This window comes from Methanosarcina sp. (assembly GCF_028693135.1).
Taxonomy (GTDB): Archaea; Halobacteriota; Methanosarcinia; order Methanosarcinales; family Methanosarcinaceae; genus Methanosarcina.
In genome coordinates this window covers 1-115343 of sequence record NZ_JAQUVZ010000002.1, presented here as the reverse complement: position 1 = coordinate 115343, position 115343 = coordinate 1, and the positions used below count along the sequence as shown (strand labels likewise).

Below are 115343 nucleotides of genomic sequence, written 5' to 3'. Positions count from 1 at the left end.
TAGGTTATTGATGTGTAGTTTAAAAAGCTATTTGTAAAGTCCAGATGCAGTTCCAAGCAGGTACTGACTATTTTTGGTGGATTCGGCTGCGGAGATAAAAGTGGTTTTTACAGTTGATTTTATATTTTGGGTATTTTTTACTTCATGGCACTTTCTCTCCTGGACCGGATGATATCCCACCTTAAACCTAAATACCTGACAGGCTCATATTCTAATCAGGTGCAATCTTATGACCTGGAGAGAACGTATCATTATTGACCCTGCAGTTCTTGCGGGCAAACCTGTAATCAAAGGCACACGCCTGGCAGTTGAGTTCGTTATCGACTTACTGGCTAAGGACTGGCCTGAATCTGAGATCCTGCGGAATTATCCAGGCCTTACACATGAAGATATTCAGGCTTGCCTTGGCTATGCAAGTGATTTGCTTAGAATAGATTAAATGCCTTTTGTGCTTGATAAAGCCCTCTTATAACTGCACAACCTCTTCAAGAATTCTTTCTCCAATTGTTGGCTTCAGTGAACTTTTCATGACAAGGTCTACTTTCACTCCCAGCATATCCGAAAGGTCCTGTTTGAGCCCTATGAATTCAAAGAGATCAGGTGTTTTAGAAAATTCTACCAGAACATCAAGGTCGCTATCTTCTTTCTGTTCCCCGCGGGCGTAAGATCCGAAGATTCCCAGATAGCTGATGCTATATTTTTTTGAAAGCTCCGGAAGGTATTGCCGTAGAATTTTTGTGAAATATGCTGCATCTTTCGTTTTTTCGCCCGTTGGTACTGGAGTGGTTTTGACTGTCATGTGGCCTCTCAGGTTCTGGCTTTTAATTGTTATTAGCAAAAATATTCCTAATATACTTTTATGTTCAGTACTTATAAGTAAGTCTTGATCATATCCTTAATTACTCATTTATCAAGAACATGCGCCTTGCAGTTAATTAATGTGCGAAAAAAAGGTTATCCCTGAAAGGAAGATAAATGCGTATAAAAACAGATTTTGGTTTTTTCCTGAAAAAGGTGGTTATGTGACCGATGCGAATAGACAATACGTGGTTAATGAAAATGGGGAAAAAGTGGCGATTATTCTTCCTATAGAGGAATATGAAAAAATGAAAGAGGATCTCCACGATCTGGCTATCGTTGCAGAAAGACGTAACGAGAAGACTATTATTTTTGAAGACATGAAAGAAAATTGTAAAATAGTTTTTACTCAGTCTCTTTCTTCTCAGTATACTCCAGCACATACCCCGCAAATTCCTCAAAATCCCCCAGTTTCTCGGTCAGGTATTCTTTCAGAACTTCCAGATCCACTTCATCATACATGTGGACAAGCACATTCCTGAACCCGGCGGAAGGTGCGAATTTTTCTGCAAAACCTTTCGGGAGGATCGAATGTTTTCCCAGGATAAGGAAGACACTTTTGTAGTCTTGAGGTCTTTCGAATCCTTCTTCTGAGATGATGATTTCCCCGATATCTATGGCACTTTCTATGGCAAGCTGAAAGTTTCTCTCGACTGCACTTCGTTTCTCGTAGTCGTATTCCATGTCAAGGGTTTCGGGGTCCAGGGATTTGAGGTAATCCACGCACCTTTTCATGGAACTTAATTTTCTGAGAATCGTGTCTGAGCATTTCATTTCAGGCAAATCCCTTTTCTTTAAATCGCTTTACAAATTCCCTGTTCAAAAAGTCTTCATGGTACTTCCGGTCGCAGTACCCTGACATAATATACGGCTCAACTTTGAGCTTGATTGAGTGATCCTTTTCAAAAACAAGGCAGTTAGGTTCAATGATTTCAAAATTAAGGACTGGTGAGGCGTCGTTCATGACCACCAGGTCCACTTTATTGGTCTGCAGCAGGGTACAAAGAGAAGCAATCAGTTCGAGCCTTTTTTCGAAACGTTCTTTTTTGCTGAGATTTCCGGAGAGATATACTCCGATATCTATATCACTGAGTGGGCCCTGTTTTCCTTTTGCGTGGGAACCGAAAAGGTATGCAAGCTCCACATAGTCTACTTTTTGGAAAAACTCATTTAGCTTTGTGGTCAGTTCTCTTCCTTCCAGTTCCAGAATTTCAGTTCCCATTTTCATTCTTTTCTACGCGGTATTCTTTCAAATAGATTTGTGCACTCATCTCTGGAGATCTGAGCAATTCGTTTTCTTCTCGGTCGGAAAATCTCACTATTGGCAGCCGGTTTTTTCGTGTAAAAACAAAGTAACAGTTGATATATATAGTAATGAATTTGATAGTATTATTAATAAATAATCGTTATTATGCACGGGAAGTGTCGGTTCAAAATTTATCCTATCCTGAGCCGGCGAGGCTGTGTAAAGTATCTGGGAGGGGGTAGTTCTGAAGATCACAGTTATCGGAGATTGTTTTACCAGGCTAATGAGTGCAACGCTGGTTATTGCTTTGCTTCTGGTTTCTGCAGGCGTTGGGAGTGCGGAGGTCATTTATGTGGAGCCTGGAGCTTCAATTCAGGCTGCGGTAAATAACTCAACGACCGGGGATTTTGTTATTGTGAAAGCCGGGGACTATGAGGAAAATATCATTGTCAATGTTTCGGGGATAACGGTCACTTCGGAACCTGAGAACCCTGACGGCGTACTTATTAGGTCAAAGGATGAGAATTCCAGCGTGTTTCAGGTTAAAGCAGATAACGTAACAATCAGCGGCTTTAACATAACCGGGTCAGGAGAGATTTTCAGTACCTACGAAGCTGCAGGCATCACTAATTCTTTCAGTTATGGAAGCTCAAGCAAGTTGAATGGGACTTCGGGGGCGGTAACAAGACAGGCTTATGGTTCCGGATCAGGAGACATCTTTGTCTCCAGATGGAATGAATTTAGCTGTCCTCCGGCAGGGATTTGCCTTGATCAGGTTGAAAACTGTACGATAGAAGGAAACAATATTTTTGATAACCGGTATGGAGTTTATCTGCAGGGTTCCATGAACAATACAGTCTCGGAGAATACATTTTCCCGAAACGGCATCTGGATTGATGAAAGTTGCAGCCGGAACATGCTGATGAACAATACCATTGATAAGGGTTACATCATTATTGGTGCGCACTGCCGGGATAATATAATGTTCCAGAACAGGCTCTCAAATGGTGGAGGGATAGGCATTGCTTGCTGTGGAGGGGGCAATCTCGTTTCAAAGAATGATATAATAAATTGCCGTACCGGAATTGATATGTATGACACCCAGGCAAGGACTGTCCTTCGTGACAACCGGATTACGGACTGCGAGAAAGGGATCTACCTGATTTTTGTCTTTGACTCCAGAGTGTATAATAACACAATTTCAAACAGCAGCACAGGCATCTTTCTGAGAGAGGACTGCCACAGCAACGAACTGTTCAACAATACGGTAAATTCCAGTAACGAATCAGGTATCCTGCTGGACTGCAGTGCGGACAACCGTATCTATAACAACTACTTTAACAACACTGTAAATGTGAAGGCTGAGAACAGCGACGGAAACGCCTGGAACACTACAAAAATGAAGGGAGCAAACATTATGGGAGGCCCATACCTGGGCGGCAATTTCTGGGCTGACCTTAACGGAACCGGGTTTTCGCAGACCGCTGAGGATTCGGATTCTGATGGGATCTGCGATCTGCCTTACAACGTCAACGGAAGTGATTTTGACTATCTCCCGCTTGCCGTACCTCCTTATGTGCCCGGGGTGGACCTTACAGTAATAATCGGCACATCTGAAGTAAATAAGACATCTGATGTTTCCATAGAGATTGACCGAAGCAGCCTTGATTTCGGGCCCCTGCTCCCCGGACAGGCAAGCAACCCGCAGGTTTTGAACATAAGAAACACAGGAAAAAGTGATGTGAAGGTTACGGCTGAGATTGGGGGCTCTTCGGATTCGGTTTTTTCCGAAGGGGTCTATCTGTCCTCTCTTTTCTGGCCTGATTTCTCTGAAGTAATTGCAAACAGTACCGGTAAAGATGTTGAAATCGTACTTAATGTTCCGGCAAATTATTCCGAAACCGGGATGAAAAAAGGGTCCCTTGTTTTCTGGGTTGAGAAGGTTTGAGAGATTTACACTTTTTCGTTCTCTATTTTCTTATTTCGAAACTATTACTTCATGTGAATTACTCCTCCCTAAATTCTTAGCCTTTCGGCTTAGTTTTGAGGAAGTGGTTTCCTACGAGTACATTCTATCATCTGGCTTCGGTTCTCAGAGAACCTTAATTCCTCAAGAAGCCTGTTTATCTTATATTTCCAGTATCGCTACTGAAAGCCCGTACAAAAGGCATTTTGTGATAGAGAAACAAAACAGTTTCTCGTCAAATCACAGAATTTGTCGGTCTACCTTATCTTTGTAACCTCCGGAGTGTAAGGGAGATAATTGACAATAATGATAATTGACAATAATAATAGAACATGTAAGCATTATAAGGTTAGAGATACAGGATATGAATCAGGTTGGAAAGTTGACGGCTTTCATCCCCCACCTGCCAGATCGGATAAACCCGACCTGTTGAGGAAGGGGACTTCCCGCCTTATTTTTAATTCAATTTCTTCACCTTTCTCTTCAGGGTATCTTTTTTCTCAGGGCTATACTCAGGCAGAACCCCAGCCCTCCGTAAAGGATTGTGAACCCGAAAACAGCCATCAGAAAGCTGCCTGTTGAGAGCACCATTTTACTCCACCTCCTTATTGATAAAAGGCGTAAGGAAAGAGATGAGAATTCCAAGGACAATTACTCCGGCTCCGATCATCAGGGCTGCAGGATCATAACCTTCATAGGGTGTAGCCAGGTTTGACCGGGTCTCTATGTAAACAATATACAGAAGGATAACCGGAATTACCACTTTTATGCAGGCATTCCACCAGGTTCCGGCCATTATATCCGAATAATTATTTATCCATTCCCTTATCTTATCTGCGCCATAGATCCAGCCGATTGCAACGGTTTCGAGGATTCCCACTATAATTAGTCCATAGGTATTGATAAAGTGGTCTATGATATCAAGCCAGTAAATCCCTGCCCTGGTGGCATATATCAGGCTGAAGAGCAGTCCAAAACCGATAGTGAGGTCAACTGCCCTTCCCCTTTTCATCTCAAACTTGTCCATTATTGATGAGGCAAATGCTTCTACAAGGGAGACGAGGGAAGAAAGGGCTGCAATAACGATGCACAGGAAAAAAGCAACTGCAGTAAGGGCTTTTAATCCGGGGAGCATGTTGAGGGCTTCTGGCAGTACCACAAAGGCAAGACCTATGCTCTGGGCTACTACTTCTTCAATTCCTACCCCTTTGGCGTATGCCATGTAACCGAGAGTCCCGAAAATCGCAAAGCCCATTGTGAAACTGAAAGCTCCGTCTGCAAGGCTGACAATGAAAGCGTTATTTACGATATCGCTCTTTTTTGGAAGATAGCTTGAATAAGTAATCATTATTGCCATGCCAAGACTCAGGCTGTAAAACGCCTGTCCATAGGCTGCCTGCCAGACCTTTATGTCCGTAAGTTTGCTGAAGTCCGGCTTCAGGTACCACTCTATTCCATTGATTGAGCCTTCAAGGGTTATTGCTCTGAGCACGAGTACGATTAAAAGAACCCAGAGAAGAGGAATAAAGATTTTACTTGACCTCTCAATTCCCGCCTGCACACCTTTTTTTTCGATAACCCAGATAATCAACCAGGTAGCCAGCAGCCCTATAAGGACTGGATAGGAAAAGTTCCCCAAATTCCAGGGAGAATCGGAAACATGTAACAGTTCGTTATTGAAAAATGCTCCCGTGTCCGCACCCCAGCCGAGAGTAAACGCTTTTAAAAGATAGACAAGACTCCAGCCCACTATTACGGAGTAATAAGTCGTAATTATAAAGCTGGCAATTACACCCCACCAACCTATCCATTCGAAACTTTTATTTGCTCTTTTAAGTGAAAGTGGAGCTGAGCCGAGAAATTTGCTTCCAATTCCGAACTCAAGTATCATAAGAGGGATGCCTGCAGTCAGAAGGGCGACAAAATACGGGATCAGAAAAGCTCCTCCTCCGTTTTCATATGCTACGTAGCTGAACCGCCAGATGTTTCCAAGGCCGACTGAAGAACCTATTGCTGCAAGAATAAATCCAACTCTGTTGTTCCATACTTCTCTCGCCACTAAAAAACACATCCCATTAGCCAATTCAAGAGGTAGCAGGGCTTCAATACCTCTTTCTCAAAAAATCTTTATCCAATTTGGCATAGTTTTTATATCGATTGAATAGTATTCTGCAACTTATTTATTTAAGTTAACCTTTGTGGAGCATTTTGAATGCTTGAATTCGTTTGTAGAGTTTTTTTATCATGAACTGTTTTTTAGATAAAATACAAATAAAATTAAAATGGGGTATTACTCAATTGTAGAATTCAAAATGGTTTTGAAACAGTTTGGGGGAATAAGGTTAGCTAAAAGAGAATTGATAAAGGCAAATTTCGTGAACGAAATCAGCTCTGAAAAGTGAGCCTGGGAGAAAATCACTACATGAAATTTCAGCTTTTCAGCTTTTACTATTTTTTAGTTTTTTTTTCTCCAGTTTTTCTATTTTTTTCTATTTTTTTTTCATTTTTGCTCCGATTGAACACTTCCAGGATAGATCTCTCAGAAGTCGGGAAGAATACTGCAATTTTATGTGGCTCTTCAGCATAATTGTTTGATTTGCGCCAAAGTGAGAATATAAACATTTCTAAATTATCCTTGACGTTTTATTGTCAGGTAATCCCCCTAAAATTTTGTTGTTCAGTACAATTATAATATTTTTGTTGTGATTCCCGCAGGTTTTTATCTGGATAATGGGATTATTATGCCTCTTATGTTTGATTATTTTTTTAGATCTGCTAATGTCAGGTGTGATTGAAAGTTTTTCAATTCCCTTTTAATATATACAACTTTAAATAGTATGAGTACATTATTAATTGTTGGAGATGAATAACCTTCTAATTATATACGTATACAGGTTTAATTGCTGAACCAATACGTCTCTTCCCATCAAGTTCACAAAACGATTCTCTAGTGATCGGTTATTAAAATATATTATGTTTGTTTTTGATAATCGATTGTTGGGTTTAAAACGTAAACAATCCGCTAGATTGTGAAAAAACGCTTTTTATTGAATTTAATATTTTAAAACGGGATAGGGCACCATATAAATATACATGTGGTGTAATACTTTGGAAGTTGGTGTCAGTTTTAACAGGTGGTTATGAAAGCTACCTTTTAAGGTCTGAATAATAATCATCGTGATATATTCTTTAGCTGACAGATTTAATTATAAAAATTACTGACAGATTTAATTTATAAAAATTGGAATATGAAGGGGTTATCATGAAAGATTTTGAAGTAAAAGTGCTGGACGAAAATGACCACATTTTTATTGAAACGTTAAGGAACCTCGGGATGTCAAGGAATGTTGCCACTACTATGGCATATCTTATGAATGTTGACGAAGCTTCATCCCGCGAAATTGAAATCAGTACCGGACTACGGCAGCCTGAAGTCAGCCTTGCAATGAGGCTAATGAAGAATCAGTCTTGGGTCAACGTACGTTCGGAAAAGAAACCTGGTAAAGGGCGCCCGATAAAAATCTATTCTCTTGCGGCTCCTGTTGATGAGATCATAAGCTATTATGAAGATAAAATCTATAAGGAATCTCAGGCAACGATCTCAGCAATTAAAAAACTGAAGGTTATGAGCAAAAAGGTGCCTCTTACTCCTTCGAAGTAAAGGATCTAAAAAGGGTTAGCTCCATAATGGCTGACAGTCCTTCCTGGAAATCACCATTATGGAAATCAAATCCTTCCTGATTAATTCATCTAATTTTAGATCTTTCAGGTTCTTTTCCTCTTTTTGTGGTTCTTCTGTTTTTCTCCCTTCATTTTCCAGGTTTTCCTTTCTGTTTCCCCTCCTTTCTGGCTTTTCTTCAACGTTTTTCTGGGTTTTCAGGCAACTTCGTTATTTGGTGCATGACTCATCTTCAGCCTCTTTGCTGATTTTTACCATTTTACTTCTTTGCTCTGTCTTTTGTTCAAACCTTCAGGTCGTTTAAAATGTATATGAACAGGAATATTTGAATGAGAAAAGCTCTGGGTAAGAAGTCTGAATAAGAAAAGCTCCGGATAAGAAGTCTGAATGAGAAAAGCTCCGGATAAGAAGTCTGAATGAGAAAAAGCCCTTATAAGATGTCCTGGTTATTAAAGAATGATATGAATGATATAATAGAAAAATGATCTATATAATAGAAAAATGATCTTTAAAAATTAGCTAAAAAGTGGGACAAAACTAAATAAATTGTAATAAAGAAGGGACCCTGCCCTTTAAGGGCAGGTCAGCCACCTGTAACAACTTTCAGGATTGTTAGTCTGTCGAAACTTATCGCTCCGTCAAGAGGAACAGCATTACCTCCATTTAATACAAGTACTGTTTCCTGATTTATTTCCAGTGTATCAAGCAGGTCTTCGTAGGTAGCATTCTCAGCTACTTCTACGGTTTGCTCGGAAATCTTTCCGGCTTGAATTGTTATGTGCACCTTTTTACTCACTCTAATGGTCCACCGCCGCTTACCTGAATTTCGTCTACGATTCCCTTTATTAATTTCTGCTCCAGTTCATATTCTTTTCTGACGCCTTTTTGTTCTGCATTTCTTTTCTGGAACTTTCCTGTCATGTTCAAAATCTCCTTACGATTTTTCAGGTTTGAAATTACGATTTTTCAGGTTTGCAACATACTGGGTATAATCTCTACAAGCAAATTCTGTTGTCTTTTCGAGATTTATATCCAATAAGTATAATGATTTTCTGTTTTAATTAACTTTTTGGTTAACGATCCTTTGGTTAACATTTTTTATTTTCTGGCGTTGGAGCAGCAGTTCATTATTATTATTTTTGAAACGTAGGTGTTAACATTGAAACTGATGTCGTTTGAAAAGTTTACTTAATAAGCTCCATTCTTCGATTTTAAACTAGATTTTATGAATATTTGATCAGGAACTATTGATCTTATGAAAAGGGCTCACATTTATGCTGATATTTTCAAATGATGTAAGCTAGTTGATTCTAATTAAAGGTTTGAAAAGATAAGCCTGATACAGAGCACATTAATCAAGAAAAAAGTTAAATAATAAGTCGAAAATGAGCTGAAAAACTAATTAAATATACACCAGTCGGGACTCGAACCCGAGTTCGAGCGTTGGCAACGCCCGGTGATAACCGCTACACTACTGATGTTCTCTGTTTTTATGGTGCCCAGACCCGGATTCGAACCGGGGACAACTGCCTCTTCAGGGCAGCGCTCTCCCACTGAGCTACCTGGGCAGGTAGATCTTATTTACTACTGAATTTCTTTTTAAGAATATATCTTTAAAAGGGATTCAGTGCTTTTTATTTTTTACCTTTCAGGAAATATCTCCTGAAATTTTTGATTATCTTTTAGTGGGCCCGCTGAGATTCGAACTCAGGACCTCCGCCATGTCAAGGCGACGTCATAACCGGCTAGACCACGAGCCCTCTAAGATGCGTGTTGTTTTTATTCCTTATAACAAATGTGCTTGAAACAAGGACTCTAAAATAGTTATACACCAGTCGGGACTCGAACCCGAGTTCGAGCGTTGGCAACGCCCGGTGATAACCGCTACACTACTGATGTTCTCTGTTTTTATGGTGCCCAGACCCGGATTCGAACCGGGGACAACTGCCTCTTCAGGGCAGCGCTCTCCCACTGAGCTACCTGGGCAGGTAGATCTTATTTACTACTGAATTTCTTTTTAAGAATATATCTTTAAAAGGGATTCAGTGCTTTTTATTTTTTACCTTTCAGGAAATATCTCCTGAAATTTTTGATTATCTTTTAGTGGGCCCGCTGAGATTCGAACTCAGGACCTCCGCCATGTCAAGGCGACGTCATAACCGGCTAGACCACGAGCCCTCTAAGATGCGTATTGCTTCTGTTTCTTGTACCGAAGTGCAACACCATAGTACGCACCATCATTTATATAAGTTTTGGGTGGTTCGGGCATTTTCTATTCGAATCAGCCTCATAAAAACAAAAATTTTACAGATTTTGTAAAAAATTTGTAGTCTTAACTCCAATTTACCATTTACCAACTCAGAGCTCCTGTTTTCCATCCCGAGCATCTCAAAATATTCCTTTTTCGTCCTCAATTTATTGCTTCCACGAAATTTCCATAAGTTTTTATGATATTTTTTTGTGATATTGGCTCTGGAGAACCTGCCTTCTTAAATAGACTGAATACGCCTCTAAAATAGAATGAACCTGCCTTCTAAAATAGAATGAATACAATATTTCCGCTGAGGGTAACATGAACGGAGCATCGGACAACACAGAAAAATGTAGGACAATCCTCGAGATCCAGGCAAAAATCGACTCTGGAGAAGCTGTGGTCCTTACGGCTGAGGAAATTAGTGCAAGGGTCAGGGCAGGGGAAGAAATCAGGCTAGAAGATATTGATGTCGTAACTACCGCAACCCGCGGCATTATGAGCGGAACGTATGCAATTCTCTCTTTCAAAGTTTCCGATCCCGATTCTTTTGTAAAAGCTTCTAAAGTTCTGCTGAATGGAGTGCCGGCAGTCGTTGGTCCCTGCCCGAACGAAAGGCTTGGAGTCCTGGACCTCATCGTACTTGGGACAGCTCACAGTGAATCAGATCCCCGCTACGGAGGCGGACATCTTTTCAGGGAAATGGTGGAAGGAAAGAGTATTACTGTGGATGTAACCACAATTGGGGGAGACCTTTTTTCAGTAGAAACCAGCCTTTCCAAGATACCTTTTGCGCGGCTTCATGCGACAAGGAATGCCTTTAAAAACTACCGGGCATTCGTAAACCCGGGAAAAGAGGCTATTAAAACCATTTTCCATGCCCTGCCCTTTGAAGGCGAGTTCAGGGAAATTACCTTCTGCGGCTGCGGCGAGTTAAACCCAATTCAAAACGACCCCAAACTCGAGACAATAGGAATCGGGACAAGAGTACTTATAAATGGAGCCGAAGGGTTCGTTACGGGTCAGGGTACCCGCAGTGCTCCGGATAATCCCAACCTGACGGGTTTTGCAGATCTTCATGACATGACCCCTGAATATATGGGAGGGTTTGTAACCTCAGCAGGCCCCGAAATCATCAACACATGGGCAGTTCCCATCCCTGTCCTTTCCCGGGAAATGCTCGAAAATATCCTTAAGCCGGACAGCCAGATCCCACTCAAGCTTGTAGATCTTGCAGGAAGAATCCCTCTCTGTGAGATAACCTATGGGGATGTCTGGGATAACACAGACCTGAGTGTAAAATACAATCCCGAAAAATGTATTGACTGCAAGGTGTGCTGTGTGGCTGAAGCATGCCCTATGGGGGCAGTTAGCAAGGGAGAAACTGGAGCTGTACACGACCCCAAACTTTGCTTTAACTGCGGGCTCTGTATCTCAAGGTGCAAAGGAGAAGCTTTCAGCGCAAACCTCGGTACTGTCAGCTGTACAACCGGAGGCTGCCTCAGAGATATCAAAGTAACCCTGCGCCAGTCGGACCGCGCAAGAGCGGTAAAAGCCGCAGAAGAACTTAAAGAGCAGGTCCTTTCAGGAAAATTCAGGATCAAGGAACCTGTGGAGAAAATAAGCTGGAGAGAATAAGGCTTAATAAAATAACACTTGAGAAAATAAGCTGGAGAAAATAAAACTTGAGGAAATAAAACTTGAGAAAATAAAACTTGAGGAAATAAATCAAAATTAATGCTTAAAAGTGGAGAGTGTTGGGTCCGGATTAATTTTAGGCTCTATTCCGGAATCCCAGGAGAAAATCTTTAGTTCTTTCTCCCCGTGCCACGCGGGGCTGAGGCAAGCCGCCAGTCGGATAAAAGCGACATATAAAGTGGCACCGCAATTGAGTGAGACAAAATATATTTAAGAAATATCCTCCGGTTCAAGAGGATATTTTCCTTAACCTCGAAAACCGATTTTCAATTCACAGGTACATATAAATGCCCCCGCCAGCTTGTCTGGCAGCTCGTCAAAAAATAAATGAAAAAGAAACCCGAATGAAAAATATACTCAAAAAAAGTATTTTTCAGGTCGATTTTTAAAGCTTTTTTGTATCCAGCGCTTCTTTGAAGCGTTTCGTGGTTTCTTCCGGACTCATGGGGATATTGGGGGCATTTGTGTTTCCTGGCTTCAGGATCACATGGATAAAGGATGTTTGCCTGGCATAAAGGGAATCCTTGTACACGTATACGAGTTCCTCTTCCGTGTTGACCTTATACGTGTTCTGGATCCCGCAGGAGTTTGCCAGGATTTCCAGGTCAATGTAGCGCAGCGCACAGGTCTCCTGAGAGCCTGTAGAGCCATAGGCGCCGTTGTCCAAGGCTACGATAACCAGGTTTTTCGGGGCTTCCTTTCCGACTTCCAGGAGGGTGTTAGGGTTCATGAGGAGGCTTCCGTCCCCGTCGAAGACCACAACCTGCCTGTCCGTGTGCAGGGCAAGACCAAGCCCAATGGAGGAGACAAGCCCCATGGACCCGAACATGTAAAAGTTAAGGTCCCGGTCTCTGGCAGCGTAGAGTTCCTTGCAGGGGACGCCGAGGTTTGTTACGGTGATTTCTTCATCCAGTTCGGCTGCTACGGCGGAGATTGCATCGTTCCGGATCATCCGGGGTTCGAGAACCTTCTGTGTCAGGCGGAATTTGCAGATCTTTTCTTTCTTCGGTAGCTCCGGGGCCTTCTGAGTTTCCCAGGCACAGCAGTCCGAACCTTCCCACACTTTAGGAGAAACCAGAGCTATGTGGGGCCTGGAATTTTCAAAGGCGTCGTTGATCACATTTTCAAGGAGAGGGAGCTTTTCAGCTTCGTCAATTATTGTATACGCGAGCCCGGCTCCTTCCAGAATGGCAGGGAGATGGACTCCCAGGGGGACCTGTGCTTCTATGGCTTCTTTGTAAACACCGCGCCAGCTTGCCAGCACAGGCAGGGGGATTTTGCATGTTACGTTCAGGGACTCAAGGACATTGATCATATTCCCGAGCCCCGTGCTCTGAATAAGCATCATGGGTTTTCCACCTGCAAGGTAGGCCCCGGCACAGATCCCAACCCCACTTTCTTCCCTGGTCAATTTGATCTCGGGAAAGTTTTCCGAAACGAGGGGGAGCAGGTTCTTGATCCTGTCACAGGGAAGCGTTGCAGCAAGGTCAATACCTGTTTTTTTCATAATTGTTATTACTTTTTCTTCCGGGTTTACCACGTACATACCTCTTACCATGAATATATCTTGAGCTTATTTTCTCTTTCTTGAGCTTATTCTCTCTTTCTTGAGCTTATTTTCTCTTTTTTCTTACAGGTTTTCAGAACTTCGATAAAAGCCCGGAGGGACTCAGATCTTCAGATCTTCAGATCTTCAAGCGGAACGTCAGAGTCCCGGACAGTAACTTCAGGTTCAACCTGGAAAAGTGTGATGTCTTCCTTCAGCCGCTTGAAACCTCCGCCTGCAATATTCAGGAGAATGGTGTCGTCTTTTCCGACATTTCCGGCTTCTACGGCTTTCAACAGGGAGGCAACTGCAACTGCAGATGGGGGCAGGATATCTATTCCTTCAAGGGACTCAAAAAGCGCTTTTGCTTCAAGGGCTTCCTCTTTAGTAACTGCATACATTATCCCGTCCGTATCGACAAGTGCGTCATAGAGCCCACCGATTACGGAATAGGGAGGTGCCCGGTTGGTAAGCACAGTAGCGTATGTCTCTTCTATCTGTTTCTTTGCATCTTTCATGTCAATTTCGGGAATGATCTCTCTTCTTCCTGCCTGCCATGCACTGTACATGGGGACGAAAGGCAGGTTCTGGGCAAGTTGGAGCTTTGGAAGCCCGGAGCCAAAACGTCCGTCATCCCTGAGTCTCAGCGCAGCTTCCCAGGCTGAAATCCCTCCTGTACCGCTTCCTACAGCCTGGAAGTAGTGGTCAGGCATCTTTCCTATGGTTACGGCTGCGTCCAGCATTACAGTGCCCATTCCTTCCCTTCTGGCAACATTTCTGGCTCCCCCTTCAGGGACCATACCTGGGAGTTTTGCAATTCTTCCTGCAAGGTTGATAGCATCGGTATAATCGTTCCCCGGAGTCATACTGATAAGGTGAATGGAATCAGTCGGTTCTTCAGGCAGCCAGAGCTTTGGAATGCCCGAATCAGGAACCACTATATAAACATCTATTCCTGTAAGAGCCGATGTGTGTGCAAATGCCCTCCCCGTATTCCCTGCAGAGGCTAGGACAATGGCTTTTCCCCTGGATTCCTTGAGAAGCTGCATCGTAGGATGGGCTTCGAGTTCTTTGAAACTGCAGGTTTTGATAAAAGCCCCTTTCTCAGGCCAGTATCCGCTGAATCCTATGTAAAGGTTCGAAAGCCCGAGTTCCTTTGCAAGAGCTTCACTTTTATACGTGATGGGCCCGGCTTCGGTGGTAAGCTCCTCCTGAACCGGAAGCCAGGAATGAAATCTTCCTATTCCAGGCTGGTCTCTGAGCTCAAGCCTTTTTTCAAAGTATTCCGCCCGCAAAAGAGAGTTGTCATCCTCACAGGTTAACCTGTATTCCTGACCGTATTCTCTTCCGCATTTCAGACATTTTAATATAAATCTTCCCATTGCTATCAAAGAAAATTGGGCTTCTTTTGCTAAATATATGTTCCTGAAACCCGATCATAATTTCCCATGTGTGTCATTGCTTTTAATAAATAGTCCAATCTGGACACTGAGTTGTAAAAAATGGAAGAAGACCCTGGTAAATAGACTAAAGGGATAAATTAGATAATGCAATTAGATGACGCTATTAGATGGCGAGAAGTGGGTGCAGAAGAACATGCAGGACAGTAGTTAATAAAGTCGTTGAAAATTTGGAAAGCCGCTGAAAGTTTGTGATCAAACTCTTCAGCTATAAAAAAGATATGGTGTGGCTTTGGCACGTTCGATATTTTGCCTGGTCTTGTCAGGGTAAACAAGGGTAAGTACATCAGGCTGCATCCCTAACATTCTGGAGTCGTGCAGATAATATTCATCATTTTGCCTGGAAATATCCTTTATGTGGATTACGGCACTGGTTCTCCCTATCTTCTGGATCTCTATGTTGTCAAAATCAAAAAAGATCTCCTCTATTTTAGGCTCAAGATGCTTACTCCCGAACAGGAACATGTAAACCTGGGCGAAGGGACTGAGGTTATATTGTATCTGGACATCAGCATCCATCTTATTAAATTCGATCACCATGCTGTCAATATGGATATATTTCCCTTCCCTGAACTGCTCCGTATTAACTCCTGGCGATACTTTTGCAGCCATTAAAGCAGCCGAGATGATCAGGGCGATTGTAATTATAGCTTTTATTTTCATGTGTCTAATGCTGTATAGGTATTCTTTTCTAATATATTTATTTCCTGCAAAGATTTGCTCCCTTCAGGAAAAAATCCGGTTGATCTGCCGTATGTCCGGTCAATTTTTTATCTGAATATATAATAATCATCTCTCTCATTCTTACATCTTCTTTGTTTTTCCCGGATATGGTCTTATCCGAAAATCTTTTCTTTTCTATCTCCCCGGCACAACCAATAGGTTTTTTCTTTTCGATCCCAATTTCTGCAATAATATTAAATAGTGCAAGAATAAAGCTATTCCATCCTTCAGACTACTGAAATACAGAGAGGCCAAAAAATGAGCAAAAATATTAATTTCGTCTGCCCTAAATGCGGGAACACCACTTATGATCTCGGCGAGATCCGTACAACCGGCGGCTTCATCAGCAAAGTCCTCGACATCCAGAACAAAAAATTCACTCATGTCACCTGCAAACGCTGCAAATACACCGAATTATATCAGGCCGACAGCAGCATGCTCGGGAACATCTTCGACCTTTTCACGTAAAATCTGAGAATCAGGGAATTTTCTGCGGAATCTTTTCCGCTACCTTTTTTTAATTTGTTTGAAGGCTAATTAGCCGGGGCTGGGCAGTAGCTGTCTTTAACGGAGATTTTTCACGCTCGACGAAGGAGAGCGGCCTTCCCATGAAAATGAAATAAAAGAAGCATCAGTTTCAACGTCTTTAGCGTTTCCAGCCAGTTATGTGATTTTTCCAGCCCGATTTTTCTTTGTACTGATATAGATTTATTCTGCAGGAATCAGGATACAACAGCACTTTTTCTTCATTTCGTCGAGAGTAAGCTCTTTCAAATCCTGAATGTGTTTGTGCATGAGAGGCGAGAATGTCTTTATTGTTGCTTTGTTTTCCTCGCGATTGAGTATTTCTCTGAGCTCTTCCTTGTTTTTGCAGTTTTCTATAGTCTCAAGCAATTGAATGAATCTTCTTCCTTCATTTTCTGAACTGCTGAGAATTTCATTTTCCTCAAAGATGTGGACAATTTTTGTTTTTAACGGGACCTGCCCCAATTGTGTATCTCTTGCAGAACTGAAACCTGTATTTATTGACGTCATCAGGATAAACTGCTCCATTACTTTGTCAACGGGTGTTATAATCCCCTCGTCCTGTCTTTTATAGGAGTATTTGTCAAGTGTTGAAACAATCCCTGTAGAACCTCCAAGAATTTTTTTATCATCTCCAAGGGTGAAAATTCCGTTTGCCATTACGTATGCTTTGTTGCCAGAGCATAGAGGGTTGTTAAGGTCTCCTTTTGCCGTTTCATAGAACCTTTCTGGCTTCGGGTTTGTCTGCGGTACAAGCATTATATCGCAGGCGGGGATCAAGCGCTGCCTCAGATCGGAATTCAGATACTCATAGCAGATCATGACCCCGACATTGAGGTTGTCCCGAAGCCTGAAGATGTGGTTCACCTTGCCAGCTTTCATGCCTTCATCGAAATAGAGTTCCCTTTCTTCCTTGGCTCCCAGCAGTTTCTCATTATGTACAATCTTTGAAGATTGAATGACAACAGGAGAGATATTCTTCCTTAAATCCCCCTCCTCAAATTCCCGGCAGAACTGTTTTCCATACTCTCCAAGCTTCCCTTCAGTTACATAATGGCTGCCTGCAACCACAATAATCCCGTTTTCATCCGCATATTCCTGAATTTCTCCCAGGTAATCAAAAGGAATAGAAAACTCCGGGAAAACCACAATATCCTCTTCACCCTTCACAGCATCCAGAACTGCCATAACTTTCCGATGATAGGCGTCATCAACCGTGAGTTTCACAACAGAGTTTTCGCCGTAAACATGATACTTCAACTGGACAGCCGCAATTTGCAAATCCCGATCAACGCAAACGCCATTGCAGCAGTCATACTGGAATATTCTGGTTTTGTTGTCTCTTCCAACACTTTCAAAATAGTCACTTGACCTTATAACCGGCTTCTTCTGTCCCAGAGTTGTGAAATAGATTTCATCCTCACCCTGTGGGAAGTAGCCAATCTTTAGGTAATCGATTTCTAGCAGGTTGTTTTTTACTTCTTCAGGAGTCAAAGTTCTATTCAGGAGAGTTTTATCTCCAACTTTGATAGTAAGTTTCCCTTTCACTTTCTCAGGGTCATCAAATATGACCTTCAGCTTCCAGTTTTCGTAAATTAAGTTTGGGCTGAAAGGCTCTTCAAAATAATCCTTTATCTTCGCATTAACATGCCCGAAGAAATTTTCCAGCGCCTTGTACTCTATTGCACTGACCCTGTCATCAAGTTCCTTCAGTAGCTCTTTGCGCGTCATTTTGTCTTTTTCTTCAAAAATCTGCGGGATATTCTCAAAAGAAACCCTTATACTTGGGTTAACATCCTCGGGGAGATTTTCAACAACCTTCTGAATCAGTTCTTTCAGTTTCGGAACATCCACTTCTTCAAGTTCCTCAATACCTTCCAGAATCTTAAGCAGTCCGGTATATACGCAGAAGCACACATTTGCTTTGTCATAGGTCTCTTTTGCGCTCTTGAACTGCTCCACAGCCTGCCTGAGAAGTTCTAGTTCAGGTTGTCTGGAAGCAAGCGCTTCATTTACAAGTTTTCTTCCCCGAAGATAGCAGGCGGCAGAAGAACACAATTTTAAAACCGTTTCATCATCTTCTATTTCCTCCAGCTTTTCAACCGCCTGAAGGGCTTTTTCATATTCTTTCGCCCTCTTCTCGAAATTACCTTCAAGACTCACATTCTTCATCAAAAAATCGATATATGCACTCAGCCCTGCTTCAGTAACCAGCTTTCTTTCGTGCTTTAGTTCATATTTGATAAAAAATTCCTGATGTTCTTTGCATATTTGAAATGCTTCTCTCAGGTAATTCATCTGATTAAAGGGGTTCGTTTCCTTATCCGCCTGTTCTGAATTCAGTTGGATAAGCCTGATTATTGACTCTGACTTTCTACCTATGGTCAGGTACTGCATAGGTTCAGTATAGATTTCGAGTGCCTTTTCGTATTTTGCTTTCGCGTCTTCGATGCGCCCCATATTTTTAAGCAAGTTTCCTAGATTGTTGAGTGTCCCTCCTACGTATGATTGGTATGCTACGTTTTCGGGGTCATTTTGTAGTAGTTTTTCGTAAATTTCTAGGGCTTTTTCGTATTTTGCTTTCGCATCTTCGATGCGACCCATATCAGAAAGCAAGGAAGCTAGATTGTTGAGAGTCATTGCTACAGATGATTGGTACGTTACATTTTCGTTGTCGGTTTCAAGTAGTTTTTGAGAGATTAAGAGGTGTAGCTCATAGCAATTTTTTGCTTGAAGAAAACGTCCCATTTTATAGAAACGGTTTCCAATCTTGAAAATTTCGTCAAGGTTCATCTGAAGACTTGACTGGTAAGGCTTGTTATCAGGATCTTTTGAGAGGAGTTCTTCAGTAGTTTTTAGGGCAAGAGAATGGATCTCCAGGGCTTCTTCATATGCCCCTATTGTCTGCATTATAAGTCCTTTTAAGGTCTGAACATTGAGTGAAATGTCGTTTGTTTTCGCCCTCTTTGCGGCTTCTTCTGTCTTTTCAAGCTCTTTTAATGCTTCCTCATGTTTGCCTTTTTGCATTAGGGATAAGACCTTTTGAAAATGTCTTTCCGCTAAATCTCTCAAACTCCCGGACATGATAACAAAATGAATTAATGGTGGCTTAAAGATTGTGTTTTTTTACGCTGCAATCGTAACAAAAAGTGTGAACGAGAGCAGGGTAAATAATGAAGAGGCTTTTAGATGTGTGTGCGCGTCGTGGAATGTTGGGATTATCGAGTCTCACGCGGGCGAAATATAAAAAAACAGTTATTCATCTCTTTTAGCACAGGAAAAAGCCGCGCCGTAGGCGCGTGGACAAATTCGGGCACAGACAGCTATTCAGGTTGCGTGGTTCTAGATCTCAGAGTGCTTTGAGCCTTTTCCGGGTGAGGCTGATTTCTTCCCTGAGCTTTTCATTTCCAGGGTCTTTTTTGCTCAGTTTTTTCAGGATCTCAAGCGCTTTTTCGAAGTTCTCTTTTGCCTCTGCTTTTTGCCCTTTTTCTGAAAAAAGGGTTCCGAGGTTGTTGAGGGTCATTGCTGTATCTGAGAGGTATTCCGGGTTTTTCGGGAAATTTTTGAGGAGGAGAGCATAGGTTTTGAGAGCTTCTTCGTATTTTTCTTTTGCTTCTTCCAAATTGCCCATTATGAAAAGCAGTTCTCCGATATTGTTCTGAGTGTTTCCGGTGTACATCCGGTAGAATTCGTGTTCGGGATGGAAATCAAGTTGTTGCCGGGAGATTTCAAGGCCAATTTCATAGCACTGCTGGGAGGAGGGGAAGTCGCCGGCTCTCTGGAATATGTTGCCGAGGTTTCCAAGGTTATTGAGGTTCATGTGGAGGGTATCAATGTAGAGTTTGTTTTCCGGTTCTTCTGCGAGGAGTTTTACGCTGGTTGTTAAGGAGAAGGTGTAGGTCTCCTTTGCTTCTTCAAGCCTGCCCAGGGACTGAAGCAGCTGTCCTCTTACTTTTAAAGTGTGGAATAGGATAGCTCCGTCTTTTACTTCATGTGCGGCTTTTTCGGCTTTCCGGAGGGACTCGAGGGCTTCTTCGGACTTTCCTTTCTGCATCAAGTCCAGGGTTTCATTAAAATATGTTACTGCTTCCTCTCTTAATTTTGCGGGCATCTCGGGCGATTCGGGCATATTAAAAAAAAGGCTTTTAATGTTTTATAGATTCTGTTTTAGTATGATTCTGTTTTAGTATGGATTCTGTTGTAGTATGGATTCTGTTGTAGCATGGATTCTGTTGTGGCATGGATTCTGTTGTAGCATGGATTCTGTTGTAGCATAGATCATACTGTAGGCTGTGTTTTTCCTCCACATCCCTGCCTTTTTCCCAACTCCTTTATATATTATTAAAAGCTTAATTATAGATGTTCGAAGTTCCATATCTTTCTTTAACCCACGTTTTCTGGATATTTTGCTGCTTATCGACATTAGAAAAGGATCTTTGCAGGTAGGGGGGTCAGTATGGACAGGGAAGAAGAGAACAAAAAAAGGAATAAGAGTTCAGAGAGGGGTAGGAGCAAAGCTGCTGGAAAAAGCAAATATGAACAACTGTTCATAATACTCGTTGGTATCTTCCTTGCAGCTGTCTTTTTCTATACCTTTTACATAGGCCAGCCTTTCTGGGGTATAGTTATCGATATCCTGGTCCTGAGGCTTTACTTCCTCATGAAACAGGAAAGGAGTTACTTCCGGGAGTGCGACCTGAACGAAGAGGCAGCCGGAACTCCGCATGACCCCCGGATGAAGCGAAAGGTCAGGCTGGTAAATGTCCTTGTCACTTTATTTGTGCTCGGGATTGTTGTTTACTCATATTTCACTTTGCAGTTTATCTGGGGGATTGTAGTTGGACTGATGATCCTGCTATACGTCCACATGCTGCTGTTTTCAGAGAAAAACCTCTAAGAAATACCTGTAAGAAAAACCCTTAAAACCTGTAACAGTACTATCAAATCCCTTTCAGCTTTAAAATCTCTTTCAGCTTTTCAGTCCCTTTCAGCCTTTAAATCCCTTTCAGCCTTTCCTTTGTCAGGTTGATGGCTTCTTTTATTTTTTCGTTTTCAGACTGCTGGGCTAACAGATTTTCCTGCATTTCAAGGGCTTTTTCAAGGTTCTGTTTTGCAGTTTCGATTTCTTCGGGTCCCTGCTGGATGAGGCAACTTCCTAACTGGCTGAGCGCAACTGAGAGTTCTGCCTGATACCCAAGGTTTCCGGGATTTTCTTTATATAGGTGTTCGTAGGTTTCGATTGCTTCTTTAAGGATTTCACAGGCTGTGTCCAGGGAACCGGACTCTGTGAGAAGAGCGCCGTAGTTATTCAGGTTTTCTCCGGCATAAGAGCGGAAAACAGCATTTTCAGGGTTCTTTGTTATGAGGTCCGAATAGATTTTTCGGGCGCAGGAATAGGATTCAGCAGCCCTGTCTCTTTCTCCTTTCTTTCTAAGGAGGTTTCCCGTATTGCTCAGGGTTGTGCCCATGTAATGCTGGTAATCGGCATTTTCCGGGTTGGTTTTCAGGAGTTCGGAACCTACTTCAAGGGACCTTTCATACGTTTCAAGAGCCTGGTCATACTCTTTTGCCGAGTAGAGGATACCTCCGCGAGTAAAGAGAATATAATAAAGGGCATCTGTGGATTTCGCTTGCCTTGCAGACTTTTCGGCTTTATCCAGGGTTTCGAGGGCTTTATCCAGTTTGCCTTTCTTTATCTGGGTTACAGCACTGTGAATCTGTTTCAGGAGGAGTAGATTTTTTACCTTGCTTCTGGACATAAGATCAAAATCCCCTTTGTTTTTTTAAATAGCTGTCGATATCGGTTTGCAGGCACTGGATGACTCTCTTAGCACAAAGTTCATGTAAGGACAACGTTTAATTATATATAGGGGATCTAGCATAGATATGTAAAAATATCTTAATTATATATAAGAGATCTAGCATAGATATGTAAAAATATCTTAATTATATATAGGGGATCTAGCATAGATATGTAAAAATATCTTCAAATTCTCTTGTAGATTAATTTGGTAATTTATTTTCTGATCAAGTTTTCGACTAAAATGTCCAGCCAGCAAATGGTATATAATAAAAGGTTTCTATATAGTATTATAGTATATATCTGGCAGGTTAATTTTATATACCGCAAGTTTATATAATTAGCCGAAGTATGGATGGGGTTACAGTAACTTCAGGAATCTGTTATTGTGGCAACCGTTTTTGCCTATTATTCTACCATTAAGTTTGTTATTTTTTAAAAAGCGTCAAGTATATAATCTCGATCAGATAACGTCTATCAAATAACGTTCTAATATGTGAGCTAACCATGGAGTATAATAATAATCAGAACATAGACGGGTCTTCGGAGAATATGATCAGACAAATCCCTGAAGTGGGTGAGTTTGTTCCACAAGTAGATACGTCTGCGGCCGATCCGAAGAAGGATGAGCCTACTCAGGTTACGGTCGAGTCTGAGTTACATGAAGAAATAGACGAAGATGACATCGGCTTCAAGTTTGAAGACACTTCGAACATAGAGGTCCCAAAACTCCTTATTGACCAGGTCTTGGGACAGGAACATGCAGTAGAAGTAGTTAGGAAAGCCGCCAGCCAGAGACGGCACATCATGATGATCGGGACTCCGGGAACAGGAAAGTCCCTGCTTGCAAAGGCAATGGCAGAACTTCTTCCTAAAGAAGAGCTCAAAGATATCCTTGTGTATCCTAACCTGGAGGATCTTAACAACCCCAAGATAAGGGAGGTTCCCGCCGGGAAGGGCAGAGAAATTGTCATGGCTCACAAGATGGAGGCAAGAAAGAAAGCCCAGGCTCGGAACATGCTCATGATGCTCTTTGTTTTGGGTATTATCATCTATTCTTACTTCGTCGCCCAGCTGCTCTGGGGTATCATTGCAGGCATTATGATTCTAATGTTAACCCGCCAGTTCCTTCCTAAAGAGGAAATGATGATTCCGAAAATGGCGGTTTCAAATTATGATAAGGAGCAGGCACCTTACATCGACGCAACCGGAGCCCACGCAGGAGCTCTGCTTGGAGATGTAAGGCACGACCCGTTCCAGTCCGGAGGGCTTGAAACCCCTGCACACGACAGGGTAGAAGCCGGAGATATCCACAAAGCCCACAAAGGGGTGCTTTTCATTGATGAAATCAATACTCTCAGGCTTGAATCCCAGCAGAGCCTCCTGACTGCGCTTCAGGAAAAGGAATACCCGATTACCGGGCAGTCCGAAAGGAGTTCTGGAGCTCTTGTTAAGACCGAGCCTGTACCCTGCGACTTCATTATGGTTTCTGCAGGGAACCTGGATGCAGTACAGAAAATGCACCCAGCGCTCAGGTCAAGGATAAAAGGCTACGGGTACGAGGTCTACATGAGAGATTCCATGGAAGACAGTCCCGAAAACCGGAAGAAACTTGTTCGCTTCGTTGCCCAGGAAGTCGTCAGGGACGGGCACATTCCTCACTTTGACGAAGGTGCGGTAGAAGATATTATAAGAGAAGCCAGAAGGCGTGCAGGCAGGAAAGGCCACCTTACTCTGAAGCTCCGTGACCTCGGCGGGCTTGTGCGTGTTGCAGGAGACATTGCCCACTCTGAAGGGGCTCCAATCACAACTTCCGAGCATGTGATTGCGGCAAAGAGGATCGCAAGGTCCATCGAACAGCAGCTTGCAGACAGCTACCTCGATCAGCGCAAGGAATACGAGTCTTTCATGAGGAAAGGTTCTGCTATAGGTAGAGTCAACGGGCTTGCGGTTATGGGTGGAGATTCAGGAATTGTACTCCCCATTGTATCCGAAGTCACCCCTGCTCTTTCCGGGGGCGAAGGGCGAATTATTGCAACAGGCAAGCTCAAGACCATCGCAAAGGAAGCAGTGCTGAATGTATCTGCCGTGATCAAGAACATGACCGGAACAGACGTTTCCCGGCACGATGTCCACATCCAGTTCGTAGGGACATATGAAGGCGTGGAAGGGGACAGTGCATCGGTTTCCATAGCAACTGCCGTAATCTCTGCTATTGAAAAGATCCCTGTGGACCAGACTGTCGCAATGACGGGTTCTCTTTCTGTCAGGGGAGATGTCCTGCCTGTTGGCGGGGTCACCTACAAGATTGAAGCTGCAGCCCGGGCCGGCATGAAGAAAGTTATTATCCCAAAAGCCAATGAGGCAGACGTTCTTATTGAAAAGGCATACAGGGATAAGATTCAGATCATTCCTGTTTCCACTATTGCGGAAGTAATGGAACACAGCCTTGTGGGACCGAGAAAGAATTCAATTATCGAAAAACTCAAAAATATTACAAAACTAAGTTTTGATATTCCGGAAGTAACTCCAGCTTCCGTACAGTCCCTGAATCTCTTCGGGTGCAGGAACTAATTGTCAATTACCCCTGAGCTAAAGCCTCAGGGGCTTTTCTAACAAGTTCTGGTTGACCAGATCACCGATTGGAGTTAAGAATATCGGTAAACGATAGGAAAGAATACATAGTTACCCTTGAATGTCGCCTCAGTTTAAGGCTCTAAGGATGCCGGTTAAACAGTCCTGAGAGGTAGGGACAGTGCTTGCATCGTTAAGCCTTTCCATATCAGATCGAGAGGAGGACGGATTCCGGAATTGACTGGTTCCAGCTACGCTGTAATACTCCAACTTCACGAAGTTGAAGACCTTCCAGCTTTGCTGCAACACTCCAACTTCACGAAGTTGAAGACCTTCCAGCTACGCTGTAACACTCCAACTTCACGAAGTTGAAGACCTTCCAGCTACGCTGTAACACTCCAACTTCACGAAGTTGGAGTCCACAATTCGGATACACATTATCCCTACGTATGTAGGTGGAGGGTGATTTATTCGCCCTCATTATATTAATAAAAAACTAATTCAACAGAGCAGGATGTGGAAGTTTACGCATTCCTCCCCTGAGCTAAACTCAGGGGTTTCCTGCTGAGGGTTTATGAAAAGCATTATGCAGGACATAAAATTTTATGACTGCAGGGTGATAGAAGGCAGTTCCACTTCTATCGTCCTGGATAACGGAAAGATTGAAGAAATATCCAGAAACTTTACAAGGGGGGCCGGAATAAGGGCTCTCTGCGGAGGTTCCTGGGGCTATACGGCTGTTGAAGGAGATATTGACCTTAAACTAGGGGTCGATGCTGCCTCAAAACTTGCTTTTTCTATGAATGCGAGCACTCCTAAAGAAGAAGTAGAACTTGCAGCTGTAAATTCTCCTGATGTAAAGGACCTTCCTGAAATCAGGATCGACCCGAGAGACATTGCAATTGAGGAAAAGGTAGACCTTTTGAAGAGTATGGAAGAGCATGCAAAAATTGCAGGCGTCAACAGTACACAGGTAATGTATCTCGAGTCCGAATTTAAAGTTCAGTACAGAAGTTCCGAATGTCTGGAATGTGAATATGAACTTTTGAATGTCGGTTTTGCGGTCTCTGCCGTTGCTTCGGAAAACGGCGTATACCAGGCAGGTAGAGAAAGCCGTTTTGGATACGGTTATGAGCTTTTTGAGAACGAAAACGTCCTCGAGCTTGCCGGAAATGCAGGAAAGACCGCAATTGAGCTCTTGAAGGCTAAAACCCCTAAAGGCGGAGAAATGCCTGTAGTGCTTGACCAGGAACTGGCAGGAGTATTTGCCCATGAAGCTGTAGGGCATGCTTCGGAAGCCGACCTTGTGCTTGAAGGGGATTCAATTCTTGAAAACAGGATAGGAGAACAGATTGCATCTCCGCTTATTACGATCATCGATGACCCTACTCTGCATGAATTCGGGTATTATCCCTTTGATGCCGAAGGTTCCGAATCAAAAAGGACCGAAATAATCAGGGACGGGGTTTTCAATTCCTATCTCCACTCCCGGGAAACCGCAGCCAAACTCGGGGGAACTCCCGGAAACTGCAGGGCTCAGGGCTATTCCATGCCTGTTGTCAGGATGAGCAATACCTTCATTGACAACGGTGACTCTAAATTTGAAGAGATGCTGGAAGAAGTAAAGAACGGTATGTACCTTGTAGGGTCAAGAGGCGGACAGGTAAACACCGGAGAAGGCATATTCCAGTTCAATGCCGAAAAAGGGTACCTTATAAAGAACGGAGAACTTTCCGGACTCTTAAGGGATGTCTCCCTCTCAGGGAATACTCTTGAGATCCTGAACCATGTAACCCATGTGGGAAATGACCTGAAAATGACTGCCGGAAGATGTGGAAAAGCCGGACAGCTTGTACCTGTGTCTGATGGTTCTCCTCATATTTCAATCTCAAAAGCCCTTATAGGAGGTGCCTGAAAGTGTACGAGCTTGCAAGAAAAGCCCTGAAACTGGCAGAGGAAGCAGGGGCTGAAGAAGCTGAAATTTATTACGCCGCAAACCATTCAACAGGCGTCAATTTCAAAAAAGATGCACTTGAAAACGCTAAAGACCGTTTCTCGGAAGGTCTGGGAATCCGTGCCATTGTAAATGGCGCAGTGGGTTTTGCCAGCACCAACTTTGCAGGAGAACTCGAGAATGCCGTAAAGATTGCGGTTGCAGAAGCCAGGGTTCGAGAAAATGATCCTGACTGGGTAGCCCTCCCCTCCAACGGAAAATACCCTCAGGTTTCAGGCATTTTCGATAAAAAGGTTGAGGCTCTTGAACTTGAAGAATGCATTGGCTATGCCGTAGAACTCGTTGAAGGGACAAAAGAGGTGCCAGGTACGCTCCCGACTTCAGGCGGCTTTACCCGCTCAAATAGCAGGCGGCTTATCCTGAACACAAATGGGATCGAAATTGAAGAAGAATCCACAGGAGTTTCCGGTTTCGTCGATGTGATAACCGTAAATGGGGACACCTCTACAGCTTATGATTTTGCTGTTTCCCGTTCCCTTGATATTGATTTCTTTGCTCTCGGGAAAAATGCTTCCGAACTTGCCCTGAAATCCAGGGGAGGAATAAAAATAGAGCAGCAGAAAACCGATGTTATCTTTCATCCATTTGCCTTTTCGGACATCCTCGAAGAAGCCCTTGCTCCTTCAATTGATGCGGACAATGTGCAGAAAGGAAGGTCAGGCCTGATAGATAAAATCGGGGAAGAAATAGCTGTCCCTGAACTGTGCATTTATGATGACGGGCTGGTTGAAGCAGGCATAGATACCTCGGCTTCGGACGATGAAGGTGTCCCTTCACAGCATACCACAGTTCTTGAAAACGGCGTGCTTGAAACCTATCTCTATGACAGCTATACCGCAGGAAAAGCCGGTGTGAAAAGCACAGGAAACGGCTCAAGGTCCTCCTATACAAGCTCTCCTTCAGTAGGGCTCAGGAACTTCGTTATCGACTACCCTCAGGAAGATATTATTGCAAATACTACCTCGGGAGTTTTCGTAAACACGATTATCGGTGCCCATACTGCAAACTCAATCTCCGGAGATTTTTCTGTAGAAGCCAGGAATGCCTTCACAATCAAGGACGGAGCCCTGGATAAGCCTGTAAAATCCCTCCTGATTTCGGGCAACGCCTTCGAACTCCTGAAGAACATCACAGGGGCAGGCTTTGACGTCAGGAAAGTCGGAGGCATAATCACGCCTTCAATCCGGGTTTCCGGCATGAGTGTAATAGGATAAGAGATAAGTGTAATAGGATAAGAGTTAATATCTGAAATCACTGCTAAGTTTTTTGACCTCAAAGGCTCTGTTGTTAAGAACTTTCCCTCGGAGTAAGCTCCTGAGGTCAACTTTTTTTTTTGAAAATTTGATTCGTATTCTTTTGATTCGTATTCTATGTATTCTGGTCAATTTCTGGTTAATTTCTGGTTAATTTCTGGTCAATTTCTGGTTAATTTCTGGTTAATTTCTGGTCAATTTCTGGTTAATTTCTGGTTAATTTCTGGTTAATTTCTGGTTAATTTCTGGTCAACTTTTTTCCATTTGTTTCAATTGCCTGGGTTCTATAGAGAATTTCTAGAAAACGCCTTTTCATTACTCGTGAAATATCTAGCCTGAACCCGGAAGCCATTTTTGAATCCAAAATAAATATAGTACCTTCGCCAGCTTTTCAGGCGGCTCGTCGAAAAAAGAGAACGATTTAAAAAAGATTTGAGTAAAAATGAAAAGGGCATTTTTCACATGTAACAGGCAGGAAGCCCTGTTGCTTTAGCGCAGGGAGGAATGCCGTCAACTTTCTGGCATTCCGTTCCACGTTTGGATTTCTCCACTCTGCTTTGGAAACGAATTTCCATAGCAGGTAACACGGTTTTGGAAAACCGTCTCCCCTCGCCAATGTTGGATATGCTTGTTAGGTGTAGCACACCGCCCCTACCTCTCAGGACTTTTAATGCTACACGATAGAGCTACAAACTGAGGAAGCATTCGTAGGTATCATGACATTTCCAACGTAGTCAATTAAGACTCAGGCTGGTCAACCAGGGCTTTTGCAAGCCACAATGCTTTAGCATGGGGTAGTTGACGTCTACTTTACTTTATTCCGGGACTTCCCCTCTGACCACGAGTACAGGTGTCTTTGAATGCCTCACCACGTTTTCAGCTACACTTCCGAGCAGGAACCTGTCGAGTCCGGTTTTCCCGAGTGTTCCTATCACAATCATTTCAATGCCGTTCTGTTCCGCAAATTCTACAATTTTATCTGCGGGGTGTCCTTCGAGAAGTACAGATTCCACCTCAACTCCTGTAGATTTTGCGGCATCCTCCACAAAAAGCGTAGCTGACTTTCCTTCATTCCTGAAGTGCTCCATTGCAGCCTTTTCCCAGCCAAAGTCCCTGGCAGAATGGGTCGTCGGGACTACCACATATACAGCGTAAAGTTTAGCTCCGCTGAGCCTGGAAATTTCAATCGCCGTATCAACCGCTTTTTTAGCAAGTTGTGAACCGTCGGTTGCAACCATTATTTTTTTATAAGTTCCTTCTCTCATACCAAATCCCTCTCTTTTATTCTCCTATCAATTATTCTTCTTGTAGCCTGTGATCGGCTCCAGCTTTCTGAAGCATTATCCGGTACATATCCCTTATTATCGGTGCATATGTGCATGTAAGTGTATTCCTGCTCCACATTATATGCTATACTAATATACTATTCCAATTATTATAGGTCTCTTATCCATATAATCTTTAGTGATTTATACCGTCTTTTGGTATTATAACTGAAATACAGTTTAGAAAATATTTTTTGCAGAGATTTCTTACTCTTTTTGTTTCTACCTTACACCGTTTTATTCTTAAACAGGTAGCAGGCTTCCTCTAATTATACGCTAATAATTATTTTAACTCGCCATTTCGGGAAAAAAGCTCTCAAAAATTAATCTTTTTTTCTTTATTATGGTACAAAAAGGTATCATCCATTTTATGTGCCAAAAAGATTATATATGGCATAATCATCTGGGGTTCCTGGTGAACGGGTAAAGCTCAAAATCAAAGATTATTGCTCATAATCAAATCCAACATATTTTAACCTCCTCCAAAAACCCCCGTTCACTGATTTACTCTTTTATATCTTTATCATGTGTATACAAGTAAACTTGAGTTCGATTTTATCCATTTTTCTTTCCTTTGAAGATCTCTAATACTATTTTTTATACAGTTCCACATGAAGAAGTCTTTCTCAGGAAATACTTCCCTGCTATAGGTAACCTTCACTGTCCTCTTCACTGTCCTGGAAAATTCGATTTTGAAGTCTATTACCCTGTGCTGAAATCCCAAAGTGATACCCAGGCACGGGATATAGGTATTTTGCTGTCACCACAATGCTTTGGCAAGTTGGTTAACAGGGTAAACTTCACGATCATACTCACTCTCTAAGGGCTAGAGACCGTGCCAGCGAAAACTGGAATCCGAAAGGGAAGCTCAAGTACATATTTTCACCGGACATGGGGTAGAGCCTGCTTGACTTGTGGACAATAGTCCGAAGGATGACACCGGAAGCCCGTTAAATCTTTAGATTTAGCGGGTAGTTCACGGTGCTTCAAGAAACCATACCAAGCAGTAATAACAAAACTACAAGCCTTACAATTATACTTAGTGCAGTAGAATACGCAACAATCTGGACTCCAAGGCGTGTCCCGAAAATAGCTATTTTTCTTGGGAGCTGGCTGCGGATGGCAAAAATCGGGAGCATGAACATACTGCCAAGCATAAGCACGATCATTGCCTGCATATTTGTTATCTCTCCCGAATGGATCATGGGACCGAGAAGGGAAATTCCGAGTATAGGGCTTGCAACGTAACTTGTCAGGGGGACAATTGTTTCCGGGGGGATTTTAAAAAGCTCGGCAAGGGGAAGCACACTGAAAATCTCGAAAGCGCCCTTATCCTGAAGGACGAAGATGATGGTGGTTGCTATAAGGTAAACTCCTGCAATCTTCAGAAAAATCCTGAACTCTTTCTTGAATGCACGATTAAACGCGGTCTTCAGAGACACTTTTTCCGTACTCCGGGTCTCAGGGGCTTTGCAGGAATTGCCTTTAAGAAAAAGCTTGCTTGCAACCGCAATTACCAGGATCTTGAACAATGCAGTGACTACAAATACAAGAGAGTAAAAACCTCCTACTGCAAGACCGAGTGCAGGCACCACGATAGGGATCTGGTAGGTGAAGAGTTCCCGAAAATAAGCAGGGGTTGCGTTCATCATTGAACAGAGCACGACCTCCCTGTCATTAATGCAGTTATCTTTTTTTGCCTGAAAAAGCATACTGTTTGCAGCAACAGAAGATCCTATTGCCACAACGAAGGCTGAAGCACAGGTTTCTGGCAGGTTCGTATAGGCAAAAATAGGGCTTACAAGTTTTGAGAATTTCTGCATCAGGCCGAGTTCCACAAGCACGCCGGTGCCCACAAGCCCCACAAAAATCATTACAAGTATCGGAAGCGCAAAATCCAGTACTCTGAGGAAAAGTCCTATCATCGGCAATTATTAGGTTTGGGCAGGTAAATCAATTTATCCCGGGAAGTCCGGAATTCCTGCCCTGAACGGTTTGAAAGGTATTAAGGTATTATCTACTGTGTTCAGCTTTATTCGGCTTTTTCTCCCCTTGCCACGACCACCGCCTTTCTGGAATGTCTCACCACGTTTTCGGCCACGCTTCCGAGCAGGAACCTCTGGATTCCGGTCTTTCCAAGGGTACCCATTACGATAAGGTCAATATCATTTTTTTCTGCAAACTCGACGATTTCATGCCCGGCATTTCCTTCAAGAATAACCGATTCCACCTCTACGCCTGCAGCTTTTCCTGAGTCCTGCACAAAGGCTGTAGCTTCCCCCCCTTCTTTTCTGAGTTGCTCTCCCATTGACTTTTCCCAGCCTACATCCTTTGGATGCCTTAAGGCCCCCCCTCCGGAAGTTATCACGTAAACGGCATAGAGCTTTGCCTCGCTTAGTTTTGCGACCTCAACAGCAGTATCAACCGCTTTTTTGACGAGTTCCGAACCATCGGTTGCAACCATTATCTTCCTGTAAATACTACTTTTCATACCTGACTCCCCTTTTTTCTTTTCCAGTCCCGCTCCCATGCTTTCGTTTTTCATATATTTCTGCCTGCAAGGAATGTCCTATCTGCAAATAGAGTATTCCTACAGGTGTCCCTGGCTCCAATTACTCCCATTACTCCCATTATTAATCTATATTATTTCTAGTATAAATTTACTGGTCTTCGGCTAAAGGTCGATATTCTGGTATTGGAGTTTCCAGCACGTCTAATGCTTATGTTTGGCTAATGCTTATGTTTTTTTGTGCTGCACGCTCGGGCTCAAAAAGCGCGCTTTTTCCACCGGTAGTCCGGTTTTTACTTTCAGGGTGGGGGTTCAGAACTTTCTTGTCATGAGCAATGTTTTTGCCTCTTTTTCCCTGAAAGTACCCCTCCTGCATCCAGGGCAGAGTTCCATCCAGAAATCTCCTCCGGAAGGAAGGGGAACTTTTTCGGAAATGGCTTTCCTTACCTTTTCAATTTCCTTGAGAGTTGCAAATGTGGCTCCGCACTTTCTGCAGGGCATGAGTTTGAGGGAAATAATCCTGTCCGGTAGAAGAACCCGGTTTTCACCTGCCTTTTTTTCCCCTTCCAATTTTCCTCCCAATTTTCCTTCTATATTTTCTTCTATATTGCTTTCTTCTCTTAAAAGAAACATTATTGCGTTTTCAGGACAGTTCAGGGCGCAGAGTTCACAGTTCAGGGTACAGCTTCCAGGGAACTGTATGTTCCTCATGCCTCCTTCTTCTGAAAAATGAATTATTCCCTCAGGACAAACCGATGTACAGGCCCTGCACCCTATACACTTTTTCTCATCCGCTATAATCAACCTTATTCTTTCGTTCATCTCCGTCCCTCCCTGCCAGCGGCAATCGAAGGATCAAGGATTTTTTTCATTTTCTCCACATTTCTATGCCTTATATTTTTTCCAAAACTTTCGGCTTCTGCGCAGAAAAGGGCTGCTGTAGGGCAGGTGGCTACACAGACAGGAATTTCTTTTTCCGGACAGAAATCGCAGCGTTCAATAACTCCTCCCTTCAGGACTGCAGCTCCGAAAGGACAGGCAAGGATGCATAGCCCGCATCCCGTACATTTTTCGGCATCATATTCGAGTCTGCCGTTTTCGTACCTTAGAGCTCCCCCGGGGCAGGGAGCCGTGCAGAGCGGGGTTTCGCACTGGCGACAGGAAACCGGAACCGGAGCAAGTCCTTCCACGACTTCTAAGGATATGCGTGAGGTTTTGTTTTCTCTCTGGCAGGCAAGTTCACAGGCCCTGCAGCCAATACAGCGGGAAAGGTCACAGTATACTGCGGTTGGCATTTCTCATACCCTCCTTACCCGACAGGCTGAGACTTTGAATTCGGGAATTCCGGCTTCCCTGTCAAGGGCGTCTCCTGTCAGCATGTTTGTCCCCGAAAAATGGAAAGGCATGAAAAGTACTCCCCTGCTTACCCTTTCAGTCAGCCTGGCTTTTGCCTGTGTGCTTCCACGTCGGGTTTCCAGTATAATGTTGTTTCCTTCTTCGATTTCCATGGTCTGTGCGTCCGAAGGGTTGATTTCCACAAAGAGTTCAGGTTCTTTTTCCAGCAGGAAACTGCTCCGCTTGCTCATGGAACCTCCGTTATAGTGAAGCCCGGTCCTGCCTGTTGTAAGCAAAAAAGGGTAGGCTGGATCGGGGCTCTCGGCAGGACTTCTGTATTCCACCGGAATCAGCCTGGCTAACCCATCTGGGGTGTTGAACCTTTCCGTGTGCAGGATCGGGGTCCCTGGATGCCCGGTCTCGGGACAGGGCCAGCTTACTCTGTACGCTTGCAGCAGCCTCTCTTTTGTTATGCCTCCGTACATTGGGACTACCCGGGAAATTTCGGCAAGCACCTCTCCGGCATCCCTGTATTCAAGACCCAACCCTAGCTTTTCTGCAAACCCCAAAAGGATGTCAAGGTCGGCTTTTGCTTCTCCCGGTGGGGCAATAGCCCTTGAAATCCACTGGACCCGTCGTTCGGTAGATGTAAAGCTTCCTTCTTTTTCCGCCCAGGCGGCAGCTGGCAATATCAGGTCGGCATATTCAGCTGTATCTGTCATGAAAATGTCCTGTACTACCAGAAAGTCCAGTTTTTCCAGGGCTTTTCTTACATTGAGAGAATCTGGATGCGAGTTTACCGGGTCTTCTCCGAGCAGGTAGAGGGCTTTAAGCTTTCCTGCACGAGCAGCCTCACTCATTTTCGCGGTCGTAAGGCCGGGTTTTTCCGAAAGTTTTTCAGCTGCCCAGATTTTCTTCAGCCTTGCAGCTGCTTCCTTATCCCCAACTTTTCCGTACCCCGGGAAGTATTCGGCAAGGGATCCCATATCGCAGGCTCCCTGCACATTGTTCTGTCCCCTCAGGGGAAAAATACCTGCTCCCTTTTTCCCCACCTGCCCGCAGATAAGGGCAAGATCCGAACAGGCGATAACGTTGTCAGTGCCCGATATGTGCTGGGTGATCCCCATGGAATAGAGGATTGCTGCAGCATCTGCCTTTGCATACTCCCGGGCTGCCTTAATTATGTCTCCGGCAGGAACGCCTGTGATTGCGGATGCGGCTTCAGGGGAATATTCGGACAGGATTCTTTCAAACCCTTCAAAATCCCTGGTCCTTTTCCGGATAAACTCCCTGTCCAGGAGCCCTTCGGACACTATCACATGCATCATCCCGTTTAATAGGGCAATGTCCGTGCCCGGCTTGAGCCTGAGGAACAGGTCCGAAAGCCAGGTGCTGGGGGTCCGGCGGGGATCAGCCACAATCACAAATGCTCCGCGTTCCTTTGCCCGCAGAATCCAGCGGGATATGACAGGATGGTTTTCTGCAAAATTCGACCCCACCACGAAGATGCAATCGGAGTTCTCAAGGTCTGAGAGCGGGTTTGTCATGGCTCCTGCCCCTAGGCTCTTTCCGAGTCCTGTCAGGGTCGAAGCATGGCAGAGTCTTGCACAATTATCCACATTATTTGTCCCGAGCAGCCTGGCAATTTTCTGGAACAGGTAATTTTCTTCATTGCTGCACTTGGCAGAGCCCAGAAATGCAAGGGCATCAGGACCGTATTCCTGCAGGACGGAACCCATTTTTGCCGCCGCCAGGCTCAGGGCTTCTTCCCAGCTGATTTCTTTCCAGCCGTTTTCAGTCTTCAGGAGGGGGTGCAGCAACCGGTCAGGGTGGGTCAGGACCTCCGTAGACGCATTGCCTTTGGGGCAGAGGCTCCCTTCATTTACCGGATGTCCGGGCATATAACTGAGCCCTGCAACTTTTCCCTCCTTTACCTCAAGAAAAAATCCACAGCCCAGGCTACAGTAAGGGCAGATGGTAGGATACAGGTTTTTCTCTTCCATATCTTCTGGCTCCCGGTGCTCTTAGGAAAAGGTTGGGGTTTTTCAGAGGGCTTTTCCCTGCATTCCCCTTGCCAGTTTCAGGGCAGCTTCTGTGCGTTTTACCCCCGAGAGCTTCTTGACCTCTAAAAAGACAAGGGCATTTGTGGGGCAGGCCTCCACGCAGGCGGGGATTTCCCTACCCGGACAGAGGTTGCATTTCACGGCTACTCTTGCTTCTTTCTGTCGGCCGATCACACCGTAGTTGCAGACCATAGAACAGGCCCAGCAACCTATGCAGAGGTCCGTGCTATGGGTAACCACCCTTGTGATTTCATCCTGTTTCAGGGCTTTTGTGGGGCAGACGGTTGTGCAAGGGGCATCCTCACAGTGCCTGCAGGTCATGGGAATGGCTGCATTATATTCGGGGACATATTCAACATATATCCGTTTCTGAGGTGTCGGTTTTTCCATGATGGCTGCAAAAAGGTTCTTACTTTCGGAGTGTTCAACAGCACAGGCGATTTCGCAGGAACGGCAGCCCATGCAGAGTTCCGGTCGGATCAATACTTCTTTCATACGGCTTCACCTCTCAGGGTTTAAGGCCAAGATCCCTTCTTTTTCCTTCGATATGTTTGAGCATCAGGTTTGCTGCCTTGAAGGGGTCCGGTTCAACGGCAAAAGTGGCTCCCACAACTTTGTCCAGTCCCTCTGTGAGAAGCTTTGTAACCTCGGAGCTTCCAAGCACAGGAGGGACTGTCCCGAGTACGGTATAGACCCCGGAGGCGACCACGTATACTCCTATACTCACAGCTTTTTCACTCATCCATTCAGGGGCTGCTCCGGCAGCGGGCAGGTCACTTATGTCCACTCCGAGGGCCTTTGCAACAGCTGAGGCGAGCAGCAGGATGCGGCTTATGTCCACACAGGAACCCATGTGCAGGACCGGGGGAATGCCCAGGGCCTCACAGACTCCTTTTAATCCATCCCCTGCCATGGCAGCTGCTTCCGGCATCAGAAGTCCGGCTTCGGCGCAAGCTATGGCATTGCAGCCTGTGGTTACTACCAGAACATTGTTTTTAATCAGTTCTTTCACAAGGTTGACGTGCCCGTAGTTGTGCTTTACCTTGACATTGTTGCAGCCCACGACTGCTCCGATACCCTTTACGGCTCCCCCTGTTATGGCGTTGATGAGGGGGGCAGGGGTCCCTCCGAGGGCAGCGAGGATGGCTTCGGCGCTGAAACCGACCATGCATTCCTGCTTCTCGTCCGGGATGTTGACTCTTGCAGGGTTCCTGTTAGGGTAGTTTTCGACCGCGGTCCTTACGATCTCTTTTGCGATCTCATAAGCGGTTTCTTCGTGGAACTCCATTCTCACGGTTCCTGGGAAATCGGCTTTCGGGGAGGTTGAGATGAATTTCGTGTGGTAGCAGCTAGTAAGTGTCCCGAGGGCCGGCATGATGCACTGCACGTCCACGACCATGGCCTCCACGGCTCCGGTTATGACGGCAAGTTCCTGCTGGAGGAAGTTTCCTGCTGTGGGAATCCCATGGCGCATGAGGGTCTCGTTTCCGGTGCAGCACATGCCTACAATGTTAATTCCTTTTGCTCCTTTTTCCTTTGCAAGCTTCAGAATTTCGGGGTCATCGGAAGCTTCCAGAATCATTTCCGAGAGGATGGATTCGTGTCCGTGCATTACAAGGTTAACCTTGTCTTCGGCAAGCACCCCGAGGTTTACGGTGGATTTGATCGGAGTCGGGGTCCCGAAAAGCACGTCCTGGACGTCCGTTGCGATCATGGATCCGCCCCAGCCGTCCGAAAGGCTGGTCCTGAGCCCGTGCAGGAGGATATGGGTCGGGTCGTTGTCCACGCCGATATGGGTCCTGTGCATGCATTCCACTATTTCCCGGTCAACGCCTCTCGGGTCAATCCCGACTTTCGTCCAGAGCTTAACTCTTTCTACGGGAGCCCGGCGGGTAAACTGGATCGGTCCTTCCTGCTTTCCGAACTCGGCAATAAGGGCGTCTGCCAGTTCGGCTGCTATTTCTTCCTTGCTTCTTTCTTCAACCTGAATTCCGTATTCGGCTGCAAGGGCTGTCAGTTTTGCCTCGTCCTTTATGCTGTAACTTCCGGCTTCTCCGACGGTCATTTTCTTGAAGGTCAGTACGGCATCCCGTGCGTGGTCGGAGTGAGCTGCTGCCCCTGCGGCAATCATCCTTAGGAGGTTTCTAGCGACAATGATGTCTGCCGTTGCCCCACATATTCCCTTATCCGCCCCTTCTCCAAAGGGGTCTATCCTGCAGGGGCCCATATTGCAGTTCCGGCAGCAGATTCCAAGCTGCCCGAAACTACACTGAGGCAGTTGTTTCTCATAGCGGTCCCACGCTGTTTCTATCCCTTCATTTTCGGCTTTCCGTAGCATGGTACTGCTGGCAGGGTCTATGCTTCTCTCATATGCTTTAGATTTCATTTCATATCCCACACTTTTTTCTTTAAGTTCTTGGATTTTTTCATAGAGTTTCGGTTCCCAGGTTGAAAAGTTGAGTTCTAAGAACCATTGTACTGAAAAAAATAGAATCAGTTTTCTCTTTTATTTTGGATATTCTATTCTAAACCTAAAACTTTTAAAGTAAAATATTTAAATCCATAAATGTTATTTTTTATAAACTTTCCGAAAAAATAGTTCCTGTTAATATATTTTTTAAGTTGTTTAAAGTTGTTTTTTCTGGAGATAATGGATGAAAACTCAAATCATAAATAATTTGTAAGTACACAGGCAAAAGTAAAGCTCAGGATAAGATAAAATACGATTATAAGGGACACCCTGGAAAATGTAAAATCTGATAAATAAGGGATACCGGAAATAAATCCAATCAAAGGATTTAGGAATCCGGGGATAAAATAAAATCCAATGAAGGGATATGAGGGACAGAATCAAATCATGGGATAAGAATTACCCGGGACAAAATAAAATCAAGGATCCGGAATCAGAGAATAAGATAAATACCCTGAGTGAACAATACGAGGGTTAAAGGTAAGATTAAAGGTAAATATTGTGTAAGGTACACATCTTAAAGGAAAAAGAAGTAAAGGACAAAGAAGTAAAGGACAAAGAAGTAAAGGACAAAGAAGTCAACTGGAATCAGGAAAAATTATAATTATCCCTGCGAAATGTAAAATTTTGTCTTCCCTATCGCAAAAGTGGCTTTGATGGTGAATTTTTGTGAAAAAAGATCTTATGGATATTCTGGCTTGCCCTATATGTAAGGGCGACCTGATTTTGAACGTTGTTGAAGAAAATGAAGAAGAGGTCATATCCGGAACTCTCTACTGCCCTGTTTGTAAAGAGCATTATCCCATAGATGAGGGAATTCCGAATTTGCTTCCTCCAGACCTCAGGAACTGATGTGAGGGTTTAACTTGGAGCAGATATTCCAGAATGTTATCATTAACCGGCAGGAAATAAACTCTATTGAGTTTGAAAAAGAGAGCATTGAGATTGCTCTTTATCCAGGTGGAGAGCAGACTTTCGAAATCCTGGTTACAAATTACGGGTCTCCAACCCACATTCACCTTTCCGTGAGTGAAGAACTAAAAGGCCAGATCACTTTTTTGCGGGATAATCCCTATGTTCTCCAGAAGGAATACGTTTCTGCAGTTGCAAGAATCCCACAGGAAGGCAGGATGCTTACAAAGGGTCAGATCTTTATCACTGCAGGTTACGGCTCAAAAAAGAAAGGTTTTCCAGTCCAGCTTGGAAAGGTGGAGGCAAAGCCGCAGGAGCCTTCAAAGGACGAGCCTGCAAAATGGAGAGAAGACACGGAAGAGTTTAAGCCCTCAAGGCCTTCAATAGCAGAGCCTGTAAAAAAAGCTTCTCGCCCAAGGACAGGAAGCGGATTTGGTGGGATTTCATCATCCGTCCTGAAAAATTTTAAGGGAGGGGTTTCATCCACTTCGGGAAAAAGAGCCCGAAAAGGTATGGGGCAGAACGAAAGGCTCCCTCTTGCCCTGGCTTTTGGAGGTTTTTTACTGCTTGTATTCTTCTTCTTCCTTTACTTCATTCTGCCAGCTGGACTCCAGTTCAGTGTCAGCTTTACTCAGGCCCTCTTATTCTCAATCCTGTTTGTGACCTGTACAACCTACATCCTGCTAAAAATTATGGAAGAAGGCTGAGCAATTCCGGAAAACCGGTCTCATACCTAATTTTGCAGTCCGGATGAAATATATTCCCGGCTAAAATGAGACTTTCAGGAAAATAATATTTTCAGCTAACTGAGATCTCAGATAAGCGAGCTTATCTGAATTTCCTTCTTTTTTTAATTAGGGATCAAGCTTTCTAAGTTCTTTTTTAGTTTTTTTTGTAAGCTTGCTCTGGTTTTCGTTTGCCGCAAGTTTACTTTGTTTTTCGTTTGCTATTTGAGATTTTCCGTTCTGGAATTAGAGAGTAATTTTTATATCATGAAGATATTGGTATTGTGTTCGTACGCAAGAATTGACGTAAAAAATTTGTATGTTTTATTCATCTGATTGCTTTTTAGTCTAAAGTTCACAGGAATCTTTTGATCTAAAACCTTTTATTGGAAAAATTATCGAGGAAGCTTACCCATGAAATATATCGTAGTTACCGGTGGGGTGATGAGCGGGCTTGGGAAGGGTATCACCATCGCGTCCATCGGCAGAAACCTTAAAAATAAAGGTTATAAAGTTACGGCTATCAAGATTGACCCTTACATCAATATTGATGCAGGTACCATGAGCCCCTACCAGCACGGGGAAGTTTTTGTGCTCAGGGACGGAGGCGAAGTTGACCTGGATCTCGGAAACTATGAGAGGTTCCTTGACACGGAACTTACCAGAGATCACAATCTCACCACAGGCAAGGTTTACCAGGAAGTAATCGCCAAGGAGAGAAGAGGAGACTACCTCGGAAAGACCGTCCAGATCATTCCCCACATTACAAACGAGATCAAGAATAGAATAAGAAAGGTTGCAGCCAGGAGCGGGGCTGATATTTGCCTTATTGAGATCGGAGGGACTGTCGGAGACATTGAGAGCATGCCTTTTCTTGAGGCTGTCCGCCAGATGCACAGGGAAGAACCTTCCGAAAATATTGTATTTATTCATGTTACCCTTGTCATGGAAGACCTTCAGGGCGAACAGAAAACCAAGCCTTCCCAGCATTCGGTGAAGGAACTCCGAGCTCTTGGTTTGAGCCCCGAAGTAATCGTTGCAAGGTCAAAGATTCCTCTTCAGGAAAGCGCCAAGGAAAAGATTGCCCTTTTCTGCGACGTGCCACAGGAACTGGTTATCAGCGCTTATGATGCAGACGATATTTATGACGTGCCTCTTGTCATTGAAGAGCAGGGACTGACCACCCAGCTCATGAAGCATCTGAAACTTGAGTCCTGTGTTGAAGACGGCGGGTGGAGAGAGATGGTTGCAAGGATGAAGTCCACAACCGACGAGGTCAAGCTGGCAATTGTAGGCAAATACACAAACCTTGAGGACTCTTACCTCAGTATACTTGAGGCTGTCAAGCACGGCGGAATTGATAATGGGTGCAGGGTTGAGGTCACCATGGTTGAGGCCGAGACTCTGGAAGAAGATCCTGCAGAGGTTGAAAAGTTCATACAGTTCGACGGAATCCTGATTCCCGGTGGCTTTGGCGGACGTGGGACTGAAGGAAAGATGCTTGCAATCAAATTTGCAAGAGAAAACAATATTCCTTTCCTCGGGATCTGCCTTGGTATGCAGCTTGCCGTGATCGAATTTGCACGAAATGTGGTGAAGCTGGAAAATGCAAACAGTACGGAGTTTGATGAAGATACTCCTTATCCGGTCATTGATATCCTCCCGGAGCAGACCGGAGTTGCGGATATGGGCGGCACCATGCGTCTTGGAGATTACGAAGCCATCCTTAAGGAAGGGTCCATTGCCACAAAGCTCTACGACACCAATTACATTGTCGAGCGCCACCGCCATAGGTATGAGGTGAACCCCGATTTCGTGGACAGGCTTGAATCCTTCGGCATAGTCTTTTCCGGCAAAAACAAAAACAGGATGGAAATCGCCGAAATTCCTGACAAGCGTTTCTTCTTTGCTTCTCAGTTCCACCCGGAGTTCAGGTCAAGACCGGGAAGGCCGTCTCCCCCGTTCAAGGGCCTCGTCAGGGCAATGTGCAAATACAGGAAGGAAAGAGAAGGACAGTAACCCCCCCAGAGTGATTGAAGAGAATTTTTTATCTCTTTAATCCTCTTTTTGGCTGATTTTTATCCTTTATGGGATTTAAAAAGCCAGTTTCTAACTCATTAACTCCTACCAAATTCAAAGAGTTCCCCTTTCGCGGGAAAATAATAAATACTTCTAAAACTGAGACTAATAGATTACAATGGTATCTGTTTCGGCACTGTACTTCAGTAGCATATACAGGTATTGTGATTTCATCACACTTTATGAAGGTATATACAATGGCAATGTCTAAAAAAGATATGGATCGGAGAAAGATCGCTAAGAAAGAAAAGATGGGAGAGCTGGAAAAACTGGCTTCCGCAGGCAGCAAGGATGCAAAGAAGAAACTTGCAAAGCAAAAGAAGAAATAATCCTTTGATACCTTTCTCCTTTTTTTCTTACATTCGTGAGAGGGTCCGGGAACTTCAAAATCCCGGTCCCGGAAATTTATTCTCAACCGGAAACATTAGTAGGCTCAAATGTTTCTATATTTTCCACCTCTTCCTTGCACCTCCTTATTTTTATCCTCTCGATCATAACTATTAAATATTTATGACACTTAATGCACCTACTCATGTCAATATGTTAGAGAGTTTAAACTGCAGGAGCATTACGATAAGGTTGCATGAGCAATCTCGCTGAAGGTTTGTTATATGGCAATGGCTAAGAAAGATATGGAACATATCTCTGACTCCAGAGCTCGCAAAGATATGGAAAAACTTCAGAAGAAAGCTTCTTCCGGTGATAAGGAAGTAAAGAAAATGCTTGGAAAAGATAAACAGAAAAAATAACCAGGTAAGTTTTTCTTTCAATAAACTCATGAGAAGATCCGGAGGGGTTAGAAAAAAACCCTTATTTGAAAGCTTTCCATTTCAAAAACCAAATTTAGACTGTTTACAAATAGGTCTTTAAATTACACATCTCCATTTAACATAATACCTATTTTTCATTTTTCCCTTTTTCTCTTTTTCTTGCTAATTAATAAGTTCTAAGGGTGGTATTTTCAGGCCGAACTGGCTATATTTTCGTTCTTAAAAAGTATATTTCCGGAATGTCGTTTTCCATAATTTCCTGATTGTTGCTTACCAGCTTTATTTTTTCATGGACAGCATCTTTTTGAATTTATTTATTGAACTTTCTATACATCTTTGATTTTATTTTTACGAGGTTTTATATACTTGATAAATAAAACTATATCTGGTGATTATTATAGAAACCATAAGTTTTTCTGAAGCTGTTAAGTATCCGTTCAAAGTGCCGCAAAGGCTTCTTTACATACTCCTGTTATTTATTCCCATTATAGGATGGCTTGCACTTTTCGGTTACGCTGTAAGGCTTGTTAACGAATTTATTGAGGGCAGGTATGAAGGGCTTATTAAACTCGATTTTATGGAAGACCTGAAACTGGGGTTCATGGTTTTCCTGAAGGCTCTTCCATTCTACATTGCATATATGGTGATACTGTCTGCTACAACGTATGTTAATGAAACCCTGGGGAACCTTGTCAATCTGCTGTTAGGGTTCTTTGTGATCCCTCTGCTTGCGGTTAATTTCTTCAGAAAACAGACCATCGAGTCTTTCTTTGAATTTGATGTACTGAACATCGTCAGGGACAATCCAGGAGAGTATATTGTTACAGTACTGAAACAGTATGCTCTTGTCATAATATTTGCAGTCCTCTCAATTGTACTTGTGGGCATACCTGCAATGTTCTTCACAAATTCGATATTCGTTGCAAACCTGTATGGAAGGTTAGTGGAACGGAAAGCAGGCCATGGTCTGTAAAGGTTAATTGAAAAATTAATTAAAATTCCGTTGACCGCCTGAGTTATCAGTCTCAGTTTCTGGCCGGGATTTCCTGGTCAGGATTTTCTTCTTTTTGTTTGCTTCACAGCCCTCAAAGGTTATAGAGACCTTTTTCGGCGGGATTTTCTGCGAAAAATGACCTCAAATTTGCCAGGGAAGAACTTCCTGACTCTCTGGAGGACACCGTTTTTCAAAGTAGTTCAAGAATTCTGGTCACCGACACAGGAAAGGTGTCCGTTTTCGATCTGTATCTCTAATCCCGCTTTCTCCTCGATTGTTCCTTCACACCCTGTCTCTTGCTGAATATAATTTATGGGGTGTAGAAGAATGGGATATAAGAATCCTTCGAAACTATTCGGGTCCAGGCTGGTCTAATTCAAAGCCTGTTGAGTTAAAAGTCCTGACGTTTAAGTCCTGCCGTCTTGACATTAAGGAAAACTCACTCGCCTGTGTTGAGCCTGGGTGGGCCCGGGTGCCGGGAAGTTGAAGACTTCCCGGGGTAAAATTAAAAAAAGAAAACTCCGGGGACGGAGTGTTTTGTAAATTCAGCTCATTTTAGCTCATCTGCAGCGGGTCCACTTTCATATATTCCCGCAGCACGGTTGTTGCATAACTCCCTTTTGGCAGCATGAACTCAAGCACTGCCTTTGATTTTCCGGGGTTCAGCTCGTCTTCCGAGACCTCAAACTTCGGTTCCACCTGCAGGAGGACTTCCCTGCGGATGCCTTTCGAGCTCATTTCCGGGAACTCTTCTATATCAAAGCCTTCGAGAGATACTCCAAGTTCTTTGAGGACTTCGTTTTCTATTTCTCCCGGAACTCCGGATGCAAATGCAGTCTTAAAGCCCGAAAGCGGGGCTGTAATGAAGGCTCTGCCGAGTTTTATCAGGCGATTCATGGCGTTTACGGTTTCTGCTGTGACCTTTTCGGTCTTTGAGGAATCCGGAAGGCCAGCATCGTTCCTGAAGCAGACGAGATCTCCGTCTACTGCCTGGTTTAAGGGGATGCCACGTTCAATCCGGCGGCAGAGGATTATGTTATAAATATAGGACTGGTAGCCGTGTACGAACATCCTGTAGAGGTTCTGGGGGAGCACGCGGAAAGCTCCGGGATAATCTTCCGGGTTTGCTATCAGGTGGTTCATCATTGCCCGTTCGTGGCCCAGGCGGAGGGGATAGGTTTTCAGCCCCTCTTTATAATCGCGGGTCTCTTGGACAAACTGGCGGGCTTTTTTTGTTTCTTCCGGTTCATCCGGGAAGGGTTCGGCAATATAGCGGAGGGCTGCTTTTTCAAAGTTTCCTTCAACAATGTCTTTTCCTACCAGATGAGTCACAGGACGAACCGAGCCGAAACGCTGGACTCCGAAGAAGTTGGGAACGCCGCCCTGAGCAAGAATTTCGTCAGTTGTCTTTTTGAGCAGAGAAGCTATCTCTTCGGGAGAACTTTCAATATTCCGGATTGTAATTATGAAATCATTTCCCCACAGGTCTCCAAGTTCCACAGACTTCCGGGAGCGGCCCAGCACTTTCAGCTCTATGTCTTTTAAATGGATTCTTTCAATTTCCGAGGCATCGGTATCAAATATGCTGATCTTCTGGGTGGTAAGTGCCCGTTTGTCTTTTGTGCCTGCAACGCTGATTCTTTTCTGGCTTACCTGCAGGATTTTTGAGAGGGTCCGGGTAAAATGATGTGTATCCCAGTCCCTTTTTGTAAGTTCAAGGATGAGGTATTTTCCTTCCTCTCCTTCCTCCCTGTTTGTGATCTCTTTTACAATGAAATCCTCTATTTCCTGGCGGATCTGCCCTCCAAGCCCTTCGGTATCAGTAAAGTAAAGATCCATTCCTATCTGTTTTTCAATTTCCGGAACTTCCATAGGTTTCCAACACTCCTTAAATAAATTAGATGAAATTTAACTGGGTAAAATTTAACTGGGTAAAATTTACTGGGTGAAATTTACGGCTGGATTTATTGACTGAGAATTTACAGGATAAGATCTGTTGATTAATGGTGCAGATCAACAGTTTCCAGGGAAGTTTTTTTCTTCCCGTGTACTTCCGGGGTCAATAATTTTAATTTATTTCATTGGCATGACGCTGATGTCAATCACTTTTACTGTGCTTGTGTTTAAGAAGGTCCAGCTCCTGTAAGTTTCATTTTCTCCGACTGCCTGAACCTTTGCCTGAGCTGTTTTTCCTGGAAGTCCGCCTGCATAAAGGCTGGAAGTAGGGTCAAGCATGAGCCAGGAACCGTATTCGTCGGTCAGGTAGTTTACATCAACATTTCCGTAATAAGCCCTTATTCCTTTAATTGCGGTGTCAGTTGAATTGGTTCCGTTGCCTATATAGACAGCTGCGAAGGCATGGGTGTCTGTCAGATAGACTCTAGTTGTGCCTCCCACAGCTTCGAGCATGGATGAGAGGAGAATTGCCTGATCTTCACAGTCTCCGGCTCCTATCCTCAGAGTAACGTTGGCTGGTTCCCATATGTCGTTACCCCTTGGGTCACTTACATATTCGACTTCTTCTTTTACCATATCAAAGAGGGCACAGACCTGATATATATTATAAGCTCCAGGATATGAACGGGCTACTTCGGCTGCTTTACTCCTTACAGTAGGTTCGGCTGATTCCACCAGTCGGTTTATTTTTTTAAAGTAATAAGCAGGATTGTATTTGTATTTTGGAGTACTTTTTTCGGGCATTGGCTTCAGATCGGCAGTGTACCCTTTCATAAAATAGGGATCGTATTCATGCCATTTGCCTTCAGATGTCGAGGCGAGCAGCCAGAGGACGATGCTAAAGCTGGCTTTTTCTCCTTCAGGTACCTGAACTGCGATTATTCCCAGATTCTGCTCTTCTCCAGGGATAAGTAAAGCTCCACAATCTTCGGAAAAGACCTGGTTTTCGGAGGCGTTAACAGAAACTCCGTATCTATCAATAAAGATTGGGTTTCGGCCTTCGTTTTTAATGCTTATTTTAAAATAACTTATCCCACCCTGGTAAAACTCTGAGGTCTGATAACTGCTACTCAGAGAGAAACCAGGCTGTAGTGGAGTCCTCAGGACAGGAGTAAGTTCTTTTTTCGTAGTGGAATACGAAGGTATTGCCGGAAAAGTAAAAGAAGCCGTAGCAGGTATGAATTTCTCTTCAGAGCTTTCAGGCTCCTCACACAGTCCAAAACAATCTCTTAACTCATGCGTAAAATTGTTAATCGAGTCCGAAAAGAAAAATCCAGCCATTGTAACCAGTACAAGGCATATGCATAAGACAGCAATTATCGAGGCTGCGTTTTTTTTTGAAAACTCCGGGTTAATCATTCATACCCTCCTGAATTGAATAACAGGCAGAATTATCTTCTGTCAGTGAAAACATCTCTTCAGGTATCCCCTGCCCACTTTTAAAACGGGTCTCTAAGCCCCTTCTCCGGGAACTCTGGCAATTAAACAAGTTTCAGGTCCCGCGTAATCTTATCTATAAGCTCTTCTTTTGCCGGTCCGATTCCGAGCACTGTGACTGTCCCTGAAGGTATTTCAGTAAGTCCTGCGTCCTGTATCAGGGCGGTCGGAAGCCCTTCCCGTCTTGCTTTTTCCTTAAGTTCATAAAGGTCCTTAAGGGTGGGAACTTTCAGGACAACTTTTTTTTGTCCGCCTTCCTTCCATTTTTCAAGGTCGCTTTTGCTTGCCCATTCAGATGCAGAAAGAGCAGCATGAGCCACCTGTACAGCAAACTTACCTTTGGAAAGTTTCAGGTCGTCCCGTGTAACTATACACTGTTTGTATTCACTCATCTTTTGCCTCGGGCTTATTCAAAGGCAGCCTATATCTTAAATGTTTTCTGTGCAACCTTTCCGGATCGAGTTTGAGAATTTCTCTCAGGCTTTCTCACAACCTTCTTCAGACCGCTTCAATTCTACAGGCTGCTTTACTGTTTATATATCTGATAAACTGTTTTCATAAATCTGCTAGTACTGTTTTCACAGATCTATAGTTCACAGATTTGATAATACCTCTATTAAAAATCTTCCTAAAATATATTATGTTCCCTTCAATGCCATTTATAGTTAAGTCATAAAATATTTTGCAGGTATTCCAGAATATATTCGGCAGGATTTATCCCCCATGCATCAAAAATACCTTTTCCTGACGGCGTTCCATTGACCTCCAGTATCCGGGAACCCTGTTTATTCCCTTTGCTTCCATCTTCAATTTTTTTAGTTTCATTTTCAGTTTGGGCTTCAGGGCCTTCTATAATATCAATACCTGCAAATGTTGTGCCTACTGCAAGGGAAGCTTTTTCTGCAATTTCCTTTTGTTCATCGGTAAGCACACATCGGTCTGCACTTCCTCCCTGACTGAGGTTGTTTACCCAGGAACCTGCCGCAGCTTTTCGGTAAATTGCGCCTATTGCAGTTCCTCCGACAACAAAAGCCCTTATATCCCTCCCAGGGTTTTCTATAAACTCCTGGATATACAGCATCCCCCTCTCTTCAAGTAGGCTTTTAAGAGCTTCTTCCACGGGTACAGGCTCGGTTTTTCTATCTGAAAACCTGATTTCTCCTTCCTTTACCCTTGCAATATCCTTTCCCTTGTATCCAAAAACAGGTTTTATGACAGCATCTCCGAACCTGGATACGACCCTTAAGGCTGCCTCCACACTCTGGATGGCGATGGTTTCAGGTACTGGAAGGCCGGCTCTTGCCAGGAGATAAGAAGCATGGTACTTGTTTGCTGCATTCCGGATAGCTTCCGGGGAGTTTATAACCGGAACTCCCTCTGCCTCCAGCTCCCTCAGGATATCAAACCTGAAAGATACTCCTTCAAAAGCCCCTGCCCCTGCATCTCTGACAATAAGGGCATCAAGGTCCGAGAGCATGATTTCCCCTGCTTTAAAAAAGGCTGCCGGCTCAGAAGTTCTTGAATTTACACTGACCTCTGCTGTCCTGAGGTCAAGAACAAAGGGAGAAAAGCCTTTTTCCTTTGCTGCATTGGTGAGTGCCCGGGCTGTCCAGTCTTCCGGGTCGGTAATTGCGATTCCTATTTTTTTCATAGGGTATGATCTGGTATCCTTATTATCAAGTTTACGATTAAAGATCTTCAGGAGGCTTACAGGAGGTCAAGTGAGGTGTTTTCTCTCAGGCCTGCTCTGCAAGAGGTTCAAGTCCCTGCTTTTTACGATATTCATTGATTGCCCTGTGGGTGGCTTCCCTGGACACTACTGAACACTCCAGTTTTCCAGGAGGCAGCCCCTCAAGCGCTTCAGCGACTTCCTCGTTTGTAAGCTCCCAGGCTTCTTCAAGGGTCTTGCCTTTTATCAATTCGGTTGCCATGCTGCTGGATGCGATTGCTGCTGCACATCCAAATGTCTTGAATTTTACATCCTCAATCCTGTTGTCTCGGATTTTCAGAAAAATTTTCATCTGGTCCCCATGGGGGTTTCCGGCTTCTCCAACGCCGTCAGCATTTTCTATTTCCCCCACGTTTCTAGGATTCATAAAATGGTCCATCACTTTTTTATTATACACAAAATCCCCTCGCTTTTCTTTCGCTTCTTAGATTGCTATCTGTTTCTCAGGCCTATAAGCTTTCATAGGCTCTTATTCTCCCTTATTCCTCCTTATTCCCCTGTATTCTCTCTTATTCCTCCTTATTCTCCCTTATTTCCCCTTATCCGCAGGTTTGTAGAATGGAGATATAGCTCTCAATTTTCCAACGACCTCAGGCAGTACCTCCAGTACATAATCAATATCTTTTCCTGAGTTTGCATCCCCGAGGGTCAGGCGCAGCGAACCCTGGGCGGTTTTGGGGGGCACTCCTATTGCCCTGAGCACATGGGATGGGTCCGAAGAACCCGAAGAGCAGGCGCTGCCTGTTGAACAGCAGATTCCCATCTGGTCAAGCATGAGCAGCAGGGATTCCCCTTCTATATACTCAAAACTGAAGTTCAGGTTCCCAGGAAGGCGTTTTTCCGGATGCCCGTTGAGCCTGCAGTGAGGAATTTCAAGGACTCCGGCCATGAGGCGGTCTCTCATTTTCCTGAGCTTTTTATTATGTTCCTCAATGTTTGCAGTTGCAAGTTCTATTGCTTTTCCCATACCCAGGATCCCGGCAACATTCTCTGTCCCTGCGCGTTTTCCTCCCTCCTGCGCGCCCCCGTGCATGTAATTGTCAATTTCGGTCCCTTCTCTTATGTAAAGGGCTCCGACCCCTTTTGGCCCATAGAATTTATGCGAGGAAAGGGAGAGTATGTCCACATCCTTATGCTCCCTCTGCAGGTCAAGGGGGACCTTCCCTATTACCTGTACGGCATCGGTATGAAAAGGAATTTTGTGTTCCCTGGCAACCTTTCCTATCTCTAAAATGGGTTCGATTGTCCCGATTTCGTTATTGGCATACATGACCGAAATCAGGACCGTATCCTTTCTTATTGCGGCTTCCACCTCTGCAGGGTCTAAAAGCCCGTACCTGTCTACAGGCAGATAGGTTACATCAAAACCCTGCGTTTCCAGATACTCGCAGGGGTAAAGTACTGCATGGTGTTCGATTGGCGTGGTGATTATGTGCTTTCCTTTCTTTTGCCTGGCAAAAGCCGTGCCTTTGACAGCCCAGTTATCGGACTCGGTTCCGCCCGAAGTAAAGTAAATTTCTTCAGGTTTAGCCCCGAGAGCTTTTGCAAGCTTTTCCCTGGCGGTTTCTACAGCTTCCCTGCCTTCTCTGCCTATTGAGTACAGGGAAGAAGGATTCCCAAAATGTTTTTTCAAAAAAGGCAGCATAGTTTCAACCACTTCCGGATTTGTAAAAGTGGTAGCTGCATGGTCCATGTATACTAAGTGCGTATCTCCCATCAGAACACCCGATTAAAATAGGAGTTTGCTCGATATGAATTTATTGTGCCCCCTAAAAACTTTCAGTTTGTATCCGGAGATGTGAAAGTATCCGGAAAAACGAAATCATCAGGCTGTGCTAACGGTTTGATCCGGGTTGTGCTAACGGTTTGAATTACACTGTAAATAATTTCCCCGCATTAAGAAAGTATTTATAACCCGATTTCTTTAGTCCAGTTCCACTCAACAGGAGGCAAAAGAAGTCTTGATAAAACAATTTTCGATTATTCTTAGCATATATTTTCTGGGGGAATTACTTCAAAAGGCATTCGAGTTGCCTGTTCCGGGCAATATCCTGGGTATGTTAATCCTTTTTTTCGGCCTGTATACCGGTGTAATCAAGCTCGAAATGATAGACCGGATCAGCGATTTTCTGCTTGATAACCTGGCTTTTTTCTTCCTTCCCGCAGGGGTCAGCCTTATAACCTGCTTTTCCGTGCTTGAAGGTAAATTGACTGCAGTCATCGGGGTTTCCATTATCTCAACAGTGATAATTCTGGGTGTAACCGGTCTGACAGTAGAGTTTGTTAAAAAGTTCCTCCAGAGAAAGTCGATGAAGATGGCTTTTTCCGGAGAGGGAGAAGGTACAGTAGGGAAAAAGCCTTCAAAAGCACATACATGCGAAAGATTGCAGGTGCAAGAAAAAATACAGGCACGTGAAATAAAAACGGAAGAGGTGATCTGAAGTGCAGGCTGGTTTTTTGAATCAGTTTCTCAATACGCCTCTTTTTGGGATTCTTCTCTCTTTAATCGCTTTTCAGATAGGTACCCTGCTCTATAAGAAGATCCGCTCTTCTATCTTCAATCCCCTTCTTGTGGGTTTTGTGCTTGTGATTTTTTTCCTCCTTTATTTCAGGATAGATTTTGAGACTTATAACGTGGGTGGAGACTACATTTCCTTCTTCCTCGGACCTGCAACCGTTGTCCTTGCCGTGCCCCTTTACAAAAAAATCCAGCTCCTTAAAAGCGATGCCCTTCCTATAATTACAGGAATAAGTGCAGGCTGCATTGCGGGTATGTCAAGCATTCTTATCTTCTCCAGCTTTTTAGGGCTTGATGAAACCATAACCAATTCTCTTGTCCCGAAATCCGTAACCACCCCCATAGGAATAGAGATTTCAAAACAGATAGGCGGCCTGCCTGCAATAACAGTGGCTGCAATCGTAGTAACAGGAATCATAGGGGCTGTGCTCGGACCGTTTATCTGCCGCTGCTTCCGCATAAAAGACAGGGTTGCAGTCGGCATTGCAATCGGCACAGCTTCCCATGCTCTCGGGACTACAAGGGCAATAGAACTCGGGGAAACCGAAGGCGCAATGAGTGGGCTTGCAATCGGGATTGCCGGTCTGATTACAGTTTTTCTTGCGCCGGCGCTACTTTATGTGTTCGGGCTTCTATCCTAAGAATCTTAATTTCCAAAAAAGAATGATAATAAAAAAAAATGAAAATAAAAAATGTGAAAAAGAGTGTTTTTCAGATAACACTAAATTCTTTTGCTGAGAGTCTATCCGAAAAGTGGTTACCTTCTGTAACTTTTACAATATGCAATATGCAAAACCAGAACGGATACTCTGATATTATAGACCTATTGTGACTTTTCAACATGCATTACTGACTTTTCGGATAGGCTCTAAATCAAAAGTTTCTGGAAAAAAGTTTTGTGCAGATACAAGAATTCATGTAAGAAATACAGCCTAATAATTTACTTTTGCACCAAGTCCAGATCAAATTCGAGCTGAATATACGGATCTATTAATGATTTAAATTGAATTTCCTCCATATAACTTCTGGAATTCCTGAAGCGCATAAAAATCAGTCATTGAAGCTACATAGTCGCTCATCAGGCGCAGGAAGGCTCTGTCTTTGATTATGGACGGTTTGTGTTTCTCAAAGTAATCCTTGTTTAAATACCTGATATTCGCGGGAGCCGAATCAACTGTAATAATTTTTTGCTTTAAGATCTGGACAGAACATACTTTAGTATATGATTCAAGGACATGATCCGGAAGCTGCTTGGGGTTTGTTAGGTAGGCTTTCATTATCTGCCTGAGCACAAATCTGGACTTGCCGTTCATCCTGTCAATCATGTAGTTGTTGATGACAAAGTTCTCTTCAATTTCCTTCAGCTCTTGATATAATTCATTATATTTCAAGACACTTTTTTCGGTTGCTATGTCTTCATTCAGGTACTCAGCTTTTAGTCCACGCTTATTCAGGTCAGCCATGTTTTTGTTTATTTTAACCACTGCTTCGGAAATTACCGTGCTAATTATGCAGCTTATAACATATTTTATCTGGTTAGTAGCAATCATTTCCTTGACTTCATCTTTTACCAGACAGTTTATGTCGAATTTACTTGTTAGACTTCCAAGCTGGGAGCAGATTATATCTTTGCTGTCGTAGTTTCCTTCGATAGCGTCCTCGATGTCATGGCAGACCTGGGCAATTTCATCGGCAAGAGCAACAATTTGCCCTTCAAGTGAACACGAAAAATTCTGTTCTATGTGAAAAGCTTGATAATCATTGATGCCTTCGTAGACTATGAGCTGGTCGTTTGACTCGAGCTTTGTGTGCTTCAAAATTCCTTCAAGGACTGCATCGGTTAAATTGAGACCTTCAAATTCTTTATACCCCTCTTCGAGTACATTTAAGACCCTAACACTCTGAAAATTGTGCTTGAAACTGAGCCCATTTTCTTTGATATCAAATCCATACATTTTCAGGAGCTTGGTTCTAATTCCTTCATCTTTCCCAGTCAGAAAATCGTTCAGAACTTTTTCTCCTGTGTGTCCGAAAGGTGTATGCCCTAAATCATGTCCAAGAGCTATGGCTTCCACAAGATCTTCGTTTGCATGAACTTGGCGGGCAATGCTTCTTGCAATCTGGGAGACCTCTAGGGTATGAGTGAGTCTTGTTCTAATATGCTCTTTCATTTCTCCCATAAAACAGACCTGTGTTTTATGAATAAGCCGCCTGAAGGCTTTGGAGTAGATAATTCGGTCTTTATCTCTTTGAAATGGAGTTCTAGCGATTACTATTGAGTTTTTTTCACACTCTTCTTTCTCGTCGTGATGAGTTCTGTGAACAGGAAGACCCTTATCAAGTGTTGCAAGTGGATCAAGTCTCTTCTCATAAATTCTGTCATCCAAAATATTAACCCCATAAAAATTTGTACAATCACAATAAACCTTCATAGTAAATTAATTTTTTGGAGAGTTTCAATTTTTATGAACAGGATATCCATATATTTTTAAAAAGGCATATAAAATAGACATTTATGTAAAATTAAAAAAAATTCCAAATTTTAAACCTTAACTCCGCCGCAAATAGGGGATAACTTTTCCAAATGATCCGTCTCTCGCTCATCTTTTTACCTTTTCTATTTTAATATAATATTCCTAATCTATTTTTCATTTTCTTTTGATTCAATGCAATCTTTTAACTTTCAGTTCTTTTGATGTCGAAAATTTGTAATAGCGTCAAATCAAAAACTTTATATTAAACTTATACCCTATAGGGTATAATGGAAGGGTGGGTAAATAGTTGGTTAACTAAGCAACGTGAGCTTGGAGAAAAAGGGCTTGAAGTCAAGAAATTCAGTAATGGATACTATGTATATCGATCCACCACTTATTGGGATAAAGAGCTAAAGAAGCGAAGGAAAAAATCAGTTTACATTGGGAAACTTGACATAAACAAAGGCCTAATTGAAAGTAAGAAAACCGTGATCTCAAACAAAAGAGTTCGCTCTATATGGGAATATGGAAATTCCGCATTACTTAACTTCGCCATGCAAGACCTGGTTCCCCTTCTTCAGACAGCTTTTGGTGAAATGTGGGAAGAAGTGTATGCTCTTGCATTAACACGTATTACTGGCTATGTTCCCTTGAAAAGAGCGAATCTTTCCTGGGAAAAACTCTACCCGATATCAGGGATTACTCCGTCAATGAGTCCCATGTCATTATCCAAAGTGCTAAAAAAGGTTGGTATTAATCGTAAAGGACAGAACCTTGTCTTCAAAGGATTGTCCAGTGAAGACAAACACCTTGTTTATGACCTGAGTGCTATCTTTACCCGTTCAGAAGCTATAAATTTCGCTGAAAAGGGATACAATAAGGAACATTTTCACATCCCACAAGTAAACTTTGCACTTTTCTGTACAGCTAATGATAATTTGCCAACAATGGTGAGAATTCTTCCTGGATCTGTGAGAGACATTAAGTCACTTGCACTTTCAATTCAGGAAATTGGAGTTGAAAACAAGACCTTGATACTTGATAGAGGTTTTTATTCACAGGGATCAATTAAAACCTTGAATGAGCACAAATTAAATTTTATTATCCCAACAAAAAGAAACAGTACTCTATACAATGAACAAATTAGCCTCTCTGACCATTTCTTCTACCACGAAAGGCTCATAAAATGTGGAAAGGAAAAGCATGGGGGGAATATCCTGTATCTTTTTGAGGACAGTGAAATGAAAAAAGAAGAGGAATACACCCTATATAAACGGTACGATGAAAATAAAATAAACAGTGGTATGTTCAACAAAAGCCTGGAAAAAGCTGGAAAAATCTTGCTTGTATCAAATGTAGATTTGACACCTGAAGATGTTTTTCTTATGTACAAAAAAAGAGATACGGTGGAAAAACACTATGACACTTACAAGAATATGTTGGAAGCAGACAAGCTTTATTTACAGGACAACGAGTCACTTTTTGGTCACCTTTTCATCTCATTTTTATCTCTTTATGGTTACGTAAAAATTCAAAACTGTATAAAAAAAGCTGATTTAACAGGTAAGTATTCACCAAGAGACCTCATCGAACAATTCCGCAAAGTTTACATAATGGATTTAGATGGCCAAATGATTTTAACGGAAGTGCCTAAAAAGATTGAGGAAATGGAGAAAAAGCTAAATCTTAAGTTATTCCCTAAATGAGCAGAGTTAAGGTTTAAATTTCTATTTCAAAACCAAACGTGTGCTAACACATTACTTCAAACAACTGTGTATGTTTGTACCAGCGTTCTCGATATAATGTACTTCATTTGTATTCGGTTAAGATACGAAACGCCCAAAAAGTGATCTTTTTTACGCGGAGATCTAAAATTGTGTCGGAAAATCGTGGCTCTTCGTTGTTTTGTATTAATTTCTTCATGAAAAAACAACGCGTTCTTGAATTTAAAATCATCTTATCCATAGATAATGACGAAGAGCCAGAGCGTTAATTGAAAATATTTAATGATGTTCTAAATTCAGCGTTCTGAACTCTTGTTTCTTCTTTCTTTCGTCTTCTTTTTTCTTTGTAAGACCGCTCTCCTGCGTCGAGCGTTACAAGAACGACATGATAAGGCGAATGACATTGTATGGATTGAGATAAATCGTAATTTAGTCTTCTTGAGCGCAGCGAAAAGGACCTCGTGCTCCCGAAGCGAAACTCGGGGTTACCTGAAATCCGTATACATCTGCATCTGGAAGTTGCCCTGTTCTATCTTTTTCTTTATGATGCCTTTTGCTAGCCCCACATAGATTTCTCGAATCTGGGGAATTAGCATGGAAAAGCCTATGGCATCGGTCAGAAAGCCGGGAGTCAGGAGAGCAAAACCTCCGATCAATACAAAGAGCCCGTGCAGGAGTTCATTTCCCGGCACATACCCCTGTCCTGTTGCCTCCTGGATCTGGCGGAGCACCCGAAAGCCCTGGCTTTTTGTCAGGTAAGCCCCAAGGCTTGCAGTAATCAAAATAATAAGTATGGTGTTAGTAGCTCCGATTATACCCCCTATCTTGATAAGGAGATAAATCTCAACAATAGGGATAATCAGAAAAAGGGAAAAGAGTTTCAGAAACATGGTGGTCAATTTTCTAGATTATTGGATATTTATTAAGCGTTTATTATTTTTTTTCAGTATTGAACAATTCTTTTTAGATCTTTAAGCAATAAGGAGAGTATAGTTCTCATATATTGTTTTTTTGGAGCTTCATCCAGTTGGGCTTCCCGGAACTAGGCTTACAATAAAAAATCTTTTGCAGGATACTACTTAAAGATAAATTCGGGTTCAGAGGGCTCTTCGCTGTTTTATGTGGGTCGAAAATAATTGCTTAGTTATAATGTAATCAGATCACAAAGAAAAACATCAAGCTTGAATATTATTTTTAACAGCAAATATTTCTAAATCTTATATGCGTTACTTAAGTATTTGGGAAATGAATGTAAGTTACCAACTTGATACAGTGAATAAACAAATTTGGGCAACAATTGGTTGTCCCCTGCTACATAGTTGATATTTTGGTATTGGATCCCACGGCGCAGCTATCGCTTTCGTTTTTATCTTCAGTACACAGGTGGGCTCAAGAGGAGCGCGGCGCGTGAAAAGAAAGAACGCGAGATACCAACAAAGGGCATTTTGGAATAATAACAAGCAATTAACCAGGGAGAAGCCAACAATTCAAAGCATTTTAATATAAAACCATGAAATATATAACTAATTACATAAGTGAGTGTGTAACAAAAATAGCTAATTTCCTACTTTAGGGTATAACACGTAATCTCTATAAAAGGACACTCTATAATGGTTTCCGTCTTATTAAAAAGGTAGAAACCGTATTAGTACCAAGATGTTGTCTAATTCAAGATGTTGTCTAATTCAAGATGTAGTGAGTCTAAAATTGAAATAAACATGGTTTAAACTTAGTTAATTTTTTGTTAGACCTATATAATATCCATAATATAATATCCATAGTATCCACAGCTACATCCTGATTTTTATGAGATATTATAAACTCCGGTCAAAAGTCGATGAAAGTGTTTCTCCTCGGCTACACTGAGACCCCGTTGCTGGTTGGGCAGGAAGAATAGGAAGTGACTAAAAAATGGAATATGAAGAAAGGTTTGATAAGGCTATCCAGGTTACAGGTGTCGGGCTCTTTGTGAACCTTGGATTGACTGTTTTTAAGTTATTTGCAGGCATTGTGGGGAACAGTGCGGCAATGGTCGCAGACGCTGTCCATTCCCTTTCGGATTTTCTGACTGACATTGTGGTGATCTTTGGCTTTCAGATTGCAAAAAAGCCGATGGATGAAAGCCACAACTACGGACACGGGAAAATTGAAACCCTCAGTGCAAGCCTTGTCGGGCTCATGCTTTTTGTGGTTGCCGGGCAGATTTTGCTTTATGGGCTCCGGAAGACTCTGCTGTTCGCAGAAGGAGGAACCCTTGCGCAGCCTTCTCTTATTGCTCTTTATGCAGCTTTGCTTTCCGTTATCTCAAAAGAGTTCATGTACCACTATACAATCCGGCAAGCCCGGAAAATCAACAGTATGGCTCTAACTGCGAATGCCTGGCACCACCGTTCTGATGCTTTTTCCTCGCTCGGTACAATGACCGGGCTCGGAGCTGCAATCTTCCTGGGAGGTAAATGGGTTGTGCTCGACCCTCTGATGGCGGTTTTTCTGAGTATTATCATCTTTAAAGTTGCCCTGAAGATATTCCACAGCAGCATAAACGAACTTATAGAAGCTTCTCTTGATAACGAAACAGAAGGTGAGATCAGGCAGATTATCCGGAAAACCGAAGGAGTAAAATCCCTCACAAACCTCAAGACCCGGAGAATAGGAAATAATATTGCCGTGGATGTCCGCATTAAAGTTGATAATGCTCTGGACATCGGAGAGGCAAACCGAATTTCCATCCACGTGGAACATAACCTGAAAAAAGCCTTCGGACCTTATACCTATGTCCTTGTAAAAGCCGAGCCCTATGTACGTGAACCCGAAGGAAACCCCGAGGACGGGGAAATCCTGGAGCATCCCGTAAATTCAGAAAAACATGAAATCTGCCTTAGAAAACATTCTAACTTAACTGAAAAAAAGATTTGAGTGAACAGGGCAAAAATAACAGGTTATGAAGATTCAAAAAGGTCTCATAGGTCACTTGATTCAAAAAAGATAGCTTCAAAAAAGATCGTTTTTATCTCAAGAAAGATCGTACACATTTCCCAGGGCTTCTTTAAAGGTGGCATCAACGTCTTCTACGTGAGCAAAAGTCGGCCCTTTCCGAAGTTCGGTTATCAGGAGTTCGAGAGCTTCCCGCCTGCCTTCAGCGAGAACCAAAACACTACCATTCCTGAGGTTTATAGGGTTGCAGTCCACCCCAAAGCGCTCGGCAGCATTTCTTGCAAACCTTCGAAAACCCACGCCCTGTACCCGTCCTGATACAATTATTTCCGCCCGCACAGTTTCTCCAGAGGTCACAATTGGCTATTTTGGAGAACAATGATATATATTTATGGTTAGTTCTGCTGGCAAAATTAGACGGTTGGCGGTTTCCGGGATCAGAGAAAAAGGCGCCAAATATAAGGAATAATAATAACTGTTCAGGTAACCTCGTTAAGGTTACACAATTTTTCCTTTTTCTTAGGAAAAATTGGATCTAAAACTCACTTTTTGCAGGGTTTTTGGGAGATTCATTATTTTTTCCGCTATCGATTTTCAATCGAACGTGAATTTCCTGGATTTCTGTGCCGAAGTTGAAACGGCCAGATGATGGTTTAAAGACCAAAAACGATAGCATTCGGTTTTCATCAAGTTTCAGTTTAATTCTTTATTATTTGATGGTATTTTAAAAACGCTATCAGAGATAATATTAATTTTTGAAAAAATGCTGTGGAAAGTGGGCTTCATGATCAGAAACTCGAGTAACCACTCAAAATAAGAGTGTCGCGTCAACAGCAAAATGACGTATAAAATCGATCCCAACTACTCAGAATAGTTAAATCTTTGATGATTGACGCGATACGAGATTCAAAGCCCAATTTTTAAATCCTGGAATCAACTCGTAACGTAAAAAAGCAATAAAAAGATATTCAGAACCTACACTATGTAAGTCCGATATCTATCTAAAGCCTGGAAAAAAGATCTGAAAGTCTGACTAATTTAGACTTTCAACTTCCCGTGACCTTATTATTCAGGCTTAATCTAATATCTGGTTGATTTTGTTGTAAAATTCTACTATTAATTTTGCTGCTTCGCTTTCCATGTTCAACTGGAAAGTTCGGATTTGCTTTCCGAGAGGTTTTTCCAGGATAACGCCTGACTCGACCAGGGGTGTGATGACCCTTGATACGCTGGAGTGAGACAACCCTGTTGCTTCGGCTATTCCTGAAAGGTAGGTTGGTTCGTTCTGGTTTTCGATCAGGTTTTTAAGGACGGTCATCTGTGCGGTTTTTCCAAATATCTTTTCCATTGAATCCATTGATATCATCCCAGAGGTGGCTATTCTCTATAAGTGATTCTAGTTCCAATAACTACTTGCGGTTATATACTTGTTGCCTTATTGGACAGATTATATATCTGTACAAAATCCTCGCAATATTTGGATGCTCTGTTCTACCAATAATGTGTGATACTTTGAGTTACTACTCATATTTCGAAGTCTAGCATTTATGTACAAATTCATGGTACAAATGTGCCAATTAGTTATGATAATATTTATTAAATGGCCAATATATGGGAATTATTTGCCCCCGTCGGCAGGGGGTCGAAAAGTGGATTATTGTTTAAGGAAAAATATTTTATTCGAATTATCGTCAGGACATCTCTGCAAATTTTTGGCATCGTGTTTTTGCCCTTCTGGAACTCGTATGCTACCTTTCCTTCCGTCATATCTAGTTTCTGTCCCTCAGGTTTACAGGATTACAGTCCGCCTCAAAGCTCTCGGCAGCATTTCTTACAAACCTTCAAAGATCCACGCCCGGTACCCTTTAGAGATGTGCTGGTCAGATATCAAAGTCAACCTTTAATACCTCACACTGTGGCATATTTTCAATTTGTACGCCCTCCAGTGTTCCTGTTATCTCCAGACTATCAAATTCATTTGAACCGCATAGTACGTCTTGATTTGGGTGCGTGCCAGGTGTGATATTGCAGCTCAAAACCGTCCTATTACCAGCTGACACTACGATTGGAAGCCTTGGTGATGCAGGATGGTTCTTTGGAAGAACTATCAATGGAGACCTGATTTCCCGGATCATGAAGAGAACGCATTTAAGCCCTTTCTCAGTTCTCTCATCCCCCGAAAGTGCAGAAGCAACAATCAGGTCCTGGGGTTCCAGCCCGAGTACAATCTCTTCGTTTTCAGTTTCCAGAAAGAATTGCCCACGCGGACCTACTTTCACAATAGCCACCGTTCCTGCCGTGCCTCGCAGGAGAAGCATTTCACTTTCCTTCAGTGAAATTTCTTTGGAAGATGACGATTTTTTCATGTTAAAAATAAGTCTCTAAAAAATTCAGTTGATTATCAGGATTCTGCTACATTTTAGGATTCTGCTATATTTTAGGATTCTACTACATTTGTGGACTGGCAGGAAGGACATTTCACATTCTTGCCAATACCTTTGAATTTATTTCCGCATTCCTTGCATACATATTGTTTAAAAGGCAATTTTCCTTCCATATCGATATCAAACGAGTCTCCAACACTACACATAATTATTACCTCATGGTTTTATCAAGGGGCTTATAATAATTATATTACCCACATATTATTACTCATACTTCTTCAATTAATACCTTTGCATATCTATCCCCGGGCAATTTCTGACCGTCGTCCTTTCATCAGGGCAAACATTTTTGCAAAAGCATTGTTGACTCAAATCACGAAGTCCAAAGAAACTAATTTTAAGTTTCGGGATCAGTCCATAACATAAAAAAGTAATAAATAGACATTCTGAACCTAAAATGCTTAAGTCCTATATCTATGGAAAGCCTGGAAAGAAAGATCCGTAGAATCAGTAAATCTGTCTGATCTCGAATTTCAACTTTCCATGCTTCTTATTATTCAGACTTAATCTATTAACTGGTTGATTTTGTTGTAAAACTCTATTATCACATTTGTTGCCTCGCTTTCCATGTTCAACTGGAAAGTTCGGATTTGCTTTCCGAGGGGTTTTTCCAGGATAACGCCTGACTCGATCAAAGGTGTGATAACCCTTGATACGCTGGAGTTAGACAATCCGGTTTCTTGAGCTATTCCTGAAAGGTAGGTTGGTTCGTTCTGGTTTTCAATCAGGTTTTTAAGGACTGTCATCTGTGCGGTTTTTCCAAATATTTTTTCCATTGAATCCATTGATATCATCCCAGAGGTGGCTATTCTCTATAAGTGATTCTAGTTCCAATAACTACCTGCGGTTATAAACGTGTTGCCTTATTGGATAGATTCGCTGATCTATAAAAATTTCTCTTTCTATTTGGATGCTCTGTTCTATTGATAATGTATCTAATTTGAGTTCCCAGGCAAGGATACACATTTTATAAATGTTTGATGTCTGAGATGATCTGCACGATATGATCTGTACGATATGATCTGCACGATATGATCCTAAAACTCTAAACTGTGCCTCTGAATTTCAAATTCCGAGAATGATAAAACTCTTTCAGCCTGTTTGATAGAATTAGAGGGTTATTCTTTTGTTTACGGTTTTCAGCAAATAATCCCACTATCCAGTTTATATTTACCCTTTTTTTTGATCAGTAGACCTTTTCATGTTTCCTTCAAAAAATCTGCAGTATTCTTCAGGACACTTTATGGACGCTGTAGTTCCTCATCAAAGGCTGTATACACAATTCCTTTTTCAAGGCTTGATTCCGAGCACATCCTCTACGTATGCCCTGAGAATTTCTGCAACGCTCCAAGCCTGGGCAATAGCACCCCCTGGAGAGTGAGGGTAGTCCCCATCAAACACTTCCGAAATTGTGCCGATACCTGCGGTTTCAAGGTGCGCGTCAAATCCCTCAAGAAGGGTCCGCATGTCTTCAAGACTGGTTTTCGAAGAATTATTGACTTTCAGGTACGCTTTGACAAAGGCTCCGAGGAGCCAGGGCCAGACCGTCCCGTTGTGGTAGGCCGTATCTCTGGTAAGGGCGTCTCCACGATACTGTCCTACATATAATGGGTGATCACTCGATAGAGTTTTGAGCCCGAAGGGAGTCAAAAGATCTTTTGCAACTCTGTCTACAATAGCCTTTTCTTTCTCAGGAGAAAGCATGGTATAGAGGAGTGAAACAGCAAAGATTTGATTGGGGCGGATTGCAGGGTCTTTAACCTGGCTTCCTGCCTCATCCTGACATATGAGGTCAAAGAGACAGTTAGTTTCCGGGTTCCAGAAAACATTCTCAAAATTATCAGCTACCCCGGCTGCAAGAGTCTCATATGGGGAAATATCTTCGCCGAGAAGAGTACCCATATAGGAGGCAGTTTTCAGGGCGTTATACCAGAGAGCATTTATCTCACAGGCTTTACCTGCTCTGGGGGTCACTGCCCATTCCCCGACTTTAGCATCCATCCAGGTTAGCTGAGGTCCCTGGCGAATAAGATAATCTGAATCCATGCCGATTCCAAAATCCGTGCCTTTGCAATAATTGTCTATAATACTGCCTACAGTATCCCAGATGTCCGAAAGGAAAAGGAAGTCTTTCGTATATGCGAAATAGCGGTCCAGAGCATGAATAAACCAGAGAGAAGCGTCCACCGTATTGTAAACCGGATCTCCTCCAAAAGCCGGGAAAGTATTGGGAATCAAGCCTCTCCGACAATACCGGGCAAAATTGTTGAGAGCAGACTTTGCCTCATCAAAACGATAAGGAATTAAAAACAGGCCCGGTAGAGAAATCATGGCATCCCTTCCCCAATCCGAGTACCAGTGATATCCTGCAATAACTGTTTTTTCACCTGTAGAGTGGTTTTTCACTACAAAAGGGTCAGTTGCCTTGAGAAGCTTGAGAGCAAAGGGCTCAGTAAGCTTCGAATCAAGAGCCAGAAGGTTCTGCCGATTTGCTTCCCTTGTATAGAGTTTATCAACCTGCTCGAGAGTTAGAGACGAAATATCGGCGGTTGAAGCAGCAATAAAAAAACGGGAAGTCCCCGGTTCGAGTTTGCTTTCAAAATAACCCGGATTAAAGATATCCTCCTGAAAGTTAAGTCCCCGGTTCTTCTCAGCTTCATACTCCAGGTTATAGTACCACTTTGGTTCGGTATGGTACTGGAGATTGGATGAAAGCGAGAACGTAAAACCATTGGAGCTTGCCAGTTCCACTCCCGCAGGACCGGCTTTCTGGAAGAAGGAAAGGTATCCGGAGCGAGCAGTGAGATTAAAGTCTCTTGAGCTTACCAGAGGATAAATTCTTATCAAAGCTCCTTCTTTTCTGGATGTACCCTCTTTCCTGGATGTAATATCATAAAGAACGAAAGTTGTGTTATTATTATGAACCATGAAGACTTTTTTCTTTACGGTAAAATCGCCTGACTGGTAAACCCAGAGAGGAAATGGGCTATGAATGAATTCGGAAAGGTAATTGAAGCCCTCAGGACAAATATTGTCCGGATATTTGTGGGTCGCAAGTCGATAGACTTCTTCCTCGATTGAGATTTCTTCATCAAGGGAAGAAAGCAGCAAAAGCCTCCCGGGAGAATTCTCCGGAGCTGCTACAAGCAACCCGTGATAAGTCCTTGTTCCTGCCCCGATGACTGTAGAAGAAGCATATCCTCCAAGCCCGTTGCCTATAATCCATTCTCTTTTTATTCCCTCGTCATATGTTGAAAGAAAATCTGTTCCAAGTCTGCCCCCACTCATGTATATTTGATTATGATTGATTTATTAAATAGCTGCACGTCTTGAAAAAACAATCCGTGTCTGCGAACTATTGACTCGCTGCCGGGAAATCCATACCTGAAATATTATATCCTCAAGCATTTTTGTTTTTTAGCATTTTCGTTTTTTTCACGCAATGTTTACGTGCTACTTTTAGAAACCCTGTCCCGGAACAAAACTTTAATAGCTGTCGGGGAAAATCATTGATGGTGTCTGATTAACTGTTGATCTATTCCAGAGCCCGGAGGAGGGAATCTTTCGTTTTTCTCTCCCTGCGCCACCAAAATGGGCCTGAGCCTGCCGTCAGCCAGATAAAAGGCGACCAACAAAATGACCCGTAACAGAGATAGACAATAAGCTGAAGAGATGTCCACGGGCTGAGAGAGTACTTTCGGAGCATATCCGGAATAATTTAAAGATACATCAGTCCAGGCCATGATGGAGAGCAGATTCGAGTGCTATTACGGTTCTCCAGGTGAGAAGGCGAACCAGTACTCCCCTTCCCTGCTCCATAAAGGACAAATTGGCGACCTTTTAAAGGGAAGGAACATGGACTTTGATAAATAGGAGTGATTTTTAATGACAGGATTTAGCAGCCTCGGAGGCCGTGAGGGAGAGAGTAAACACATCTACAGGATGCATGAAAAACTCATTTCCATAGGAGACGACTACTGGATTGAGGACGAAAAGGGAAAGAAAGCTTTCTATGTGGACGGAAAGGCGCTCCGCCTGCGTAATACCCTGATTTTCAAAGATGCGCAGGGAAACGATCTTTATAAAATTCAGGAAAGGTTACTCAAGATCAGGGACACAATGGACATCAAGCGGACGGATGGAGGTGTGGCTGCGACAGTCAAAAAAGCCCTCATTACCATTCTGCGGGACAGGTGGAAAGTTGAAGTTCCAGACGGACCTGATATGGAAATTCAGGGCAATATTTTGGACCATGAGTACAGGATTGATTCCAGAGGACAGCGAGTTGCAGAAATTTCAAAAAAATGGTTCAGTATAAGGGATACATATGGAGTGGAAATTGCGCCTGGACAGGATGATGCGCTTATACTGGCAATTGTGGCTGCGATTGACCAGATGGAACATAATGACTGATCCAATTAATCTGAGAGCCTTCCAGCAGCACGAACTAAAGTTCAAAATTTTCAAAAACTTGCACTGATGGTGTAAGCAGTAAGTAATTATGAATTCAAATAATCATTTAATACCATCCAATATTCTGTTCTACGGTGCTGCTGATGAAAGCCGTGAAATCTTTTTTCTATCAGCGATAGCTTTTCAGCAGGTTTTCGAGGAAAACCCAGACCTTTTCAATAGAGGGGATGTAAATCCTTTCTGCCGGGGAATGAGGGTCTTTAATCGTCGGGCCAAGAGAAATCATCTCCATACACGTGCATTTCGAGCCGATTACCCCACACTCGAGTCCGGCGTGTACGACCTCAATCTCAGGTTCTTTTTCGAAGGTCCGGATGTAAACCTGTTTGCATCTGGAAATCAACCCTGATTCAAGGTCAGGCTCCCAGGCAGGGTACCCTGCTTCGTGTTCAACCTCTGCTCCGGCGAGCTTTGCCACGGCTTCTACTTTTCCGGTAATTTCAGCCAGCCTGGACATGACAGAACTGCGCTGGCTTGAAATGATTTTTATCCCGGTTTCCCCGGTCCGCACGGTTGCAAGGTTGTTTGAGGTCTCCACAAGTCCGGGGATCCTGTCCGACAGCCTGTAGACTCCGTGGGGCATGGCAAGGAGCAGCCCCAGCAGCTTCTCTTCTGTCCCGGAAGAAAAGGCCCGGTTTGCAGGAGCTTCCTTTCTGGTAACCTTCCCTTCGGAATTTTCAAACACGATCCCATTTTCAACTTCCATGAAACTCAAAACAAGGTCAGGGTCTGTTTTCGCATATTCAGACCTGAAAGTTTTCCCGAATTCTGAAACAAGTCTCTCCGCCTGCTCAAATTTTGCCTTGTCCAGAGCCACAAAAGCATCCGTAAAATTCGGGATGGCATTATGGGTGCTCCCCCCGCTCAGGAAGACAAGCCTGAGGTATTTCTTTCCCACCTGCTCCTGAAGCCCGGCAAACACTCTGGCGAGCAGCTGTATCCCGTTAGCCCGCTGCCTGTGGATCTCAACTCCGGAATGTCCTCCCTCAAGCCCCTCGACCACGAGTTTGCAGAGCCCAAACCGGCAACCTTTTCCATATTCAAAGGTTTCCCACTCAAGAGGAAGCGTTATTCGGGAATTCTGTCCTCCGGCACACCCTGCGATAAATACCCCTTCATCTTCCGAGTCCAGGTTCAGCAGAATTTTGCCCTCTATAAATTCCTTTTCTAGCCCCATAACCCCTGTCAATCCGGTCTCCTCGTCCGCCGTAAAGAGCAGTTCCAGAGGGGGGTGCCCGATCTCCCCATTCTTCCCTGCCTCTGCCAGCACCAGCCCCACGGCAAGCGCGATCCCGTTGTCCGCCCCGATTGAGGTCCCATCTCCCCTCAGCCAGTCCCCGTCATACACGCACCTGATCAGGTCCCTGGAAAAGTCATGTTTCGAGTCTTTGCTCTTCTCGCAGACCATGTCCATGTGCCCCTGCATTACAATAACAGGAGAATTCTCATATCCGGGAGTAGCCGGGACTTTGATGAGGACGTTGTTTACTGAATCGGTTTTTACTTCAAAACCTTTATTTTTTGCCCATTCCTGCAGCCAGATGGCAATCTTTTCTTCGTGCCGGGAACAGCGCGGGATTTTATTGATTTCTTCAAAGGTTTTCAGAATTTGTAGGGTTTTCGGGTGCATGGGGGGATCAACTCAGGTTTTATGAAGATTAGTAGATGTAAACCGTATTAAAATCACTCATATATCATTTAATTATGTTATACGTAAAACCAAAAAAGAAGATTAATAAGTTGTGCTGCGCGGACCGCTGATTGGCATGTTCCATGAACCTCAGGAAAGTTTTCAGAACCATTGGCTAAATTTCACTTTTTTAGAACCTCTCAAGTTGAGCCCAAAGCCCGGTCTTTTCCCGGATTTCCCGAATTGAATTTTCGATACTTGCCTCTTCTTTTTCGGCGTTTTAGTAACTTATATATGTTAATTCAGTGATGAAAAGTAAAAACAAGTTCAAAAGATGATGTGAAAATGGCAGGCAACAACAACGATACTGAAAATAGGTTATGGGGCGTAGCTAACGAACTTCGGGCAAATTCCGGTTTGAAAGCCTCGGAATATTCCGTCCCTGTACTCGGATTAATTTTTCTAAGGTATGCTGAGTTCAAATTCTCTCAGGCAGAACAGGAACTAAATAGTGAGCTGGAAAACAACTCATCCAGCCGGAGAAGGAAAAACGAAGGCTCAAAAGTGGATTTTCAGGCAAAGGGAGTCCTCTACCTTCCGGAAAAAGCCAGATACACCTATTTACTTAACCTGCCGGAAAGCGAAAACACAGGAAAAGCTGTCAATGAGGCAATGGAAGCAATTGAAGCCGAAAATCCGGAACTGACCGACATCCTGCCAAAAACCTATACATTTTTTGAAAATGACCTGCTCATTGCCCTTTTAAAGGCGTTCAAACTGCCCACGGACATCCAGGGAGATGCTTTCGGCAAGATCTACGAGTATTTCCTCGGCAAATTCGCGATGGCAGAAGGCCAGAAAGGCGGGGAATTCTTTACCCCCACGTCCCTTGTCAAACTGATTGTAGAAATCATCGAGCCTTACCACGGAAAAATCCTTGACCCTGCCTGCGGGTCAGGCGGCATGTTCGTCCAGAGTGCTCATTTCGTGGAAAATCACCACCGAAAAGCCAGTTCCGAAATCTCTGTCTACGGCCAGGAAAAGGTAGCAGATACAGTCCGGCTCTGCAAAATGAACCTTGCAGTCCACGGCCTCTCAGGGGACATTAAAGAAGGCAACACCTATTACGAAAACATCCACAATTCGGTTGATGCTTTCGATTTCGTAATGGCAAATCCCCCATTCAACGTAAAAAAAGTCGATTTTGAAAAGGTCAAAGGCGACAAAAGACTCCCTCTCGGCACCCCGTCGAATGATAACGCAAACTACCTCTGGATCCAGCACTTCTGGTCAGCCTTAAACGAAAAAGGCAGAGCCGGTTTCGTGATGGCAAACTCCGCCTCGGATGCCAGAGGCTCAGAAGCCGAAATTAGAATGCAGCTTATTGAAAGTAGCGCGGTTGACGTAATGGTTTCGATCGGCTCAAACTTTTTCTACACCGTCACCCTCCCCTGCGCTCTCTGGTTCCTGGACAAAGGCAAAGCCGTCAACGTCCGAAAAGATAAGATTCTCTTCATTGACGCGCGGGAGATTTTCACGCAGGTTGACAGGGCGCACAGGGAATTTACCGCCGAGCAGATCGAGAAGATCGCAGGAATCGTCAGGAGCTACCGCGAAGAAGAAGGAAGCGAACCTTATGAGGACGTCAAGGGCTTGTGTAAGGTTGCAACTCTTGATGAGGTAAGAGAGCAGGGATATTCTCTAAATCCTGGAAGATATGTTGGGGTTGCCGAGGCAGTTGAAGAGGATTTTGATTTTCTCGAGAGACTCGAAGAGTTAAATGAGGAGCTGGAAGGGCTGAATCTTGAAGCGAAGGAGCTGGAAGAACAGATTTCAGAGAAAGTAGCAAAACTTTTGGGGGTGATTCATAGTGAAAAATAATTCTTGGCCAGAAGTCTCATTTGGGAGCTATATAGATCTTTTAACTGGATTTCCCTTTAAAAGCGCAAAGTATGTCGATGATCCAAATGAAATACGTCTGTTACGTGGAGACAATATAGTTCAAGGAACATTAAGATGGAACAATTGTAAGAGATGGAATTCTTCAGAGATAAAACAATTTTCAAAGTATTCTCTTGAATTAAATGATGTTGTTTTGGCAATGGATCGTCCTTGGATTGAAGCGGGATTAAAATGGGCTTATATAAATGAGAGTGATTTACCTTGCTTACTTGTTCAAAGAGTGTCACGTCTACGTGGGAAAAATGGGCTCCTAACAAATTTTATTAGGTATATCATATCTGATATTAACTTCACAAATTATGTGAAGTCAGTAATTACTGGAATAAATATTCCTCACATAAGCGGTCCACAAATACAAGCGTATCAGTTTCGCCTTCCACCTGTAGAGACCCAACAAAAAATCGCCTCCATCCTCTCCAGCTACGATGACCTTCTCGAAAACAACACCCGGCGAATAGAAATCCTTGAACAGATGGCAAAGCTGGTTTATGAAGAATGGTTCGTTAAGTTCAAGTTTCCGGGGCATGAAAATGTAAAAATTATAGATGATGTTCCGGAAGGATGGGAAAAGATATCACTAGGTGAAGTTTTGACTTTGCAGAGAGGTTTTGATCTCCCAGTAAAGATGCGTAAAGATGGAACATACCCAATTTACGCCTCCACCGGTATCAATGGATATCACGATGTGGCAAAAGTAAAAGGGCCAGGAGTTGTTACCGGTAGAAGTGGATCACTTGGAACTGTATTATATGTTCCAGAAGATTTCTGGCCTCTTAATACAACTCTTTGGGTCAAGGAGTTCAAGAATGTGGGACCAATTTATTCAGTTCATCTTCTGTCCAGCCTTCAACTTGAACAATACAATGGAGGCGTAGCGGTTCCAACATTGAATCGAAATGATGTTCACCGTATAGAGGTATTGCGTCCACCAGAACCTATATTGAAGCTTTTTGAGAAGTATGTTACTCCTATGTGTCAACAGATTGAGATTCTGAAGAAACAGAGAGGAAAGTTGGAGAAAACCCGCGACCTCCTCCTCCCCAAACTTATCTCAGGGGAAATAGATGTTTCTGATCTGGATATTCACATAAGAAACGAGTTTCAGGAATCGTAATTCAGCTTTTGGGAGCCATAAGATGAAAAAAGATTCAGATTTAAAATGGTCCGACCTGAAAAAGGCACTTCAGAAATCAGATAAGAAAGAGCTCTTAAACGTCATTCAGGAACTTTACAGATATTCTGAGGACAATCGGAGGTATTTACTTGCCCGGTTTATTCATACGGAAGAGGCTCCTAAAGTTCTGGAAGAGTACAGGGAGATAGTTGTAAATGAGTTTTTCCCGGAAAAAGGGTTTGGAGAACTTCGTTATTCTGTTGCGGAAGGGGCGATTAGTGAGTATTCGGAAGCTTCAGGGGATTTTGAAGGGAAAATGGAGCTGATGCTTACTTATGTGGAAAATGGGGTGAAATATACAAATGAATATGGGGACATAGATGAAGAGTTCTACGATAAAATTTATGAAATGCTCGAGCAGTTTTGCACCCTGTTAAAAACCCCTGAAGGCAAACCACTTTATCCGCGGTTCGGGGAGAGGCTCCTTAAAGTCCGCGAGGATTCGGAAGAGATCGCCTGGGGGTTCGGGGATGCGAATGATATCCTCATTACCAAGATTGAAGATTTTTTTGAGGAAGAGCAGAAGGATTCATAACAAAATTCAGGTGATTTTTCATGGAAAAAGAAGATTCCGAAAAGTGGACAGAAGTGGAGAAAATCCTGCAGAAGGCTGAGAAAAGGGAACTAATTGACCTTGTTCATGAACTGTACACACATTCGGTTGGAGACCGTATGCTCATAAATTCCAGATACCTGGGAGAGAGGGTGAAGAAGAAAATGGGTAAGATGCTGGAGAAGTACCGGAAAATCATAAAAGAAGAGTTCCTTCCTGAAAAGGGGCTGGAAGAAATCCGTTACTCTGCAGCGGAAAGAGCTATCAGTGATTATTCAAATGCTTCGGGAGACTTTGTGGGGACACTGGACCTGATGCTTACATATGTTGAAGGAGGGGTCCAATTTGCCAAAATTTTTGGAGTTATAGACGATGAGTTCTATGACAGTATCGAAGGGATGCTGGATAGGCTTTGTGAACAATTAAAAACTGAGGAAGGACATAAATATTATCCTCTTTTCAGGGAACGGCTGCTTAAGGTTGGCACGGACCTGGAATACATCGGATGGGGTTTTGAGGAAGCAATTTGCGTTCTCTTAGCAGATATTGAAGAGTTTTTTGAAGGACACAAGCAATGAAGACGGATTCTGGTGAAATCATGGCAGATGAAGCAACTTTAAAATGGTCTGAATTGAAGAAATTGTTTCAAGAAGCAGATCAGAAGGAACTCATTAACTTGCTCCACGATCTGTACAAACATTCGGCTGACAACCGTCGGTATGTCACTGCCAGGTATGCGAATGTAGAAGAAGGCAGCAATATTCTGGAAGCTTACCGAAAAAAAGTCATAAATGTTTACTATCATCCACGCGGAGCAGCTAGTCAGCCTCGTTATTCGGTGGCAAAAAAAGCTGTCAATGATTATTCTGAGGCTTCCGGAGATATTAAGGGGACGATGGACCTGGCCCTTACCCTTGTAGAAAACGTGATGAAGTATCTCCACGAGTTCTCAGGCATTGACGAAGCATCTCTTATTGGTGGATCTGATATGATGAAAAAGTTTTGTGAGCTGATAAGGACTGAAGACGGGCAAAAACTTTACCCTTACTTCAGAGAAAGGCTTCTGAAAATATATCAGGATTCGGAAGATAGTCCTTATGGGCTTGGAGACAATTTACGGGATTATATATCTAATCTGGTTGATGATATATCTAATCCGGATGATAACTTTTTTGAAGAAGAATCACAGGACAACTGAGATCTTTCTTCCCCTTTTGTCCTGCTTCTGGTTTGACATTTTATGCTTCATTCTTCATTTTTCATCCATCATCCTTCATTTTTCATGCTCAGGCTTATACTTTTTTTAGATTTGAAACCTCAAATCAATATAATTTAAATAAGAGAGTAATCTAAAGGATGATAACAGACTTGAATATATTTTTTAATATATACTCTCCAGCGTGGAACTTGCCCGAAACGGAGCTGGAAAAAAAGATGATAGGATGCAAAAAGTTACTCTAGCAGACCAGATCACAATTCCAGAAGAATATTCTGAAACAGATTCCGATTACAGTGAAGACTCTCTCGTAGAAAAGTCCGCAATTCTGGAATTCGAAAAACTGGGATACCTTCATCAGAACTGTTTCCACGAAAAATTCGGGCTTGACGGGAAAGGGACCCTGGGCAGGAAAACAAAATCAGAAGTGCTGCTTCTCCGGAAGCTCAGTGAGGCAATCAAAAAGCTTAATCCTGACATTTGCGGTGAAGCTGAAGAGCGGGCAATCGAGGAACTGGCAAAGGACAGGAGCAGGTTGAGCCCTGTAAAAGCAAATCAGGAAGTTTATTCGTTAATCAAAAACGGGGTCAAGGTCAAAGTCCGGAATGAAAAAGGGGAAATTGAAGACCAGACAGTTAAAATTATTGATTTCGACAACCCCAAAAATAATGACTTCTTTTTAGCATCCCAGTTCTGGATTACAGGAGAGATGCATACCCGGAGGACTGACCTTTTAGGTTTTGTAAACGGAATTCCTCTGATTTTCATCGAAGTAAAAGCTACTGGCAGAAGGGTCAAAGAGGCATATGACGATAACCTGACTGACTATAAAGACACAATTCCTCAGCTTTTCTGGTACAATGCTTTCATAATCCTTTCCAATGGTAGGGAATCAAAAATCGGCACCATTACAAGTGGGTTTGAACACTTTGGGGAATGGAAACGGGTCAGCGACGAAAAAGAACCTGGCGACTCCCTGTTGGACACAATGATTACAGGCAGCTGCGAAAAAAGCCGCTTCCTTGATATTCTCGAAAATTTCACTCTTTTTTCAAGCAGCGAAGGGCACCCTGTAAAGATCATTTCCAAAAATCATCAGTATCTTGGGGTCAACAATGCCATAGAATCCTTCAAGAAACGCAAAGAAAACGAAGGGAAAATAGGAGTCTTCTGGCACACTCAGGGTTCGGGAAAAAGCTATTCCATGATCTTTTTTGCACAAAAAATCCTGCGGAAATTCCCGGGCAACTATACCTTTGTTGTCGTGACTGATAGGGAAGAACTTGACGAGCAGATCTACCAGAACTTCCAGAACGCAGGCGTAATAAGCGAAGTAGGCGTGCAGGCCAGAAGTGGGGGACATCTCAAGCAGCTGCTTACTGAAGACCACAGGCTGGTTTTCACTCTGATCCACAAATTCGGGACAAAAAAAGGCGTAAAACATCCTTTGCTTTCGGACAGGGATGACATCATAATAATTGCGGACGAAGCCCACAGGACCCAGTATGATACCCTCGCCCAGAACATGAAGGATGCTCTCCCGAATGCGGGTTTCATCGGCTTTACCGGCACGCCGTTAATAGTGGGAGAAGAAAAGACAAGGGACACATTCGGGGACTATGTGAGCATCTACAACTTCATGCACTCCATAGAAGACGGGGCAACTGTTCCTCTCTATTATGAAAATCGTGTGCTTGAAGTCCAGTTGAAAAACGAGAATTTCAATGATGATATTTACGGAGAAATTGAAAAAGCCGGCCTTGATGATGAAGAAGAGTCCAAACTTGCCACAGAGTTTGCAAACGAATACAATGTCATCGTAAGGGAAGACCGCCTGGAAAAGATTGCAAAAGACATTGTGGAACATTATGTTACCCGGGGCTATGCCGGAAAAGCTCTTGTCGTATCCATCGATAAGCTCACAACGGTAAAGATGTACGATAAAGTCCAAAAATACTGGAACATGTATATCAATGAACTCAAGGAGCGGAAAAAAGCTACAACCGAAGGTGAGGAAGCTAAAGTTCTGGAAAAACTGATTTCCGAATTTGAAGGCGTAGACATGGCTGTTGTTGTCAGCCAGGGGCAGAATGAGGTAAAGAAGTTTGAAGAAAATAAGCTGGATATCAGGCCGCACAGAAAAAGAATGATTGAGGAAGACCTCGAAGAAATTTTCAAGGACTCAAAGAGCAGCCTTAAAATTGTTTTCGTATGCAGCAAATGGAGAGAAGGCTTCGATGTCCCTGCACTTTCAACGATTTACCTTGACAGGCCCATGAGAGGCCACAGCCTCATGCAAACAATTGCCAGGGCTAACAGGGTCTTTGGAGAAAAGACCGGAGGTTTCATTGTTGATTACGTCGGCATATTCGAAAATCTTGAACATGCCCTGAAAATATACGCCTCCCCCAAATCAGGCGGAATTGAGGCCCCGATAAAACCCAAAGAGGAACTTCTGGAAACTCTTGAACAGAAGATAAAAGAAATAAATAAATTCCTGTCCGGGCTCTCTGTAGCTTCCAAAAAGATCCTTAAAACAAAAACGGGTTTTGAAAAGATAAGGCTCTTAAAAGATGCCACTGATGCAATTCTTAAAAATGAATCAACAAAGAAGAAATTTTTAACCGAAGCTGGAGCTGCCTTAAAAATTTATAAATCCATACTTCCCCATAAACGAACTTCGGAGTTTCTTTCACAAATAACTCTTTATGAAGAGCTGGTAAAAGAAATTCGTTCTCTTGATCCTGAAGTTGATATCTCAAAAATAAGGGACAGTATCCAGAGAGTCCTTGATAAATCGATCGAATCTAAAGAATACATTATCGAGGAGTCAAAAAAAGGCAGAATATTTGCCCTTAAAGATATCGACTTCGATACTCTGGCAGACAGGTTCGACCAGCAGCATAAGAACACCGAGTTTGAGTGGTTGAAAAACCTGATCTCTTACAAATTAAAAGAAATGGTTCGACTAAATAGCAGTCGTCTTGACTACCAGAAGAAATTCGAAACGCTTATAGAGGCGTATAATTCAGGTTCTGCAAATGTAGATTATCACTATAAAGAATTGATCGAATTTGCAAAAGAGTTAAAACAAGAGGATGAAAGGGCAATCATAGAAAGTTTGAGTGAGGAAGAACTCTCCCTTTTCGATAAACTTAAAAAACCTGATCTGAACGAAAAAGAGAAGAGCCAGGTAAGGAAAGTTGCAAAAGAACTGCTTGCCACGTTAAAAGCTGAAAAGCTGGTTCTGGATTGGCGAAAAAAGCAGCAGGCAATCGCCGCAGTCAAAAAAGAAATCGAAGATGAACTGGATAGAGGGTTGCCCGACTCATACGGGGTAATAGCTTATGAAGAGAAATGCAATACCGTTTTCCAGCACATCTATGATTCTTATGCTGGTGATAACCACAGCGTCTATGAAGCCGTAGCCTGAAAGAAAGGCTTGAGACGGGTCCATATTGATAAGTCATTTGCCCCTGTTTTTAAATTGTTGAATAGGAAAATATAGTTATTTTCCGGGATTTTGCTCCTTACGATGCCATTTCTAAAATAGCACAATCTTCTTAATTGCCGCGAGCGATCTTCCAAATCTATACATATATTATTTTACAAAGTTTTATTTTCATAAATATTCATAACCATGGATTTTTTCAACAGATCTTCATATTCTAAAAATCGGTTTTCCAAGAAAAACAGTCTCTTGATTATGATAACCTGTCTATGTAATATTTCGAAATATTTTATATTAAGACTAACGGAAGGCTGAATATTTCGTATACATAGACAAAAAATTAAATATGAATAGGGCGTTTTTAGATACATGGAAACAGAATTCAGGAAGAATTTGCTCTCAGCTATTGTATGGTTCATTATCTGGCTAGTTGTCAGGATGTATTTGAATATTTAAACTCTCTAACTTCTTTCTACAGCACAAAAGAATTCCGGGGAGATTCAGAATACAGATTCAAAGTGAAAGTTAAGAGATTTGCTGACATTTTGATTTCATCTAGAGGCTTTGATACTTTTGTTACTGTTGGCTATTGATTGCGTTTTGTCATTTCTTACCAGTTAGTAATCAGACGTTTCGGGTTTGTCAAAATCAATATCAATCAACTGGTTTTTACAGGCTGAATAATTACTTCTTATTTAGCTTAGCATCATCATCCCATCTTTTATCATCGTTTATCGGAATTGTGAAAGCAAAGGTACTCCCCTCGCCCGAGCTGCTCCTGAACCAGACATCCCCTCCATGCAGGTGGACAATCTCCTTAACTAAAAAAAGGCCAAGCCCCGTCCCCTGGTATGTTTTTGAGGAAAAGGAATCTACCTGGCTGAAGGGCTTGAAGAGTTTGTGCTGGTCTTCAGCTTTGATCCCGATTCCCGTATCTTTAACCGTTATTTCTACCAGGTCTCCTTTTATTCTTGCCCCTATTTTTACAGAGCTGTTTTCATGGGAGAACTTGATAGCGTTATCAATGAGGTTGTACATTATCTGGGCAAACCTGGCTTCATCCGCACGGATGCTTGTAAGCTTGCTATCCATATCGATTTCAATTTGAATATTTTTCCGGTATGCTACTGGAGACAGGAAATTTATTATCGTGTTGAGCTTATTAGCAAGTTCAAACTCCTTATAATCAAGCTCCACTTTTCCGGCTTCTACTTTAGAAAGGTCCAGAATGTCATTGATAAGGCTCAGAAGATTCCTCCCACTCTTTGAAATGTTGTCTGTATACTTTAATTGCTTTTCATTCAACTCCCCATACACCTGTTCATACAGCAGGTCTGAGAACCCTATGATTGAGTTCAGCGGGGTCCTCAGTTCATGGCTCACATTTGCCAGGAACTCGCTCTTGGCACGGTTTGCAATTTCTGCTATTTGTTTTTCCTGATAAAGTTTTTCTACTGCTTTCTTTCCAGTAATGTTTCTGCAGGTCTCCAGGACGCCTACGATCTTGCCGTTATCGTCAGTTACCGGGATTGCCTGGATAAACCAGGAGTTTCCGTCCTCTGCAGTAAATTCTCCTGATGCCTTATTTTCTGATATAAAAATCTCTTCAAGGTGCAGGTGCTCAACCAGGGGGCTGGTTATTCCCAGAGTAGGGTTAAGGCGTCTTCCTATTGCTTTCTCAAGGTCCACATGCATATATTCAAGAGCAGCTTTGTTTGCCCAGATGATATTAAGTTGAGGGTTTACGAAAATAACCAGCTCGTTTAAAGAATCGAGCAGAACCTTCTTTTCACGTTCCTGAGCCTTTAATTCCTGTTGTACCAGGTCGATTTCATTCAGCATCCCGTTTATTTCTCTTGACAGGCGATAGAGTTCATCGTTGTCTTTGAGAGGCAATCTTTTTGAAAGATCTTTTTCCGACCTGACTCTTGTAACGAAATTGTCAATCTCAACCAGTCTCGAAACGAAGAAACTGTCAAGTGCAAATTTAACTCCGACCCCTGTCACAATCCCGGTTAGCAAAAGGAAAAAATACATAGAATTCAGGGTTTTTTCGCTGTTCAAATAGAGGTCTCTTGGGAAATCAGCTCTCATAATAAGGGCAGGCTGGCCTGAAATATCCATTAACTCAAAATACCCTGTCATTATCTCTTCGCTAAAGGGTTCGACAACAGTCTTGTCCGGGAACTCTGAAAAATTTTGAAATTTTGCTTGAAAATCGGCAGGCATATCTTTATCGACCCTATACATCAAAAGTGAAGTGCATGCAATTTCGCTGAAATAATCAAGAAGATCACTGTCAAAGTATCTCCCAAAAATTAAAGTGCCCTTCACAGGCCCCTCATATCCTGTCGTAAGGATCGGATGGCAGGAAATAAACATGGGGTTTTCATCGACCAAAATACAGCCGCTTATATCGTCATCTTCTGATTTTGTGGAAAAAGTACCGCTTTCTATCAGTTCAATAAGCTCTTCCGGAACCGGCTTTTCCTCTCCTGTTTCAAGATCTATCGATTTCTCATAAACAAGTGATCCTGTATCATTTATAAAAAGCATAACATTGACTTTGAGTCCTGCAAGAGTCTCGTTCTGAAGGTTTGCGTCTATATACTCCTGGTTTTGATCATCGATAAAACGATAAGTATCGTCCCAGCATGCCCAGTCCTGAACCATGTTATCAAGATAATTTTGTTCGGTAGAAACTACATTTTGTATTCTTCCAACATTCCTCAATGTGTCTGCCTGTTCAAGATTCAAAAAATTAGAAAGTTGTACGTTGTAGGTAAACATAAATGTAGCAGTGAATACGGCAAAAAATAATACTGTTATTATAAAAAGTTTTTTACTAATATCTATCCCAAACACCCCAAAAGCCATCGATAAAAAGAAGCTAAAGAGCAATAGTATTTACATTAAAAAGGGGGAATTAGTATATAAATGTAGAGTGACATTAAAAACAATTTTATAATATTGTAACACTTATTATTTCAATTTAACTCTTTAATTTATATATAAAAATTAGAATGAATCTAATTATACATTAATAAATATTTAATTATGTTTAGTAGAAAATCTACACAACCCTGCAACCATATATTTCAGGTCCCTGATTTGCACACTTATTTTTTTGAGGTCCCCAAGCATAAAAAGTAGTTGCAGGTATATCCCTGCCTGTACCTGTGGCCTGATAATTTCCACGGTATATGCTCACCAGAAGTGTGATGTGGCTGATTGAGCGCTGATCGGTCGTTAGTCGGTTAGGCTTCAGATGTGACTTCAAGGACTTCCTGCGCGATCTGGATAAGCCTGAACCAGGTGTTCAGGGCAGAACGCAGGGACACTGCATCGTCGGCTTTAACCGTAAGTACAAGGTTATATGCACCTTCAAGGTACATCCCTATTCTTGACCTTTCAGAGAAGTTATCATTAAGTTCTGGAAGGACAGCCTGATATATCTTTTCGGCAGTTTCGGTTTCAAATGTAAACTCTGCGGAAAGTTTCAAAGAACTCCTCCTGGGAAAAATCCGGGTCTAAAAATCTTAACCCTTAAACTGGGTCTGGATTCTAACTTTATCTTTAAAAGGTTTATTCTGAAAACTTAACTCTTCAATCCGGGTCCGGAATCAAGAAAGTTGATTTTAATATTTAGTCCTTAAAATAGTCTGAAATTCCTGAAATAGTCTGAAATAGCCTGAAATTCCAGAACTTCAGAAAAAAGGGTTGGAAAAAGGGTGTCCGGTCAGTACTTTTTGAAACCTTTGACAGTTAACTTAAAAAGGGACTTTCCGCTGCCCATGAAATCGACCTCATTTTCTCCTGCCGCCATCAGTGTGGAATGGGGAGGGAGCTGATCGACCTTATCACTTTCGACCCTGTTAAAATGGAAAAAAGACTCAAATGCGTCCGCAATCTCTCCCTGGCCTGCAATACCCGGTTCAACATCTGGAAACCAGTAAGAATCGATTTCCTTAGAATACCAGTCCGAAAACCTGAGGGAAAAAAGAAGCTTCCCTGCATCGTCATAAAAGCTGAGTTCCCCGGGGTTTCCGTGGTACTCTCCTACAACTATGAAAGGGCCGCCTTCTGCAAACTCCAGAAGCTCCTGCATGCCCATCTTGCCACGGGAAATACTCCTGCCGGCAATAAAGCGTGAAAGAAGCTTACAAAGCGTCCGGGTCTTTGCAGAAGGTTTACGAGAAGAAGTAATTAACATACTTCTTACTCGGCCTTGATGCGTTTGATGGTTGTAGGACGCTCTTTTACCAGGATCCGGTGTCCGCAATACGGGCACCTGATGCCTGTGTACTCGTAGTCAATTTCCACTTTCTGTTTACATCGAGTGCACTTGTAACCCATACAACCTCACATTCCTGAAAATTATTTGTTTACTTTGCCTCAGCAAGGTTCTTCATGGTGCGCAGCAGGGTCTGACCAACGCTTGTGGAGGGGATATAGGTCCCGCCAGCGAAGGTGTGTCCACACTTGCTGCATTTCCAGATCCCGGTTCCTATCCTTTTGACGGTAGGGCGGGCACATTTGGAGCAGACATGCGGAGCTCGCATGCGTTCTTCCAGGTCTGCGACAAGCTTTCTGTCTTTTCTCCCGTACCTGGGACCAAACCTGCCTGCAGATCTGGAAATTCTTCCTTTCTTAGTGAATTTTTTTGCCATCGTTATAACTCCTTAAAATGTATTAACTTAAAAGTGATAGTACCCTGAACCGATCTATGGGCTGGTTAGCCCGAGACCCGGGTTTTACTATCACCTTAAGACGTGCACTTAGACCGTAATACTGGCATTTAATATTTATATTTAATTAATCCTGCCTGATTTATTCACTTTTTGCAAGCCCTTTCAGGTAAAGTTCCCTGAGTTCGGCTGCCTTTTCTATTGCCAGGTCTATTGCCTCGAACAGCTCTGCCTCGGTAAGAGGGGTAGAACCCATTTTCTGCATGCCTGAAACAGATCCGTCCGAACTGGAAACGATGGTCAGTTTTGTTTCGCAAACTGCCTCCTCGTCAAGGGAGGGGTCAACCATCAGTTTTGAGCCTACCTTGGCAAGAGTTATACCAACAGGCATTTCTTTCATTGCAAGGGGCACGTTCTCACCCAGTCCCAGTTGTTCGTTCGGAACAACTGTGGTCATAAGGGCTGCAATTGCAGCAAGACAGGATGCATCAATGATATTTCCATCATTGTTCAGGACATGGATGTCTATATAGATAATCCATACGGATTCTCCCACCGTTATGCAAAGCTTCTTTATATCAATTGCGCCTGATTCCCGGATTCCCCTGTCAACGACCCTTGCCATTTCGATTGCATCTTCTCTTGGAGGCCCAGGCTCATATTCGGGAGAAGCTATCGGATTAAGCTCAAGGTTGGTAATAATCACTCCTTCATCGTGAGAGTCTGGAAACGGAGTTCCTTTCTGAAGCTTCACACCTGCAAGAACCTGGGTGTTCCCGAGGGTAACCTTTGCAGAACCTTCGGCTTTGGAAATTATGTTTGTTTCGAGCTTGATATCCCTGAAATCTTTAAACCCGCGCCAGTCCTGGCGCTTTCCTTTGACCATCAGGCTGTAAATATAGTCCTTCTTAAGTGTGGCTATAATTTCACTCATCTTTTTCACCTCTGTTTCCGGCTTCAGAGGGGTCTTTTACTACCTTCCAGGGACCTTCGGATTTTTCTTCTTCAGGCTCTTCTTCAGCCTCTACTGCTTCAGTAGAAGCTTCCTCAGGTTCTACCTCTGTTTCAGGCTCAATAGTTGCTTCTGAAGCAAAGGTTTCCTCAATTTCGGCTTCTTTTTCAAGGGAAGGTTCTTCTTCGGCTAATTTCTCAGCTTCAGACTCGAGCCCAATTTCCTCTTCAGATTCTATGGAAGCAGCTTCTTTCTCAAGTCTGGCTTCAATTTCGTCAAACTCTTTGATTTCAGGAGTACCTTCAACAGAGGCTTCAAATTCCTCTTCTTCTTCAAGAGCTTCCTCTTCTTCTTCAAGAGCTTCCTCTTCTTCTTCAAGAGCTTCCTCTTCTTCTTCAAGAGCTTCCTCTTCAAATTCCTCTTCTTTGAGGTCTTCTCCTAAATTTTCCTCTAAATCTTCTTCTTCCTCTTCTTCTTCTTCCTCTTCTTCTTCCTCTTCTTCTTCTTCTTCTTCTTCTTCTTCCTCTTCTTCTTCCTCTTCGATCTCTTCTTCGAAGTCAGGGATTACCTCTCCGGAAAGGATCTCAGTTGCAGATGGGTCTTCTAACGCCTCTGCTCCAAATTCTGCAGTTTCCTTCGAAACCTCTTCGACTGCTGCTGCTTCCGAAGCATACTCGAGGGAGGATATGGGCTCTTTTTTTTCGCCTTCCTTTTCAGTTCCTGCAGCTTCTTTCACCGTATCCTCAACAGGAGTCTCAAACTTCTTTCTAAGGACGGCCTGCTGGATTTCAAGGATCTCCTTGCACCCTTTCTTTACGAGCTCCATACCTTTCTTAATCTCTTCCGGAGTAAGGTGCCCGTCCATCTGGACAAGAGTGATTTCCCCGTCCTGGGTCATTGCTACAGGGAAGTCAGCTTCTCCGTAGTTGTCCTCATCCTTATTAAGGTCAAGTACAATCTGCCCGTCAACCTTTCCAAAAGCACATGAGGTAACAAGGCCCTTCATGGGAATTCCGGCATCTGCAAGAGCTATACTTGAAGCATTAATTGCTGCTGTCCTTGTCCCTGCATCCGCCTGAAGCACTTCCACAAAAATATCAATTGCTGTCTTCGGAAACAGCTCAGCCATAATCACAGGTTCGAAAGCTTCCCTGGAAACCTTTGAGATTTCGATGCTCCGCCTACTGTGTCCCGGACGGGCACGGTCTTCCACGGAGAATGATGCCATATTATACCTGTAACGGATAACTGCCGAATCTGCGCGCTGGCTGCGGCGGGGATGAGCTTCCCTGGGTCCGAATACACCTACCAGGATCTTATTCCTGCCCCATTCAAGATAACATGAACCGTCGGCTCGCGAAAGTACGCCGATCTCAATTTTCATGGGCCTTATCTCATCCGCACGTCTCCCGTCAAGGCGCAGCCCATCGTCAGTGATTAATTTATCAGGTTTATCACTCATACTTTAATCTCCAAACAACTCCTAAACCAAAATACTCTAGAGAAGCTTACCTAAAATCTTCTTGACTCTATCCGGAATTTAATTCGTCGGGTCCAGCAGTACATCGATCTTCCTGTATATATCTTCGGAGTGATCGTCCTTTCCTGCAGTCGCACCTTTCTTCTCATTTTGAAAAAACGTAACAGGCTTGGACTCTTTCTGTCTAATCCGTTCATTTTTCAAAAAATTGTAGATCCGGTCTGTCAATCCGGAACGCTGGGCTTCAACTTCGATTTTCCGGAGAGCCTTACTCAAAAGCTCTACATCCTCGTCCTTTCCATCGATCCATATTCTGCCGTTCTGGCCTACGAAAATGCTGCAGTTTGTCTCTTTCTTCAGCATGGAGATCATGGAACCGCCGTGTCCTATTACACGGGGGACTTTTACAGGCTCAACTTCAACAATCTGGCCTGTTTTGAGTTTCTGAAGACTCGGATCCCTCAGGGCAAGCTCTATTTTCATGGAGCTGTCTACATCTTTTACCCTGAGGATTGCAGAGTCGCCTACGTTCATAATTTCAGGCATATCTCGGGATTCGACTCTTCTCGGATATTCGGATACATGGAGCAGACCATCATAAGGAGCTGCAATATTCAGTATCCAGTTGGATGGAGTAACCACAATAACGATCCCTATCACCACATCATTCACTGAGGGGATATAAGCTCCCGCAAGTGGGATCACTCCAACTTTATCCTCTTTGAGGTTTTCAATACCACAAAACGAAGAATAGATCTTGTTGTTCTTGATATACGTCCCGTATCCGGCTTTTTTCATGTCCTCGGATAACAGGTCACCAGGGATCACTATTTTTTTATCCATCCAACATCCTCTTATAAAAGTTTCGTCTGAGCCTCTCCCTTCGTGAGATGATTTATAAGAGCGTAAAAATCAGTCTGGACTCCCGCAGGAATCCGCACTACTGCAACCCATGAGCCGTCACGCTGCCATTCTTCTTTCGTAATGCTTCCGGCTTTGGAAATATCTCCGTATGCTTTGGGAGCATATTCGGGAGGGATTTTCACAGCAATATTGATTTCTTCAAAGCGTATTGGGATAAGCGGGCGAATGGCTTTCATTGTAATAGCTACCAGCTGATCTACGCTTTTTAAAGGGTCTATGTGCACCTTCGCCTCTTCCATCGCTCTTTCTATTCTTGCGGGAGGGTGGGGCGCTCTAGTCTGAGGGTTTATAGCATTTCTGGAAATGGTATAGATAACCTTTTTCTTTTTCTCTTCAAGCATTCGTTTTCTCTGATCAGCGGTAAGCTGAAGCTCTCCGCTTTTCAGAATCACGGCAGCAATTTCAAAGGGGTCGGTTGTTTCAAAAGAGTTGATTATATCGGACTCTGCTGCCCGATCCCCTTTGTTTGCATCTTCGAAGATAGTTTCAACTGCAAGAACGTCTTCGAGGTTTACTTCCTCTCCTCGCTTATAGGCCAGAGCCCCTTCGGGCTCGACCAGTACTTCGAAATGTTTGCTGCCTCTTTTAAGCCGGGCAGTCACTGCCTCGTCCAGGGACACCATTTTCGAATACCTTCTCTAAAATGTAAGTTTGAGATTCAGAGATTCTCTGATTACTCGTTCTTAAAATATTTATAGGTTTTATTCTTTGTTTTCAGTTCCCTTGTTTTTCTCAAGGATCTGCTGAACGTAGTTCCCAACTTCCTCAGGGCTCAGTTTTCTGAATTTCTTGTCCTGAAGGGACACAATACCCACTTCAAGGGTTCCGGCATCGAACTTGCCTTCAGCTGCTTTATAAAGTGCATCCATCCCGAGGAGGATAGCAGCTTCAATATTCATATCTTCCCTGTAGTCGGCCTCAAAAACCTCAACAACTGCATTTCTGCCTGCTCCGATGGCTGTTGCCTTATACTCGAGGAGAGCGCCGCTGGGGTCGGTCTCAAAGAGCCTTGGTTTCTGGTCATCTACGCCGGCAATCAGGAGTGCAGTTCCGTATGGGCGAACTCCTCCGTACTGGGTGTAGGTCTGCTTGTGGTCACAGATTTTCTTGGAGATAACCTCCACACCTATGAGTTCGTCATAAGAAACCCTGTTTACCTGGGCTTCTACACGAGCCCTGTCAACAAGGGCACGGGCGTCTGCCACGAGCCCTGAGGTTGCGGCTCCTATATGGTCGTCAATCTGGAATATTTTTTCGATTGATGCGGCTTCCACAAGCCTGCTTGTTATTCGCTTATCAACCAGCAGCACTACCCCATCAGCTGCCTTGATTCCTACGGCTGTTGTTCCCCTCTTGACCGCTTCGCGGGCATATTCTACCTGGAAAAGTCTTCCGTCAGGACTGAAAACCGTAATTGCCCTGTCATAACCCATCTGTGGTGCCATCTGCATATTCCGTATCTCCTTGCCTTAATTTATGTTCCATATTGTTTCTATTTTCCCGGTCAGATACCGGTCATTTTTCCTTAGGGATTTCAAATCCGCAGAATCGTCTGCTAAACCACCGCATGCCCAAAAAAGGCTTTGGTCAGTAAGCGCTACAAACCTGTGCGGATATCCCCGAAAGCTCAGGAGCTTAAGTCCCCGACCCAGCGTTCAGGTAAGGAAACCGATTTTTGATTCCCTATAACGTATTTCTTCCTTATTAGAGTTTTTAACCTTTTACATGGGACTTTTAATCCTGGCAGAGTTTATTCTGATGAAACCAGTGGAAAATCTCCCGGTTAAAGGGAGTTTAAAGGTACTTTTACCCTGCAACGTACGTTTCCAGACATAAGCCGGATTCACGCACTCCAGTAAACTTTTTAACAGAGTTTAAAGGTTTATTCCAATGTTAACTATATCCGTTAATAAAGTGTATTTACTCAGTTATAATGCTTGTGAGAGCCCGGGGCTTTTCCAGCGCTTAAAGCCAGATTTAGAACCTCTTAGGGAAAATTTTTCCCTTGTAATTTTCTACGCCCGAAACTCCGGGACGCCTTCACTCCAGATCCTCGAACCACTCATGCATAAACTGTTATGAGTCTCGGCAAAGCTGCTCTGCTGTTAATCAGTTCTGCCAATCAGCATTATACATTGTTACATTAATACTCATTCATTGTAGTATATATTAGATAGCTTATTATTAGATAGTTTATTATTAGATAGCTTATTATTAGGCCGCTTAGTATCATACCGCTTATTCGGCCGTTACCGAGTCCACAACGGAAAGTTCCAGCCTGAAATATTCCGCAAATATCCAGTTCTATATTTCATATGAATAAGACCGGATATAAACGAGCCCACATATAAACTCTCTTTAAACCCGGACCTCAGCCCTGACTTTCCTGAGTCTCAGGTGAGCTTTCCAGAACCTGAATTTTAGTTATTCAGGGCCCGGATTCCAGTTTTTCAGAAGCTTAACTCAGGCTTCAGGAGCTTAGTTTATCTTTCCGGGGGCCCTCTCCCGAATCCTTTTTTTCTGTATTCTCCGGGAGTCACTACTTCGGGCTAAACTCTGGAATCTATCTTATGTCCAATTTATGGTTCAACTTCAGATTCAAAGAGCCTGTCGTCCTGTAGAAACTTTTCCGTAGCTCTTTTAACAGTACCTGAAGCTCCCAGCACATGAAGAGTTGCCCTTTTCCCGTTAATCCGGGTCAGAGCAGCCAGGGAAGCTCTCGTATCCTTTACTCTGGTATGGGAGCACTGGAGAATTCCTTTTCCGTCTTCAAATCCCAGCACCTTAATATCACAGTCGCTGGTTGTAACATCTCCGAGCAGCGATGCAGCAGAGGAAATAACTTCCCTTACAATATCGTTTCTGCTTGCTGGCTCTTCTGAGATCAGCTCAAAAGCAAGATAGCGCTTTTTAGCACGGAGTGAAGGAAGCAGGCGTTTCAAAAGAGATCCTCTCCCTCAAGAACTTCAATACCTTCCCTTACATATCCAGGACCAGGCCGATTCTTTGTGAGAATTCTTTCCGGAACAGTGCTTATGGCATCAAGAGCCTCATCTTCTTCAAGCCCACAGACCTCAGCAAGGGCAAGAGTTTCCATTGGGGAGCGCAGGTCAAAGCAGGACATGGCATCACTGCAAAGTACAAGGGGTACCTCGTATTTTCTGGTAAGCTCAAGGTTTGCCTTAAGGTCGGACAGCAGGCGGATGCGCCTTGAACCCCGGGAATGAAGAAAAGGTCTCAGGGTGATACCTATTGCAACTCCATTTTCTGCAGCTGCTTTTGCCAGCACCTGGTTTAACCCGTTGCTCCTGTCAAAAGCCGGGTGGTTCAGGATGTCTACCCTGTGGTTTTCGAGTGCAGCCCTGTTGACTGCTTCGGACCCTCCATGCACAATTAGGACATCCATTGAACTCCTGAATTTTCCGATCAAACTGTGCAATTTAGAGGGGTTTTCTTCCACAAGCTCAATTCCCCTGAATACCTCAAAACCCTCTACTGAAGGCATTACTGACTTCTTATCTGGGAGTTTATCGGAATGGTTCGCAACTGCAATCCCGCTGTACCCGAAATGCCGGGCAAGGGAAACCAGTTCCGTAGCAGTATGGTCCCCATCCGGAGCTGCATGGACACAAAAATCATAAAATTTCGGTTTACCCAAACAACTCCTCCACTATGGCTCCGGCTTTCTCCCAGTTCTTCGGGTAGGTCTCTATCTTGACCTTTGCAATAATCGCGTCAGAAGAGTTAGTCAGTTTTACCTGCTGCAGGTATGCAGCCTGCTTGTCAAAGCGGAGGTGAAAAACCGTGTCATCGTCCAGCCTCTCAGGCATTTCTTCCTTGAGCATTCCCACATCTTCTTCCGAAAAGTTTCCCCGGACAAAACGGGCAAAGTTCAGGCATTCTGCCTTCCTTTTAAGCTGCACGCTAAGGATAGTAATTGGATTTCCATGGTGCCCTTCGGCCTGAAGCTCTTCTATGAGCTTATTTCCTTCCTTTACGCCGGCACCGGATAAAAAAAAGTCCAGAGCCTCGCGGACTCTGGATACGTCTTCGGTTGCGTGGGCGATCACACGCATTGTTATGTGATGAATCACTTGCCTCGACTCTGATGTGCACGGATGCTCGGCCTGGTCTTTTCAGTTCCCTTGCCGCGTGTAGTCAGGCCCCTACCCTTCCTGCCGGCACTGGTTTTGCCTCGGGTAGCTCTGCCCCTTATGGACGGGTCACAGATCCAGTTCAGGTTCTTATCGCTCTTTATTACAGAGTGGTGCGGATCTACAAGGATGACTTCAAACCACTTGTGCTTTCCGTCTTCCCCTACCCAGTAGGAGTTCAGAACTTCAAGGTTCGGGTATTTGCGGTCTGCACGGGCTTCGGCAATCCTCTGGATGCTCATTCCGCCTGAGATCTTATTCGTCCCCATTCTCTGGGTTCTTCTTCCACGTTTAGGTCTTGATTTACCAAGTCCACCGCGGCGCACATTCACTCTGACAACGACAATTCCCTGCTTGGCTTTGTATCCAAGGGATCGTGCCCTGTCGAGTCTTGTGGGCCTTTCGATTCTGGTCACAGAGCCCTGTTTTCTCCAGACCTGCATGCGTTCCCAGCGGAGATCGTTTACGTAAGTCTCATCAGGGTTTTTCCATGCATCACGTATGTATCCGTAAAAAGATTTTGACAATTTAAACACCAAGTTTCACTTATGTTTCATGGTTCAGCCCTGCCTGCAGGACCACATTCCAACGGGATCTAATCCCGAAAATGAAACATGCGATACAACTGAATCATCTGATTTAAAGCTTTGCCTGCAAAGTAAATGACCGGAAAACCCCGGATGAACCTTAGTGTGAATATATGTATATAAGTTGGCAATTTAAATTAAACTGTTTGGTGTAATATTAGTGGGGGATTACAGCAAACTTCATCTCATAAATAATTGGTACTATTTTCGTGAACTCCCTCTCCCTGAAATCTTCGCCTTTCGGCTCAGTTTCGAGGGATGAGCTTCCTACGAGTATTTTTCTCATCGGCTTTGATTCCTGAGAATCTCAGTTCCTCAAAAAACCTGTATTGTCGTAGATTTCCGGTAGTGAACTACCGAAAGCTTGTCCACAGAGCATTTTGCAATAGGTTTCACAACCTCCCATTGCGGAATACCCTGTCAAGCTCGCTGTTCACCGTTTGCACTTTTACCTATAGAACTTCTCTATAGAACTTCTCTATAGAACCTTATAGTTCAAGTTCAGAAAGTTGTACCTGACGTTTATCCGGCTATCCCCTACTTTATCTTTTACCACAAGGGCGAGGGAGAGCTACGGATAATATTATATTAGCTTGCGAAGTAGAATAAACTTTGCGGAATCACTACCATAAGACGGTTTGAAAGTTGATGGCTTTCATCTTCCACCTGTCCGATCCGGTTTACCGGATCTACCGAGGAAGGAGACTTCTCGCCTTCTTATTAAATTTTTTATATTTTATATACCAATATATTATTATATTGTAAACACTGTTTACAATCCGGGTTACTATGAGGCTTCACTGGATTGATGCATTAAAAGGGATTGGAATTATACTTGTAGTATTTGCGCATCACAGCTTGCCGGTAGCAATTGACACTTACATATTTTCGTTTCACATGCCGCTCTTCTTTTTCATTTCCGGATTTCTGTTTGACTTTGGGAAATATGCAGGATCGACTGCAGGTTTTGTGAAGGGGAGATTCAGGTCTCTTATCGTGCCTTACTTTTCTTTTGCAGTGTTTACCTGCCTATTTTACTTTTTTCTGGATCTGAAATTTCAGCCAGGAGTCATAAATATTGAATTTTTCGAAACCAGTGCTCTTTATGGCATTTATTCCATCGTGTATGCCCTTGGTCCTCTGATCTCTTATAATCCTCCGCTCTGGTTCCTGAGCTGCCTGTTCGTAACTGAGCTTCTCTTTTATGGATTTGCGAAGAAGTCTTACGGGGAACCGCGAAAGCTTGTACTCTGGCTCACTGCAGCCGGAGTGATCGGGCACCTTTATTCCATATATGTGCCTTTCAGGCTGCTCTGGAACGCAGATGTGGCTCTCTCTGCCGTTGTCTTTTACGGAGCCGGAAATTTATTTCGAAAATTCACAGAGCCGAAAAAAGAGTCTGGATCTGGCTCGGATCTGAATTCCGGTTCAAGTCTTAGTTCAAGTATGAATTTGGGTTCGAGACTTAGTTCAGGTTCGAGTCTTAGTTTAAGTTCAAGTATGAATTTGGGTTTGAGGTTCAGGGAAGGTTTCTTCCGAGTTGAGAAATTTCTCCCTGGAGTCTTTATTCTTCTAAACCTGTTATATCTCGGATACCTCCTGAAGTTTCCTACAACAGATATGGTCAACATGAACGTGCTGAAATACGGAGGTTTCTTCTCGTATTATCTCCTTGCTTTCTCAGGGATCTTTGCCTTTGTTTATCTTTTCAAAAAAGTAGGGAGTTCAAAAATACTGGAATATTACGGGAGAAACAGCTTGATCGTGCTTGCACTCCATTTCCCTCTAAAGGATGTCCTGATAAAACTGGCAGTTCTGGGAGGAGTAGATTATGAGCTTTATCATTACAACGCAGTTTTTGCTCTGAGTTTAACTGTGCTGAACCTTATTTGCGTGATACCTTTGATCTTCCTTATCAATAGCTACTTCCCCTTCCTGATCGGAAAAAAAGGTTCTTTCGCAAAGTTTGAAGGCTTTAAATCTCGTTTCAAGAAGCTTGTTAATCAATGGAACTGACCTGTCGATTCTGAAAATTATTAAATATCTTCAGCCGAAGACTGTGAACTCCCCCTCTCTGTCAGGCTAACGCCTGCCGAGGAAGGGGCTTCCTTCGAGTATTTACTTCATTTGAAAATCAGATTCTGATAATCTAATTCTCATCGGTAAACCTGTTTGTCGAAGATTATCTACAAATTGTAGATAGCCTGTCCACAAGGCATTCTGTGATAGGAAACGTACCATGATGTTGATAGCACTATTTCTATCCCTATCAATTACATTTCCACAATCACATTCCATAGTTCTTTCCCAGAGAGGCATATCATGCCGTTTTCCACATAGGTAGCACTCTTTGGAAGTATAGCTCTCATCAATTCTTATTACTCTTTTACCTATGAGCTCTGCTTTATAGGTCAAGAATTCGATGAAGCGAGATAGATAACCTTGATTTTGGGTTGATCTGTTTCTGGATCTTATCCTCTTAGTTTTCTTTTGCTTTTCCCCATTGATTATTTTGGGTTGAGCCATTTTCTTAACTTTAAGATCTCCCATAATAATGGTATTGGCCCTGGTATTCTCTACCATTTTCCTGGATAGTTTATGCTGGAAATCCTTCAGTTGATTGAATTTTTTAGTTTCCATTACCCGATAATTTTTATGCAGTTTAAGGTATTTCCTGCTGTTTTTCATACAGTGATCTTTTTTTGATTTTATACTATCCATTTTCTTTTGCCAATACTTATCTGGTCTGGGAGTTTTTACTTCATGGATTTTTCCTTTGAGATACAGGTTACTATTTTGGTTATGCCTGCATCAATCGCCTGATAACATCCGTTGTCAGTATACGCTTTGGGAAAAACATCATATATTACGGAAAGGTAAAAATCTCCTCTGCCTTTATACGGATCATCGTTATAGATCTCTACCTGTCTTACATTTTCTAATTTGAGGTCAATTTCAAAATCAAGAGACGTTTTATTAACAGAATGAGCAAATTTAATGTTTGCATTGTTAATTTTGTATCCACTCTGATTATAGCATAACGTCATGAAATATTTGTTACTTCGGAACTTAGGAGGTCTTGCTGTTTTATCTCCGTTTTTCCTGAGTGCGAAAAAGGACTTGTAATTAGCATCAAGTTTTTTAAGTACACTCTGAAGGACTTTTGAATAAACTACCTTATATTCAGGATTATTTTCCTTGAATTCAGGCAACTTGTTTTGCTGTTCTATATATCCAACACTACGTTGTTCGTTACGCCATGCGTTTTTTCTATCAGCCAGAGCAAGATTATAGACACATCTACATTTATCGGATAATTCCCAGAGAACATTAACCTGTTCTTCTGTAGGATATATCTTAATCTTTTTTGTTAGTTGCATGTTTGGCCTGACTTTTTATATATTTTTCCAAAGAGTCAACTGGTATAGGATATAGTGTCAACAAAAAGATGAAACTATGAATATATGTATTTAACTAATCACGACGAATATTAATGAGGAAGTTGACGGCTTTCATCCCCCACCTGTCGCTTCGCTCCGAGGAAGGAGACTTCCCGCCTTAATGTTAAAATCTTAATGACCTTCGGAATATTTTTATATTTTTAAATTAATACAGAGTTGGAGGAATCTGGTTGTGGCTTTCAAACGGTTCAATTGAACCTCTCAGAAAAGCAAGTATTAATCCTGCGATCTTGAAAACGGTCATTCTTTTGCTGGTCCTTCTCTGTATGGTACCCTCAGCCAGTGCAAGAGACTATGCGCTGGAAGGAGTTGCGACGAATATAACTATTGACCCCAACGGCTTAGTCCATGTTGAGGAATCGATTTCCTATACATTTGAAGGAAATTATAACGAAGTTTTTAGAATACTCGAGGAGTCCCCAGGAGAATCTATCCAGAACATTCAGGGATATTGTTCAGACGAAGCATGTACCTTCAGAGTTGAACCGACTTCTGAAGGATACGAGTTGATAGGCGGGCTTCCGACCCCCACTCCGGAAAAAGTTACTTTTTTTATTTCCTATGATCATTATGGAGCAGTCAAAGTCCACAGCGATGTTTCCGAATTCCATTACAAGCTATGGGGAGAAGAGTGGGAGAAACCTCTGGGAAGCTTGAAAGGAAGCATTACGCTCCCTGTGAATAACGAAAGTGAGCTCCAGTACTGGATTCATCCGACTGGTTATACCCGGGAAGTAAATGTGGAACAGAATATCCTCAGTATCAGGACAGACGAAATTCCCTCTTATCAATGGTATGAAATCAGGGTTGTTTTTCCAAAAATTGAATCTCCCAATGCCAGCCTGGTCCAGATAGACAATGCAGAGGGTCTTAAAGAAATAAAATCCATTGAAAATGAATATGAAATGAAAGGCTCGATCTTAAAGGGCCTTTCCAGCCTGACAATTCTCTTTGCTTTCCTTGCCCTGGCGTTTCCGTTCCTCATTTATTTCAGGTACGGGAGAGAACCAAAAATCGATTATGAGGCAATATATGAAAGAGAGCCACCTACCGATTCCAGGCCTGCTGTTGTCAATGCCATAATGCAGGGGAAGATCGGCACTCCTACAATGGATGGGTTTACTGCTACGGTTATGAACCTTGCTAACCTTGGTTATATTTCTCTTCATACTGTAAAATCAGAAGAAAGCAGGGCATTCGGCCTGTTCAAATCCGATTCGGAAGACATTTTAATTGAACTTGTCAGTTCTGACTCATATGAGACAGCTAACGGAAACCTCCCCAAACTGGAAAATTTTGAAAAAGATGTGTTCAATTTATTGAAAAAACATGCTTCCGAAAATAAGGTCTCATGGGATAAACTGAAAAAAGAGCTTGGAAAAGGAACTGATTTCTATCAATTTATGCTTGCCTGGAATAAAAAAGTTGAAAGACATATTGTAGTTGAGAAACTCTTCCGGTCCACAGGGAACACATATGTGGGCATTTTCGGTGTGGCAACTATAATAGCGGCAGTTGTTTTTTTTATTGCAATCTCTAAATATTTCCCTTCAAATTCATTTCCCCAGGCGTCAAATCTGAATATACTTGTGGTTTTAATTGGAGTTTTCGGGTTAGTTATGATCATTTTCTCCGGGGTGTTTGAAAAGGTACTGGGACGCTGGACCCCTGAAGGAAGGCTCTATTATAAACGCTGGAATAACTTTAAAAAATATCTCACAGATTTTTCTGCCCTCAAAGAGCATCCTCCGGAATCAATAAAGCTCTGGGACTCTTATCTGGTCTATGCAACCGCTCTGGGAGTCGCAGAAGAAGTCCTTAAAAATATGTCTTTAGTCGTTCCTGATGAACAGCTCAAATACAGTCACTTTTACTATGTACACCACAGTTACGCCCAGTTCGGTGCCGGTTTTGGGAGAGCTTATTCGGCATCCGCTCCATCTTCAAGCGGGAGCGGGGGGGTAGGTGGCGTGGGCGGCGGCTCAGGTGGAGGTGGCGGCGGTGCCAGGTAATACCGGGTAAATGTCAGTTAATATCAGTTAATACCAGTTAATATCAGTTAATACCAGTTAATATCAGTTAATGCCAGTTAATGCCAGTTAATGCCAGGTTAAGTACTTTTGATCTAATGGATGGTGATCTATAATGGTAATAGAAATTCTGGTAATAGCAGTAATAATTCTGGTTTTGCTCTTTGTTATAATTTACAATGACCTTATAAAGCAAAGAAATCGGGTAGAAAATTCCTGGGCCCAGATAGAAGTCCAGCTAAAAAGGCGCTATGACCTTATCCCCAACCTGATAGAAACCGTGAAAGGGTATGCAAAACACGAAAAAACCCTTTTCGAAAACATTACAAAAGCCAGGGCTGCAGTAATGTCTGCAAATAATGTAAATGAAACTGCAGAAGCATCCAATTATCTGTCCTCCACCTTGAAATCCCTGTTCGCAGTTGCAGAAAACTATCCTGACCTGAAAGCCAACCAGAACTTCATGCAGCTCCAGAAAGACCTCATGGATACCGAGAACAAAATTGCCTATGCAAGACAATTTTATAATGATACCGTTATGAAATTCAACATCAGCATCCAGACAATTCCAAAAAATATTGTTGCATCTATCACAGGATTCAGGAAAAAAGATCTATTTGAAACCCTGCAAGCCGAAAGGGAAACCCCAAAGGTTGAGTTCTAAGTCCCAAAGGTTGAGTTCTAAGACAGTACACTGATTCAGTTTACTGATTCAATTAATTATTTCAGTTTACTGATTTAGTTCACTGATTTATTTCTTATACATATTTTGTTATCAGTTTCCTTATCCACGGTGATCCGTGATTAAACGGCTGATATTATTAAAAATATCCAGAAACGGTATCTTTCAGCTTTTTTTCCCCTGTTGCAAAGGGCTGTAGCCGGCTGACAGTCAGGTAAGAAAGACAAAAAACAATCCGTAATGATATTGAGAGAAAAAGAACAATACAGGGAAATACCCCATCTGGCATGAGAAATACTTCCCTTAATACCGGAAGGTGGCTTTCAATCCACAGGTTACAGGACGCCTCCGCCAGCTTGCCTGGCGGCTCTTCAAAAAAAGAAAGAAGAAAAGAATTTGAAAAATAAATATAAAAGCAATAAAAAAGAAATTTGAAATAAATAAATAAATAAATAAATAAATAAAAACGTGAAAAAGATATTCTAAAAAAAGTGCTGTTAATGTGTCTTTAATTCTGTTTTGTTTGTGCATGTGCCGGTTTTTGAGGCTGCTTTTATCACCTTATTCTCTTCTTTTTTGTCTGAAAGCCGCTCTCCTGCGTCGAGCGTGACAAGAAAGACTCAGTATAGTGAATGACGTGGTAAGGAGCAGAAATATTTCTAATTCTTTCCTCTTGAATGAAGCTAATTGCCATAATCTATAAATTAACCTATAAATTAACCCCCTTGAATGAAGCTCACTGCTATAGCCCATCGCTAAGTCCTCTTGAGCGTAGCGAAAAGGACCGCGTACTCCCGAGGCGCAATTCGGGCGGCAATTCGGGCGGCAATTCGGGCGGCAATTTGGGTGAGTCGCTATTCGGAGCGTACTGTAGAGCCGCAACTCTGCTGGGACAGGAAAGACGCGGGGTGGCGAATAGGGGTGCAAGGGTTAGAATTCATGGGTTTGAGCCAGACATTGTTTTTTCAAAAATATCTACAATGTAAAGGTGGAAGGTAGGCATCAAACTGCAAAAGGAAATCCGAAAAGTTTGAAAAATGGATTCCTGTTTATTCTTTTATTCAAATTTTTAGGTTCAGAATCTTAACTTTTTAGACTAAAAACCCCGGATAGGAGGCTTTTTTTAAGTTATATTTTTTTGCAAGCCAGGTGCCCCGCGTGCCCGGGGATTGGCTCTAAAAGATTTACTGAAAAGCCAGAATTGATTTTTTTGTGTTATTTTTGTGCCTATTGTTCACGAATGAAGAGTAAATAAATATTAATTCAGTCAAAAAGGCATGGAATATAAAATCTCTTTATTATAACGAATTATAATTAGATTTACAAAAATATGTATTTTCCTTGGATACCTATATATAATGGTAATGAATTCTATTGTTTTGAATATATGTCTAATATTATAAAATTTCCGAGAAAAGGGGAGTAAAAAATTATACAGATTGTACATCTTTCAGATATTCATTTTTCAGAAGCGTATTTTGTCCCTGAAATTGCAGAATCCATGCTGCAGAGCATAAATCAACTGGACCCAGATATTGTAGTAATTACCGGCGACCTGACAGAAAATGGGTTTTCAGCCGAATATGATGGAGTAAAGAAGTTTATTGACAGGATTGCGTGTAAAGACAAGGTCCTTGTTCCTGGAAACCACGACTCCAAAAACGCAGGATATCTGCACTTTGAAGACCTTTTTGAAAATAGGTTCTCAACCAAAAATTTTGGGGGCGTAACCATTGTAGGGGTTGACTCCTCCCAGCCGGACATTGACGAAGGGCACCTGGGAAGGGAAAACTACGGCTGGATCAAAGAAGCCTTTTCCGGGCAGAATTTCAAGGTCTTTGCCCTGCACCACCACCTTGTTCCGATCCCTCTTTCGGGAAGAGAAAACACCGTCCTTGTCGATGCCGGCGATGTCCTTGATCTCCTGAACCGCTGCAAAGTAAACCTTGTACTTTGCGGGCACTGCCACATTCCTCATGTATGGAACCTGAACAACATGCTCGTTGTAAACGCAGGTACCTTCTGTTCCTCCAAGACCAGAGGCAAAACTACACAGTGCTTTAATCTGATCCAGGCTGAAAACGAAAATTCAGATAATAACAACTGGAATGTCAAGGTTTCCAGGGTTTTCCCGCAGGGGAATCTGGAACTGATCACAAAAACCGTAATGTGAGGGCGCATCAGGAATTTTGAAATTTCTTTGTTGCCGTATTTTCCTTCATTTTTTATTTTTATTACTCTGATCAGGCTGCGAAAAGTCTGCGAAAGCGTGGTCAATGAACCAGAAAAACCGGATGAAATTAATTACACTTAGACGAAATTAATTGCACTTACTTCTTCCGGACCCGCCATCCGATCAGATTGTCCGTTTCAACCCTCTCGACCTCTTTTCTCTCAGCCAGGTCACATAGAATATCAAGAATCTCTTTTTCCCCAATCTCAATCTCGTACCTGTCTTTAAACTCAGCAGTAATCCGGGAGATATCAAGAGTCCTGTCCCCGAGAATCTTTTCCGCAAACCCTGCCATGTCCTCATAGCGGGCCCAGGGATAGATTATCCAGCGCCATTTGATGACTTTTTGCGCGTAAAAGTCCGGGGTGAAGGAAGAACAGGTCTTGTGCTGGAGGACTGCAGTTCTGATTTCGGAGGGGTTCAGGCTCTGCACGTAGTCTACAGCAAGGAGGAGTGTTTCTCCGGTATCTGTGACGTCGTCAACGATGAGCACTTTTTTTCCGCTGATGTCCACAGAAATGGGGAACTTTATCATCGCTTCTGCCTGCATGTCCGCTCCCCGCATATAGTGCTCGATCTTCATGGAGGTCAGGTCGTTAAAAAGCAAAAAATCACAAACCAGTCTTCCAGGCACATAGCCTCCCCTCCCGATGGCAACGATCAGGTCGGGCTGGTAACCTGAAGCTTTGATTTTTCGGGAGAGGAGCCGGGACAGCCTGCATGTTTCACTGAAGCTGAGAAGCACACACCTGAAAGAACTCTTTTCTGCCGGAGAGCAGCTGAACTGCCGGGCTGCTTTTTCTTTTTCTGTGTTCAGATAAATCGCCTTGCCGATATTCCTTCTGCCTGTATTATATTCATCAGTAAAACCGTAAAGTGAATGAGAAACTTATCCTTCCCGTAGTCGACATAAAACCTGATAAAAACGCATCTTTTTACCGGGCTCCGGGAGAAAACAGAAGTAGAAAGCATATTTGAAAAACATCTCCCGATTTTAATCCCCGAATTATAATTTTACTGGAAAATATATAAGGTTACTTTTGCAAAAGAGTAAAGGATCTTCTCCTGTTTATTAATTCTAAACAACCTTTTGATTGACTTTTTCAAGGTTCTGAAACCTTAAAAACCAAAATAGGCAGCCGGATATACATATAAAAACAGGCTCTTCGTCATTTTCTATGGATAAGATGATTTTCAATTCAAGACCGCATTGGTTTTTAAGAGGATATCCACACAAAACAACGAAGAGCCTAAAAACATAACCTGGCGGAAAAAACGGAAATCGGCTCCAAAAGCGATAAAAAACGGCATTTTTATATACCTGCATTCCAGTACTATTTTTACTTACAAAAGGGATTTTTCTTTAATAGTTTTTAAAAGGAGGATAACAATAATGGATTTTAAAGCAGTTCTTGCAATTCTCGTTTTTCTGACACTTTACTACATATATCACTATTCACCCGGCGCCATAGTCTGAAAAGATAGCTGAACGATATAACGCTATTGGATTGCAAAGCAATTCTTGCATTACTTGTCTTTGCCGTTCTTTGCTACATAGGACTTACGCGGTTGAACTGGAAATCAATAGCATTAAACCTTCAACTGTGTAAAATATGGATTTCGCTTCAACGTCTATTGCACTTGATTTTATATCTCAAGTGCGTAAGTCCTACTACATATATCACTCTTCAGGCGGAGCCATAGCTTGAAACGAAAAAGAAGAGCAATAAGAGAGATTCCATAAAAACATTAAAAGATAAAAGAAATTAAAGAAATTAAAGAAATTAAATATTCTGCAGAAAATATACTAAAACCAGCTCAGTTGTCTGTAAATGAAATGGTCGATAACAGATCAGAGATAATATATCAAGGGAAACATTTGTTTTATCGATTCAAATCAAAGGTTTCCATAAGATAATGGGTATTATTGCAATTGTGTATTATTGCAATTGTGTATGGTTGCTGTATCCGGACTTAAATAATATTTTAATACATTGTTAAAATTATATAGTTCTGCCTGAAATCCTAATTTCTGTAAAACCATACTTGGGAATGAGTGTTTTTCAGGTAATATTTAATGTGTATTTAATTCAATTTTAATTATAATTTTTATATTTTCTTAGTATGTTTTATTTTTTCGTTCAATTTTCTTGAAAGACCGGACTGATGACCAGGACAATCAAATTGCGTGCGATTATCCAACCCTAAAGAGGCTGCCAATCAATTACCCCTATTGTTACGTCAGCAGTAAAATGTTGTATATAATCGATTACAATTATTCAGAATCATTTAATTCTTGAGGATTGAAGCGACACTAATGTCAACTACCCGCCAATAAATTGGCAGGCATGTAATAATGTCTAAGTTGACCAGATCCCCGATTGGAGTTAACAAAATCGGTAAACGATAGGAAAGAAATAGTTACCCTTGAATGTCGCCTCAGTTTAAGGCTCTAAAGATGCCGGTTAAAAGCCCAAAGGGTTGTGGGCGGTGCTTGCATCGTTAAACCTTTCCATATCAGATAGAGAGGAGATCGGATTCCTTGATTGACTGGTTCCATCTACGCTGTAACACTCCAACTTCACGAAGTTGGAGTCCTTCCATCTACGCTGTAACACTCCAACTTCACGAAGTTGGAGTCCACAATCGGGATACGCATTACTCTACGAAAGTAGAGGGGAGCTTCTTTTTAGCTCCCACCCAACTTATTACTATTTAAATGAGGGATGAAAGCAGGTACGGGGATGTTGACGCATTCCTCCCATGTCTAAAGACACGGGTATCCTGCTTATCTTACCATGAACTTAATACCTTTTTTTTCGATTTAAATACTTTCAATACCTTATTTTTTGATTTAATATATTTTAATACCTTTTTTTTCTATTTAAATACTTTCAATACCTTATTTTTTGATTTAATAGCTTTTAATACCTTATTTTTTTGATTTAAATAAATTTAATACCTTCTTTTTCACAGGTTTAATCCCTGAAATAGAATTGTTGGACAGCCTGTTAATTAGGGGGAATCCTGCTCATGTACTCTTGAAAATTCATCTTATTACCTGAAAATATTTGAACCAGGGAAAACATACATATAAAGTAAATCCGGGAAAGAAACAGAGTGTCGGGGGATTGATAAAATGAGGGATTCTTTAAAAGGAATAGACTTTAAAGCTCTTCTTGCAATTCTCGTTTTTCTGACACTTTACTATATATACCATTTTTCTGACGGAGTTATAGATTAAAAACAAACGAAATAGAAATATCAAAAGAGATCACAAATTAAATCAGTAGCAGGCGTCTTAGAAGTTATCACAATAATAGAAAAATGAGCATTATATTAATAAAAGGCGTAACTGATAAAGGAGCTTCAAAGCTATGCTTTCAAGAGAAAATGATCAAGCAATACATAAAGGGCTGGCTTCCATCGAGGAGGGGTTTGATGAAGGAATCAGCCAGGCTCTTACCTCCCTGACAGATATAGGTAAAGGCTATCTTAGCGAAAGAAAGGAACTGGAAGCTGAGATGACAGTATCTTCCATAAAAGAAATAGGAAGGGCGGCTGCTCTTAAGGGAATGGAAAATGCAGCAGTAAATGCTATAAGATCCCTGGAGAAGATGCTCCAGTGCTCAATGAAGCAGAACATGGAAGGAACAACTGTCAGGGTTCTGCTCTCTTTTGGGGCGATAGGAAAAATCGCTGCCGAACAGCAACTTGAAATGGTAGCCAAACTTGCAGCATCGGTTCTGGGGGAAAGCGGGAATACGGCGGCTCTCCTTAACAGGGAAAGAGAAACCATTGCAGTTACAATCGGGCTTGGGGAAATTGGAAAAGCCGTTGTCGGGACGAAATTTCCTGATTATTCCGAAAATGCCGCTATATGCATCAGCTGCCTTGGAGAAACCGGGAAACTGGCTGCTCAGAAAATCCTTGAAGAAGCTGCAATAGGAGCAGAACTTATGTTGGAAGAGATGGCTGCAGCAGCCATGCAAGAAAACCTTCAAAGTGCGGCAGGAAGTATCGCAACTTCTATTGAAGAGATAGGAAAAAGCGCTGAGGAAGAAAAGATGGAAAATGCCGTTTTCCAGGCTGTATCCGCCCTTCAGACAATTATGAGCAGCTCAGGGAACAGATACCTTAATGATGCCTCGATTGCGGCAAAGGTTGCCCTCGAATCTTTTAACGAATTTGATATAATAAACGACGAAGCCAGTATAAGGAAAATAGAAGCAGTCAGGGAAATGATGAGAGCACTGTGGGTGAATACGAAATAAGGAAAGGATGAAAAAACACTTTAGACTCAACCATGAAACCTTAAATTTCAGTTAAATATTCTTGAAAAAACTTCCGGCGAGAAAAGTACGGGAATTTTAGCAAAAAAGAAAAATTTAAAAGGGAAATTTTCCTGCAAAATACAAGATCTATAGGTGAGCCTATAGGTCTGAATCTACAGGCTTATTCCTCGTCAACTTGCGATGTTTACTGGAGAGGGAATATAACCCAGTCAGAGACCATATACTCGTAGAATGCACTTCCCTGCTCAATATTTCCTTTATACTCAATTGTTGCTTCATCGGGCTGGAAGGACATGAAATCAACAAATCCCACAGGTTGCTCCTGGGAAGACCTATCAAGCTGGACAACACTTTCAGCATTTATGGAGATGTCCAGGTCAGGAGCCGAGATTTGAAGGCTGGCTGGTCTTTCCACAGTGTTTCCATTCACTTTCGGATATTGCCAGTCGCCCTGGGTGATACTCACTTCATTCCCGGAGTATTCTGCAATTACCTTCCCTGTATGCTTGTCTATCAAAGTCAGATGTTTATACGTATAATCATCATAACCGTCCTCAGGTCCTCTGACCCCATAGAACACGGTCTGGTAACTATCTGTTGTAAGTTCTGACCAGCTCCACCCATGCATTTCCCATTCCCATACAGGTTGGTCAGTGGTATAAGGAATCATGTGGTCAAAGTACCCGTCAGCCTGTGTAACCGTATATTTCTTGCCGTCAAGCACCACACTACCCTTAAGTTTTCCATAAGCGTATTCATATGTGGTAAAATTGACCGGATCTGCGGCACTATCGATTGTTTTTTCGGCATGAGGCTTGAAAAACAGGTTCAACTGCATGTTGTCGTAAGCATAATCCAGTCGGTACCCTTTAAGGGCTGAACCGTAAAATTTCCTTAAACCTTCCGGAGAAGTAAAGTCAAGGTAAGGAACATGGAATCCAACGTAATTTTCAATTTCACCCCTTGGCACAAAACACGTTATATAATTGGTAGAAGGAGCCTCTCCGTATGGATAAAGCCCGTAGAAAGTTACTATATTCGAAGACTGTTCCCCAGTTTCCGGCTCATTAAAAACTGTTGGAGACTCCTGGTGCACCAGTGTAACAAAAAAGGCAAGTTTCCTCTTTTCCCCGTCCTCCCCAACAAGCCGCATGTCTCCGTTCTGGTACCACCATTCCGACATGAAGCTGGCATCGAAGTCGGTATCATAGTGCCCGCCTTCCGTGTAGTCCATGACTGCTTCGTTTCCTGAAGTTTTACTGTTCGGCTCTGCTCCTGATATGCCTATAAGGCACACTAAAAGAAGCGGCAAAATCATTATTCTCAAGTATTTTTGGTCCAAATAACTCTCTCCTCTGTTAATAACTCATATTCTTGAAGCCTCCTTTGAGACGTCCCAACGACTTCCAAAAAAAGAGGATACAAAAAATAACATTAGCAACTGAACAGTACAAATGTTAAAAAAAGTTTCTATATTTGATGATTTTTTTATAATAGTGTACTTTTGAAGGTTTTACAAAAAAGGTTTAAAGAAAAATAACTTCTAAAAGAAAAATAACTTCTAAAAGAAAAATAACTTCTAAAAGAAAAATAACCTTGAAAAAAACAAAATACCTGAATAACTAAAATCAAAAAAGAGAGAGCTATGTCCATCTTTTCGCCTCCCGATCCATTTTGTAACAATTCGGGAGGAAAAACAATTCAATAGCCACCGTTTTAAAGGATTAACGGACACATCTCAGGGAACCCATTTTCACCAATTAAAGGCTATTGATTTTGTTTTTCAAGGATAACACTTCAGTTTGTCAGCGACTGGATAGGAGCCGGAATTCTTCCTCCCCTCTTTATGAAAATCTCTGAGCTGAAATTGCTTACTGGCATAATAGGTGCACTTCCGAGCAGCCCGCCGAATTCCACGGAATCTCCCACTCTTTTTCCGGGTGCGGGAATGATCCTGACTGCAGTTGTTTTTTTGTTTATTACTCCAATTGCCATCTCGTCAGCAATTATTGCTGAGAGGGTAGCAGCAGAGGTGTCTCCGGGAACTGCTATCATGTCAAGCCCGACGGAACAGACGCTGGTCATGGCTTCGAGTTTTTCGAGAGTAAGAGCTCCGACTTTAACCGCTTCGATCATGCCTGCGTCCTCACTGACCGGGATGAAAGCCCCGCTGAGGCCTCCTACCGACGAAGAAGCCATTGCGCCGCCTTTTTTTACAGCATCGTTAAGAAGCGCAAGGGCCGCAGTCGTGCCGTGGGCTCCACAGCGCTCAAGCCCCATAGCTTCCAGAATAGCAGCAACACTGTCCCCTATTTCCGGAGTTGGAGCAAGCGAGAGATCAAGAATCCCGAATTCCACACCAAGCCTTCTCGAGACTTCCTTTCCTACCATCTCCCCCATGCGTGTGATTTTGAAGGCGGTCTTTTTGATCGTCTCGGAAATTTCCGTAAGGTTCGGGTTTTCAAGTTCGCGAACAGCTGCGTTAACCACGCCAGGCCCGCTTACTCCCACATTGATAACACACTCCGGCTCGCCTATGCCGTGAAAAGCTCCTGCCATAAAGGGGTTATCTTCAGGGGCATTTGCAAAAACCACCAGTTTGGCACAGCCTATCCCGTCCCTGTCAGCGGTCAGTTCCGCAGTCTTTTTGATTATATTTCCCATCATGCCGACTGCATCCATGTTAATGCCTGCTTTTGTGGTTGCAACGTTTACGGATGAGCAGACCTTTTCAGTAGATGCAAGAGCCTCAGGAATGGAATTTATCAGTTTAAGGTCTCCTCGGGTTTCCCCTTTATGGACAAGGGCGCTGAACCCTCCTATAAAGTCCACACCTGCGTCCTTTGCAGCTTCATCCATTGTCTGTGCAACGGAAACGAAGTCCTGAGATTTGCAGCTTTCAGCTACTATGGCTATGGGAGTTACGGAAATTCGCCTGTTGATAATAGGAATTCCGTAAAGGCTCTGAATTTCATTCGTTGTCCGGACAAGCTCCTTTGCCCGGGAAGTTATTTTTTCATAGATATTCTCGTTGAAAATCTCAATATCAGGGTGGCAGCAGTCCCGGAGGCTGATTCCCATGGTGACGGTCCTTATATCCAGGTGTTCCATCCTGACCATCTTAATTGTTTCCAGGATTTCGTTCGGGTTTATATACATGTTAAATCCTCCTGCTTCCTCACGGATCAAATCCTGTGCATGAAACGGAAAGCATCTTCATGCTGCACCTTGACCTCAACTCCAAGGCTCTTTCCTTCGGCATCCATAGCCTGCTGGAAAGCTGCGAGGTCAAAGTTTTCCTTTGGGGCTTCTGCGAGCATTATCATGGTAAAGATGCCCTGCATGATAGTCTGGCTGATATCGACAATATTTACACTGTAACTGGCCATCACTGTGGTGACCCTGGCAACAATTCCTACCCTGTCGCTGCCAATAACCGTGATAATGAAACGACTTGATGTCATGAAATATCTCCTTTGGGTCCTGCTTTTTTCTGCAGGTTAATAAATGAAAGTTGTAAACAAGGAAATTTTGTTCAGATTGAAGACCTGATAGATTATAAAGTAAACTGCTCCAGTCCCGAAGTAAAATGTCTGATACCAAAGTAAAATATCTGATACCGAAGTAGACGCTTTGATCCCGCTGTAACTAAAAATCTTGAGGGGATGCATAAAGGTAACTGGTTTTGGAAATAAAACAATATGGGAAAGGTTTTGGAAATAAAACAATATGGGAAAGGTTTTGGAAATAAAACAATATGGGAAAGGTTTTGGAAATAAAACAATATAGAAGCCGGATTACCTGTCATCTATGAAAGGCTGATCCTCAGATCAGGTCTCCGTCTCAAAACATAGCTGGATTATTCTACCCATAATCTTCTGAATATTTTCTCTGCCTTTAAGTCGTATTGAAAAGTCAGCATACTTCTGATACAGAACCAGCCTTTCTTCAAAAAGTTCTTTAAGGCTTCTGTCCCTTAGCCCTACTATGCCCCTCTTTCTTGCGTTAGGGATCCTTTTTACGATGCTTCTGAAAGGAGCGTCCAGAAAGACTATCTTTGAGATTTCTTTTAAGTGTCCCATGGCTTTTTCGGAATAAACTACGCTTCCGCCAGGAGATATTATACAGTTATCCACCTGTCCAAGCCCTATAATAGCTTCTTCTTCAAATCTGGTCAGAGCAGAATCGCCCTGTTCATCAATCAGGGCCTGAAGGGGCATTCCTGTCCTCTGCGTGATCATGCCATCGACATCAATAAAAGTATAATTCAGGCGTTTTGCAAGTGCCTTTCCTATAGTACTTTTCCCCGCTCCCGCCATGCCAATTAATGTTATGTTCATTGCCCACGCCTCCTGCCTGCGAAAATCAAGAAATTCCCCTACGAAAATTCCCCTGGGTGAAAGACCTGTAATCCATAAGTTCTCAGGACAAAATATAATCTTCTGATATATAAAATGTACAACGTGAGTATTTTTAAAAAAAGAAGTAAAATTATGAGATATTCCTTTAATGAGAGGCTATTTCTTGACATGCTGCTCTTTTTTGTTTACTGGTTGAGAGCTCAAGCTGTAAATACACTTTTCAATCTTTTTAGAGGAGTGCATGAAAGCATGCATGTACTCCAGAAGGACAACCCTGCTGCCGGAGAGATAATGTTTGAAAAGACTTTGGGTTGTCAGCTTATCCACCTGTTCGAGAGATACAATTGCAAGGTACATGAGAAGCCGGATAAAAAATACAAGCTGGAGTACAAGCATTTTGACCCAGGGGCTGTCCGAACTGATAGCTAGCCCGCAGATCCAGTTGCAGAGCTTAAGGGAGTGCGAGAGCAGCCGGACTTTATAAAAGTGCAAAAACAGAGCCAGGACTATAAAGAGAAACGCAGATCCCGCTAATAAATCTATTTCCTGCGCTATTAAGCCCATATGGTTCATTAACCCTTACTTCCATATATTATTTGAATTTATTCTTTTTTAAGGTCCTGTTTTCCATTTAGATCAGACAGGCATTTGCTGAAAGCAGATTTAACTTTATACTTTCCTATTTTAAGCTCACTTAAGGGAAGGTTTGTCAGAATAAGATTGAAGAAAACCGGAAGGGATGCCAGACAAATAAAGTGTCTGACCAGAAAAGTTTGTCTGCCCGCACCCCCGTAACCGGACTTTACCTCAATTTTCCGGAGCCGTTATTAAATTCTACCTGTCAGCCCTTTCTGGTGGGAACGAAAACGGAAAATCCGGATATCTGTCTTTAGCAGGAGGAATGGTCTGCCTGTAGACATTTCTTCTATGTAAAACTTATATTTAATACTTTTTTTATAATTCGTAATAATAGAAGGGATCGGGTTTAAGTGAACTACCCTCATCTGTTTTCTGATGACGGCGATGAAAGGACTTCCTGGACCACTCTTTTATCTATTTTAACAATTCCCCAGGTTCATCCCCTGCGTTCCGCAGGGGTCTTGTCACGCTCGACGCAGGAGAGCGGTCTTTCTTATATTCTATTTTGGAGATTCTGGACTAATATCAACCTATTAATAAGGATCACCAGAAAATAATATTTTAAAAAAAGGTTTCCTCGTGTTGTTCACGATTTCTTGATGTCGTAACCTGCTTCTTTAAGGGCTTTACATGCACATTCCAGATCTTTTTCCCTGACAAGGATATAATCAGTATCATATGTTGAAACGGCAAATATACTGACACCATTATCATCAAGAGCTTTGCTGATCCCTGCAAGGATTCCTGTCAACCCAAAATCCAGAGGTCCCTCAACTTTCAGGCAATTCCAGCCCCTTTCAGCTTGGGTACCTGCAGGAATATTTGCAGGGATACCGCTTTCCTGGCAGACGACGGAGAGTTCTTCCGGAGTTCGCGTAATCGAAATGAAACTGCTCCCATACATCCATGCAGGAATTTCAGAGCCTGTTTCCAGCCTGTAGATCCCGAATATACCTTTAAGGATACTTAATGTGAGTTTATTTTGCTTCATGCCAGGCTCTTAATTCAATTTATCCCTTTAATAAATTTGCCATTGTAGGAGCATACGATTAACTGAGAAACACCATTGTCAAAAATATATAGTCTTTCGGGGGAAATTATACCATGAAATTCTGATATGACTGCATATATCGGATGGCTACAGATATCGAATAACAGCTATTCTCTCAAGAAACATTTCCTGCTGAAAAACATAGTCGCGACCTTCGGGTTTTTTTCAGTGATCCTTTTTGGGCCCCTTCTCTCCGATACAGATGTGGAAGCCCTTGTCCTGTATTTTGCAGCCATCACGACATGTCTGTATGCGGGAGTCGTGTTCCTTGACCCATTGCCCTTTTTCGTAAACCTGCACCCTGGGATCTAAAGGGACCCACTTTTTCCGGACCTGATTCTCTCCCCAGTCATCGGTTACAGCCTGGTTTGTCGAAGGCTCTTTCAGGAACAGTCTGGAAAATATCCTCAAACTGAGAAAAGAGACCCTCAGGGTCATGCAGCCAAAGCCTCTTGCTTACGATATCACAGTTGAATCTTCCGTATCAAACCGGAACCTGGGTCATGCAGCCTGGGTCTCTTGTCTACCTTGCAGGAGTTCTCTTTTAAAAGGTTGTTTTTTTAGCTGGAAAGCTGGTTTTTTTTCAGCAGAATCAAGTGAAATTTCTTATCAGACTGGCTTTTTCAAACGGATCTGGATTTATTAGCCGAACGTTATTCATTCAGCTGGACAGACCATCTGTTTGCTTCCCTATTGACGCTGATCTTGTCTTCCCTGGAAAGCCAGCCAATAGCCATCAAAGCAATCTGGGAATCAAAGCCGTTTGTGCTCAGATGAGTCTTTATCTGGTTCAGGCTGCATTCTCCTTCTTCCAGCCTGCGGTACAGCACTCCTGCAGCTTCCCCTACCTTTAGATTCACATACTCAGCCATGTTTATCACCTATTTTTATTTTTTATTACAGCTTACTGTTTTTGATATATTTCTATGCTTTTTTTACTATTTTTGATATATTTCTATGCTTTTGATACATGTATACCGTTTCTAACATTACAACCTACTGTATTTGATAAATTTGTGCTGGTTAGTAGAATACAAATATTATGAAAAATATTGAGGAGATTCACTCCAGAAAATTTCACTTTGGAACCCACCGTAAGCCCAGAGTTGGATTCCCTGCCAACCAGAGTCTCCATCTGCCTAAATATATGTGCCCTGTTGAAACTAACCCTGGCCATTACTGCCTGCAGTCCTTACGCATTCCTCAAAATAAGCAGATTTTTCTTAGTATTATGGTGCACATGCTTCTTAAAACGCTGTATCCGAAGGAAGCCGAATTCCAATCTATTTAACAATCTAATTAAAATCCGTTCAAAGAAAAGACAAAAGCGTTTTTTAATATATTTATTAATGGATAAGCTTATTTAGTTTAATAAACTTTAAACAGTATCATTGAAAAAATAACCAGTTACCAGCCACAGACATAAAGTAAAATACATGGGAGGAACTGTATCTGGCTTTTGATCCTGAAATTTCATTAGGTACTTACAGCTCCATACTCAATATGATGCTCTTTTTATTATTTGCTTCACTTATAGTACTGGTAGCCATGTTTGCCTATGCAAAATACTGTGCAAAAAAGTCCCAGGAAACAGAAGCGAGAACTGAAGCCGAAAGAGAATTCATGAAAACAGAAAAGGAAAGGGAAGAAGCAAGACCGAAAGAAGAAACAGGATATTCGGAAAGAGACGAAAGAGAAGAGTACGAAGACGATGACTCTGGCGATGACTCTGGCGATGACGGAGAATAAAGGTCATGGTCGGATGAAATTCCAATACAGGTGAATATATTATTGTAAGGCGAAAGGAAGAAAAAACCCAGGTAAAGTGAGAAACCAGGTAAAGTGAGAAACCAGGTAAAGTGAGAACCCAGGTAAAGTGAGAACCCAGGTAAAATGAAAAACTAAGGTAAAATGAAAAACTCAGATAAAAAAGTTTTTCCCTCTAAAGCCATTCTCACCTTCACACCGTTTTCATCTCTTTTTCCAGTCTCTTTATGATTTCTCTGAGCTGGATTGCGCGCTCGAAGTCCAGCCTGTCGGCAGCTTCCCTCATCTCCATATCCAGTTCGATGATTACGTTGGGGATATCGGTCTTCGGGATGTGTTTTGTGTCGGTAATATCCACTACTTTTTCCCTGATCGGTTTTCGGATGGTTGTCGGGACAATGCCGTGTTCTTTGTTGTAGGCGATCTGCATTGTGCGGCGGCGTTCTGTCTCACCGACAGCTTTTTTGATGGAATCGGTCATCCTGTCAGCGTAGAGGACAACCGTTGAACTGGAGTTCCGGGCTGCGCGACCTATGATCTGGATGAGGCTCTTTGAGTCCCTGAGAAAGCCTTCCTTATCTGCATCCAGGATTCCGATGAAGCCCACTTCAGGGATGTCAAGCCCTTCCCTTAGCAGGTTGATCCCTACGAGGACATCAAACTTGCCAAGGCGCAGTTCGCGGATGATTTCAGTCCTTTCGATAGTCTTGATATCGGAATGCAGGTAACGGGCTTTGATCTCGTTTCTGGCAAGGTAATCGGTCAGTTCTTCTGCGAGCTTTTTGGTCAGGGTGGTCACAAGGGCGCGGTCTCCCCTATCCACTATTTTCCGGATCTCCTGCATGACGTCCCTGACCTGGCCCTCAAGGGGACGTATCTCAACCTCAGGGTCAACGAGGCCGGTCGGGCGGATAATCTGTTCGACGATCCGGGCGGAGTGCTCCCGCTCGTAGTCTGCAGGGGTTGCCGAGACGAAGATCACGTTTTTCATGTACTTTTCAAATTCGTCAAACTTCAGGGGCCGGTTGTCAAATGCACTGGGGAGCCTGAAGCCGTAATCAATAAGGCTCTTTTTCCGTGAGCGGTCTCCGTTATACATCCCGTGTAGCTGCGGGATGGTCTGGTGGCTCTCATCAATGACCAGGAGGAAATCTTCAGGGAAATAGTCAATCAGGCAGAAAGGCTGTTCTCCGGGCTGCCTGTGGTCAAAGTGCCTTGAGTAGTTCTCAATGCCTTTACAGCTGCCGGTTTCTTCAATCATTTCCATGTCATAGAGCGTGCGCTGCTTCAGCCGGTGGGACTCGAGCAGCCCGAGTTCAGGCAGGCGCTCTTCAAGCTCTTCAAGGATGTACTGGATTGCGTTTTTCTGCTCCTCTTCAGGGATAACATAATGCCTGGCAGGATAGACAAAGAAGTAGTCCATTTCTTCCTTTCGCTGCCCTGTCTGCTTGTCTATCTCGGAAATACGGTCTACTTCGTCCCCGAAGAGTTCTACCCGGATGATGTCATCGAAGTAACCGGGAATGATATCAATCGTGTCCCCTTTTACGCGAAAGCGCCCGGGCATGAGTTCCATATCGTTTCTTTCAAACTGGATATCGATAAGTTTCTCAAGGATTTCCTTTCTCTGGACCTTATCTCCAACCTTCAGTTCAAACCCCATCTTCTGGAAGTTCTCAGGGTTGCCAAGCCCGTAGATGCAGGACACCGACGCCACCACAATCACGTCCTGGCGTGACATCAGGGAAGCTGTGGCTGCAAGGCGCATCTGTTCAATCTTCGGGTTTATCTGCGCGTCTTTCTCAATGTACTGGTCTTTGGCAGGGAGATAGGATTCAGGCTGGTAATAGTCATAATAAGAGACAAAGTATTCGACCCGGTTTTCGGGGAAGAATTCCCTGAACTCATTATATAGCTGGGCAGCCAGGGTCTTGTTATGGGCAATAACAAGAGTCGGCTTTTTGACCTGGTTTATGACATTTGCGACCGTATAGGTCTTTCCGGACCCGGTTACCCCGAGAAGAGTCTGGCATCTTTCGTTCTTCTCCAGCCCCTCTACAAGCTGCCTTATAGCTTCTGGTTGGGATCCCCTGGGTTCAAAATCTGAAACGAGCTTGAACTGAGGGCTGTCCCAGTACCGTGCATCGTGTATTGTTTCAAACTTTTTTTCGGATGGTGCCTCGGGTGGCTGGCTGGAAGATTTCATGGAATCAAGACCTTCTTCAGTAAATGAAAATAATTTACATCACTAATTGAGGAGCCTGGCAAAGACAGATGATTACGATTTTGGGATCAATGATTTTTGCCTGAGCAGGCGGTTGTAGTTGATTGCAAACCTGTGAGCTTCGTCCCGGATTTCCTGGACAAAGAGTGAGGCTTTTTCATCTTTTTTTATGGGGAGAGGCGACTTAAGTCCTGGCACATAAATTTCTTCTTCCCGCTTGGCAATGGAAATAATAGGAACCCTGAGCTTCAGTTTCCGGAGTTCCTGGAAAGCTGAAGAGAGCTGCCCTTTGCCCCCATCTATAACAATTAAATCAGGTATGTCGTGTTTGTCTTCAAGCAGGCGGGAATAGCGCCTCCGGACAACCTCGGCAATCGAAGCGAAATCATCAATCCCTTCCACACTTTCTATTTTGAAGCGCCGATAGTTGTGTTTATCAGGCCTGCCTCCCCTGAATTGCACCATAGAGCCGACCGTAGCCGTGCCCGAGAGGTGGGATATATCAAAGCACTCGATAACGTTCGGGAGTTTTGGGAGGGAGAGTTTGCTCTGCAGGGCTTCGATTTTTTTTCTGTCCCCGAAAAATCCGATTTCAACATTCTTCAGGACCAGGTCGAGAAGTTCTTTTTTCTCTCCCTGCTTCGGAACCGTAACCTTCACTTTCTTTCCCTTCACATGCGCCAGGAATTCTATAAGAGACTCTTCAAGAGACTCGGGAACGATCAGTTCTTCAGGCGGGTCATTCTCGGAATAGTACTGCACCAGAAATTCTTCCAGAAACTCCTGTCCGAAGGCAAAGACATAGTCCTGTTTGTCTTCAAGAGTCCCTTTGTAAACCTTGAAGAGCATGAGGTAGACAGTATCATCCCTGACAATGTAGTTCAGGATATCCTCATCATGTTTCTTCTGCCTCTCCATATTTTGCTTTTCCTGAAGGCTTTCAAGGGCCGCAATCTCATCTCGGAGTTCCAGGGCCTGCTCAAACCGCTGCCTGGAAGCCAGCTCTTTCATTTCGATTCCCATGGACTCGATAAGTTCCCTGATGTTGCCTTTCAGGACAGAAGTGGCCCTTTTTACCTTTTCTCCGTACTCCTCTATGGAAATACTGCCTATACAGGGTCCGCTGCATACTCCGATGTGATAACGGAGGCAGGCACGTACAGGCATTTTTTTACAGGTCCTGAGCTGGAAGGTTTTTCTGACGACCTCGAAGATATAGTCCCTTTCCTTTGCAGAAACGAAAGGCCCGAAGAACTCTCCTTCTCCGGTATTCTTCCGGGCAATCCTGATCCTGGGAAATTTATCTCCGGTGAGGTGGATGCAGGCATATCGCTTTGAGTCCTTGAGGAGAATATTGTACCTGGGCCAGTGCTTCTTGATCAGAGTATTCTCAAGGAGCAGGGCTTCTACCTCGGTATTTGTAACTATGAAGTCAAGGCCCCTGGCAGCCTGTACAAGGATCGCTGTTTTAGGGTCGTGGTCCTTTTTCTGGAAATAGCTGCTTACCCTTTTTTTAAGGTCTTTTGCCTTCCCCACGTAGAGTACACCCCCGTCCTCATCCTTAAAAAGGTAGCAGCCGGGCAGGTGCGGAAGAGCATCCAGGTCAATCATTTTTGAGCCTCATAGCGTTTAAATTTAGTTTACTCAAATCCGGTTTTCAGGTTTTAGTTTTGCAAGAATCATTTTGCAGAAATCCTTATTCAGAAATCCTTATTCAGAAATCCTTGCAGAAATTCTTCAAAGTGCCTGTCCTTCAAACGCTTTGTCTACTCCGTCTTTGAATTCTTCAGGCTCTTCTTCAAATTCGTCCTCAGATTCCTCTTCAGAGTCCCCTTCAGAATCCCCTTCAGAGTCCCCTTCAGAATCCTCGTAACCCGCCTCAAAATCTTCCCCGTCCTCAAAAACTGCCTCAACAGGCTGTGCTCCCGAGTCCAGGTAGGTGCTCCCTCTCGCTGAAAGCCTGGGAGCAAGGAAATGCCCGGTATAGCTTTCCGGGACCAGGGCAATTTCTTCAGGCGTGCCTGTGGCGACAATCTCCCCCCCTGCATTTCCGCCTTCGGGGCCAAGATCGATTATATGGTCTGCTGACTTGATGACGTCCAGGTTGTGTTCTATAACGACCACAGTGTTTCCTTTTGCAACAAGGCTGTTCAGGACTGAAATCAATTTTTTAACGTCATGGAAATGCAGCCCTGTTGTGGGCTCGTCAAGCAGATAAATAGTCTTTCCCGTGCCTTTTTTAGAAAGTTCGCGGGTCAGCTTGATCCTCTGGGCTTCTCCGCCGGAAAGGGTTGTTGAACTCTGCCCGAGTTTGATGTACCCGAGCCCTACTCGGGTGAGGGTATCGAGCTTGCCTTTGATTGCAGGGACGTTTTCAAAATGCTCTGCAGCCTCTTCCACGGTCATGTTCAGGACGTCGGAAATCGATTTGTCCCTGTACTTTACCTCGAGGGTTTCCCGGTTATAGCGCGTGCCCTTGCACTCTTCACACTCAATGTAAACATCAGGCAGGAAATTCATTTCAATCTTGATCAGCCCATCTCCCTGGCAGGCTTCACAGCGCCCTCCTTTTACGTTGAAAGAAAAGCGCCCGGTTTTGTACCCCCGGATTTTGGCTTCCTTTGTTTCGGCAAAAGCCTGCCTGATCGCATCAAAGACCTTGGTGTAGGTCACAGGGTTCGAGCGGGGGGTCCTGCCTATGGGGCTCTGGTCAATAACAATTACCTTATCGAGCTCGGAGTCAAAAACCAGCTCGTCATATTCCCCGGGGGTTACATTTGATTTATTGATCTTCTTCATCAGGGCTTTGTAAAGAGTATCGTAGATAAGAGTAGACTTTCCGGAACCCGAAACCCCGGTAATTACTGTGAAAAGCCCTATGGGGACATTCACATCGATGTCCTTCAGGTTATTTGCCCGGCAGCCTTTCAACCGGACAAAGGCTTCGCTCTGGCGGCGGAGAGCGGGAGGCTTTATCTGCTTTTCTCCTGAGAGGTACTTGCCTGTCAGAGACTCCGGATTTCTCTCTATTTCGGCGGGCGTCCCTTCAGCTACCACATAGCCTCCATGTATCCCTGCCCCCGGGCCTATATCGAGCACGTAGTCCGCAGCCCGGATAGTATCTTCGTCATGTTCTACCACGATGAGAGTGTTCCCAAGGTCCCGGAGGGTCTGCAGGGTCTGGATTAGCCGCTCGTTGTCTCTCTGGTGCAGCCCTATCGAAGGTTCGTCCAGCACATAGAGCACTCCCATGAGGTTTGAGCCGATCTGGGTTGCCAGCCTGATCCGCTGAGCTTCCCCACCTGAGAGGGTGCCTGCACCGCGGGAAAGGGTCAGGTACCCAAGTCCCACGTGCTCAAGGAAACCAAGCCGGGAACGAATTTCTTTCAGGACCTGTTTTGCGATTTCCTGTTCTTTTTCCGAAAGCGTGATGTTTTCGAAAAACCGGATACACTGGATAATGGAGAAATCTGTTGTATCCACGATCGACTTTCCGGAGAGTTTGACTGCAAGGACCTTTTCTTTCAGACGCTTGCCTTCACAATTCGGACAGGGATGGACCTGCATGAACTTCTCAAGTTCTTTTCGCCGGTACTCGGACTTTGTCTGGTTATAAAGCCTCTCAGACTGCGGAAGAAGCCCTTCCCATGTGCCTTTGTGGGACCACTGGGCATCTCCGTTCTTCATGCTCATGCTGAACTGGATTCGATCATCTGAGCCATGCATGAGGACATTGTACTGTTCCTCAGAAAGGGTGTCAAGAGGGGTAAAGATGTCAAAACCGAAGTGCTTTGCAACAGCTGCCAGGTGCTGGCTCCTGTAGCCGTCAAGGAAGTTCCTGTAAAGAGCAACAGCTCCGTCGGCAATGCACAGGCTTTTATCAGGAATTATGAGGTCAGGATCGAACTCCATCTTAATCCCGAGCCCGTTACAGGCTTCACATGCCCCGAAGGGACTGTTGAAGGAAAACATCCTGGGCTGGAGTTCCTCAAAAGCCATCCCGCAGACCGGACAGGCCATGTTAGAAGAATATAGGTGGTCTTTTCCTTCAGAATCGACGGCAATTAAGAGCCCTTCGCCTTTTCGGAGGGCATTTTCACAGGCTTCGACAAGCCTTGACCGGTCTTCGGCAGGGTCCTGGCGGTCAATTACCACTTCAATGTCATGCTTTTTGTAGCGGTCAAGGGTAATCTCGTCGTCGGTCCTGTGGATTTCCCCGTTTACCCTGACCCGAGTAAAGCCTTCACTGTTCAGGTCCCTGAAAAGCTGCTGGTAAGTCCCTTTTTTCTGGCGGACGATTGGGGCGAGGATTGTAACCATTCCCTCACATTCTCTGCTGAGGCTGTCTGCGATCCTTTCCGGAGACTGGGACTCTATTTTGATATCATGGATAGGACAGTAAGGAGTCCCTACCCTTGCAAAAAGCAGCCTGAGGTAGTCATAGATTTCAGTGACAGTTCCCACCGTACTCCGGGGGTTTTTGGAGGTAGTTTTCTGCTCTATAGAGATTGCCGGAGACAGCCCTTCAATGCTGTCCACATCCGGTTTGCTCATAAGCCCAAGGAACTGCCGCGCATAAGCAGAGAGGGATTCCACATAGCGCCGCTGCCCCTCAGCATAGATAGTGTCAAAGGCAAGGGTGGATTTCCCCGAGCCTGAGACGCCGGTGATTACGATGAATTTGTCCCGCGGGAGCTCCACAGTGATATCTTTCAGGTTGTGTTCCCGTGCCCCTTTAACGATTATATTTTTCATTTTTCTTCTCTCGGATTTTTCTCATTAATTGGATGGATAAATTAAGGACTTAAAAACTTTGAGTTAAGACTTTGAGGTTAAGATAAAAATAATCTGAAACAAGAAGCAAAATCATTTTTGAAGAACTTTTCTTTCACTTTTTCTCTTCACTTTTCGGATAATGTGTTCCGGCAGATAATTCTACGTATTATTATAAATAAGTAGTTATAAATGACCCGCGCCAGTTGTCCGGAATTCTTCCGGAGATATATGTCCCGATTTTTTCAACACATATAGCAAAACGTCGATTTTTTATTAATAAAGTTATATAGCGGACTGAAAGTATTAATCAATCATTTTTTCAATTCCTTCCTGAGAGGATGAAACGCCCCATAATGAATTAATCGATTTTTTTATTTTTGCCTTTTAAACGGCTCAACCGAATACTTTCACTTTCCGACTGACCCGCAGGAATTATTCTGAAGCCAAAATTCTGGTCGTCCTCGGCTACATGATTGATATTCTAGGATCAGACTTCCCATAGCCATGTTTTGGAGAGGGTTAAGGCTTGGAAAAACTTGGTTTTGGGAGATCGGGTTAAGGTTTAGAGGGGCTAAGTTTTAAGGCCTGG

Annotated in this window: 99 protein-coding genes and 6 tRNA genes (1 of these 105 running past the window's edge); 34 read left to right on the top strand and 71 right to left on the bottom strand. The window is 43.1% G+C overall.

Translation table 11 applies throughout. The annotated features are described in order from the left end of the window. Both PHF18_RS01650 and PHF18_RS01645 read left to right on the top strand, forming a co-directional pair. Nucleotides 1-11, top strand: partial view of a type II toxin-antitoxin system VapC family toxin gene (locus PHF18_RS01650; RefSeq protein ID WP_300097497.1) — the end only. It extends 382 nt beyond the left edge of the window; 11 of the gene's 393 nt are visible here — the last part of the coding sequence; the start codon falls outside the window, past its left edge; its stop codon occupies nt 9-11. Nucleotides 12-229: 218 nt separating this feature from the next. Beyond that, a complete protein-coding gene (locus PHF18_RS01645; protein WP_300097495.1) occupies nt 230-439 on the top strand; it encodes a DUF433 domain-containing protein in 210 nt (69 codons plus the stop codon). Between the two features lie 27 nt (nt 440-466). Here PHF18_RS01645 and PHF18_RS01640 read toward each other — a convergent pair whose 3' ends face one another. The 3 genes from PHF18_RS01640 to PHF18_RS01630 all read right to left on the bottom strand — a co-directional run bounded on the left by PHF18_RS01640 (nt 467) and on the right by PHF18_RS01630 (nt 2080). Beyond that, nucleotides 467-799 (bottom strand): nucleotidyltransferase family protein, encoded by a 333-nt coding sequence (locus tag PHF18_RS01640; RefSeq protein WP_300097493.1) that lies wholly within the window; start codon nt 797-799, stop codon nt 467-469. Nucleotides 800-1203: 404 nt separating this feature from the next. Next, nucleotides 1204-1632, bottom strand: a complete 429-nt coding sequence (locus PHF18_RS01635; protein ID WP_300097491.1) for a DUF86 domain-containing protein — start codon at nt 1630-1632, stop codon at nt 1204-1206. A gap of 1 nt (nt 1633) precedes the next feature. Continuing rightward, entirely contained in the window at nt 1634-2080 is a 447-nt protein-coding gene (locus tag PHF18_RS01630; RefSeq protein ID WP_300097489.1) for a nucleotidyltransferase domain-containing protein, read from the bottom strand. A 307-nt stretch (nt 2081-2387) separates the two neighbouring features. Between PHF18_RS01630 and PHF18_RS01625 the strand changes: the two genes are divergently transcribed. Further along, entirely contained in the window at nt 2388-4052 is a 1665-nt protein-coding gene (locus PHF18_RS01625; protein ID WP_300097487.1) for a nitrous oxide reductase family maturation protein NosD, read from the top strand. A gap of 501 nt (nt 4053-4553) precedes the next feature. Here the strand turns inward: PHF18_RS01625 and PHF18_RS01620 are convergent. Then, entirely contained in the window at nt 4554-4661 is a 108-nt protein-coding gene (locus PHF18_RS01620) for a MetS family NSS transporter small subunit (protein WP_300097485.1), read from the bottom strand. A gap of 1 nt (nt 4662) precedes the next feature. After that, nucleotides 4663-6129: a sodium-dependent transporter gene (locus PHF18_RS01615; protein ID WP_300097483.1), complete on the bottom strand. Its 1467-nt coding sequence runs from the start codon at nt 6127-6129 to the stop codon at nt 4663-4665. 1203 nt (nt 6130-7332) lie between these two features. Between PHF18_RS01615 and PHF18_RS01610 the strand changes: the two genes are divergently transcribed. Then, the gene (locus tag PHF18_RS01610) at nt 7333-7731 is read left to right on the top strand and encodes a transcriptional regulator protein (RefSeq protein ID WP_300097481.1); all 399 of its coding nucleotides are present in this window, start codon (nt 7333-7335) and stop codon (nt 7729-7731) included. A 601-nt stretch (nt 7732-8332) separates the two neighbouring features. Here PHF18_RS01610 and PHF18_RS01605 read toward each other — a convergent pair. The 8 genes from PHF18_RS01605 to PHF18_RS01570 form a co-directional block, all read right to left on the bottom strand. Further along, nucleotides 8333-8545 (bottom strand): MoaD/ThiS family protein, encoded by a 213-nt coding sequence (locus PHF18_RS01605; RefSeq protein WP_300097478.1) that lies wholly within the window; start codon nt 8543-8545, stop codon nt 8333-8335. Further along, nucleotides 8542-8670: a hypothetical protein gene (locus tag PHF18_RS01600; protein WP_300097476.1), complete on the bottom strand. Its 129-nt coding sequence runs from the start codon at nt 8668-8670 to the stop codon at nt 8542-8544. Before PHF18_RS01600 ends, PHF18_RS01605 begins: the two co-directional genes overlap by 4 nt. A gap of 488 nt (nt 8671-9158) precedes the next feature. After that, nucleotides 9159-9230, bottom strand: a tRNA-Gly gene (locus tag PHF18_RS01595). 12 nt (nt 9231-9242) lie between these two features. After that, a tRNA-Phe gene (locus PHF18_RS01590) sits at nt 9243-9317 on the bottom strand. 118 nt (nt 9318-9435) lie between these two features. After that, nucleotides 9436-9509: transfer RNA gene (locus tag PHF18_RS01585), tRNA-Val, on the bottom strand. 67 nt (nt 9510-9576) lie between these two features. Then, nucleotides 9577-9648: transfer RNA gene (locus tag PHF18_RS01580), tRNA-Gly, on the bottom strand. Nucleotides 9649-9660: 12 nt separating this feature from the next. Beyond that, a tRNA-Phe gene (locus tag PHF18_RS01575) sits at nt 9661-9735 on the bottom strand. A 118-nt stretch (nt 9736-9853) separates the two neighbouring features. Further along, nucleotides 9854-9927, bottom strand: a tRNA-Val gene (locus tag PHF18_RS01570). A 394-nt stretch (nt 9928-10321) separates the two neighbouring features. Here PHF18_RS01570 and PHF18_RS01565 point away from each other — a divergent pair. Continuing rightward, nucleotides 10322-11638 (top strand): methanogenesis marker 16 metalloprotein, encoded by a 1317-nt coding sequence (locus PHF18_RS01565; protein WP_300097475.1) that lies wholly within the window; start codon nt 10322-10324, stop codon nt 11636-11638. A gap of 445 nt (nt 11639-12083) precedes the next feature. On the opposite strand, the gene comE is transcribed toward PHF18_RS01565, so the two are convergent. The 3 genes from comE to PHF18_RS01550 all read right to left on the bottom strand — a co-directional run bounded on the left by comE (nt 12084) and on the right by PHF18_RS01550 (nt 15367). Then, complete coding sequence (comE, locus tag PHF18_RS01560; protein WP_300097658.1) at nt 12084-13244, bottom strand: sulfopyruvate decarboxylase subunit beta; 1161 nt, start codon at nt 13242-13244, stop codon at nt 12084-12086. Nucleotides 13245-13375: 131 nt separating this feature from the next. After that, nucleotides 13376-14626, bottom strand: a complete 1251-nt coding sequence (locus PHF18_RS01555; RefSeq protein WP_300097657.1) for a cysteate synthase — start codon at nt 14624-14626, stop codon at nt 13376-13378. A 282-nt stretch (nt 14627-14908) separates the two neighbouring features. Continuing rightward, on the bottom strand, nt 14909-15367 hold the full coding sequence (locus PHF18_RS01550; protein WP_300097473.1) for a hypothetical protein: 459 nt from the start codon (nt 15365-15367) through the stop codon (nt 14909-14911). Nucleotides 15368-15685: 318 nt separating this feature from the next. On the opposite strand from PHF18_RS01550, the gene PHF18_RS01545 reads away from it, so the two are divergent. Next, a complete protein-coding gene (locus tag PHF18_RS01545; RefSeq protein ID WP_300097471.1) occupies nt 15686-15895 on the top strand; it encodes a zinc ribbon domain-containing protein in 210 nt (69 codons plus the stop codon). A gap of 240 nt (nt 15896-16135) precedes the next feature. Here PHF18_RS01545 and PHF18_RS01540 read toward each other — a convergent pair whose 3' ends face one another. The 3 genes from PHF18_RS01540 to PHF18_RS01530 form a co-directional block, all read right to left on the bottom strand. Next, on the bottom strand, nt 16136-18979 hold the full coding sequence (locus tag PHF18_RS01540) for a tetratricopeptide repeat protein (protein WP_300097469.1): 2844 nt from the start codon (nt 18977-18979) through the stop codon (nt 16136-16138). Nucleotides 18980-19301: 322 nt separating this feature from the next. Beyond that, nucleotides 19302-20081 carry a DUF2225 domain-containing protein gene (locus tag PHF18_RS01535; protein WP_300097467.1) on the bottom strand — a complete coding sequence of 260 codons (780 nt, stop codon included), beginning with the start codon at nt 20079-20081 and terminating at the stop codon, nt 19302-19304. Between the two features lie 54 nt (nt 20082-20135). Beyond that, on the bottom strand, nt 20136-20375 hold the full coding sequence (locus PHF18_RS01530; protein ID WP_300097465.1) for a hypothetical protein: 240 nt from the start codon (nt 20373-20375) through the stop codon (nt 20136-20138). A 33-nt stretch (nt 20376-20408) separates the two neighbouring features. On the opposite strand from PHF18_RS01530, the gene PHF18_RS01525 reads away from it, so the two are divergent. Then, on the top strand, nt 20409-20849 hold the full coding sequence (locus tag PHF18_RS01525; protein WP_300097463.1) for a hypothetical protein: 441 nt from the start codon (nt 20409-20411) through the stop codon (nt 20847-20849). A gap of 97 nt (nt 20850-20946) precedes the next feature. Here the strand turns inward: PHF18_RS01525 and PHF18_RS01520 are convergent, their stop codons facing one another. Further along, nucleotides 20947-21711 carry a tetratricopeptide repeat protein gene (locus PHF18_RS01520; protein WP_300097461.1) on the bottom strand — a complete coding sequence of 255 codons (765 nt, stop codon included), beginning with the start codon at nt 21709-21711 and terminating at the stop codon, nt 20947-20949. Between the two features lie 548 nt (nt 21712-22259). Here PHF18_RS01520 and lonB point away from each other — a divergent pair. From lonB to PHF18_RS01505, 3 genes are all read left to right on the top strand, one after another. Beyond that, a complete protein-coding gene (gene lonB / locus PHF18_RS01515) occupies nt 22260-24326 on the top strand; it encodes an ATP-dependent protease LonB (RefSeq protein WP_300097459.1) in 2067 nt (688 codons plus the stop codon). Nucleotides 24327-24900: 574 nt separating this feature from the next. Then, entirely contained in the window at nt 24901-26241 is a 1341-nt protein-coding gene (locus tag PHF18_RS01510; RefSeq protein WP_300097457.1) for a TldD/PmbA family protein, read from the top strand. Nucleotides 26242-26243: 2 nt separating this feature from the next. Beyond that, on the top strand, nt 26244-27554 hold the full coding sequence (locus PHF18_RS01505; RefSeq protein ID WP_300097455.1) for a TldD/PmbA family protein: 1311 nt from the start codon (nt 26244-26246) through the stop codon (nt 27552-27554). Nucleotides 27555-28408: 854 nt separating this feature from the next. Here the strand turns inward: PHF18_RS01505 and PHF18_RS01500 are convergent. From PHF18_RS01500 to cooS, 8 genes are all read right to left on the bottom strand, one after another. Next, nucleotides 28409-28858, bottom strand: a complete 450-nt coding sequence (locus PHF18_RS01500) for a universal stress protein (protein WP_300097453.1) — start codon at nt 28856-28858, stop codon at nt 28409-28411. A gap of 1046 nt (nt 28859-29904) precedes the next feature. Then, nucleotides 29905-30843: a nucleoside recognition domain-containing protein gene (locus tag PHF18_RS01495; RefSeq protein WP_300097451.1), complete on the bottom strand. Its 939-nt coding sequence runs from the start codon at nt 30841-30843 to the stop codon at nt 29905-29907. Nucleotides 30844-30950: 107 nt separating this feature from the next. Further along, complete coding sequence (locus PHF18_RS01490) at nt 30951-31409, bottom strand: universal stress protein (protein WP_300097655.1); 459 nt, start codon at nt 31407-31409, stop codon at nt 30951-30953. Nucleotides 31410-31739: 330 nt separating this feature from the next. Beyond that, nucleotides 31740-32249, bottom strand: a complete 510-nt coding sequence (locus PHF18_RS01485; RefSeq protein ID WP_300097449.1) for a 4Fe-4S dicluster domain-containing protein — start codon at nt 32247-32249, stop codon at nt 31740-31742. Continuing rightward, nucleotides 32246-32722 carry a 4Fe-4S binding protein gene (locus PHF18_RS01480; protein ID WP_300097447.1) on the bottom strand — a complete coding sequence of 159 codons (477 nt, stop codon included), beginning with the start codon at nt 32720-32722 and terminating at the stop codon, nt 32246-32248. The genes PHF18_RS01485 and PHF18_RS01480 overlap by 4 nt, the downstream gene beginning before the upstream one ends. Before the next feature lie 3 nt (nt 32723-32725). Further along, nucleotides 32726-34765: a formate dehydrogenase subunit alpha gene (fdhF, locus tag PHF18_RS01475; RefSeq protein ID WP_300097445.1), complete on the bottom strand. Its 2040-nt coding sequence runs from the start codon at nt 34763-34765 to the stop codon at nt 32726-32728. A gap of 42 nt (nt 34766-34807) precedes the next feature. Next, nucleotides 34808-35320, bottom strand: coding sequence for a 4Fe-4S dicluster domain-containing protein (locus PHF18_RS01470; protein WP_300097443.1), 513 nt, complete (start codon nt 35318-35320; stop codon nt 34808-34810). 13 nt (nt 35321-35333) lie between these two features. After that, a complete protein-coding gene (gene cooS / locus PHF18_RS01465) occupies nt 35334-37211 on the bottom strand; it encodes an anaerobic carbon-monoxide dehydrogenase catalytic subunit (RefSeq protein ID WP_300097441.1) in 1878 nt (625 codons plus the stop codon). A gap of 753 nt (nt 37212-37964) precedes the next feature. On the opposite strand from cooS, the gene PHF18_RS01460 reads away from it, so the two are divergent. The 6 genes from PHF18_RS01460 (at nt 37965) to PHF18_RS01435 (ending at nt 42754) form a co-directional block, all read left to right on the top strand. Further along, nucleotides 37965-38147 carry a methytransferase partner Trm112 gene (locus PHF18_RS01460; RefSeq protein WP_048125814.1) on the top strand — a complete coding sequence of 61 codons (183 nt, stop codon included), beginning with the start codon at nt 37965-37967 and terminating at the stop codon, nt 38145-38147. A 14-nt stretch (nt 38148-38161) separates the two neighbouring features. Then, complete coding sequence (locus tag PHF18_RS01455) at nt 38162-38914, top strand: hypothetical protein (RefSeq protein WP_300097436.1); 753 nt, start codon at nt 38162-38164, stop codon at nt 38912-38914. A gap of 432 nt (nt 38915-39346) precedes the next feature. Beyond that, on the top strand, nt 39347-40951 hold the full coding sequence (gene pyrG / locus PHF18_RS01450) for a glutamine hydrolyzing CTP synthase (RefSeq protein ID WP_300097434.1): 1605 nt from the start codon (nt 39347-39349) through the stop codon (nt 40949-40951). Between the two features lie 242 nt (nt 40952-41193). Further along, on the top strand, nt 41194-41340 hold the full coding sequence (locus tag PHF18_RS01445; protein ID WP_300097432.1) for a hypothetical protein: 147 nt from the start codon (nt 41194-41196) through the stop codon (nt 41338-41340). A 282-nt stretch (nt 41341-41622) separates the two neighbouring features. After that, a complete protein-coding gene (locus PHF18_RS01440) occupies nt 41623-41760 on the top strand; it encodes a hypothetical protein (protein WP_300097430.1) in 138 nt (45 codons plus the stop codon). A gap of 409 nt (nt 41761-42169) precedes the next feature. Then, nucleotides 42170-42754: a DUF4013 domain-containing protein gene (locus tag PHF18_RS01435; protein WP_300097428.1), complete on the top strand. Its 585-nt coding sequence runs from the start codon at nt 42170-42172 to the stop codon at nt 42752-42754. A gap of 576 nt (nt 42755-43330) precedes the next feature. On the opposite strand, the gene truD is transcribed toward PHF18_RS01435, so the two are convergent. From truD to nifS, 6 genes are all read right to left on the bottom strand, one after another. Beyond that, a complete protein-coding gene (gene truD, locus PHF18_RS01430; protein ID WP_300097426.1) occupies nt 43331-44647 on the bottom strand; it encodes a tRNA pseudouridine(13) synthase TruD in 1317 nt (438 codons plus the stop codon). A gap of 201 nt (nt 44648-44848) precedes the next feature. Continuing rightward, nucleotides 44849-46090 carry a transglutaminase family protein gene (locus PHF18_RS01425; protein WP_300097424.1) on the bottom strand — a complete coding sequence of 414 codons (1242 nt, stop codon included), beginning with the start codon at nt 46088-46090 and terminating at the stop codon, nt 44849-44851. A gap of 122 nt (nt 46091-46212) precedes the next feature. Then, nucleotides 46213-46560 (bottom strand): peptidyl-tRNA hydrolase Pth2, encoded by a 348-nt coding sequence (gene pth2 / locus PHF18_RS01420; protein ID WP_300097422.1) that lies wholly within the window; start codon nt 46558-46560, stop codon nt 46213-46215. A gap of 278 nt (nt 46561-46838) precedes the next feature. After that, a complete protein-coding gene (mptN, locus tag PHF18_RS01415) occupies nt 46839-47819 on the bottom strand; it encodes a tetrahydromethanopterin:alpha-L-glutamate ligase (protein ID WP_300097419.1) in 981 nt (326 codons plus the stop codon). Nucleotides 47820-47904: 85 nt separating this feature from the next. Beyond that, the gene (gene nifU / locus PHF18_RS01410; protein WP_300097417.1) at nt 47905-48294 is read right to left on the bottom strand and encodes a Fe-S cluster assembly scaffold protein NifU; all 390 of its coding nucleotides are present in this window, start codon (nt 48292-48294) and stop codon (nt 47905-47907) included. Nucleotides 48295-48426: 132 nt separating this feature from the next. Further along, nucleotides 48427-49614 (bottom strand): cysteine desulfurase NifS, encoded by a 1188-nt coding sequence (nifS, locus tag PHF18_RS01405; RefSeq protein ID WP_300097415.1) that lies wholly within the window; start codon nt 49612-49614, stop codon nt 48427-48429. 244 nt (nt 49615-49858) lie between these two features. Here nifS and PHF18_RS01400 point away from each other — a divergent pair, with 244 nt between their 5' ends. After that, nucleotides 49859-50338: a CidA/LrgA family protein gene (locus tag PHF18_RS01400; RefSeq protein ID WP_300097413.1), complete on the top strand. Its 480-nt coding sequence runs from the start codon at nt 49859-49861 to the stop codon at nt 50336-50338. 1 nt (nt 50339) lies between these two features. Beyond that, nucleotides 50340-51056, top strand: coding sequence for an LrgB family protein (locus PHF18_RS01395; RefSeq protein ID WP_367279122.1), 717 nt, complete (start codon nt 50340-50342; stop codon nt 51054-51056). A 357-nt stretch (nt 51057-51413) separates the two neighbouring features. Here PHF18_RS01395 and dgt read toward each other — a convergent pair whose 3' ends face one another. Continuing rightward, a complete protein-coding gene (gene dgt, locus PHF18_RS01390) occupies nt 51414-52802 on the bottom strand; it encodes a dGTP triphosphohydrolase (RefSeq protein WP_300097410.1) in 1389 nt (462 codons plus the stop codon). A gap of 374 nt (nt 52803-53176) precedes the next feature. Here dgt and PHF18_RS01385 point away from each other — a divergent pair, with 374 nt between their 5' ends. Next, nucleotides 53177-54595, top strand: coding sequence for a transposase (locus tag PHF18_RS01385; RefSeq protein WP_300097409.1), 1419 nt, complete (start codon nt 53177-53179; stop codon nt 54593-54595). 503 nt (nt 54596-55098) lie between these two features. On the opposite strand, the gene PHF18_RS01380 is transcribed toward PHF18_RS01385, so the two are convergent. Then, nucleotides 55099-55503, bottom strand: coding sequence for an FxsA family protein (locus PHF18_RS01380; RefSeq protein WP_300097654.1), 405 nt, complete (start codon nt 55501-55503; stop codon nt 55099-55101). Nucleotides 55504-56524: 1021 nt separating this feature from the next. On the opposite strand from PHF18_RS01380, the gene PHF18_RS01375 reads away from it, so the two are divergent. Then, on the top strand, nt 56525-57529 hold the full coding sequence (locus tag PHF18_RS01375; RefSeq protein ID WP_300097408.1) for a cation diffusion facilitator family transporter: 1005 nt from the start codon (nt 56525-56527) through the stop codon (nt 57527-57529). A gap of 96 nt (nt 57530-57625) precedes the next feature. Here PHF18_RS01375 and PHF18_RS01370 read toward each other — a convergent pair whose 3' ends face one another. The 6 genes from PHF18_RS01370 to PHF18_RS01345 all read right to left on the bottom strand — a co-directional run bounded on the left by PHF18_RS01370 (nt 57626) and on the right by PHF18_RS01345 (nt 63279). Beyond that, on the bottom strand, nt 57626-57904 hold the full coding sequence (locus PHF18_RS01370) for an acylphosphatase (protein ID WP_300097406.1): 279 nt from the start codon (nt 57902-57904) through the stop codon (nt 57626-57628). Nucleotides 57905-58622: 718 nt separating this feature from the next. Beyond that, nucleotides 58623-58904 (bottom strand): MarR family transcriptional regulator, encoded by a 282-nt coding sequence (locus PHF18_RS01365; protein ID WP_300097404.1) that lies wholly within the window; start codon nt 58902-58904, stop codon nt 58623-58625. 523 nt (nt 58905-59427) lie between these two features. After that, nucleotides 59428-59865 (bottom strand): hypothetical protein, encoded by a 438-nt coding sequence (locus PHF18_RS01360; RefSeq protein WP_300097403.1) that lies wholly within the window; start codon nt 59863-59865, stop codon nt 59428-59430. A gap of 119 nt (nt 59866-59984) precedes the next feature. Continuing rightward, nucleotides 59985-60137: a hypothetical protein gene (locus PHF18_RS01355; RefSeq protein WP_300097402.1), complete on the bottom strand. Its 153-nt coding sequence runs from the start codon at nt 60135-60137 to the stop codon at nt 59985-59987. Nucleotides 60138-60494: 357 nt separating this feature from the next. After that, nucleotides 60495-60776 (bottom strand): MarR family transcriptional regulator, encoded by a 282-nt coding sequence (locus PHF18_RS01350; RefSeq protein ID WP_300097400.1) that lies wholly within the window; start codon nt 60774-60776, stop codon nt 60495-60497. 505 nt (nt 60777-61281) lie between these two features. Further along, nucleotides 61282-63279 carry an amylo-alpha-1,6-glucosidase gene (locus tag PHF18_RS01345; protein WP_300097399.1) on the bottom strand — a complete coding sequence of 666 codons (1998 nt, stop codon included), beginning with the start codon at nt 63277-63279 and terminating at the stop codon, nt 61282-61284. Between the two features lie 597 nt (nt 63280-63876). On the opposite strand from PHF18_RS01345, the gene PHF18_RS01340 reads away from it, so the two are divergent. Then, nucleotides 63877-64404: an LURP-one-related family protein gene (locus PHF18_RS01340; RefSeq protein WP_300097397.1), complete on the top strand. Its 528-nt coding sequence runs from the start codon at nt 63877-63879 to the stop codon at nt 64402-64404. A 169-nt stretch (nt 64405-64573) separates the two neighbouring features. Here PHF18_RS01340 and pepD read toward each other — a convergent pair whose 3' ends face one another. Further along, nucleotides 64574-66094: a beta-Ala-His dipeptidase gene (gene pepD, locus PHF18_RS01335; protein ID WP_300097396.1), complete on the bottom strand. Its 1521-nt coding sequence runs from the start codon at nt 66092-66094 to the stop codon at nt 64574-64576. Between the two features lie 345 nt (nt 66095-66439). Here pepD and PHF18_RS01330 point away from each other — a divergent pair, with 345 nt between their 5' ends. The 6 genes from PHF18_RS01330 (at nt 66440) to PHF18_RS01305 (ending at nt 74432) form a co-directional block, all read left to right on the top strand. Beyond that, a complete protein-coding gene (locus PHF18_RS01330) occupies nt 66440-67975 on the top strand; it encodes a class I SAM-dependent DNA methyltransferase (protein WP_300097394.1) in 1536 nt (511 codons plus the stop codon). Next, nucleotides 67965-69170, top strand: coding sequence for a restriction endonuclease subunit S (locus tag PHF18_RS01325; protein ID WP_300097393.1), 1206 nt, complete (start codon nt 67965-67967; stop codon nt 69168-69170). Before PHF18_RS01330 ends, PHF18_RS01325 begins: the two co-directional genes overlap by 11 nt. A gap of 22 nt (nt 69171-69192) precedes the next feature. Next, complete coding sequence (locus PHF18_RS01320) at nt 69193-69765, top strand: DUF6155 family protein (protein ID WP_300097391.1); 573 nt, start codon at nt 69193-69195, stop codon at nt 69763-69765. A 20-nt stretch (nt 69766-69785) separates the two neighbouring features. Then, entirely contained in the window at nt 69786-70361 is a 576-nt protein-coding gene (locus PHF18_RS01315) for a hypothetical protein (RefSeq protein WP_300097390.1), read from the top strand. Beyond that, nucleotides 70358-70981 carry a hypothetical protein gene (locus tag PHF18_RS01310; RefSeq protein ID WP_300097388.1) on the top strand — a complete coding sequence of 208 codons (624 nt, stop codon included), beginning with the start codon at nt 70358-70360 and terminating at the stop codon, nt 70979-70981. Before PHF18_RS01315 ends, PHF18_RS01310 begins: the two co-directional genes overlap by 4 nt. A gap of 202 nt (nt 70982-71183) precedes the next feature. Next, nucleotides 71184-74432, top strand: a complete 3249-nt coding sequence (locus PHF18_RS01305; RefSeq protein WP_300097386.1) for a type I restriction endonuclease subunit R — start codon at nt 71184-71186, stop codon at nt 74430-74432. A 702-nt stretch (nt 74433-75134) separates the two neighbouring features. Here PHF18_RS01305 and PHF18_RS01300 read toward each other — a convergent pair. From PHF18_RS01300 to PHF18_RS01230, 15 genes are all read right to left on the bottom strand, one after another. Next, nucleotides 75135-77327: a CHASE4 domain-containing protein gene (locus PHF18_RS01300; protein WP_300097384.1), complete on the bottom strand. Its 2193-nt coding sequence runs from the start codon at nt 77325-77327 to the stop codon at nt 75135-75137. A 380-nt stretch (nt 77328-77707) separates the two neighbouring features. Next, the gene (locus PHF18_RS01295; protein ID WP_300097382.1) at nt 77708-77953 is read right to left on the bottom strand and encodes a KEOPS complex subunit Pcc1; all 246 of its coding nucleotides are present in this window, start codon (nt 77951-77953) and stop codon (nt 77708-77710) included. A gap of 236 nt (nt 77954-78189) precedes the next feature. Beyond that, on the bottom strand, nt 78190-78663 hold the full coding sequence (locus PHF18_RS01290) for an rRNA maturation protein (RefSeq protein WP_300097380.1): 474 nt from the start codon (nt 78661-78663) through the stop codon (nt 78190-78192). 5 nt (nt 78664-78668) lie between these two features. Further along, entirely contained in the window at nt 78669-78806 is a 138-nt protein-coding gene (locus PHF18_RS01285) for a DNA-directed RNA polymerase subunit P (protein WP_011021777.1), read from the bottom strand. 29 nt (nt 78807-78835) lie between these two features. Then, on the bottom strand, nt 78836-79120 hold the full coding sequence (locus PHF18_RS01280) for a 50S ribosomal protein L37ae (RefSeq protein ID WP_048131910.1): 285 nt from the start codon (nt 79118-79120) through the stop codon (nt 78836-78838). 160 nt (nt 79121-79280) lie between these two features. After that, the gene (rrp42, locus tag PHF18_RS01275; protein ID WP_300097366.1) at nt 79281-80081 is read right to left on the bottom strand and encodes an exosome complex protein Rrp42; all 801 of its coding nucleotides are present in this window, start codon (nt 80079-80081) and stop codon (nt 79281-79283) included. Beyond that, entirely contained in the window at nt 80065-81552 is a 1488-nt protein-coding gene (gene rrp41 / locus PHF18_RS01270) for an exosome complex exonuclease Rrp41 (protein ID WP_300097364.1), read from the bottom strand. The genes rrp42 and rrp41 overlap by 17 nt, the downstream gene beginning before the upstream one ends. A gap of 78 nt (nt 81553-81630) precedes the next feature. Beyond that, nucleotides 81631-82413 carry an exosome complex RNA-binding protein Rrp4 gene (gene rrp4 / locus PHF18_RS01265; protein WP_300097363.1) on the bottom strand — a complete coding sequence of 261 codons (783 nt, stop codon included), beginning with the start codon at nt 82411-82413 and terminating at the stop codon, nt 81631-81633. Between the two features lie 11 nt (nt 82414-82424). Beyond that, nucleotides 82425-83117, bottom strand: coding sequence for a ribosome assembly factor SBDS (locus PHF18_RS01260; RefSeq protein WP_300097361.1), 693 nt, complete (start codon nt 83115-83117; stop codon nt 82425-82427). 78 nt (nt 83118-83195) lie between these two features. After that, entirely contained in the window at nt 83196-83945 is a 750-nt protein-coding gene (gene psmA, locus PHF18_RS01255; RefSeq protein WP_300097360.1) for an archaeal proteasome endopeptidase complex subunit alpha, read from the bottom strand. Between the two features lie 1128 nt (nt 83946-85073). Further along, nucleotides 85074-85436, bottom strand: coding sequence for an Rpp14/Pop5 family protein (locus PHF18_RS01250; RefSeq protein WP_300097358.1), 363 nt, complete (start codon nt 85434-85436; stop codon nt 85074-85076). Next, nucleotides 85433-86152: a ribonuclease P protein component 3 gene (gene rnp3, locus PHF18_RS01245; protein ID WP_300097356.1), complete on the bottom strand. Its 720-nt coding sequence runs from the start codon at nt 86150-86152 to the stop codon at nt 85433-85435. Before rnp3 ends, PHF18_RS01250 begins: the two co-directional genes overlap by 4 nt. Further along, nucleotides 86145-86588 (bottom strand): RNA-binding protein, encoded by a 444-nt coding sequence (locus PHF18_RS01240; protein ID WP_300097354.1) that lies wholly within the window; start codon nt 86586-86588, stop codon nt 86145-86147. Before PHF18_RS01240 ends, rnp3 begins: the two co-directional genes overlap by 8 nt. After that, on the bottom strand, nt 86585-87175 hold the full coding sequence (locus tag PHF18_RS01235) for a 50S ribosomal protein L15e (RefSeq protein ID WP_300097352.1): 591 nt from the start codon (nt 87173-87175) through the stop codon (nt 86585-86587). The genes PHF18_RS01240 and PHF18_RS01235 overlap by 4 nt, the downstream gene beginning before the upstream one ends. Before the next feature lie 217 nt (nt 87176-87392). Beyond that, the gene (locus PHF18_RS01230) at nt 87393-87521 is read right to left on the bottom strand and encodes a hypothetical protein (protein ID WP_300097350.1); all 129 of its coding nucleotides are present in this window, start codon (nt 87519-87521) and stop codon (nt 87393-87395) included. A 503-nt stretch (nt 87522-88024) separates the two neighbouring features. Here PHF18_RS01230 and PHF18_RS01225 point away from each other — a divergent pair. Further along, nucleotides 88025-89251 carry an acyltransferase family protein gene (locus tag PHF18_RS01225; protein WP_300097348.1) on the top strand — a complete coding sequence of 409 codons (1227 nt, stop codon included), beginning with the start codon at nt 88025-88027 and terminating at the stop codon, nt 89249-89251. A gap of 102 nt (nt 89252-89353) precedes the next feature. Here PHF18_RS01225 and PHF18_RS01220 read toward each other — a convergent pair whose 3' ends face one another. Together PHF18_RS01220 and PHF18_RS01215 are read right to left on the bottom strand one after the other, a co-directional pair. Further along, the gene (locus tag PHF18_RS01220; protein ID WP_300097346.1) at nt 89354-89923 is read right to left on the bottom strand and encodes a transposase; all 570 of its coding nucleotides are present in this window, start codon (nt 89921-89923) and stop codon (nt 89354-89356) included. Nucleotides 89924-89991: 68 nt separating this feature from the next. Next, nucleotides 89992-90615 carry a transposase gene (locus tag PHF18_RS01215; RefSeq protein ID WP_300097344.1) on the bottom strand — a complete coding sequence of 208 codons (624 nt, stop codon included), beginning with the start codon at nt 90613-90615 and terminating at the stop codon, nt 89992-89994. Nucleotides 90616-90866: 251 nt separating this feature from the next. Between PHF18_RS01215 and PHF18_RS01210 the strand changes: the two genes are divergently transcribed. The 3 genes from PHF18_RS01210 (at nt 90867) to PHF18_RS01200 (ending at nt 95581) form a co-directional block, all read left to right on the top strand. Then, a complete protein-coding gene (locus PHF18_RS01210; RefSeq protein ID WP_300097342.1) occupies nt 90867-92708 on the top strand; it encodes a DUF2207 domain-containing protein in 1842 nt (613 codons plus the stop codon). Nucleotides 92709-92841: 133 nt separating this feature from the next. Continuing rightward, a complete protein-coding gene (locus tag PHF18_RS01205; protein ID WP_300097340.1) occupies nt 92842-93390 on the top strand; it encodes a LemA family protein in 549 nt (182 codons plus the stop codon). A gap of 1450 nt (nt 93391-94840) precedes the next feature. Further along, entirely contained in the window at nt 94841-95581 is a 741-nt protein-coding gene (locus PHF18_RS01200) for a metallophosphoesterase family protein (RefSeq protein WP_300097652.1), read from the top strand. 157 nt (nt 95582-95738) lie between these two features. Here PHF18_RS01200 and PHF18_RS01195 read toward each other — a convergent pair whose 3' ends face one another. Then, nucleotides 95739-96386 (bottom strand): phosphoribosyltransferase, encoded by a 648-nt coding sequence (locus PHF18_RS01195; RefSeq protein ID WP_300097338.1) that lies wholly within the window; start codon nt 96384-96386, stop codon nt 95739-95741. A gap of 2632 nt (nt 96387-99018) precedes the next feature. On the opposite strand from PHF18_RS01195, the gene PHF18_RS01190 reads away from it, so the two are divergent. Continuing rightward, the gene (locus PHF18_RS01190) at nt 99019-99915 is read left to right on the top strand and encodes a hypothetical protein (protein WP_300097336.1); all 897 of its coding nucleotides are present in this window, start codon (nt 99019-99021) and stop codon (nt 99913-99915) included. Nucleotides 99916-100120: 205 nt separating this feature from the next. Here the strand turns inward: PHF18_RS01190 and PHF18_RS01185 are convergent, their stop codons facing one another. From PHF18_RS01185 to PHF18_RS01160, 6 genes are all read right to left on the bottom strand, one after another. Beyond that, nucleotides 100121-101254 (bottom strand): hypothetical protein, encoded by a 1134-nt coding sequence (locus PHF18_RS01185; RefSeq protein WP_300097334.1) that lies wholly within the window; start codon nt 101252-101254, stop codon nt 100121-100123. Nucleotides 101255-101733: 479 nt separating this feature from the next. Then, nucleotides 101734-103095, bottom strand: coding sequence for a PFL family protein (locus PHF18_RS01180; RefSeq protein ID WP_300097332.1), 1362 nt, complete (start codon nt 103093-103095; stop codon nt 101734-101736). A gap of 26 nt (nt 103096-103121) precedes the next feature. Then, complete coding sequence (locus PHF18_RS01175; protein ID WP_300097330.1) at nt 103122-103400, bottom strand: ACT domain-containing protein; 279 nt, start codon at nt 103398-103400, stop codon at nt 103122-103124. A gap of 366 nt (nt 103401-103766) precedes the next feature. After that, a complete protein-coding gene (locus tag PHF18_RS01170) occupies nt 103767-104276 on the bottom strand; it encodes a shikimate kinase (protein WP_300097328.1) in 510 nt (169 codons plus the stop codon). A gap of 177 nt (nt 104277-104453) precedes the next feature. Then, complete coding sequence (locus PHF18_RS01165) at nt 104454-104861, bottom strand: hypothetical protein (RefSeq protein WP_300097326.1); 408 nt, start codon at nt 104859-104861, stop codon at nt 104454-104456. A 661-nt stretch (nt 104862-105522) separates the two neighbouring features. Next, the gene (locus tag PHF18_RS01160; RefSeq protein ID WP_300097324.1) at nt 105523-105927 is read right to left on the bottom strand and encodes an ACT domain-containing protein; all 405 of its coding nucleotides are present in this window, start codon (nt 105925-105927) and stop codon (nt 105523-105525) included. 126 nt (nt 105928-106053) lie between these two features. Here PHF18_RS01160 and PHF18_RS01155 point away from each other — a divergent pair, with 126 nt between their 5' ends. After that, nucleotides 106054-106299, top strand: a complete 246-nt coding sequence (locus PHF18_RS01155) for a hypothetical protein (protein ID WP_300097322.1) — start codon at nt 106054-106056, stop codon at nt 106297-106299. Between the two features lie 341 nt (nt 106300-106640). Here PHF18_RS01155 and PHF18_RS01150 read toward each other — a convergent pair whose 3' ends face one another. Next, the gene (locus PHF18_RS01150; RefSeq protein ID WP_300097320.1) at nt 106641-106859 is read right to left on the bottom strand and encodes a winged helix-turn-helix domain-containing protein; all 219 of its coding nucleotides are present in this window, start codon (nt 106857-106859) and stop codon (nt 106641-106643) included. Between the two features lie 631 nt (nt 106860-107490). Between PHF18_RS01150 and PHF18_RS01145 the strand changes: the two genes are divergently transcribed. Beyond that, nucleotides 107491-107736: a hypothetical protein gene (locus PHF18_RS01145; protein ID WP_300097318.1), complete on the top strand. Its 246-nt coding sequence runs from the start codon at nt 107491-107493 to the stop codon at nt 107734-107736. Between the two features lie 211 nt (nt 107737-107947). Here PHF18_RS01145 and uvrB read toward each other — a convergent pair whose 3' ends face one another. From uvrB to uvrA, 3 genes are all read right to left on the bottom strand, one after another. Beyond that, nucleotides 107948-109960 carry an excinuclease ABC subunit UvrB gene (gene uvrB / locus PHF18_RS01140; RefSeq protein ID WP_300097316.1) on the bottom strand — a complete coding sequence of 671 codons (2013 nt, stop codon included), beginning with the start codon at nt 109958-109960 and terminating at the stop codon, nt 107948-107950. 72 nt (nt 109961-110032) lie between these two features. Beyond that, nucleotides 110033-111589 carry an excinuclease ABC subunit UvrC gene (uvrC, locus tag PHF18_RS01135; RefSeq protein WP_300097314.1) on the bottom strand — a complete coding sequence of 519 codons (1557 nt, stop codon included), beginning with the start codon at nt 111587-111589 and terminating at the stop codon, nt 110033-110035. Nucleotides 111590-111715: 126 nt separating this feature from the next. After that, nucleotides 111716-114733, bottom strand: coding sequence for an excinuclease ABC subunit UvrA (gene uvrA, locus PHF18_RS01130; RefSeq protein ID WP_300097312.1), 3018 nt, complete (start codon nt 114731-114733; stop codon nt 111716-111718). Nucleotides 114734-115343 lie beyond the last annotated feature (610 nt).

What these genes read in the sequence shown, in the direction of transcription:
- PHF18_RS01645 (WP_300097495.1), top strand. Translation starts at nt 230, where the DNA reads ATGACCTGGAGAGAACGTATCATTATTGACCCTGCAGTTCTTGCGGGC.
- PHF18_RS01640 (WP_300097493.1), bottom strand. Translation starts at nt 799, where the DNA reads ATGACAGTCAAAACCACTCCAGTACCAACGGGCGAAAAAACGAAAGAT.
- PHF18_RS01635 (WP_300097491.1), bottom strand. Translation starts at nt 1,632, where the DNA reads ATGAAATGCTCAGACACGATTCTCAGAAAATTAAGTTCCATGAAAAGG.
- PHF18_RS01630 (WP_300097489.1), bottom strand. Translation starts at nt 2,080, where the DNA reads ATGGGAACTGAAATTCTGGAACTGGAAGGAAGAGAACTGACCACAAAG.
- PHF18_RS01625 (WP_300097487.1), top strand. Translation starts at nt 2,388, where the DNA reads ATGAGTGCAACGCTGGTTATTGCTTTGCTTCTGGTTTCTGCAGGCGTT.
- PHF18_RS01620 (WP_300097485.1), bottom strand. Translation starts at nt 4,661, where the DNA reads ATGGTGCTCTCAACAGGCAGCTTTCTGATGGCTGTTTTCGGGTTCACA.
- PHF18_RS01610 (WP_300097481.1), top strand. Translation starts at nt 7,333, where the DNA reads ATGAAAGATTTTGAAGTAAAAGTGCTGGACGAAAATGACCACATTTTT.
- PHF18_RS01600 (WP_300097476.1), bottom strand. Translation starts at nt 8,670, where the DNA reads ATGACAGGAAAGTTCCAGAAAAGAAATGCAGAACAAAAAGGCGTCAGA.
- PHF18_RS01565 (WP_300097475.1), top strand. Translation starts at nt 10,322, where the DNA reads ATGAACGGAGCATCGGACAACACAGAAAAATGTAGGACAATCCTCGAG.
- comE (WP_300097658.1), bottom strand. Translation starts at nt 13,244, where the DNA reads ATGTACGTGGTAAACCCGGAAGAAAAAGTAATAACAATTATGAAAAAA.
- PHF18_RS01555 (WP_300097657.1), bottom strand. Translation starts at nt 14,626, where the DNA reads ATGGGAAGATTTATATTAAAATGTCTGAAATGCGGAAGAGAATACGGT.
- PHF18_RS01550 (WP_300097473.1), bottom strand. Translation starts at nt 15,367, where the DNA reads ATGAAAATAAAAGCTATAATTACAATCGCCCTGATCATCTCGGCTGCT.
- PHF18_RS01545 (WP_300097471.1), top strand. Translation starts at nt 15,686, where the DNA reads ATGAGCAAAAATATTAATTTCGTCTGCCCTAAATGCGGGAACACCACT.
- PHF18_RS01540 (WP_300097469.1), bottom strand. Translation starts at nt 18,979, where the DNA reads ATGCAAAAAGGCAAACATGAGGAAGCATTAAAAGAGCTTGAAAAGACA.
- PHF18_RS01535 (WP_300097467.1), bottom strand. Translation starts at nt 20,081, where the DNA reads ATGCCCGAATCGCCCGAGATGCCCGCAAAATTAAGAGAGGAAGCAGTA.
- PHF18_RS01530 (WP_300097465.1), bottom strand. Translation starts at nt 20,375, where the DNA reads ATGTCGATAAGCAGCAAAATATCCAGAAAACGTGGGTTAAAGAAAGAT.
- PHF18_RS01525 (WP_300097463.1), top strand. Translation starts at nt 20,409, where the DNA reads ATGGACAGGGAAGAAGAGAACAAAAAAAGGAATAAGAGTTCAGAGAGG.
- PHF18_RS01520 (WP_300097461.1), bottom strand. Translation starts at nt 21,711, where the DNA reads ATGTCCAGAAGCAAGGTAAAAAATCTACTCCTCCTGAAACAGATTCAC.
- lonB (WP_300097459.1), top strand. Translation starts at nt 22,260, where the DNA reads ATGGAGTATAATAATAATCAGAACATAGACGGGTCTTCGGAGAATATG.
- PHF18_RS01510 (WP_300097457.1), top strand. Translation starts at nt 24,901, where the DNA reads ATGAAAAGCATTATGCAGGACATAAAATTTTATGACTGCAGGGTGATA.
- PHF18_RS01500 (WP_300097453.1), bottom strand. Translation starts at nt 28,858, where the DNA reads ATGAGAGAAGGAACTTATAAAAAAATAATGGTTGCAACCGACGGTTCA.
- PHF18_RS01495 (WP_300097451.1), bottom strand. Translation starts at nt 30,843, where the DNA reads ATGATAGGACTTTTCCTCAGAGTACTGGATTTTGCGCTTCCGATACTT.
- PHF18_RS01490 (WP_300097655.1), bottom strand. Translation starts at nt 31,409, where the DNA reads ATGAAAAGTAGTATTTACAGGAAGATAATGGTTGCAACCGATGGTTCG.
- PHF18_RS01485 (WP_300097449.1), bottom strand. Translation starts at nt 32,249, where the DNA reads ATGAACGAAAGAATAAGGTTGATTATAGCGGATGAGAAAAAGTGTATA.
- PHF18_RS01480 (WP_300097447.1), bottom strand. Translation starts at nt 32,722, where the DNA reads ATGCCAACCGCAGTATACTGTGACCTTTCCCGCTGTATTGGCTGCAGG.
- fdhF (WP_300097445.1), bottom strand. Translation starts at nt 34,765, where the DNA reads ATGGAAGAGAAAAACCTGTATCCTACCATCTGCCCTTACTGTAGCCTG.
- PHF18_RS01470 (WP_300097443.1), bottom strand. Translation starts at nt 35,320, where the DNA reads ATGAAAGAAGTATTGATCCGACCGGAACTCTGCATGGGCTGCCGTTCC.
- cooS (WP_300097441.1), bottom strand. Translation starts at nt 37,211, where the DNA reads ATGAAATCTAAAGCATATGAGAGAAGCATAGACCCTGCCAGCAGTACC.
- pyrG (WP_300097434.1), top strand. Translation starts at nt 39,347, where the DNA reads ATGAAATATATCGTAGTTACCGGTGGGGTGATGAGCGGGCTTGGGAAG.
- PHF18_RS01445 (WP_300097432.1), top strand. Translation starts at nt 41,194, where the DNA reads ATGAAGGTATATACAATGGCAATGTCTAAAAAAGATATGGATCGGAGA.
- PHF18_RS01440 (WP_300097430.1), top strand. Translation starts at nt 41,623, where the DNA reads ATGGCAATGGCTAAGAAAGATATGGAACATATCTCTGACTCCAGAGCT.
- truD (WP_300097426.1), bottom strand. Translation starts at nt 44,647, where the DNA reads ATGGAAGTTCCGGAAATTGAAAAACAGATAGGAATGGATCTTTACTTT.
- PHF18_RS01425 (WP_300097424.1), bottom strand. Translation starts at nt 46,090, where the DNA reads ATGATTAACCCGGAGTTTTCAAAAAAAAACGCAGCCTCGATAATTGCT.
- pth2 (WP_300097422.1), bottom strand. Translation starts at nt 46,560, where the DNA reads ATGAGTGAATACAAACAGTGTATAGTTACACGGGACGACCTGAAACTT.
- mptN (WP_300097419.1), bottom strand. Translation starts at nt 47,819, where the DNA reads ATGAAAAAAATAGGAATCGCAATTACCGACCCGGAAGACTGGACAGCC.
- nifS (WP_300097415.1), bottom strand. Translation starts at nt 49,614, where the DNA reads ATGGGAGATACGCACTTAGTATACATGGACCATGCAGCTACCACTTTT.
- PHF18_RS01385 (WP_300097409.1), top strand. Translation starts at nt 53,177, where the DNA reads ATGGAAGGGTGGGTAAATAGTTGGTTAACTAAGCAACGTGAGCTTGGA.
- PHF18_RS01380 (WP_300097654.1), bottom strand. Translation starts at nt 55,503, where the DNA reads ATGTTTCTGAAACTCTTTTCCCTTTTTCTGATTATCCCTATTGTTGAG.
- PHF18_RS01375 (WP_300097408.1), top strand. Translation starts at nt 56,525, where the DNA reads ATGGAATATGAAGAAAGGTTTGATAAGGCTATCCAGGTTACAGGTGTC.
- PHF18_RS01365 (WP_300097404.1), bottom strand. Translation starts at nt 58,904, where the DNA reads ATGGATTCAATGGAAAAGATATTTGGAAAAACCGCACAGATGACCGTC.
- PHF18_RS01360 (WP_300097403.1), bottom strand. Translation starts at nt 59,865, where the DNA reads ATGCTTCTCCTGCGAGGCACGGCAGGAACGGTGGCTATTGTGAAAGTA.
- PHF18_RS01355 (WP_300097402.1), bottom strand. Translation starts at nt 60,137, where the DNA reads ATGTGTAGTGTTGGAGACTCGTTTGATATCGATATGGAAGGAAAATTG.
- PHF18_RS01350 (WP_300097400.1), bottom strand. Translation starts at nt 60,776, where the DNA reads ATGGATTCAATGGAAAAAATATTTGGAAAAACCGCACAGATGACAGTC.
- PHF18_RS01345 (WP_300097399.1), bottom strand. Translation starts at nt 63,279, where the DNA reads ATGAGTGGGGGCAGACTTGGAACAGATTTTCTTTCAACATATGACGAG.
- PHF18_RS01340 (WP_300097397.1), top strand. Translation starts at nt 63,877, where the DNA reads ATGACAGGATTTAGCAGCCTCGGAGGCCGTGAGGGAGAGAGTAAACAC.
- pepD (WP_300097396.1), bottom strand. Translation starts at nt 66,094, where the DNA reads ATGCACCCGAAAACCCTACAAATTCTGAAAACCTTTGAAGAAATCAAT.
- PHF18_RS01330 (WP_300097394.1), top strand. Translation starts at nt 66,440, where the DNA reads ATGGCAGGCAACAACAACGATACTGAAAATAGGTTATGGGGCGTAGCT.
- PHF18_RS01320 (WP_300097391.1), top strand. Translation starts at nt 69,193, where the DNA reads ATGAAAAAAGATTCAGATTTAAAATGGTCCGACCTGAAAAAGGCACTT.
- PHF18_RS01315 (WP_300097390.1), top strand. Translation starts at nt 69,786, where the DNA reads ATGGAAAAAGAAGATTCCGAAAAGTGGACAGAAGTGGAGAAAATCCTG.
- PHF18_RS01310 (WP_300097388.1), top strand. Translation starts at nt 70,358, where the DNA reads ATGAAGACGGATTCTGGTGAAATCATGGCAGATGAAGCAACTTTAAAA.
- PHF18_RS01300 (WP_300097384.1), bottom strand. Translation starts at nt 77,327, where the DNA reads ATGGCTTTTGGGGTGTTTGGGATAGATATTAGTAAAAAACTTTTTATA.
- PHF18_RS01290 (WP_300097380.1), bottom strand. Translation starts at nt 78,663, where the DNA reads ATGTTAATTACTTCTTCTCGTAAACCTTCTGCAAAGACCCGGACGCTT.
- PHF18_RS01285 (WP_011021777.1), bottom strand. Translation starts at nt 78,806, where the DNA reads ATGGGTTACAAGTGCACTCGATGTAAACAGAAAGTGGAAATTGACTAC.
- PHF18_RS01280 (WP_048131910.1), bottom strand. Translation starts at nt 79,120, where the DNA reads ATGGCAAAAAAATTCACTAAGAAAGGAAGAATTTCCAGATCTGCAGGC.
- rrp41 (WP_300097364.1), bottom strand. Translation starts at nt 81,552, where the DNA reads ATGAGTGATAAACCTGATAAATTAATCACTGACGATGGGCTGCGCCTT.
- rrp4 (WP_300097363.1), bottom strand. Translation starts at nt 82,413, where the DNA reads ATGGATAAAAAAATAGTGATCCCTGGTGACCTGTTATCCGAGGACATG.
- PHF18_RS01260 (WP_300097361.1), bottom strand. Translation starts at nt 83,117, where the DNA reads ATGGTGTCCCTGGACGAGGCAGTGACTGCCCGGCTTAAAAGAGGCAGC.
- psmA (WP_300097360.1), bottom strand. Translation starts at nt 83,945, where the DNA reads ATGCAGATGGCACCACAGATGGGTTATGACAGGGCAATTACGGTTTTC.
- PHF18_RS01230 (WP_300097350.1), bottom strand. Translation starts at nt 87,521, where the DNA reads ATGAGAAAAATACTCGTAGGAAGCTCATCCCTCGAAACTGAGCCGAAA.
- PHF18_RS01225 (WP_300097348.1), top strand. Translation starts at nt 88,025, where the DNA reads ATGAGGCTTCACTGGATTGATGCATTAAAAGGGATTGGAATTATACTT.
- PHF18_RS01220 (WP_300097346.1), bottom strand. Translation starts at nt 89,923, where the DNA reads ATGAAAAACAGCAGGAAATACCTTAAACTGCATAAAAATTATCGGGTA.
- PHF18_RS01215 (WP_300097344.1), bottom strand. Translation starts at nt 90,615, where the DNA reads ATGCAACTAACAAAAAAGATTAAGATATATCCTACAGAAGAACAGGTT.
- PHF18_RS01205 (WP_300097340.1), top strand. Translation starts at nt 92,842, where the DNA reads ATGGTAATAGAAATTCTGGTAATAGCAGTAATAATTCTGGTTTTGCTC.
- PHF18_RS01190 (WP_300097336.1), top strand. Translation starts at nt 99,019, where the DNA reads ATGCTTTCAAGAGAAAATGATCAAGCAATACATAAAGGGCTGGCTTCC.
- PHF18_RS01185 (WP_300097334.1), bottom strand. Translation starts at nt 101,254, where the DNA reads ATGATTTTGCCGCTTCTTTTAGTGTGCCTTATAGGCATATCAGGAGCA.
- PHF18_RS01180 (WP_300097332.1), bottom strand. Translation starts at nt 103,095, where the DNA reads ATGTATATAAACCCGAACGAAATCCTGGAAACAATTAAGATGGTCAGG.
- PHF18_RS01175 (WP_300097330.1), bottom strand. Translation starts at nt 103,400, where the DNA reads ATGACATCAAGTCGTTTCATTATCACGGTTATTGGCAGCGACAGGGTA.
- PHF18_RS01170 (WP_300097328.1), bottom strand. Translation starts at nt 104,276, where the DNA reads ATGAACATAACATTAATTGGCATGGCGGGAGCGGGGAAAAGTACTATA.
- PHF18_RS01165 (WP_300097326.1), bottom strand. Translation starts at nt 104,861, where the DNA reads ATGGGCTTAATAGCGCAGGAAATAGATTTATTAGCGGGATCTGCGTTT.
- PHF18_RS01160 (WP_300097324.1), bottom strand. Translation starts at nt 105,927, where the DNA reads ATGAAGCAAAATAAACTCACATTAAGTATCCTTAAAGGTATATTCGGG.
- PHF18_RS01155 (WP_300097322.1), top strand. Translation starts at nt 106,054, where the DNA reads ATGACTGCATATATCGGATGGCTACAGATATCGAATAACAGCTATTCT.
- PHF18_RS01150 (WP_300097320.1), bottom strand. Translation starts at nt 106,859, where the DNA reads ATGGCTGAGTATGTGAATCTAAAGGTAGGGGAAGCTGCAGGAGTGCTG.
- PHF18_RS01145 (WP_300097318.1), top strand. Translation starts at nt 107,491, where the DNA reads ATGATGCTCTTTTTATTATTTGCTTCACTTATAGTACTGGTAGCCATG.
- uvrB (WP_300097316.1), bottom strand. Translation starts at nt 109,960, where the DNA reads ATGAAATCTTCCAGCCAGCCACCCGAGGCACCATCCGAAAAAAAGTTT.
- uvrC (WP_300097314.1), bottom strand. Translation starts at nt 111,589, where the DNA reads ATGATTGACCTGGATGCTCTTCCGCACCTGCCCGGCTGCTACCTTTTT.
- uvrA (WP_300097312.1), bottom strand. Translation starts at nt 114,733, where the DNA reads ATGAAAAATATAATCGTTAAAGGGGCACGGGAACACAACCTGAAAGAT.